Annotated in this window: 98 protein-coding genes, 2 tRNA genes and 1 rRNA gene (1 of these 101 running past the window's edge); 55 read left to right on the top strand and 46 right to left on the bottom strand. The window is 34.7% G+C overall.

Annotated features, from left to right (window positions below):
* The 4 genes from HJ01_RS09250 to HJ01_RS09235 all read left to right on the top strand — a co-directional run.
* On the top strand, window positions 1-2,994 hold the 3' portion of the coding sequence (locus tag HJ01_RS09250; protein WP_007138119.1) for a SusC/RagA family TonB-linked outer membrane protein. The gene continues 720 nt to the left of window position 1, outside the view; 2,994 of the gene's 3,714 nt are visible here — the last part of the coding sequence; its start codon lies beyond the left edge, outside the window; the stop codon is at window positions 2,992-2,994.
* Between the two features lie 9 nt (window positions 2,995-3,003).
* Window positions 3,004-4,485: a RagB/SusD family nutrient uptake outer membrane protein gene (locus HJ01_RS09245; RefSeq protein ID WP_007138118.1), complete on the top strand. Its 1,482-nt coding sequence runs from the start codon at window positions 3,004-3,006 to the stop codon at window positions 4,483-4,485.
* A 13-nt stretch (window positions 4,486-4,498) separates the two neighbouring features.
* On the top strand, window positions 4,499-5,362 hold the full coding sequence (locus tag HJ01_RS09240) for a putative zinc-binding metallopeptidase (protein WP_007138117.1): 864 nt from the start codon (window positions 4,499-4,501) through the stop codon (window positions 5,360-5,362).
* Between the two features lie 68 nt (window positions 5,363-5,430).
* Window positions 5,431-6,768, top strand: a complete 1,338-nt coding sequence (locus HJ01_RS09235) for a DUF4302 domain-containing protein (protein ID WP_007138116.1) — start codon at window positions 5,431-5,433, stop codon at window positions 6,766-6,768.
* Between the two features lie 117 nt (window positions 6,769-6,885).
* Here HJ01_RS09235 and HJ01_RS09230 read toward each other — a convergent pair whose 3' ends face one another.
* From HJ01_RS09230 to HJ01_RS09220, 3 genes are all read right to left on the bottom strand, one after another.
* Window positions 6,886-8,148 carry a DUF3887 domain-containing protein gene (locus tag HJ01_RS09230; RefSeq protein WP_040473826.1) on the bottom strand — a complete coding sequence of 421 codons (1,263 nt, stop codon included), beginning with the start codon at window positions 8,146-8,148 and terminating at the stop codon, window positions 6,886-6,888.
* A 66-nt stretch (window positions 8,149-8,214) separates the two neighbouring features.
* Window positions 8,215-8,868: an SdpI family protein gene (locus HJ01_RS09225; RefSeq protein ID WP_007138114.1), complete on the bottom strand. Its 654-nt coding sequence runs from the start codon at window positions 8,866-8,868 to the stop codon at window positions 8,215-8,217.
* A 4-nt stretch (window positions 8,869-8,872) separates the two neighbouring features.
* Window positions 8,873-9,127 carry an autorepressor SdpR family transcription factor gene (locus HJ01_RS09220; RefSeq protein ID WP_040473893.1) on the bottom strand — a complete coding sequence of 85 codons (255 nt, stop codon included), beginning with the start codon at window positions 9,125-9,127 and terminating at the stop codon, window positions 8,873-8,875.
* Between the two features lie 96 nt (window positions 9,128-9,223).
* Here HJ01_RS09220 and bshC point away from each other — a divergent pair, with 96 nt between their 5' ends.
* Both bshC and HJ01_RS09210 read left to right on the top strand, forming a co-directional pair.
* Window positions 9,224-10,813: a bacillithiol biosynthesis cysteine-adding enzyme BshC gene (gene bshC / locus HJ01_RS09215; RefSeq protein ID WP_007138112.1), complete on the top strand. Its 1,590-nt coding sequence runs from the start codon at window positions 9,224-9,226 to the stop codon at window positions 10,811-10,813.
* 86 nt (window positions 10,814-10,899) lie between these two features.
* Complete coding sequence (locus tag HJ01_RS09210; protein ID WP_007138111.1) at window positions 10,900-11,319, top strand: nucleoside-diphosphate kinase; 420 nt, start codon at window positions 10,900-10,902, stop codon at window positions 11,317-11,319.
* Between the two features lie 137 nt (window positions 11,320-11,456).
* Here HJ01_RS09210 and HJ01_RS09205 read toward each other — a convergent pair whose 3' ends face one another.
* Together HJ01_RS09205 and HJ01_RS09200 are read right to left on the bottom strand one after the other, a co-directional pair.
* Window positions 11,457-11,753 carry a DUF721 domain-containing protein gene (locus tag HJ01_RS09205; RefSeq protein ID WP_007138110.1) on the bottom strand — a complete coding sequence of 99 codons (297 nt, stop codon included), beginning with the start codon at window positions 11,751-11,753 and terminating at the stop codon, window positions 11,457-11,459.
* Window positions 11,734-12,177, bottom strand: coding sequence for a lipocalin family protein (locus HJ01_RS09200; protein ID WP_007138109.1), 444 nt, complete (start codon window positions 12,175-12,177; stop codon window positions 11,734-11,736). The genes HJ01_RS09205 and HJ01_RS09200 overlap by 20 nt, the downstream gene beginning before the upstream one ends.
* A gap of 242 nt (window positions 12,178-12,419) precedes the next feature.
* Here HJ01_RS09200 and HJ01_RS09195 point away from each other — a divergent pair, with 242 nt between their 5' ends.
* Entirely contained in the window at window positions 12,420-13,493 is a 1,074-nt protein-coding gene (locus HJ01_RS09195; protein WP_007138107.1) for a serine hydrolase domain-containing protein, read from the top strand.
* A gap of 165 nt (window positions 13,494-13,658) precedes the next feature.
* On the opposite strand, the gene HJ01_RS09190 is transcribed toward HJ01_RS09195, so the two are convergent.
* The 16 genes from HJ01_RS09190 to HJ01_RS09120 all read right to left on the bottom strand — a co-directional run bounded on the left by HJ01_RS09190 (window position 13,659) and on the right by HJ01_RS09120 (window position 26,956).
* Entirely contained in the window at window positions 13,659-14,078 is a 420-nt protein-coding gene (locus HJ01_RS09190) for a hypothetical protein (protein WP_007138106.1), read from the bottom strand.
* A complete protein-coding gene (locus HJ01_RS09185) occupies window positions 14,075-14,491 on the bottom strand; it encodes a GreA/GreB family elongation factor (protein ID WP_040473825.1) in 417 nt (138 codons plus the stop codon). Before HJ01_RS09185 ends, HJ01_RS09190 begins: the two co-directional genes overlap by 4 nt.
* An 86-nt stretch (window positions 14,492-14,577) precedes the next feature.
* Entirely contained in the window at window positions 14,578-15,858 is a 1,281-nt protein-coding gene (locus HJ01_RS09180) for a Glu/Leu/Phe/Val family dehydrogenase (RefSeq protein ID WP_007138104.1), read from the bottom strand.
* A gap of 5 nt (window positions 15,859-15,863) precedes the next feature.
* The gene (locus HJ01_RS09175) at window positions 15,864-16,085 is read right to left on the bottom strand and encodes a hypothetical protein (protein WP_007138103.1); all 222 of its coding nucleotides are present in this window, start codon (window positions 16,083-16,085) and stop codon (window positions 15,864-15,866) included.
* A 208-nt stretch (window positions 16,086-16,293) separates the two neighbouring features.
* A complete protein-coding gene (locus HJ01_RS09170) occupies window positions 16,294-17,628 on the bottom strand; it encodes a sigma-54-dependent transcriptional regulator (protein ID WP_007138101.1) in 1,335 nt (444 codons plus the stop codon).
* Window positions 17,628-18,731, bottom strand: coding sequence for a sensor histidine kinase (locus HJ01_RS09165; protein ID WP_007138100.1), 1,104 nt, complete (start codon window positions 18,729-18,731; stop codon window positions 17,628-17,630). Before HJ01_RS09165 ends, HJ01_RS09170 begins: the two co-directional genes overlap by 1 nt.
* 474 nt (window positions 18,732-19,205) lie before the next feature.
* Window positions 19,206-20,159, bottom strand: coding sequence for a signal recognition particle-docking protein FtsY (gene ftsY / locus HJ01_RS09160; protein WP_007138099.1), 954 nt, complete (start codon window positions 20,157-20,159; stop codon window positions 19,206-19,208).
* A 128-nt stretch (window positions 20,160-20,287) separates the two neighbouring features.
* Window positions 20,288-20,440: a DUF4295 domain-containing protein gene (locus tag HJ01_RS17325; protein WP_007138098.1), complete on the bottom strand. Its 153-nt coding sequence runs from the start codon at window positions 20,438-20,440 to the stop codon at window positions 20,288-20,290.
* Window positions 20,441-20,515: 75 nt separating this feature from the next.
* Window positions 20,516-20,698, bottom strand: a complete 183-nt coding sequence (gene rpmG / locus HJ01_RS09155; RefSeq protein WP_007138097.1) for a 50S ribosomal protein L33 — start codon at window positions 20,696-20,698, stop codon at window positions 20,516-20,518.
* A gap of 29 nt (window positions 20,699-20,727) precedes the next feature.
* On the bottom strand, window positions 20,728-20,964 hold the full coding sequence (rpmB, locus tag HJ01_RS09150) for a 50S ribosomal protein L28 (RefSeq protein WP_007138096.1): 237 nt from the start codon (window positions 20,962-20,964) through the stop codon (window positions 20,728-20,730).
* A 72-nt stretch (window positions 20,965-21,036) separates the two neighbouring features.
* Window positions 21,037-22,290, bottom strand: coding sequence for a CinA family nicotinamide mononucleotide deamidase-related protein (locus HJ01_RS09145; RefSeq protein WP_007138095.1), 1,254 nt, complete (start codon window positions 22,288-22,290; stop codon window positions 21,037-21,039).
* 102 nt (window positions 22,291-22,392) lie between these two features.
* Entirely contained in the window at window positions 22,393-22,737 is a 345-nt protein-coding gene (locus HJ01_RS09140) for an Hpt domain-containing protein (RefSeq protein WP_007138094.1), read from the bottom strand.
* Entirely contained in the window at window positions 22,737-23,348 is a 612-nt protein-coding gene (locus HJ01_RS09135; protein ID WP_007138093.1) for a fumarylacetoacetate hydrolase family protein, read from the bottom strand. The genes HJ01_RS09140 and HJ01_RS09135 overlap by 1 nt, the downstream gene beginning before the upstream one ends.
* Window positions 23,349-23,441: 93 nt before the next feature.
* A complete protein-coding gene (locus HJ01_RS09130; protein WP_007138092.1) occupies window positions 23,442-24,212 on the bottom strand; it encodes a 3'-5' exonuclease in 771 nt (256 codons plus the stop codon).
* Window positions 24,213-24,397: 185 nt separating this feature from the next.
* On the bottom strand, window positions 24,398-25,708 hold the full coding sequence (locus HJ01_RS09125) for a dihydrolipoamide acetyltransferase family protein (RefSeq protein ID WP_040473824.1): 1,311 nt from the start codon (window positions 25,706-25,708) through the stop codon (window positions 24,398-24,400).
* 84 nt (window positions 25,709-25,792) lie between these two features.
* Window positions 25,793-26,956, bottom strand: a complete 1,164-nt coding sequence (locus HJ01_RS09120; RefSeq protein WP_007138090.1) for a glycosyltransferase family 2 protein — start codon at window positions 26,954-26,956, stop codon at window positions 25,793-25,795.
* Window positions 26,957-27,179: 223 nt separating this feature from the next.
* On the opposite strand from HJ01_RS09120, the gene HJ01_RS09115 reads away from it, so the two are divergent.
* From HJ01_RS09115 to HJ01_RS09095, 5 genes are all read left to right on the top strand, one after another.
* Entirely contained in the window at window positions 27,180-28,133 is a 954-nt protein-coding gene (locus HJ01_RS09115; protein WP_007138089.1) for a hypothetical protein, read from the top strand.
* 92 nt (window positions 28,134-28,225) lie between these two features.
* Window positions 28,226-30,088 (top strand): ABC-F family ATP-binding cassette domain-containing protein, encoded by a 1,863-nt coding sequence (locus HJ01_RS09110; protein ID WP_007138088.1) that lies wholly within the window; start codon window positions 28,226-28,228, stop codon window positions 30,086-30,088.
* Between the two features lie 676 nt (window positions 30,089-30,764).
* The gene (locus tag HJ01_RS09105; protein WP_007138086.1) at window positions 30,765-31,037 is read left to right on the top strand and encodes a hypothetical protein; all 273 of its coding nucleotides are present in this window, start codon (window positions 30,765-30,767) and stop codon (window positions 31,035-31,037) included.
* A 10-nt stretch (window positions 31,038-31,047) separates the two neighbouring features.
* Window positions 31,048-31,215 (top strand): hypothetical protein, encoded by a 168-nt coding sequence (locus tag HJ01_RS17645; protein WP_007138085.1) that lies wholly within the window; start codon window positions 31,048-31,050, stop codon window positions 31,213-31,215.
* A gap of 183 nt (window positions 31,216-31,398) precedes the next feature.
* The gene (locus HJ01_RS09095; protein WP_007138084.1) at window positions 31,399-31,842 is read left to right on the top strand and encodes a hypothetical protein; all 444 of its coding nucleotides are present in this window, start codon (window positions 31,399-31,401) and stop codon (window positions 31,840-31,842) included.
* Between the two features lie 835 nt (window positions 31,843-32,677).
* On the opposite strand, the gene HJ01_RS09085 is transcribed toward HJ01_RS09095, so the two are convergent.
* On the bottom strand, window positions 32,678-34,225 hold the full coding sequence (locus HJ01_RS09085; RefSeq protein WP_007138080.1) for an SDR family oxidoreductase: 1,548 nt from the start codon (window positions 34,223-34,225) through the stop codon (window positions 32,678-32,680).
* A 161-nt stretch (window positions 34,226-34,386) separates the two neighbouring features.
* Between HJ01_RS09085 and HJ01_RS09080 the strand changes: the two genes are divergently transcribed.
* Both HJ01_RS09080 and HJ01_RS09075 read left to right on the top strand, forming a co-directional pair.
* A complete protein-coding gene (locus HJ01_RS09080) occupies window positions 34,387-35,166 on the top strand; it encodes an O-methyltransferase (protein WP_007138079.1) in 780 nt (259 codons plus the stop codon).
* 30 nt (window positions 35,167-35,196) lie between these two features.
* Window positions 35,197-35,826, top strand: a complete 630-nt coding sequence (locus HJ01_RS09075; RefSeq protein ID WP_007138078.1) for a carbonic anhydrase — start codon at window positions 35,197-35,199, stop codon at window positions 35,824-35,826.
* A 108-nt stretch (window positions 35,827-35,934) separates the two neighbouring features.
* On the opposite strand, the gene HJ01_RS09070 is transcribed toward HJ01_RS09075, so the two are convergent.
* Window positions 35,935-36,594 (bottom strand): DUF6565 domain-containing protein, encoded by a 660-nt coding sequence (locus HJ01_RS09070; protein WP_007138077.1) that lies wholly within the window; start codon window positions 36,592-36,594, stop codon window positions 35,935-35,937.
* Between the two features lie 360 nt (window positions 36,595-36,954).
* Here HJ01_RS09070 and HJ01_RS09065 point away from each other — a divergent pair, with 360 nt between their 5' ends.
* The 6 genes from HJ01_RS09065 to HJ01_RS09040 all read left to right on the top strand — a co-directional run bounded on the left by HJ01_RS09065 (window position 36,955) and on the right by HJ01_RS09040 (window position 45,053).
* Window positions 36,955-37,641, top strand: coding sequence for an ABC transporter ATP-binding protein (locus HJ01_RS09065; RefSeq protein ID WP_007138075.1), 687 nt, complete (start codon window positions 36,955-36,957; stop codon window positions 37,639-37,641).
* Between the two features lie 141 nt (window positions 37,642-37,782).
* The gene (locus HJ01_RS09060) at window positions 37,783-38,640 is read left to right on the top strand and encodes a RimK family alpha-L-glutamate ligase (protein ID WP_007138074.1); all 858 of its coding nucleotides are present in this window, start codon (window positions 37,783-37,785) and stop codon (window positions 38,638-38,640) included.
* A gap of 47 nt (window positions 38,641-38,687) precedes the next feature.
* Complete coding sequence (locus tag HJ01_RS09055; protein WP_007138073.1) at window positions 38,688-39,257, top strand: cob(I)yrinic acid a,c-diamide adenosyltransferase; 570 nt, start codon at window positions 38,688-38,690, stop codon at window positions 39,255-39,257.
* A gap of 163 nt (window positions 39,258-39,420) precedes the next feature.
* Complete coding sequence (locus HJ01_RS09050; RefSeq protein WP_007138072.1) at window positions 39,421-39,642, top strand: DUF2795 domain-containing protein; 222 nt, start codon at window positions 39,421-39,423, stop codon at window positions 39,640-39,642.
* Between the two features lie 84 nt (window positions 39,643-39,726).
* Entirely contained in the window at window positions 39,727-43,068 is a 3,342-nt protein-coding gene (gene secA, locus HJ01_RS09045; RefSeq protein ID WP_007138071.1) for a preprotein translocase subunit SecA, read from the top strand.
* Window positions 43,069-43,502: 434 nt separating this feature from the next.
* Window positions 43,503-45,053 (top strand): phospholipase D family protein, encoded by a 1,551-nt coding sequence (locus tag HJ01_RS09040; protein ID WP_007138070.1) that lies wholly within the window; start codon window positions 43,503-43,505, stop codon window positions 45,051-45,053.
* Window positions 45,054-45,367: 314 nt separating this feature from the next.
* On the opposite strand, the gene HJ01_RS09035 is transcribed toward HJ01_RS09040, so the two are convergent.
* Window positions 45,368-45,772, bottom strand: coding sequence for a winged helix-turn-helix transcriptional regulator (locus HJ01_RS09035; protein WP_007138069.1), 405 nt, complete (start codon window positions 45,770-45,772; stop codon window positions 45,368-45,370).
* Between the two features lie 279 nt (window positions 45,773-46,051).
* On the opposite strand from HJ01_RS09035, the gene HJ01_RS09030 reads away from it, so the two are divergent.
* On the top strand, window positions 46,052-46,975 hold the full coding sequence (locus tag HJ01_RS09030; protein WP_007138068.1) for an aromatic alcohol reductase: 924 nt from the start codon (window positions 46,052-46,054) through the stop codon (window positions 46,973-46,975).
* 425 nt (window positions 46,976-47,400) lie between these two features.
* Window positions 47,401-47,913 carry a hypothetical protein gene (locus HJ01_RS09025; RefSeq protein WP_007138067.1) on the top strand — a complete coding sequence of 171 codons (513 nt, stop codon included), beginning with the start codon at window positions 47,401-47,403 and terminating at the stop codon, window positions 47,911-47,913.
* Window positions 47,914-48,133: 220 nt separating this feature from the next.
* Here the strand turns inward: HJ01_RS09025 and HJ01_RS09020 are convergent, their stop codons facing one another.
* Window positions 48,134-48,796, bottom strand: coding sequence for a TrmH family RNA methyltransferase (locus HJ01_RS09020; protein WP_007138066.1), 663 nt, complete (start codon window positions 48,794-48,796; stop codon window positions 48,134-48,136).
* 242 nt (window positions 48,797-49,038) lie between these two features.
* Between HJ01_RS09020 and HJ01_RS09015 the strand changes: the two genes are divergently transcribed.
* The 3 genes from HJ01_RS09015 (at window position 49,039) to HJ01_RS09005 (ending at window position 53,614) form a co-directional block, all read left to right on the top strand.
* Window positions 49,039-49,731, top strand: coding sequence for an SIR2 family NAD-dependent protein deacylase (locus HJ01_RS09015; RefSeq protein ID WP_040473892.1), 693 nt, complete (start codon window positions 49,039-49,041; stop codon window positions 49,729-49,731).
* Window positions 49,732-49,798: 67 nt separating this feature from the next.
* Window positions 49,799-51,145, top strand: a complete 1,347-nt coding sequence (gene purB / locus HJ01_RS09010) for an adenylosuccinate lyase (RefSeq protein WP_007138064.1) — start codon at window positions 49,799-49,801, stop codon at window positions 51,143-51,145.
* Window positions 51,146-51,376: 231 nt separating this feature from the next.
* Entirely contained in the window at window positions 51,377-53,614 is a 2,238-nt protein-coding gene (locus tag HJ01_RS09005; RefSeq protein WP_007138063.1) for a cation:proton antiporter, read from the top strand.
* A gap of 61 nt (window positions 53,615-53,675) precedes the next feature.
* On the opposite strand, the gene guaB is transcribed toward HJ01_RS09005, so the two are convergent.
* The 5 genes from guaB to HJ01_RS08980 all read right to left on the bottom strand — a co-directional run bounded on the left by guaB (window position 53,676) and on the right by HJ01_RS08980 (window position 59,669).
* On the bottom strand, window positions 53,676-55,148 hold the full coding sequence (guaB, locus tag HJ01_RS09000; protein WP_007138062.1) for an IMP dehydrogenase: 1,473 nt from the start codon (window positions 55,146-55,148) through the stop codon (window positions 53,676-53,678).
* 324 nt (window positions 55,149-55,472) lie between these two features.
* Window positions 55,473-56,867 carry a DUF5723 family protein gene (locus HJ01_RS08995; RefSeq protein ID WP_007138061.1) on the bottom strand — a complete coding sequence of 465 codons (1,395 nt, stop codon included), beginning with the start codon at window positions 56,865-56,867 and terminating at the stop codon, window positions 55,473-55,475.
* Window positions 56,864-57,415 carry a hypothetical protein gene (locus HJ01_RS08990; RefSeq protein WP_007138060.1) on the bottom strand — a complete coding sequence of 184 codons (552 nt, stop codon included), beginning with the start codon at window positions 57,413-57,415 and terminating at the stop codon, window positions 56,864-56,866. Before HJ01_RS08990 ends, HJ01_RS08995 begins: the two co-directional genes overlap by 4 nt.
* Before the next feature lie 106 nt (window positions 57,416-57,521).
* The gene (locus tag HJ01_RS08985) at window positions 57,522-58,385 is read right to left on the bottom strand and encodes a hydroxymethylglutaryl-CoA lyase (protein WP_007138059.1); all 864 of its coding nucleotides are present in this window, start codon (window positions 58,383-58,385) and stop codon (window positions 57,522-57,524) included.
* A gap of 261 nt (window positions 58,386-58,646) precedes the next feature.
* A complete protein-coding gene (locus HJ01_RS08980; protein WP_040473820.1) occupies window positions 58,647-59,669 on the bottom strand; it encodes a quinone-dependent dihydroorotate dehydrogenase in 1,023 nt (340 codons plus the stop codon).
* Window positions 59,670-59,924: 255 nt separating this feature from the next.
* Here HJ01_RS08980 and HJ01_RS08975 point away from each other — a divergent pair, with 255 nt between their 5' ends.
* The 5 genes from HJ01_RS08975 to HJ01_RS08950 all read left to right on the top strand — a co-directional run bounded on the left by HJ01_RS08975 (window position 59,925) and on the right by HJ01_RS08950 (window position 64,576).
* Window positions 59,925-60,473 carry a histidine phosphatase family protein gene (locus tag HJ01_RS08975; protein ID WP_007138056.1) on the top strand — a complete coding sequence of 183 codons (549 nt, stop codon included), beginning with the start codon at window positions 59,925-59,927 and terminating at the stop codon, window positions 60,471-60,473.
* 328 nt (window positions 60,474-60,801) lie between these two features.
* Entirely contained in the window at window positions 60,802-61,800 is a 999-nt protein-coding gene (locus tag HJ01_RS17825) for an SRPBCC domain-containing protein (protein WP_007138055.1), read from the top strand.
* A 265-nt stretch (window positions 61,801-62,065) separates the two neighbouring features.
* A complete protein-coding gene (gene pepT / locus HJ01_RS08960; RefSeq protein WP_007138054.1) occupies window positions 62,066-63,343 on the top strand; it encodes a peptidase T in 1,278 nt (425 codons plus the stop codon).
* Between the two features lies 1 nt (window position 63,344).
* Entirely contained in the window at window positions 63,345-63,932 is a 588-nt protein-coding gene (locus tag HJ01_RS08955; RefSeq protein WP_007138053.1) for a YdeI/OmpD-associated family protein, read from the top strand.
* 206 nt (window positions 63,933-64,138) lie between these two features.
* Entirely contained in the window at window positions 64,139-64,576 is a 438-nt protein-coding gene (locus HJ01_RS08950) for a hypothetical protein (protein ID WP_007138052.1), read from the top strand.
* A gap of 79 nt (window positions 64,577-64,655) precedes the next feature.
* Here the strand turns inward: HJ01_RS08950 and yajC are convergent, their stop codons facing one another.
* From yajC to HJ01_RS08935, 3 genes are all read right to left on the bottom strand, one after another.
* Window positions 64,656-64,928, bottom strand: a complete 273-nt coding sequence (yajC, locus tag HJ01_RS08945; protein ID WP_007138051.1) for a preprotein translocase subunit YajC — start codon at window positions 64,926-64,928, stop codon at window positions 64,656-64,658.
* 27 nt (window positions 64,929-64,955) lie between these two features.
* Window positions 64,956-65,867 carry a transcription antitermination factor NusB gene (nusB, locus tag HJ01_RS08940; RefSeq protein WP_007138050.1) on the bottom strand — a complete coding sequence of 304 codons (912 nt, stop codon included), beginning with the start codon at window positions 65,865-65,867 and terminating at the stop codon, window positions 64,956-64,958.
* Window positions 65,868-66,067: 200 nt separating this feature from the next.
* Complete coding sequence (locus HJ01_RS08935) at window positions 66,068-67,174, bottom strand: Glu/Leu/Phe/Val family dehydrogenase (RefSeq protein ID WP_007138049.1); 1,107 nt, start codon at window positions 67,172-67,174, stop codon at window positions 66,068-66,070.
* A gap of 201 nt (window positions 67,175-67,375) precedes the next feature.
* Here HJ01_RS08935 and HJ01_RS08930 point away from each other — a divergent pair, with 201 nt between their 5' ends.
* From HJ01_RS08930 to HJ01_RS08900, 7 genes are all read left to right on the top strand, one after another.
* Entirely contained in the window at window positions 67,376-69,136 is a 1,761-nt protein-coding gene (locus tag HJ01_RS08930) for an ABC transporter ATP-binding protein (RefSeq protein WP_007138048.1), read from the top strand.
* A gap of 71 nt (window positions 69,137-69,207) precedes the next feature.
* The gene (locus HJ01_RS08925) at window positions 69,208-69,591 is read left to right on the top strand and encodes a PUR family DNA/RNA-binding protein (RefSeq protein WP_007138047.1); all 384 of its coding nucleotides are present in this window, start codon (window positions 69,208-69,210) and stop codon (window positions 69,589-69,591) included.
* Window positions 69,592-69,699: 108 nt separating this feature from the next.
* Window positions 69,700-70,611: a mechanosensitive ion channel family protein gene (locus tag HJ01_RS08920; protein ID WP_007138046.1), complete on the top strand. Its 912-nt coding sequence runs from the start codon at window positions 69,700-69,702 to the stop codon at window positions 70,609-70,611.
* Between the two features lie 103 nt (window positions 70,612-70,714).
* Entirely contained in the window at window positions 70,715-71,884 is a 1,170-nt protein-coding gene (locus HJ01_RS08915; protein WP_040473888.1) for an MFS transporter, read from the top strand.
* Window positions 71,885-71,996: 112 nt separating this feature from the next.
* Window positions 71,997-74,516: a cation-translocating P-type ATPase gene (locus tag HJ01_RS08910; RefSeq protein WP_007138044.1), complete on the top strand. Its 2,520-nt coding sequence runs from the start codon at window positions 71,997-71,999 to the stop codon at window positions 74,514-74,516.
* 6 nt (window positions 74,517-74,522) lie between these two features.
* Window positions 74,523-75,344, top strand: coding sequence for a sulfurtransferase (locus HJ01_RS08905; protein ID WP_007138043.1), 822 nt, complete (start codon window positions 74,523-74,525; stop codon window positions 75,342-75,344).
* A gap of 116 nt (window positions 75,345-75,460) precedes the next feature.
* On the top strand, window positions 75,461-76,135 hold the full coding sequence (locus HJ01_RS08900) for a GNAT family N-acetyltransferase (RefSeq protein WP_007138042.1): 675 nt from the start codon (window positions 75,461-75,463) through the stop codon (window positions 76,133-76,135).
* Between the two features lie 206 nt (window positions 76,136-76,341).
* On the opposite strand, the gene HJ01_RS08895 is transcribed toward HJ01_RS08900, so the two are convergent.
* Window positions 76,342-76,668, bottom strand: a complete 327-nt coding sequence (locus tag HJ01_RS08895) for a four-helix bundle copper-binding protein (RefSeq protein WP_040473819.1) — start codon at window positions 76,666-76,668, stop codon at window positions 76,342-76,344.
* Between the two features lie 167 nt (window positions 76,669-76,835).
* Entirely contained in the window at window positions 76,836-77,171 is a 336-nt protein-coding gene (locus HJ01_RS08890) for a tRNA-binding protein (RefSeq protein ID WP_040473887.1), read from the bottom strand.
* 116 nt (window positions 77,172-77,287) lie between these two features.
* Between HJ01_RS08890 and HJ01_RS08885 the strand changes: the two genes are divergently transcribed.
* Complete coding sequence (locus tag HJ01_RS08885; RefSeq protein ID WP_007138039.1) at window positions 77,288-77,848, top strand: thioredoxin family protein; 561 nt, start codon at window positions 77,288-77,290, stop codon at window positions 77,846-77,848.
* A gap of 166 nt (window positions 77,849-78,014) precedes the next feature.
* Here HJ01_RS08885 and HJ01_RS08880 read toward each other — a convergent pair whose 3' ends face one another.
* From HJ01_RS08880 to HJ01_RS08860, 5 genes are all read right to left on the bottom strand, one after another.
* On the bottom strand, window positions 78,015-78,947 hold the full coding sequence (locus HJ01_RS08880; protein ID WP_007138038.1) for a peptidylprolyl isomerase: 933 nt from the start codon (window positions 78,945-78,947) through the stop codon (window positions 78,015-78,017).
* A gap of 52 nt (window positions 78,948-78,999) precedes the next feature.
* Window positions 79,000-80,175 (bottom strand): MFS transporter, encoded by a 1,176-nt coding sequence (locus tag HJ01_RS08875; protein WP_007138037.1) that lies wholly within the window; start codon window positions 80,173-80,175, stop codon window positions 79,000-79,002.
* Between the two features lie 135 nt (window positions 80,176-80,310).
* On the bottom strand, window positions 80,311-80,979 hold the full coding sequence (locus HJ01_RS08870) for a peroxiredoxin-like family protein (RefSeq protein ID WP_007138036.1): 669 nt from the start codon (window positions 80,977-80,979) through the stop codon (window positions 80,311-80,313).
* 112 nt (window positions 80,980-81,091) lie between these two features.
* Window positions 81,092-82,087: an alpha/beta fold hydrolase gene (locus tag HJ01_RS08865; RefSeq protein WP_007138035.1), complete on the bottom strand. Its 996-nt coding sequence runs from the start codon at window positions 82,085-82,087 to the stop codon at window positions 81,092-81,094.
* A 270-nt stretch (window positions 82,088-82,357) separates the two neighbouring features.
* Window positions 82,358-84,481 (bottom strand): M3 family metallopeptidase, encoded by a 2,124-nt coding sequence (locus HJ01_RS08860; protein WP_007138033.1) that lies wholly within the window; start codon window positions 84,479-84,481, stop codon window positions 82,358-82,360.
* Between the two features lie 180 nt (window positions 84,482-84,661).
* Here HJ01_RS08860 and trmD point away from each other — a divergent pair, with 180 nt between their 5' ends.
* The 9 genes from trmD (at window position 84,662) to uvrB (ending at window position 99,103) form a co-directional block, all read left to right on the top strand.
* The gene (gene trmD, locus HJ01_RS08855) at window positions 84,662-85,339 is read left to right on the top strand and encodes a tRNA (guanosine(37)-N1)-methyltransferase TrmD (RefSeq protein WP_007138032.1); all 678 of its coding nucleotides are present in this window, start codon (window positions 84,662-84,664) and stop codon (window positions 85,337-85,339) included.
* Between the two features lie 172 nt (window positions 85,340-85,511).
* A complete protein-coding gene (gene rplS / locus HJ01_RS08850; protein WP_007138031.1) occupies window positions 85,512-85,862 on the top strand; it encodes a 50S ribosomal protein L19 in 351 nt (116 codons plus the stop codon).
* Between the two features lie 271 nt (window positions 85,863-86,133).
* On the top strand, window positions 86,134-88,356 hold the full coding sequence (locus HJ01_RS08845) for an NADP-dependent isocitrate dehydrogenase (protein WP_007138030.1): 2,223 nt from the start codon (window positions 86,134-86,136) through the stop codon (window positions 88,354-88,356).
* Window positions 88,357-88,489: 133 nt separating this feature from the next.
* Window positions 88,490-90,871, top strand: a complete 2,382-nt coding sequence (locus tag HJ01_RS08840; protein ID WP_007138029.1) for a TonB-dependent receptor — start codon at window positions 88,490-88,492, stop codon at window positions 90,869-90,871.
* 4 nt (window positions 90,872-90,875) lie between these two features.
* Window positions 90,876-91,697: a DUF4249 domain-containing protein gene (locus tag HJ01_RS08835; RefSeq protein WP_007138028.1), complete on the top strand. Its 822-nt coding sequence runs from the start codon at window positions 90,876-90,878 to the stop codon at window positions 91,695-91,697.
* Window positions 91,698-91,823: 126 nt separating this feature from the next.
* Window positions 91,824-92,486, top strand: a complete 663-nt coding sequence (locus HJ01_RS08830) for a thiamine diphosphokinase (protein WP_007138027.1) — start codon at window positions 91,824-91,826, stop codon at window positions 92,484-92,486.
* Between the two features lie 112 nt (window positions 92,487-92,598).
* Window positions 92,599-93,546: a 23S rRNA (adenine(1618)-N(6))-methyltransferase RlmF gene (gene rlmF, locus HJ01_RS08825; RefSeq protein ID WP_007138026.1), complete on the top strand. Its 948-nt coding sequence runs from the start codon at window positions 92,599-92,601 to the stop codon at window positions 93,544-93,546.
* A gap of 382 nt (window positions 93,547-93,928) precedes the next feature.
* Window positions 93,929-96,982 carry a TonB-dependent receptor gene (locus HJ01_RS08820; RefSeq protein WP_007138025.1) on the top strand — a complete coding sequence of 1,018 codons (3,054 nt, stop codon included), beginning with the start codon at window positions 93,929-93,931 and terminating at the stop codon, window positions 96,980-96,982.
* A 129-nt stretch (window positions 96,983-97,111) separates the two neighbouring features.
* Complete coding sequence (uvrB, locus tag HJ01_RS08815) at window positions 97,112-99,103, top strand: excinuclease ABC subunit UvrB (protein WP_007138024.1); 1,992 nt, start codon at window positions 97,112-97,114, stop codon at window positions 99,101-99,103.
* On the opposite strand, the gene HJ01_RS08810 is transcribed toward uvrB, so the two are convergent.
* Window positions 99,100-99,501 (bottom strand): hypothetical protein, encoded by a 402-nt coding sequence (locus tag HJ01_RS08810; RefSeq protein ID WP_007138023.1) that lies wholly within the window; start codon window positions 99,499-99,501, stop codon window positions 99,100-99,102. The two genes, uvrB and HJ01_RS08810, sit on opposite strands and share 4 nt — an antisense overlap.
* A 58-nt stretch (window positions 99,502-99,559) precedes the next feature.
* Between HJ01_RS08810 and HJ01_RS08805 the strand changes: the two genes are divergently transcribed.
* The 5 genes from HJ01_RS08805 (at window position 99,560) to HJ01_RS08785 (ending at window position 103,666) form a co-directional block, all read left to right on the top strand.
* Window positions 99,560-100,363 carry an alpha/beta hydrolase gene (locus HJ01_RS08805; RefSeq protein WP_007138022.1) on the top strand — a complete coding sequence of 268 codons (804 nt, stop codon included), beginning with the start codon at window positions 99,560-99,562 and terminating at the stop codon, window positions 100,361-100,363.
* Window positions 100,364-100,426: 63 nt separating this feature from the next.
* Window positions 100,427-101,443, top strand: a complete 1,017-nt coding sequence (locus HJ01_RS08800) for a dipeptide epimerase (RefSeq protein ID WP_007138021.1) — start codon at window positions 100,427-100,429, stop codon at window positions 101,441-101,443.
* Window positions 101,444-102,469: an aminotransferase class I/II-fold pyridoxal phosphate-dependent enzyme gene (locus HJ01_RS08795; RefSeq protein WP_007138020.1), complete on the top strand. Its 1,026-nt coding sequence runs from the start codon at window positions 101,444-101,446 to the stop codon at window positions 102,467-102,469.
* A 65-nt stretch (window positions 102,470-102,534) separates the two neighbouring features.
* Entirely contained in the window at window positions 102,535-102,999 is a 465-nt protein-coding gene (locus HJ01_RS08790; RefSeq protein ID WP_040473818.1) for a DUF1456 family protein, read from the top strand.
* A 7-nt stretch (window positions 103,000-103,006) separates the two neighbouring features.
* Entirely contained in the window at window positions 103,007-103,666 is a 660-nt protein-coding gene (locus tag HJ01_RS08785) for an oxidoreductase (protein ID WP_007138018.1), read from the top strand.
* A gap of 114 nt (window positions 103,667-103,780) precedes the next feature.
* Here the strand turns inward: HJ01_RS08785 and sucC are convergent, their stop codons facing one another.
* Window positions 103,781-104,974 (bottom strand): ADP-forming succinate--CoA ligase subunit beta, encoded by a 1,194-nt coding sequence (gene sucC / locus HJ01_RS08780; protein ID WP_007138017.1) that lies wholly within the window; start codon window positions 104,972-104,974, stop codon window positions 103,781-103,783.
* Window positions 104,975-105,392: 418 nt separating this feature from the next.
* Between sucC and gltB the strand changes: the two genes are divergently transcribed.
* The 3 genes from gltB to lysA all read left to right on the top strand — a co-directional run bounded on the left by gltB (window position 105,393) and on the right by lysA (window position 112,881).
* The gene (gene gltB, locus HJ01_RS08775) at window positions 105,393-109,907 is read left to right on the top strand and encodes a glutamate synthase large subunit (RefSeq protein WP_007138016.1); all 4,515 of its coding nucleotides are present in this window, start codon (window positions 105,393-105,395) and stop codon (window positions 109,905-109,907) included.
* 2 nt (window positions 109,908-109,909) lie between these two features.
* Complete coding sequence (locus HJ01_RS08770; RefSeq protein ID WP_007138015.1) at window positions 109,910-111,364, top strand: glutamate synthase subunit beta; 1,455 nt, start codon at window positions 109,910-109,912, stop codon at window positions 111,362-111,364.
* Between the two features lie 299 nt (window positions 111,365-111,663).
* A complete protein-coding gene (lysA, locus tag HJ01_RS08765; protein WP_007138014.1) occupies window positions 111,664-112,881 on the top strand; it encodes a diaminopimelate decarboxylase in 1,218 nt (405 codons plus the stop codon).
* 71 nt (window positions 112,882-112,952) lie between these two features.
* On the opposite strand, the gene pafA is transcribed toward lysA, so the two are convergent.
* The 4 genes from pafA to HJ01_RS08745 form a co-directional block, all read right to left on the bottom strand.
* Complete coding sequence (gene pafA, locus HJ01_RS08760; RefSeq protein ID WP_007138013.1) at window positions 112,953-114,566, bottom strand: alkaline phosphatase PafA; 1,614 nt, start codon at window positions 114,564-114,566, stop codon at window positions 112,953-112,955.
* A gap of 295 nt (window positions 114,567-114,861) precedes the next feature.
* Window positions 114,862-114,971: ribosomal RNA gene (rrf, locus tag HJ01_RS08755) — 5S ribosomal RNA — on the bottom strand.
* Between the two features lie 124 nt (window positions 114,972-115,095).
* Window positions 115,096-115,181, bottom strand: a tRNA-Leu gene (locus HJ01_RS08750).
* Window positions 115,182-115,187: 6 nt separating this feature from the next.
* Window positions 115,188-115,260, bottom strand: a tRNA-Phe gene (locus tag HJ01_RS08745).
* Between the last annotated feature and the right edge of the window lie 83 nt (window positions 115,261-115,343).

Below are 115,343 nucleotides of genomic sequence, written 5' to 3'. Positions count from 1 at the left end.
GCTATAAGCAAGATAACAGGAACAGATTTACTAGTTGAAGGCGTTGTAGATATCAGTAGAATGATCGAAGGTAAAGCAGCTGGGGTAACAGTTCAAAACGTTACTGGTACTTTTGGTACAGCTCCAAAAATTACAGTACGTGGTTCATCTTCTATTTTTGGAGATACAAAACCACTATGGGTAATTGATGGTATTGTTCAAGAAGATATCGTTAACCTTTCATTTGCAGATTTAGCATCTGGGAATTCAGAGACTTTATTGAGTTCGTCTATTGCAGGATTAAACCCTAATGACGTTTTAAGTATTGAAATACTAAAAGATGCATCGGCAACTTCTATTTATGGTTCAAGATCATTGAATGGTGTTGTTGTTGTGACGACTAAACAAGGAAGACGTGAATCTCCATTAAGTGTAACCTATTCGTTAGAACAAACTGCAAGAACAGTTCCTAACTACAATCAATATGACATATTGAATTCTCAAGAAACAATGAGCATTCTTAAAGAAATTGAATCAAAAGGGTTCCTTGGATTACCTCAAACCTCACAAGGACGTTACGGAGGTGTTTACAACATTCTTGCAAATGCTATTAACACTTATGATCAAACTAGTGGAACTTATGGTGTTAAAAATGATGAGCCAAGTAGAAATGCTTTCTTAAAAAAATATGAATTAGCAAATACAAACTGGTTTAAAGTTTTATTTAGACCATCTATTACACAAAACCACTCGCTAAGTTTTTCTGGTGGTGGAAAAAACAATGCTTATTTTGCATCTCTTGGTTTTTACCATGATCCAGGATGGACACTTGCTGACGGAGTGAATCAATTAACATCAAATATTAAAAACACTTTTTTTATAAATGATAAGTTTAGTCTAACGTTATCAACTCAAGCATCTGTTAGAGATCAATCAGCTCCAGGAAGTTACGACAGTCTTAGGGACGGTGTTAGCGGAAGCACAACTAGAGACTTTGATATTAATCCATTTAATTATGTTTTAAATACAAATAGAGCATTAAGACCTTATGATGACAATGGAAACTACGAATATTATAGAAACAACTGGGCTCCAATAAATATAGTTGAAGAATTACAAAACAATTATATGGACATTAAAGTTAAAGATATCCGTTTTCAAGCAGATTTGGCTTACAAAATAAATCCAAAATTAACGTATAACTTCACTGCTAATGCTCGTTATGCTAATACAACTAGAGAACATAACATTCTTGAACAGTCTAATATCGTGGGTGCATATAACGCTCAAGAAACTACAATTGTAAGAGATCAAAATATCTTTTTGTACCAAGATCCTGAAGATTTAACTGCTCCAAAAGTTTCTGTTTTACCAAACGGTGGTATCTTAAGAAAATTCTCAAATGAATTAACTTCTTACAATATTAGAAATAGTTTCAACTATAAAAATGTATTCAATAACAAACATGAGTTAGAAGCACTATTTGGTCAAGAACTTAGATCTGTAGATAGAAACAGCAATAATTTTACCGCTTTTGGCTTACAGTATGACAGAGGATTAACTGCTTTTACAGATCCTAGATTATTAGAAAAACTGATAAACGGTGGAGAATCATATTATGGTTTTAATGAAGAAAGAGAAAGAACTGTTGGTTTCTTTAGTAAAGTAGGATATACTTACGACAGACGTTATACTGGATCGATTACAGGTCGTTATGATGGATCAAACAGACAAGGAAATAGCGCTTCTTCAAGATGGTTGCCTACTTACACTTTTAGTGGAAAATGGAATGTTATGGAGGAAGACTTCATGAAAAACGTAAAAGCAATCAATACATTAAGTTTAAGAGGTTCTTACGGTCTTACTGCAACAGCTGGTCCAGCAACCAACTCACTAGCTATCTATAAAAGTTTCATTACTGATCGTTTAAACTTATCAGATAGGGAGACAGGATTGAATATTGATGAACTTCAAAATGGAGATTTAACTTGGGAGAAACAATTTGAAACTAACATTGGTTTAGATTTAGGTTTGTTTGACAATAGAGTTCAATTTACGACAGATGTTTATAGTCGTAAAGCATTTGACTTAGTAGATTTTGTTACCACTTCAGGTATTGGAGGACAAAAATTAAAACAAGGTAACAATGCAGATATGGAAACAAAAGGTATTGAGTTTTCACTTTCTACAAAAAATTTAAATAACACAAGGCTAAAATGGTCAACATCATTTAATTTCTCTGTTTATAATCAAGAAATCACAAAACTACAAAACGAGCCATCTGTTTTAGGTTTAGTTGACGGTACAGGAGGGAATTCAGTAGGTCACCCAAGAAATGCTTTGTACTCTTACCAATTCACTGGGTTGAATACTCAAGGATTACCCACTTTTGTAATGGCAGATGGAATAGTTGATAATGTTACAGGTGCCAATTTTCAAGATACAGAAGACATTACGAAATACTTGAAATATGAAGGTTCTATTGAGCCAAATAAGTCCGCCGGTATCTCGAATACTTTCACGTATGACAATTGGTCTTTGAATGTGTTTATCGTTGCTGCTGGAGGAAATAAAGTACGTTTAAATCCTATCTATTCTGATGAATATGACGACTTAACGGTATTTACAAAAGAATTCACAAACCGATGGATAAATCCTGGTGATGAAGCTTTGACAAATATTCCTGTAATTGCAGATCAAAGATTGATTGCAAATTATGCTTCACAGTCAAAGGATTTGACAAGAGCTTACAATGCATATAATTTTTCTGACGAGCGTGTTGCTGATGGAACTTTCGTGAGATTGAAAAATGTATCATTAAGTTATGAGTTTCCTAAAGATTTAAAGAAAAAATTAGGTCTTAATCTTTTCTCTATGAAAGCGTCAACAGCTAACCCACTTTTAATTTACTCTGACAAAAAACTAAACGGACAAGACCCTGAGTTTTACAGATCAGGTGGAGTTTCTCAACCAATCACAAGCCAATACACATTCTCTATTAACGTATCATTTTAATAAAAAAACATGAGAAAAATAAAAATAACCCTAACCCTCCTAGTAATATTAGGACTTAGTAGCAGTTGTGATGATTTTCTTTCTGAAATTCCTGACAACAGAACCCAATTAGATACTCCAGAAAAAATTTCTGAAATACTAGTTAATGCTTATCCTGAAGCTAGCTATATGGACTTTGCTGAAACAATGACAGATAATGCATCTGACAGTGAAAACCTACCAGCTACGACTATTAAAAACAGTCAAAATTACAATTGGCAGATGGCTGACGATATTACAAGAGATACGCCTGCTTTTTATTGGGATGCTTGTTATGTTGCCATAGCACACGCAAATCAAGCAATTGAAGCAATAAGTAAACTTGGTAATCCAGCTAACTTAAATGCACAAAGAGGAGAAGCTTTTATCGCTAGAGCATACTCCCATTTTATGTTAGTAAGTATCTTTTCACAAAGGTACAATCCTGCAACAGCTGCGACAGATCTAGGAATTCCTTATATCCTAGAACCTGAAACCGTATTGCTAAAAACATACAAACGAAATACTGTAGCAGAAGTATATGCGAATATTGAAAGTGATATTGAGGAAGGATTAAAGTATGTGGGAGATGATTATACACAACCAAAGTTTCATTTCAACAAAGCTGCCGCAAAAGCTTTTGCGAGCCGTTTTTACCTAGTTAAAGGTGACTGGGATAAAGTGTTAGAAAATTCAGATGACTTAACCAGCCAACCTGTAGGTAAATTGAGAAGTATTTCAGATTACAATCTTCTAGATACTACAACAAGATTTAACATTTATTCGCAAGCTTCTGAAAATACTAATTTATTAGTGGTATCAACTTCTTCTTTGTACAATAGAACCATTAGAAGTAATCGTTTTGGTTTGTCAGGCGCTGAAAGAAACACTGTTTTTGGAACGGCAACTAATTTATTTAATAAAACTTGGTTAGTTAGTAGCTTTTCAAGCAATGGTTCTATATCAATATTTCTACCAAAATTTGTTGAATATTTTAAGTACACTAATGCTAACGCAGGAATAGGTCTTCCTTATGTAACGAATGTTTTATTGAGCAATGAGGAATTATTTCTTAATAAAATCGAAGCGCACATCATGAAGAATGAATTTGCTCTAGCGAATACTGAAATGGAATACTTCTTCTCTGTTCGTACAACTGGATATTCACCAACTACGGACAAAGTAACTGAAGCAAAAATTGTTACTAAGTATCCTGTTATAACTGATGAATATACTCCATTCTATACTTTAACACCAGTTCAGGCTTCATACATCAAAGCGGTTGCTGAGTTAAGAAGAATAGAATTTATACATGAAGGACTTAGATGGTTTGATATCAAACGTTTCAATTTACAAATAACTCACAAGATTTATAACCAACCAAATATTATATTAGTAAAGGATGATAAACGTAGAGCTATACAAATACCTTTACATGTAACGAATACTGGAGTTGAAAAGAATCCAATTTAATTAAAATATAGCCATGAAAACATTAAATAAATATACAAAACTAATATTACTGTCTGCGGTAGTACTTCTAGGGGCTTGTTCAGGCGACGAACCGCTTAAAGAAAGTCAATTGGACTTATCAACCCCTCCAAAAACAGAATTAGACAATTGGATTGATATTAATTACCTGAACCCATACAATATCAACGTACAGTATAAATGGAATCAGAATGCTGTTGACAATAATAGGTTTCTATATCCACCAATTCAATCTAAAGTACAACCAGTATTAGAAATCGTTCAAAGAATATGGCTTGACAGTTACAAAGCTGTTGCCGGTGAAAATTTCGTGAAGAATATTGCTCCTAGAGAATTTGTTCTTGTAGGAGGAGTTAATTTGAATACAACTGGTACTATTACTTTAGGTTTAGCTGAGGGTGGTAAAAGAATTACCTTTTTTGAGACTGATAATGTCAACAAAACAAATCGAGCTAACATAAAGCGCTTTGTTCGTACTATTCAGCATGAATATATCCATATTCTAAATCAAACCAAGCCTTTTGATGAAAAATCAATGGCCAAAATTACACCCACAGGATATTCTTCTGCATGGTATAATACTTCGGATGCCGATGCCTTACAACAGGGTTTCTTAACTGCTTACGCTAAGTCGAATATCAATGAAGACTTTGCCGAAACTGCAGCTACTATTCTAGTAAATTCAAAAGCTGAATACGCAACAATTCTTGCTGGAGTAACTAATGCAACAACATTAGCAAATATCAAAACAAAAGAAGCAATCGTTGTAAAATATTATAAAGATGCCTTTGGTATTGATTTTTATAAGTTGAGAGACGAAGCAGAGAAAAACACTACAGCTGTAATAAACGGAAATTAGTAAGTTAAAAGAGCCTAATAAAAAGGCTCTTTTAAAAAGTCTATTTAATAACCATATAAATTAATAGTATGAAACTTAAAACTATAATTAAATATCTATTCATCGCCGTTTTAGCGATGCAATTGGTTTCTTGCGACAATAAGGAGACCATAGATTCTCCATTTAATGCCACTCCTACAGAGCGATTAAATGCACAACAAAAAGAACTAAATGACGCACTAGAATCATCAGAATTTGGTTGGAAAGCCATCTATTTTACTGACACAACACAATTAGGAGGATATACTCATGTCTTTAAATTTAAGGCGGGAAAAGTAGATATGGCATCCGATTTTGATGATGACACTGCTGTATATTCTAGCGAATATAGTATCGACTTGGGAAGTACTGTAAGTCTTGTTTTTACAACCAAAAGCAGAATTCACCTACTTTCAGACTCTAATAACTATCCAATTGCCTCATTACGTGGTAAAGGATATAAAGGAGATTTTCAGTTTTTATACTATGGTCAAGATAATGGACAAATTATTTTTAAAACAAATAGAAGTTTTGAAGAAGTTCGTTTTGTTAAAGCTACTGCCCAAGACTGGACTGATCTTGCTAAAAACAGAGCTATGATTCCTAACGTTGTTGGAGCCACTACAAGACCATTGTTTCGACTTTTAGAAACTAATGACGGGGCTAAAATCAGCAAATTTGACTTTAACTTCACAGGTGCTACACGATTCGCTAAGGCTAATTCTATAGAAACTGGGTCAAGTGTAAGTTATAATATGGGAATTGCATATACTCCAACAGGTATCCTTGTTAATCCCGCAGTAAAAGTAGGAACACAGATGCTTTCTCAGTTTACTTATGAGGCTGCGACTGGAAACTTTATTGCTACTGGAACTGCTGGTGTTACTGCAACAATCAAATATACGACTCAACCTTTAGTATTAACGGATGACTATAAACCATTATTAGCTGGAAATCCATTGACAAGGTTTGCATATATAGCTGCAAATTTAGCTACAGCACCATCAAATTCTCTTCTTTGTAACAATTTATTGAATGCTGTAAATGCTAATCTACCTTCAACTCAAAAGATCAATAGAATTACGTTTTATTTTAATGATGGAGGCTTTGGAAGTTATATTCAATACACATTTACTGGTGGTAAAGGAGCATTGTATCACAATGTAACAACTGTTGAGGATCCTGTTAATAAAACTATCATTCTTAAACATGTATCTTGGGATAATGGAAGCGAACCAGCTTTATTAAAAGACCTAGACAAAGAGTTAATGGATCCTAAAGGACTATATGTTAAAAAAGAAAGTTTTAGAATCACATTTTCTAACACGATATATACTTTTACTACTGCATCAAATAATTTTAGATTAACAACTTACGCTTTTCAATAAAATATAATTTCAATATCTAAAAAGGTTGCCTCACAAGGGCAACCTTTTTTATTTATAAAAATAAATATTAACTTAAATCTAGTTCAGTTAACTAAAGTATTCGAAGAATACCACTAATTATTTTTTTACAAAATCGAAAACATCTTCAATAACTTTTGCATCAACATTCCCCTTTATTAAATATTCTTTAGGATCGGAGATGCCATCACCACTCATAAATAAATGATTCAATTTTGGATAACTAATAAAAGTGGCTTTAGTATTGTTTTTCAATGTACTTTTCCACAACTCAAAATCTTTCATACTTACTTGATAGTCCCTTTCGCCTTGAAGAATTAAAATTGGGATTTTCACTTTCTTAATTTCTTTTAAAGGATTATAATCTAATAATGACTGCCAGTAATAAGCAGATAAATTAAGAGGAAGTTTTTCTTTCGGACTGTTGACATTAAAATCCTTCGAATTAAGAAAAGCAATCTGCCCTTTAACATTATTTACAGCTTCAAGTAATTCTTGCGACGGATTAAGTTTATAGAGGTAATCATATTGTTCCGCAACAAGAATCTCTAACGGCCGAGCATTAGCTGCCATAAGTATAATTTTTGAAATTTGATTTGATTTGTTTGCAATTCGAGCCAATAAATTAGCTCCGAGACTATGTCCTAATACAATAATTTCATAATCCTTAAATTGCTTGTCTTCCTTGAAATAATTTATAATCGCTATGATGTCATTGGTTACTTCATTATCAACAGTGCTTTTTTCATCAAAGCTTTCTGGATTTGTAAGTGTCCGCTTATCAAATCTATAAGATGCAATTCCTTTTTCGAATAAGATTTCTGCTATTTCCTTAAAAGGTTTATTTTCATATATTGTTTCATCCCTGTCTTGAGGGCCAGATCCATGCACAAAAAGTACTAATTTTTTCAAATTATTGTTTTCGGGTATAAGAATAGTTCCTTTCAAATCGATATTACCGCTTCGTATTTTGAGATCTTTTCCCAATGAATTTACTTTTTTGAATTCCTTATGTGGAGTAAAGAAAAAACCTATGATTTTACTATGATCATTAAATGTAATTTTCACATCCAATTTCATTTTTTCAAAATCAGAATAATAAAAATAGGTATTACCTTCATTATTTACTTCAATTATACATTTAAATCCTCCCAATTGATTCCTCAATTGCAATTCTGTATCCTCTAACAATTTTACAGAAATCTTACTTTTTATTGTATCGTCAAAGAAGGAATGCGCTTCTTGATATTTCTTTTCTTGAAGCAATAGTTTAATAAATGACTCTCCAATTACTTTATTATTATATTGAGAAAAAGAAAGCATTGAAGTTATTAGAAGCAAAATAGTTAGTATCTGTTTCATCTTTTTTTACATTAAATTAAAAATTATTTATTCCGTTAAAAAGTAATCCTGATATTTTTTACAAAATCAATCCCGAGCTTTAAGTTCTTTAAATTTAATATAGGAATAGATGACCGGCACCAGCGTTATTATAGCAATAATCCCTATAAAGACATAAATAAAAATACTTTTAGCGATTGTTAAACTAGCTAATACGATTATTAATCCTCCGATAATCCATAGCTTTCCTGCAAGAGTATGGGTTAACTTCCAAACTTCTTTATTCTCTAATGTCCAGGGAGTTTTTATTCCAATAAAATAATTCGGCTGGATTACTTTAAAATAATTACCCAATGCTATAAACAAAACACCTATGGGAATGAAAATCAAATTCGGACTTGAAGTCGATTGATTTACCGATATATGCAAAATAATAAAAGCTAAAGTTGACATGAACAAAACCAAAATGAATTTCAATTGGTAATACTTCCCTCCCATCAGTTGAATTTTCTTTTTCGGATCAATCTTGGGAATCACAATCATTAAAACATAAGTTAATACTGGTAATAAAAATAACAGCATAATTAAAGAGTATTTATCACCCCACTTGTCAACTTCTCCTTTATAATTCCAATGTGTCGGCACTTTATCCGGTAGCGTATTCCAAATTATAGCCAAATACGCAAAAGGGGCCAAAACAATTCCAATTAATGGCACTTCTCTTTTCAAAGTTAATTTCATGAATTTATTTTTTAAAAGTTAAGATCCATTGCAATACGTCTTCCATTACGCTAGTGTTAATGGAATAAATGACAAACTGCCCGTTTTTCTCGAAAGTGATTAAATCAGCACGCTTTAAAATATCGAGATGATGCGAAATACTCGGCTTCGAAATATTGAAGTGATCTGCAATTTCACCTGCCGCTAAATCTTTCGATTTTAAAAGCTCTAGTATTTCTCGACGTGTGGCATCATTTAAAGCTTTAAATATATCATTCATCATATATTGTAATTATATATTTAGACAAATATCTAAATATTAATTGAAGCAGCAAAATTAAATTTGAATTTCTTATATTTACAAAAATAAAAAATTATGCCTACCGACTGTATCAGCTATAAAAATTCAGGATATTTTTCTCCTTTGATGAATGAATATTTAGCCGAAAAATCAAACTTACAATCACTATATAATAGATTCCCAACACTTGAAAATTTTGAAGGCCAAATCCTTGAAAAACAAGGCAATTATAATAATGCTAACAGAGCTACGCTGGTATCTGTATTAGAAAAACAGTACTCCGGTATTGCCACTTCTCATCTAACACAGCAAAACATCGAAGCATTAAAAGGATCGAATACTTTCACGATCACTACCGGACATCAACTAAATTTATTTAGTGGTCCTTTGTACTTTCTCTACAAAATAATCTCAACCATAAACCTTACCAAGGAACTGAAGGCAAAATATCCAGCATACAATTTTGTTCCCATCTATTGGATGGCGACTGAAGACCATGATTTCGCTGAAATCAACTATTTCAGTTTCAAAGGAAAAAAGTTTAGATGGAACAAGGAAAGTAACGGACCAGTTGGACGATTATCCACTGAAGGCTTATCTGAATTGTTTGAAATTTACGCACAAGAACTAGGTTCGAGCACCAATGCAAATACCTTGAAAAAGCTCTTTTCTGAAGCTTATTTAAATCATGATAATTTAGCTGATGCCACTCGCCATTTAGCAAATTCGCTTTTTGGCAATCAGGGCTTAGTTATCCTTGATGCAGACAATCAAGATTTAAAGCGTAGTTTTATCCCTTATGCAAAAGAAGAATTGCTGCAGCAAACCTCACACAAAGCGGTACTTGAAACCACCCAAAAGTTAAAAGACTACAACATTCAAGTGAATCCTCGTGAGATCAACTTGTTTTATATTGAAGACCAGTTGCGCGAACGCATTGTACTTGAAAATGATGTTTACAAAATAAACAATACCAAGAAGGAGTTTAGTCAAGAAGAAATTTTAAGATTATTGGAAAATAATCCTGAAATGTTTAGCCCTAACGTCATTATGCGTCCGTTGTTCCAAGAAGTAATTTTACCTAATTTATGTTACATTGGCGGAGGAGGAGAAATTGCGTATTGGTTAGAATTAAAAAACTTTTTTGAATCGGTAAAAGTTACTTTCCCTATGCTTTTAGTTCGGAATTCAGTGCTTTTGGCCACCGAAAAACAAGTCAAAAAAGCAGATAAGCTGGAATTGACTTGGAGTGACTTATTTTCAAAACAAGCGGATTTAATAAATAAAGTAACCAAAATAACCTCAGAATTCCCGATCGATTTGACCACTCAAAAAGAAAAATTGCGAAAACAATTTGAAACTTTGTTTGAATTAGCAAGACAAACGGACAAATCATTTGTTGGTGCAGTCAAAGCCCAAGAAGTGAAACAAACCAAAGGATTGGAGAATTTAGAGAAACGCTTGCTAAAAGCTCAAAAAAGAAAGTATAGCGACACATTAGAACGTGCCACAGACTTGCAAAACGAGTTGTTTCCAAACAAAAGCCTGCAGGAACGACAAGTTAATTTCTCTGAATATTATTTAGAGAATGGTCCTGATTTAATCCCGAAACTTATTTCGAGTTTGCACCCTTTAGAACAAAATTTCGAAATCATTACATTATAATTTCTTTTTACGCACACTATAAAGCAAAAATGGTAAGATAATTAAACAAAAAAAACTATTTTTGCTCAAAATTTAAAAAACACAAAATGGCTACTAATAGAACATTTACAATGATTAAGCCTGATGCTGTCGCTAACGGACACATCGGAAACATACTTGCAATGATTACCAATGCTGGTTTCAAAATTGTTTCTTTGAAATTAACTCAACTTACTATTGCTGATGCTCAAGCATTTTATGCTGTACATGCCGCTAGACCTTTCTACGGAGAATTAGTTGAATTCATGTCAAGAGGACCAATCGTTAGTGCTATTTTAGAAAAAGACAACGCTGTTGAAGATTTCAGAACTTTAATTGGTGCTACTAACCCAGCTGATGCAGCTGAAGGTACTATCCGTAAAGCTTATGCTACTTCAATTGGAGAAAATGCAGTTCACGGTTCTGATAGTGATGAAAATGCAGCTATCGAAGGTGCTTTCCATTTTGCAGGAAGAGAACAATTCTAAATAGTAATCAGTTCTCCGTTTTTTAATGTTCCATTAAGAAACTACAACTACTTACAACTTCATAAAAAAATCCAATTTGCCTCGGCAAATTGGATTTTTTTTATTCTAACTTATCAGTAAAATGGGAACACAACTGGCTATCGCAACACAACCGCTGTTACCACATCCCGACGCAATTCCTCATTAATCATCGTTACAATTTTAGATTTACCGTGGCTCAATTCCTCCCGCAATACTGACGAAGTCAACTCCACGTACAAAGTGCTTCCTTTCAAAACCACATTTTGTGTATAACTATTAACACCATTTCCCATAAGGTTTTTCCAGGCATCCTTTACGTCTATCTGATCCATTCCTGGCTGCAATTTATTAACTTGGATAATTTTTTTCAAAACATCCCCTACTGTGCTCTGATTATTTAATCTTTTCGCCATCTCCTGTCAAATTTATTGGTCCTGATTTTTTATAATGGTATTCCTTTTTCTCCGTGTTTTTCAACACCAACTCCTTATCCGATAAAGTGATTAGCTCTTCGCTCCATTTACCATAAGGAGTCGAATAATCCAAGAATGCTTTATCATCTTCAAAGCGAACCGTTACATTTTCATAGGAATCATTCGTCAAAAAACTACCATCTAATTGCGGCATCACTTTCTTCCTTATTCCCTTATTCTCCTTGCCTATTTCAAAGTAGTCATAACTCTCATTCATTTTATAATCTTTGTCTTTGCCCTCGTCAAAAACAACTTTTTCTATTTCCCAATAGCCATTTATCTTAGCAATATCACTAGGTTCAACCTTTTGCTGACAACTAACAAAAAATAGAGATAGCAACAAAATTTTAAAAGTGTTTTTCATATAATTATATTTTTTAGGAGCTATTTCCTGCTGTCCGCTATATCTTATTATGTATATACTTCGCTAAGCTACGTATAAAAATAAAAAGGATGCCGCTACCATCAGGGCTAGGGATTTTGGGGAAACAATTACGTTTTTTTTATACTACAAAGTTAACTTTAAAAAATTCAAACAAAAGAAAAATAGCAAAACACATTAGACTATTTTAACTATTTTTGATTCTATATAAAATACATCTTGCTATGACAACAAAACCAACTTATAGTTTGCTCATCCTTATTTTATGTATTAATTGCAGCTCTGACTCATCGCAAACAAAACAAACTCCTACCGAAACAGCCTATTTTCCTGCATTAACAGGAACTAGCTGGGAAACAAAATCTATAAAAAATTTGGGATGGAAACACGACGCTGTACAACCACTTTTGGATTATTTAGAACTGAAACATTCTAAGAGTTTTATCATTCTAGTCAATGGAAAAATTGTTATGGAAAACTACTTCAACGGACATTCTGCTACTTCTAATTGGTATTGGGCAAGCGCCGGAAAAACATTAACCGCAACTCTTACAGCTATTGCAGAACAAGAAGGCCATTTAAATATCAACAATAAGGTATCTGATTATATCGGTACAGCATGGACAAGTTTACCATTAGCTAAAGAAAATTTGATTACTAACAAACATTTACTGACAATGACGTCTGGACTAGAAGACGTTGATAACGGCGATGCTATAGACCCCGCCAGCCTTACCTACAAAGCTGATGCTGGTACCCGATGGGCGTATCACAATGTATATGTAAAACTACAAGATGTAGTTGCTAAAGTATCTGATCAAAGTTGGAGTAACTATTTCAACTCAAGACTAAGAGACAAAATCGGAATGGATGGAGCTTGGGTTCAATCAGGAAACAACTCGGTATACGCAAGTACTACAAGGAGCATGGCGCGTTTCGGACTACTAATGGCCAATAGAGGAAAATGGGCAAATACCATTATCTTAAACGAAATCTATTTTAATGCTGCTACAAATACATCTCAAAATATCAATTTAGGATATGGCTATTTATGGTGGTTGAATGGAAAAAGCAGCTACCATTTACCACAATCACAATTGCAATTCAATGGAAGTATAATTCCATCGGCTCCAAATGATATGTTTATGGCACTTGGGAAAAATGATCAAAAAATATATGTCATCCCTTCTAAAAATATGGTAGTCATCAGAATGGGCGATGCCGCAGATAATGTGAATTTGGTACTATCTGATTTTGATACTGTACTATGGCAAAAAATCAGTGCATTATACCAGTAATAATTTCGCTTTGATTTTTCTAAAGATAAATAAAACAACATACATCTTAAGAGACCAAAATATGCAAAATCAATATTTTTCTCTAAGTACGTTCGCTAAAACAAGAACAAGATATTTGACTACTACTTATCACTCTTTCTATTAAAAACACCTACATCGCCTATTTTATATTTTATCTTCGAGACAGTTATCAAAAAACAAAATAATATTCATCTTATAAAATCGATAAGCCGAAAAATGGCTCTCAATATCTTTTCTGAATTTTACGTGATTATTCAGGTAAAATGTTTCGCACTGAACATCATCACATTCTTTTATCATATCTAGCTTATTCACAAAATCTAATAATAGATTGCTATAGGATTCGTTAATTGCTTTAACACTCGTCAGGTCGTCACTTAAATCATTCTTATTTTGCTGATTGAAATTTACGGTTTTAAATATTGAGGAATTCAACATTCGCTTAAAAAAGAGAATTTCTATCCTAATAATAGAAACATCTTCTTTCCAAACCTCAATATCTCTATCCATGAATCGCATTTGTAAATCGTCTATTGTTTCGTGCTGATAAATCAAATCTTTCATATTGTTTCTTTTTTTAACTGGATTTCCTGTTGAATTACATCAATTATCTTTATCTCATTGGCACCTGACGGAAACTGCCAAACTATACTGTCCCCTTTTGCATAACCCAAAAGCGCTAAGCCCATAGGCGATAAAATAGAAATTCTATTGTGCAGAATGTTACTTTTTTCTGGAACTACTATCTGATAAGATCGCTCAACATTAAAAGAAGTATATATTGTAACAAATGAATTAAAGCGGATTACATCGGTAGGCATATCGTCAGTATCTACCATACTTGCTGATTTTAATTCAACTCTTAATTTATCCAAAGAAGATTTATATGTTTTGTCTCCATTGTTAGTTGAAATGGAAATAGCTCTCATTAACGAATTATATTCGTCGTTACATAGTATAAGATTACCGTATTTCATAATTATAAAAAAAAGTTAATAATAAGTCCTTTATAGCAGTCAAAAACTGCTATAAGGACCTTTAAAAATCATATTAAAAAGAAAAATCAAGGAAAAACTCCACGTTGCACATAGGCCATTTCTATTCTAGTTATAGCTAAAATATAAGCTGCAGTTCTCCAATCAATTTTACCTTCAATAACAACTCCTTCCACTTTCTTAAACACTTCTGAAAGTTTCTTCTCTAACTTATACATCACTTCTTCCAGCTCCCATAATTCTCCATTTCTATTTTGTAGCCATTCAAAATAACTCCCTATAACTCCTCCTGAATTACACAGAATATCTGGAATAATAGTGATCCCGTTTTCAAGGAGAATTTTTTCACCATCAACATCAATTGGACCGTTAGCTCCCTCTGCAATTATTTTTGCTTTCACCATAAAAGCATTTTCCTCTGTGATTTGATTTCCCAAAGCTGCCGGAACAAGAATATCACATTCTAACCCAAAAAAACTTTCTGGATCTATCTCTACAGCTCCTTCAAAACCACTTATAGAACCTTTTCTAGGCTTACAATGCTCAAATAAATCTTCAACGGCTATACCATCCTCATTATATACCGTAGCATGTGCATCTTGAACGGCTATTAGTATTGCCCCTTCTTTAATTAAGAAATGTGAAGTCCAATACCCAACATTACCATAACCTTGAATAATAAACTTCTTACCTTTAAGACTTTCTTTCCTGCTTTCATGCAACAACTTTATGGTCAAAAACACCCCGAAGCCAGTTGCTCTATCTCTTCCTTGTAATCCGCCGGATCCAATAGGTTTTCCCGTAACTACATTTAGACTATTTGAACGCTCAGAAGGTGCTTTCGTTAACATATACGTGTCAGCAATCCAAGCCATTGTTTGTTCATTAGTATTTACATCAGGAGCAGGAATATCATAATCTGGACCAATATTATCCCCCAACGCATAAGTAAAACGCCTCGTTAATCGCTCCAACTCCCCTATCGAATAATCTCGCGGATCAATTTGAATTCCACCCTTAGCACCACCGTAAGGTAAGCCTGCCAACGAAGTTTTCCAAGTCATCCACATAGCTAAAGCTTTAGCATCCTCAACATCTACGGTAGGATGGTAACGCAGTCCACCTTTGTATGGTCCTAACGCATTATTATGCTGAACTCGATAACCGGTAAAAATTTTCACTTCACCATTATCCATTTTTACTGGAAAATGAAGAATAATCTCATTGTTTGTTATAGATAAAATCTTCCTGATGTTGGGATTTAAATCGATTGCATCAGCCGTTTTATTAAATTGTTGCATGACATTTTCATACATACTTTTTTTCGTTGAATCTTTAGTAGCTATCATACTTTTTATTGATAATGTTCACAAAATACTTTGTTGTTTTTTTGCCAGAAGCACTGATTTTTAAAATCACAATTCAAACATAACCCACCATGGATTGCGTCCATTAAAATTAGAGAATCGATTTCAATCAGCGAAAAATCAGAGTTGACTTTTGTCTCTAAGGCGGTAGAATTAATCTTAATTCCACCAAGAATAGAATTGTTTTTTTGTTTGTTTACTGTGTTCATCTCATGTAATTTTAATAGTGTTTAATTTAAAAATAATATTAATTAACACACATTTGGCAAACTACATGCCAATCCAATTATTAGAAACGAACCAAAAACTAACTCGTTTAAAAACAATGATATACAAAAAAGTCGTTTAAAAAACAATTAAATGAAACGGGGAAAAAACACCCGCTAAGGGAATATATTCCCAGTAAAAAAAGAAGAGTTATTGAATTTTTTGACGCAAAGTTTTTCGGTCAATTTGAAGAATTTCTGCAGCTCGTGTTTTATTATTATCAACAGCCGCCATCACTTTTAGAATATATGATTTTTCAATTTCCTTTAGAGTTTTAAATTCGTTTTTTTCTAAAGGCATGGGGTATTTTAGATATTCGGGGACGTCATTAATATCTATAACATCGCCACCCATTATAATCATTCTCTGAATTACATTTTCCAACTCTCTGACATTTCCAGGCCAAGAATGCCTCATCAGCAGCTTAATAGCTCTATCAGAAATAGTGATTTGAGGTTTATTATACTCAAACCCATATTTCTTTAAAAAAGTATTTACTAGTAGAATTATATCACTTTTCCGATCCCTAAGAGGAGGAGTTTCAATATTAACAACGTTCAATCTATAGTACAAATCCTCTCTAAAATTCCCTTTCTGAGACATTTCATATAGATCACTATTTGTTGCGGCAATAATTCTCAATTCAATTTTTTGAGTTTTTTGAGAACCTATCATACTCACTTCCTTTTCTTGTAAAACCCTTAACAGTCTGGTTTGAACAGATAAGGGTGCAGTTCCTATTTCATCTAAAAAAATAGTACCACCTGCAGCCGCTTGAAAAAAACCATTCCTAGTTTCATTTGCTCCTGTAAAAGCTCCTTTAACATATCCAAATAATTCCGACTCCAGTAAGTTTTCAGGAATGGCTCCACAATTAACAGCTATAAATGGATTAGCTGCAAATGCTCCCTTGTAATGAATTGCCCTAGCGACAAGTTCTTTACCTGTCCCACTTTCACCTTGAATCAAAATTGTTGCACGATTGTTTTTAACGCGTTCAATTAAATCAACTAAGTGTACAATCTCTTTTGATTTACCCACAATTCCCGCATATTCAAGAGAATTATCATTAGATAAATCTCTATTATTTTCTAACGTTAAACTTGAATTATCAATAGTACTGATTAAATTTTTAACTGATTTTTTTAACTCTTCATTTGTGAAGGGCTTTGCTAAATAATCTGAAGCACCGGACTTTACAGCATCAATTGCGTTGTCAACAGAAGGAAATCCAGTAATTACTAGTTTAGGTATGGTTGGAAAATGCTCTTGAACATATTTAATTAATTCGATTCCATTAATGCCAGGCATTTGAATATCTGTAATTAACAAATCAATCGAACTATATTTCAAAATGTCAATAGCCTCAGTAACCGATGAAGCTTTATAGGTATGAAAATTTAATGTTTTCAAATTGCGTTGCAGCAATTCAAGCATATCGTAATTATCATCAACAATCAGAATATTTTCTTTCTTTAGTTTCATTACTTCATCATTAAGGGTAAGCGTATTTGAAAAACGGTTCCTTTGGGCTTATTGTCAAAAGAGACGATATCTCCTTTATGACTTTTTACAATCCCATGGACTACGCTAAGTCCCAATCCAGAACCTTCGCCAATAGGTTTTGTGGTAAAAAACGGCTCAAATATTTTATTTTTGTACTCTTCATTTATTCCTGGTCCTTCATCAGAAATTTCGATAAAAAAATTAGTTTCATCATTATAAACAGAAACTTCTATCATCGATAATTTAGGAGAAACATAAATCGAATTAATTAAAATATTAAACAAGATCTGCGTAAACTGTATAGTATCTAATTGCGCCTCTAAGAATGCGTTGTTGAAATTAAGTTTATAACTTACTTCAGCTTTTTTAAAATTTGGTCTCAGCAAAGTGAGTGCTTCTACAACAATAGGCTTAATTTTCACAAACCTCATATTTTGAGGCATCTCGCAGGAAAAAAACATCAATTTCTTCACTACTTCTCGAGAATAAATAGCCGCTTTTATGATTTTTGAACTATCCTGCTTCGATTGTTTTTCTTCTGTTCTATCATGAATAAACTCAGCAAATCCTAAAATATTACCTAATGGAGTGTTAAGCTCATGAGCAATTCCCGCAGTTATCTCACCTAAAATCGATAACCTATCAACACGTTCAGCACTACGTTTCAATTGCTCTTCCTTCACTATATTTAGCTCTTTTTCATATAAAAAGCCAACATCAGAGCAAACCTTCTTTAATAATTTCTCTTCATCATCTAAAAAATGTTTGTCGGTAAATTTAATAGTTGGATAATGCACTTTAATAAATCCAAAAGCCTTATTAAACACTTGAATATCTGATTTTTGAAAAATTGACTTTTCAGGAATAGGATTAGTAACGATATAAAAACCGTCTAATTTCAACTCTACACTGGCGTCATCTGAAAACCGCCAGGCACGCTTTAGAACAGTACAAATATTATTCAAGGTGACTTCCATAGAATCTGCATGCTGCACGATGACAGATGAAACATCATACAAGCAACTTAATTCTTTGATTCGCTCCTTAAGTACTTCTTCTGGGGATATTAATAGGGAAGACATTGGGTTTACTGTGTTTTATATTAAAAATCACTTGCTTAGATATAGTATTAGAAAAACCTATTTATACTGCTTTACATACTACAAACAAGCATTAGTCTCATGCTTAACTAATTAAGTCAAACTAATTAGTGAATATAAGATTTATTATAGACATGCTTAATTAACACCTAATAATTTACTGAACTTTTAACATACTTGGAACGAACATAGATTAAAATATGCTGTATTTACCAGGAATAATTTATTACTAAAAGATTGTTTAGTCAACCCTAACAAATAAACAATTACTTACTACGTATTTCTCTTTTTAGTGATGCCTATAATAAAGAAACCTAACCCTAGCACCAATAAAAGATAATAGACAATACTATTTTGGTCCCTAATAAGATTTGCCAATACAAAACAAAGGACACTTAATAAGTAAAGATAAATTGTCTTTAAATTTTTAATCGAAGAAAAATTCATTGTACTTTTTTATTTGAAAAAACTATCTACGAACTCATATTTATTAAAGACTTGTAAATCCTCAATTCCTTCACCAACACCAATATACTTTACTGGAATTTTAAATTGATCGGATATACCAATAACAACACCACCTTTGGCAGTTCCGTCTAACTTGGTTACAGCAAGAGAAGTAACCTCAGTTGCTGCTGTGAACTGTTTGGCTTGTTCAAAAGCATTTTGACCAGTTGAACCATCAAGAACTAATAAAACGTCATGAGGAGCATCGGCTACAACTTTTTGCATAACACGTTTCACTTTGGTCAATTCATTCATTAAATTGACTTTGTTGTGTAAACGTCCTGCAGTATCGATTATTACAATATCAGCATCTTGAGCAACTGCTGATTGCAAAGTATCAAAAGCTACTGAAGCGGGATCACTTCCCATATTTTGTTTTACAATAGGAACTCCTACTCTATCTGCCCAAATTTGTAATTGGTCAATTGCTGCGGCACGAAACGTATCTCCTGCACCCAAAACCACTTTATACCCTTGTTTTTTGAATTGGTAGGCTAACTTACCGATGGTTGTTGTTTTCCCAACACCATTTACACCTACAACCATTAAAACATAAGGTTTTTTATCTTTTGGAATAACAAATTCGGTGGCTTCACCTGTATTTGTTTCAGAAAGCAAGGCTGCAATTTCTTCTTGTAGAATTTGGTTGAGTTCTTCAATACCAAGATATTTATCAGAAGCAACACGGTTTTCTATTCGGGTAATTATTTTCAGCGTAGTATCAACACCTACGTCTGAGGAAACAAGTATTTCCTCTAAATTATCTAAAACGGCATCATCCACTTTAGATTTTCCCGCTACCGCTTTACTTAACTTTGAAAAGAAAGTGGATTTTGATTTTTCAAGACCTTTGTCTAATGTCTCTTTCTTTTCTGACGAAAATATTCTTTTAAAAAAACTCATTGTATTAACAGTATTAAGAATGGAGCATTAGACACAATGAACTAATACTTATTTCTAAGCGGTAAAGATATAAAATAAAAAAGCTACTTCCGAATGAAAGTAGCTTTTCTATATAGTGCTATATTTGATTATTTCTTTTTCAAGAATTCTTCAACTGCTTCAGGAGCCATAATAGATTCTACGAATGTATATGCACCAGTTTTTGGAGATTTCACCATTTTGATGGCTTTTGATAATCTCTTAGAAGATGTTTGTAACGTTGCTACTGTTTTCTTTGCCATGATTCAAATGTTATTTAAATTTAAATAAAATCTCCAAATGTGACCATTTGAGATTTCTATTAAAATCTCTAATTATTACTTAATTTCTTTGTGAAGAGTTACACGCTTCAAGACTGGATTAAATTTCTTAATCTCTAATCTATCTGGAGTATTTTTTTTGTTCTTCGTTGTAATGTATCTTGAAGTTCCCGCAACACCTGATGTTTTGTGTTCAGTACATTCTAAAATTACCTGGATTCTATTACCTTTCTTTGCCATCTTGCTATTTTTTTTTTAGAATTTAAAGATTATTTAATAAATCCTTGTGCTTGAGCTTTTTTCAAAACTGCAGCAATTCCATTTTTATTAATTGTTTTTACCGTAGATGCTGCTACTCTAAGAGTAATCCATCTATCTTCTTCTGGAAGATAAAAACGCTTTTTCACTAAGTTCACAGAAAATTTTCTCTTAGTTTTATTCATAGCGTGAGAAACGTTATTTCCTACCATCGCTCTTTTACCTGTAAGGTCACAAACTCTTGACATTATGCTTATCTTTTATCGTTATTCAAAATCAGGGTGCAAAGAAAAGAAAAATAAACCTATAAACCAACAAATTTATAGTACATTTTTAAAAATTTCTTCCTTTAACATTTCTAAACTTTTAATGACCGCTCTATCTATCACTTTTTCACGTGGTTGGCCAAAATTATATTCTTTTACAATTACTTCATTTGGGGTGGCAATTGCTATAAAAACAGTTCCAATTTCAGCATTTTCATCCCCTTTTGACGGCCCGGCATTTCCAGTCGTCGCAATTGCATAATCTGTTTTCATTATTTTTTTTACACCCAAAGCCATCGCCGAAGCCACCTCAGCACTCACCAAAGAAAACTCATTTACTAAGCTTTCCGAAAGCTCTAAAACATCTATTTTAACTTCTGTCGCATAAGAAACCACACTTCCTTTGAAATAATTTGAAGCACCAGCAACAGATGTTAGACTAGCTGCAATTTTACCTCCTGTGCAACTTTCGGCAGTAGATAGTGTTTTACCTGCCTTTTTCAACATCTCACCAACCTGAAACTCGATTGTTTCCTCTTCCTCATAACCAACAATAATATCATTGATAATGGCGTCTAAAGAAATTACATATTCCTCTAATGCTAGTTCCAGCACTTCTTTGCTTGTTCCCCTTGCCGAAATGCGTAATCGAACACTTCCGGGACTTGGTAAGTAAGCCAATTTTAAAAATTCAGGCAGACTATCCTCCCATGCTTCAATCCGCTCTGAAACCAGGCTTTCACCTTGCCCATAAGTAAGAATAGTTTTATGAATAATATAAGGGCGTTTATATTCTCTCACAACCTTTGGAATAATTTCATTCTCAACCAAATACTTCATCTCATAAGGCACTCCCGGCAGCGAAATAAAAACAGTATTTTCTTTCTTCATCCACATTCCAGGTGCTGTACCCACTTGATTGTGCAGCACAGTACATTTCGAAGGAACCAGAGCCTGATCCTTATTAATCTGCGTAATGGGACGTTTATAAAAACCTTCTATCATTTCCGTGACATGTGCCAAAACTTTCTGATCCACAATTAGTTCATCCTCAAAATAGTCGCAGAATGTTTTTTTGGTTATATCATCCTTTGTAGGGCCTAAACCACCAGTGATAATTACTAAATCCACGGTGTTTTGAAGCTTTTGAAAAGTACCAACGATATGTTTTTTATCATCACTTATAGAAATCATTTCACTAATTTCCACTCCAATTCTATCTAAAGATTTGGCAATAAAAGACGAGTTGGTATCTACAATCTGCCCTATTAAAATTTCATCACCTATAGTAACGATGGTTGCTTTCATTATTGATTTGAGTTTAGGGTTTGCTGTATAAATAAAATCAACATCCATAAAAAAATGAATGTTGACCTAGAGATTAACTAATACTTAAAAACTATAAATGATTTAAAGATCAAAGTCCTTCTTTATTTCTTTTACAGCGTCATTAATTTGATTCTTTATACTCTTAAAAGTATCTTCAATATCTTTCTTCTTGCCTTCGGTTTTTGTCCACGCTTCTAGTTGAAGAATTTCTTCAAAAGCGACATTTAATCCCAGAAGATCAAGGGTTGGTTTTATTTTATGCGCATAAGCATAGGCATGCTTGTGGTCTTTCTTTTTAATCCCTTCTTTGATTTGAGCCAAATCTTCTGGAACTTCGGTTACGAACAATGTCAAAATTTCATTTACAAATTCTGAATCGTTATCTGAAAGTGCGTACACTTTTGAAAGGTTGTAATTTAAAGCCATTATTTTACTTGTATTCTAAATAGTTTATGTCCCTCTAAAAATCCCTCTAACACATCATCCGGTTTTACTGCAGCTACTCCTGCAGGTGTTCCTGTAAAAATAACGTCTCCTATTTTTAATGTAAAATATTGAGAAACATGAGAAATAAGCTCGTCAATATTCCATAACATCAAACTAGTATCACCTATTTGAACTGACTTATCATTATTGGTTAATTCAAAAGTAATATTTTCTAACGAACTAAATTGTTCTTTTTGCAAAAAATCGCCTATTACAGCTGAGCCGTCAAAAGCCTTTGCTTTCTCCCATGGCAAACCTTTAGTTTTTAATTTTGCTTGAAGGTCACGAGCTGTAAAATCGATACCTACGCTAATTTCGTCATAATACTTATGAGCAAACTTGGGTTCGATATATTTTCCAACCTTATTTATTTTTACAACAATCTCGATTTCGTGATGAATATCTTCCGAAAATTCAGGAATCACGAACGGATGCTGTTTTAACAAAATTGCCGAATCCGGCTTCATAAAAACCACAGGCTCTGCTGGGCGCTCATTTTGCAATTCTTCAATATGGTCGACGTAATTTCGTCCGATGCAGATGATTTTCATAAATTCAATGGTTAATGTTTAAAAAAGTCGCCAATAATCAGTTCATAAGAGATCAGCTATAGCTGAACACTAACAACCTGAGCGCTGAACATTTTACTTGGTATTTAATTTTCTAAGTTTGATTGCAGTTAATACTTTCTTGGTATACAAAGGAAAATCAGCATTTTGAATCCAACTGAAATAACCCGGTTCCCTTTCTAAAACAGTATCAACTTTCACTCCTTTATGCTTACCAAAAGAAAAAATTTCATTGCCTTCCTTATCAAAAGAAATCATTCCTGCAAAATCGGCGATTTTCTTTCTGGTTGAAAATTCTGACAATGACCTCATATCGTTTTGTAAATCAGGGTAACGCTCTAATTGCGCTTTCAATATTTCGTAAGTAGCCATTGTATCTGCTTCTGCTGAATGCGCATTCTCCAAATCTTGCCCACAATAAAACTTCAACGCAGCGCTTAATGTTCGTTCTTCCTTTTTATGAAAAATAGTCTGAACATCAACTGAAACGCTATTTTTCATGTCAAAATCAACTCCAGCACGAAGCAATTCTTCTGCCAGAAGTGGAATGTCAAAACGGTCTGAATTAAATCCGCCCAAATCGCAATCTTTTATCATATTATGAACCTGAGAAGCTAATTCATTAAACGTTGGTTCATTCGCCACCTTTTCATCTGTGATTCCATGAACAGCAGTCGTTTGAGCCGGAATTGGAATCGTAGGATTTACTAACCAGGTTTTACTTTCTTTGTTTCCGTTTGGAAATACTTTAAATATTGATATTTCAACGATTCTGTCTTTTCCAATATCAATTCCTGTGGTTTCAAGATCGAAAAAGCAAATCGGTTTACTTAGTTTAAGTTCCATTTTTTATTTTTGAGTAAGTACAAATATATAAATTTGAGTTTAGGTTTGCCTGTCTATTAGCATTTAAAGTTTCTAAAAACAACAAAATAAATTACATTTTTAAAGACAGCACTCCCAAGAATTACAAAAAAGAAAACCCAACAAATTTTTAAATCTGTTGGGTTTTATATATCTGCAATTTGTTTTTACAAGTCTCTATTCACATCAAATGCTTCCAGGTATTCAGCAACTCGTTTCACAAAACTTCCTCCAAGCGCTCCATCAACAACGCGATGATCGTAACTGTGCGACAAGAACATTTTTTGACGAATTCCTATAAAATCCCCTTCTGGTGTTTCGATAACAGCAGGCATTTTTCTAATCGCCCCAAGAGCTAAAATACCTACTTGCGGTTGATTCAGAATTGGCGTACCAAAAACACTTCCAAAAGTCCCCACGTTAGTAACTGTATAAGTTCCACCTTGTGTATCATCTGGCTTCAGTTTTCCGGCTTTTGCACGACCTCCTAAGTCGTTTACCGCTTTCGCCATTCCTACCAAATTCAATTGATCTGCATTTTTGATTACAGGCACAATTAAATTACCATTAGGTAAAGACGCAGCCATTCCTAGGTTGATGTTTTTCTTTTTGATGATAAAATCACCATCAACAGAAATATTCATTCCAGGATAATCTTTAATTGCTTTTGCAACTGCTTCCATGAAAATTGGAGTATAAGTTAACTTCTCCCCTTCTCTTTTTTCGAAAGCTACTTTATTTTTCTCTCTCCATTTTACAATATTTGTGACATCCACCTCGATAAAAGATTGCACATGAGCAGAGGTTTGTACTGAAGCGACCATATAACCCGCAATCAATTTGCGCATTCTGTCCATTTCAATAATCTCATCACCACCACTTACAGAAACCGGAGCCGCTTTTTGCGCAACTGGAGCTACAGCTTGTGCAACTTTTGGAGGCTCAACCGTTTTTGCCGGAGCAGCTACAGCTTGATCAGCTCTATTTTTTATGTATTCTAAAATATCATTTTTAGTAACCCTTCCATCTTTTCCTGTTCCGCTAATCATTTCTAATTCAGGTACAGAAACACCTTCTTCTTTGGCAATATTTTTCACTAAAGGAGAAAAGAATTTATCCGAATCAGAAAAATCTGCTGGCGTTGCAACACTTTCTTTGGCTGCATCAACAGTTTTAGTCACCTCAGCAACTACTTCTGGAGCCACTTCTTGTTTTACAACTGAGACAAGGTCACCGCCTTCAGTCTCAATGATTGCAATAGTTTGACCAACCTGAACCAAATCATCTTTTCCAAATAATTGTTCAACCAAAATACCCGAAACCTCACTAGGAACTTCACTGTCAACTTTATCAGTTGCAATTTCAAGTACCGCTTCATCAGCTTCAATTTTGTCACCAACTTCTTTTAACCAATTTGTAATGGTTGCTTCAGCGACACTTTCTCCCATTTTCGGAAGTTTTAATTCAAATCTTGCCATATTGTTAACCTAAAAGGTGATTTTTGTTTTCAGTTTGCGAAATTACTAAATTTTTTGAATGTAAATTCCATTTAATGTAATTTTTCATTCAATTTTTACAACCACCCCTCTTTCATTAGAATTGTCACTTCCTATTAAAAAATTAGTGTTTTTGGGTATAATCTTAAAGGTTACGCCCTTATTTTTAAACGATTCCATAAAATGAATGCATTCTTTGAAGGAAACAAAATAATTGTCCAAAATAATTTCAGTTGAATCCTTATCTTTAACCCTTGACGAAATTACCATTTTTTCTGTGTTCAAATCGTGAAACCAAACTTTTTTTTGCAAAACGGAGGTCATTTTTTCTGCTAATTCGATATTAGTGGAATAGAAAACAAACGATTGAGGCACTTTTTTCGATTTGGTTTTCCCTTGAAACATTTTTATAAATGAAAAAAATACAATTCCTATTTTCATCCCTATCGAAAAAAATGTAGAAACCTTGAAATGTTTTTTATAGAAAAAATTCATGGCCTCCTGAAACCGTTTCATATAAACTCCGTCCCTAATCGTACTTTCCCCTTTGTAATGCATAACGGTTGTTTCGTGAAAATAATAATTCGACTTTCCTTTCTGCAATGCTCGATAGGATAAGTCGATATCGTCTGAATACATGAAACAGTTCTCATCAAAGCCTTCTAACTCTTGATAGAGTTCCTTTTCCATAAACATAAAAGCTCCGACAAGAATATCAACTTTAGCTGTTTGATTTTCTTTTATATGCTGCGCATAATACCTTCCAAAAAATTCAAAATTAGGCCTGATTTTATGCAATCCCATCATTTTGGTAAATGCAACGAAAGGAGTTGGCACTCCTCTTTTACTTTCAGGTAGAAAATTCCCCGCACCATCTATGAGTTTAACACCAACAATCCCTAAATTAATTTGCCTTTCGGCAAAAGCCAACACTTTAGTAAAAGTATCTTCGGCAACAACAGTATCGGGATTGAGAATACAAATGTATTTTCCTTTGGCTTGGGCTACGCCAATGTTATTGCCTTTTGGGAAACCTAGATTATCGTTATTCTGAATGAGTTCAATGTCTGGGAAGCGCTCTTGCATCACGGCACAACTACCATCCGAAGAATTATTATCTACCACAATAATTTCGCCATCAATATCTTTTAAGGCGCTTTGAACACTTAAAACACAGAGCTCTAAAAAAAAGCGGACGTTATAGTTGAGAATAACTATTGATAATTGCATGAAGCAAATATATATTTTAAGAAACAAAGATACAAAAGTTCTGACATTCAAAGTTTACAAATTAAAAACCATGCTCCCTAATTAGCCCCGATGGAGCCGATATCCTTTGTGAGGAGCGAGCAAAGATAAAGGCGAGAGCGGGAACTATACCTCCAAATAAAACTTATTGATTCGCTCCTAACTTATTGGAAAAATCATTGAGAAACGATTACTTTTGAATGATATGAAAATTATACCAATACTCTTCTTCTTTTTTATAACGGCAAGCTATTCTCAAATTTCGGGCTGTACGGACCCGCTTTCGAAAAACTACAACTCACTGGCGACAAAAAATGACGGAAGTTGCAGCTATTTCAGAACAAGAATAAAACCTGATTTTTCCATTCAATTAAGCCCCGTTTTGAAAGAAACTTCGAGTTTGTTATTGTGGAATTCCCTTTTATGGACGGCTAACGACGATCGCGACACTACCCTTTACGGAATGGACACAACTGGAGTAATTCAAAAAAAGATTCCCCTACAAAAAATAGCCAACACCGATTGGGAAGAAATGGCGCAAGACAGTCTCTTTTTCTATATTGGAGATTTTGGAAATAATGTTTCTGGAAACAGAAAAGACCTTCATGTTTTAAGAATAGAAAAAGAATCGCTTTTAATGGATATCCAAAAAATAGACACTCTTTCCTTTTCGTATTCGGATCAGACTGATTTTAGAAAAGCAAAATCCAATACGACTAATTTTGACTGCGAAGCCTTTTTTGTTACAAATGACAGTATTTATTTGTTTACAAAACAATGGAAACGAAAAGGAACGGCTGTCTATGCATTGCCCAAAACTCCAGGGAATCATGTCGCCAATTTAAAAGAATCCTACAACGTAAAAGGGCTCATTACCGGAGCCACTTATGTTCCAAGTAAAAAAATCATTGTCTTAAGCGGCTATAGCAAAACCCTATCTCCGTTTATTTACCTTTTATACGATTACAATAAAAGCGGTTTCTTTACAGCCAATAAAAGAAAAATTAAAATTGCGCTGCCATTTCATCAAATCGAAGGTATAGCAACTCAAGATGGACTGAAATATTATCTTACAAATGAAAATTTTGTCAGAAAACCAATAATTAATACACCGCAACAGCTGCACAGCTTCGATCTAAGCCAATTTTTAAGTCGTTAACATCTCCGAAAATTCGCTCTAAAAAGACCAGATTCCGTTAAACAATTCGCTAATCGACTTTAATAGTTTACTTTCGCAAAAAATTTAGACTTGTGAATTACTTATCTGTTGAAAATATCTCCAAATCTTTTGGTGAAAGAACGCTTTTTGAAAACATTTCTTTTGGAATTAATAAAGACCAGAAAATCGCTTTTATTGCCAAAAATGGCTCTGGAAAAACGACTATCATGAGCATTATTAATGGTCTGGACGAACCTGATACGGGACAGGTCGTTTTAAGAAAAGGAATAAAAATGGCTTTCCTTTCTCAAAACAATAATTTGCAGGAAGAACTGACGATTGAAGAAAGCATATTCGCCTCAGACAATGAGACATTGAAAGTGATTGAAGCCTATGAAAAAGCATTAGAGAATCCAGAAGACGAAGAAGCTTACCAAAAAGCTTTTGACGGAATGGACCAGCATAATGCTTGGGATTTTGAAACCCAATACAAGCAAATTTTGTTCAAACTGAAGCTGGAAGACTTCAAGCTGAAAGTAAAAAACCTTTCGGGTGGACAGAAAAAACGTTTGTCACTCGCCATCATTTTGATCAACCGTCCTGATCTATTAATTCTGGATGAACCTACGAATCACTTGGATTTAGAGATGATTGAATGGCTGGAAACTTATTTTGCCAAAGAAAATATTACGTTGTTTATGGTGACGCACGACCGTTTCTTCTTAGAGCGCGTTTGTAACGAAATCATCGAATTAGACAACGGGAAATTATACCAATACAAAGGAAATTATTCTTATTATTTAGAAAAAAAAGAAGAGCGCATTGCCTCTGAAAACTCTAGTGTAGATAAAGCACAAAACCTTTTCGTAAAAGAATTAGAGTGGATGCGCCGTCAGCCAAAAGCGAGAACAACTAAGTCAAAATCGCGTCAGGATGACTTTTATGACATTAAAGAAAAAGCACAAAGTCGCCGTAAGGAGAACAAAGTGGAACTGGAAATTAATATGGAACGTATGGGAAGCAAGATTATTGAGCTTCACAAAATATCCAAAAAATTTAAGGACCATGTGATCATGGACAATTTCAGTTTTGATTTTCAACGTGGCGAGCGTATTGGAATAATTGGAAAAAATGGAACTGGAAAATCGACTTTTTTGAATTTATTGACCGGAACTCTTCCGCTTGATTCTGGAAAAGTAGTCATGGGTGAAACCATAAAAGTAGGTTACTATACTCAAAGCGGAATCAACCCAAAACCGGGACAGCGTGTTATCGATGTCATTAAGGAATACGGGGAATTCATTCCGTTGATGAAAGGAAAATTGATTTCAGCTTCACAATTGTTAGAACGTTTTCTTTTTGATTCTAAAAAACAATATGATTTTGTAGATCGCTTGAGCGGAGGAGAATTGAAACGTTTGTACCTGTGTACGGTTTTGATTCAGAACCCTAACTTCTTGATTCTGGATGAGCCAACTAATGATTTAGACATCGTAACCTTAAATGTTTTAGAAAGCTTCCTTTTAGACTATCCTGGATGTTTATTAGTAGTTTCTCACGACAGGTATTTCATGGATAAAATTGTAGATCACTTATTTATTTTTAGAGGTGATGGTGTGGTTGAAGATTTTCCAGGGAACTATTCTGACTTTAGAGCCTATGAAGATAGTGCTGATGTAGCGCAAAAAGAAGAAAACAAAGCAGAAAAAAAAGACTGGAAGCAAAATAACCCAACGGGGAACTTGACTTTCAATGAGCAAAAAGAATATCAAAAAATCGAGAGAGAAATCAAAGATTTAGAAGTTCAAAAAATTGCCATCGAACAATTGTTTTCTGACGGAAAAGTGGAAGAAAGCAAGGTTTTGAGCAAAGCCAAAGAACTTGAAAACCTGATCAAAAAGATGGAAAGTAAAGAAGAAAGATGGTTTGAACTATCAGCTAAGATGGAAGCATAAATTAGTTGTTTCACACTGCTTCATATAAAGTAGATTGCATATAATTAACCCCAATACTTTTAGCGGTAACGCTGGAAATATTGGGGTTTTGTTTTTACTCCTATTTTATTATCTTTTCTTGGCTGTGTCCCGCTTCCACTATCGTTGCGACGGGTCGGGTCATCTGCTGTATCTTTTATTCCACTTCATTACATAAGAAGATACCGCTCCCCTCACATAAAAACGATTAGATTTCCAAACAAAACAACTATAATGAAATCTAAAATATTTGTTTCACAAAGATTCGCAAAGTAAAAACCACAAAGCTTCACTAAATTTTCATTTCTTCTATTTCTTCACCTAAGCTTCGAGAATCTCTGCATAATAGAAAAAACACAAATTAAAAACTACAATAAAACATCATTAAATTAACAGCTATTTTGCTGATTTTAAATATTTTACACTTAAATTAGTACTACTAAAAAAGTTACTTCTTTACTAGATAGAACCACACAGCCAGAGCTGGGTTAAATTCTTTTTTAGATAGTTTTTGGATTTTGCATTTAAAAATGAAGTTGTTATGGAAACAAAAAAGAAAATTTTAGTTTTGGGTTGTAATTTTGCAGGACTTACAATATCTAGGTATGGAGTGCCTATCTTTGTTGTGAATAAATAATTAAGCCCATAAATAGTTTAGTTGAATTATGGGAAAAGTTTATGCAAAGGACTTCCCTTTGTAGATGATCATGGATTTGTGGTTACTGATTTATATATGAGAAATCCAAATTACCATGAAATTTTCGCTGTTGGTGATGCCGCTGCGGTTACCGTTCCCAAATTAGGTTCTTTAGGTCATATGGAATGTGAAATTGTATCAAAAGTTATTGCTAACGAAATTTCAGAGGGTGCAAAAAAAAATAGAACCTTAACTTCCAATGGTCGTTTGTTTTGGCGACATGGGAAATTATAAAGGATTTTATATGCATACAGACGAATGGTGGGGCAAAGATATCAGTATTTTAAAAATAGGCTATACCCCTTACCTTTTAAAAATGGGATTTAAAACAATGTACCAAACCTTAGGCGGTAGAGTGTCAAGTTGGGGAATGCCATTATCAGAACTAATTGGAGACCATACTGTAAGATAAATCCATTGTAAAAAGTCGATTCATAAAAAGCTTCCTTTGGCATAAAACACATAAATTTAAAATAAGCTTTTATGGCTACTAATTTTACTTGAAATAGGACAATGAATAGTATGATTTTTTTGGTATTGAAACAATAAATTAATTTCGAAAACACTTTTATTTTTTAATAAAACCTTTATTATCATGAAAAATTTAAGTTTGAGACACAAAGGTGATTTTAGCTATACTGCAGAATACCAACAGTTATATTTCTTGACACAGCATTGGAAATCAGATCTGGAATTCTATAACGGTGATTTACGATTCTTGCATTACCTTATTGAACAATATTTCGTTTGGTTTGCTAGTAAAGAGCACCTGGAAGAAATGAGAAATCTGGCGGTACGACTTTCTGAAATCGATGAAAAATGTGATGGCGTACTTGAGAAAACAGCGAAACACCTCAGCAATTTGTCAGAATTAATCGACGATCCTTTTAAGTATGATTCTCATAAATTCCGAACTGAGCATAAAGAGTTAGAAAATGAAATGGCGTCATTTGTCAAAAAGTTTCGCAAAATAAAAAAGGAAACTTTTGCCGTTTCCGAAAAAATAATCGAAAACGAAGTTAAAAGACTAATTTCTTAGGCTACTATAATTAGAGCAAAAAAACCGCAGCAGAAACAGATTCCGTTGTGTTTTTTTTTAATCCTAAAGTGTTTAGCCCGAAATAATACCATAATCTTCCAAAAGGAAATGCGAACCACAGTTTTTTAAATTCATAGTTTATTTTATACCCAAAAAACACAAGTAAACACAAGGATGTATAGTTCTTTGTCAATAGTTTGAATTTACGATCTGCATTATATATATAATTATAAAAAACCGAACCGTTAAACAACACTTAATAATTTGGTAAAACAGCAATACAAACAAACAAAGCTAAATTTATGTTTAATAGATTTACCTGATTATTTTATTAAAAAATAGTTTTTAAACCAACAAAAATGTTAAAAAAATTTACACTATCAGACCGATTGTTGTTTATCGCAGCTTTCCTCTCATTAATTTTCTCGGAAATTTTATACTTCCAAGGAAACAAAGAGCAAGCGATCTTTATTGGAATTTGGGTCCCTTCTATATTAGCATTTGGCATTTATTTAAAACTGATACAAAACAGCAAAGATGTCTGATTTAATCCCATATTTCGCAGCACTAATAACGGTATTGTTTGGTATAGGATTTGCACTTGCACTTCAGTCACCTAAAAAAGACAAAAACAGTTAATATTCTTCAGTGTACGCTTTAGCTACCTCTTAATTAGTTAACCTAAAGTCAAATTTTACTCTTGTCAAAAGTTTAAAGTTGATACCGATACTAAAACAGTATTCAAGAAATTGGAGTTTTAGACATAAAAGCAGAAAAAAAACCACAACAGATTTAGTTCGAGTTGTGGTTTTTAATTTTATAAACTTTATAGTTCTTACCAAGGAATAGGATTATAGTCTTTCAGGAATTTTCCGCACCAATGTTTTCCAGTATTGATGCCGTCAAATAAAGGGTCCATAACCCGTGCCGCACCATCAACAATATCAAGCGGCGGTTGAAAATCTTCCATTTCCTGTTTCTTTTTTGCCAGTTCTGCAGGATCTTCATCGGTTACCCAACCTGTATCAACTGCATTCATGAAAATTCCAGCTTTCGCCAATTCCCCTGCAGCAGTATGTGTAAGCATATTCAAAGCGGCTTTCGCCATATTAGTGTGTGGATGTCTAGCTTCTTTAAAAAAGCGATGGAACTTCCCTTCCATTGCCGAAACGTTTATAATGTGTTTTTGTCCCGTATTATCTTTCTTCATCACTTCCGATAGTCTGTTGCACAGCACAAAAGGAGCAACGGAATTCACCAACTGCACTTCAATCATTTCAGTCGTTTCTATTTGGCCTAATTTCAAACGCCAGCTGTTGGTTTTTCGTAAATCTACTTGCTGCAAGTCAGCATCGAGTTCGCCTTCTGGGAAAACTTCCGTCGCCACCAACGCATTATCAAAGGAATACGGAATCTGGGATAATTTGGCGGAAGCCCTTAAACCAATTCCAGGTTCAGGACCGTGCCAAGTCACCGGCATATTTTGATTAGAAGAAGCTCCAGAGGTCAATACTTTTAATTCATCCAAACAATTGGCGTGATCTAACAGTAATTCTTGTGCCTGTTTAGGCAAAGAGCTAATTGCTCGCTCTTCATTTTCCATCATGTGCGTATAGAAACCTGCAGGACGTCTTACTGTTTGTGCCGCATTATTAATAAGAATATCAAGTCGCTCGTATTTTTGCTCAATAAAATTGCAAAAAATCTCCACACTAGGAATGTGTCGTAAATCTAATCCGTGAATTTTCAGGCGATGTCCCCAATCCATAAAATCAGGTTCTTGCCCAAAACGCAATGCCGAGTCTACTGGAAAGCGTGTAGTTGCAATAACCGTCGCTCCACCGCGCAACAACATCAAGGTTATATGATATCCAATTTTAAGACGAGAGCCTGTAATAACGGCTACCTGCCCTTTTACATCAGCAGTTTGAAAACGTTTCGCATAATTAAAATCACCGCAATCCGTGCACATAGTATCGTAAAAGTGATGCATTTTAGTAAACTCCGTTTTACAGACGTAGCAATTTCTGGGAGTCTCTAATTCTTGTTGTTCTTTGAGAGCTAAATCGGACATAGCCAACAGTTTTGGTGCCATAAAAATACTGGCTTCACGTGCATGACGTATTCCGGTTTCCTTGCGGGCCGTACGATCACGCTTCTCCATTTTCCGTTTGGCAGCCACTTTCCCATCTTTCTTTCTGCGGGAAAGTTCATCACGATCTGGTCTTGAAAATTGACCTGCTGCTTTGATTAGCGCAGTTCTTTGTTCTTTTGGAATATCAAATATTTGATCGGTGTCCGTATTTAATTGCGAGAGAATTGCAATGCAACGGTTAATTTCTTCCGATGTGATTACTCCTTCATCTATTTGTTCTTCGTTCATCATCTTCTGAAATTGTATGGCTATTAATTTTTAGAGCGCAAATATAGTTTTTTTTGAAGTGACATAAATTTTTGAAGTGATAAGTATATTTAAACTTAAAAACTGAACGTACTATAAATCATAAACTTTGTACCTTTACCTTTTTTGAAGCTTAAAAAAATATGTTTTTCCAAATAAAATCGTACTTGAAGTTCCTTTGGCATTCTAAAAATGAGCATGCTGTTCATTCGCCTTTTGTGTTCACCTTGATTACCAAATGCTTTTATGACAAGAAGCCAAAACCAGAATATTCCATTTTAAAGGAATACAGAGATTTTCTTTTGCAAAATAAAAAAGCGATTAACGTTACTGATTTTGGTGCCGGATCAAAAGTTTTCAAATCAAATACAAGACAAATTACCCAAATAGCAAAAACAGCAGGGATTTCTCCCAAAAGAGCCAAATTGTTATTTAGAATCACTTCTTATTTTCAACCAGAATCAATATTAGAAATTGGGACTTCACTAGGACTGGCTACTGCCGCGCTATCCTTGGGAAATCCTAAATCACAAATAACTACGCTGGAAGGCTGTCTCGAAACTACCAAAGTCGCCCAAACTCAATTTGAGCAATTTAAATTCTCGAATATAAACTCTGTTGTAACGGAATTCAACCATTATTTGAGCGACCTTAAACTTTCGACTTTAAGCTTTCGACTCGTTTATTTCGACGGTAATCATTCAAAAAAAGCCACCTTAGGATACTTCGATTTATTGCTTCCGACCATCACTAACGAAACAGTTTGGATTTTCGATGACATCCATTGGTCGTCTGATATGGAAGAAGCTTGGGAAATGATAAAAAACCACCCGAAGGTTACCGTTAGCATTGATACTTTTCAATGGGGATTGGTTTTCTTCAGATATGAGCAGCAAAAAGAGCATTTTATAATCAGAGCATAAATTTATTTCTTCAAATTTTAAAACTACCTTATGGATATCAAACAAATTTTCGAAAACAATAGCAATTGGATTGCCAAACAACTTCAGATTGACGAAAATTATTTTGACAAACTAGCCAAAGGACAATCTCCTGAATTTCTATACATTGGCTGTTCTGATAGTCGCGTTTCTGCAGAGGAACTTATGGGATTGCAACCAGGAGACGTTTTTGTACACCGGAACATTGCGAATATGGTACCAAATACGGATCTCAATTCGATGTCAGTTATCAATTATGCGGTCATGCATCTTAAAGTAAATCATATTGTCGTTTGCGGTCACTATGGATGTGGAGGCGTAAAGGCAGCAATGCAACAATCTGATTTAGGAATTTTAAATCCCTGGCTCAGAAATATTCGTGATGTTTATCGAATTCACAGGAAAGAGCTTGACTCCATAACAAATGAAAAAGAAAAATATAACAGATTAGTTGAACTAAATGTCCAAGAGCAATGCATAAATGTCATTAAAACTGCCGAAGTTCAAAAAGCAAACAACGAACGTAATTTAAAAGTTTATGGATGGATTTTTGACATTCATACAGGAGAATTAATAGATCTAAAAATCAACTTTGATGCCATTTTGAAAGATACTATGGCGATTTATAAAATATCAAACTAGACTATATCCCTATTAATTTGCAGATCCGTTAATGAAATAAGAAATATATAGAACAAAAAAAATGACAGCCATTGCTGACTGTCATTTTAAATTCAAACTATTTAATTCTTATTTTTTAGCAGCTTCCATCTCTTCAGATTTAGCTCCCATTCTGTTCAGTGTATACATTGGAGCGAATTTTAATTTTAACGCAGCAATTTTTCTGTTATCTTCAGAAGTCAATCCTTCTTTTTCAACAGTGTTTTTTCTGCTATCCAATGCTTCGTACATTAATTTGATTTCATCCCAGTCTTCACGAGAATATGCATCTTTGTTATTTTCTACAGTATGTACAAACTGTTGGTAAACGTTATGGATATTAGCCGCGTTAACCCAGTCAAAATTCATGTCTTCGCCAATTTTCCCTTCACCAAACAATTCATTTCTCATTGCTTGTTTAGAACTTGGTTGTGCAGCCGCCATCTCAGCTTCCATTGCCGCTTTTAATGCTGCATATTTTGCTTTACTTGCTTCTACTTTTTCTTTTGCTTTCTCATCGTCTTTTAGATCTGACATCGCTGTTTCAGCTTGGCTGCTTTTCAATTCGTAAGTTGCTTCAATTGATTGCCAGTTCTCTTTAGCGTCTTCTGCCGGAACACTACTTACAGAATCCACATAAACAGTATAAGTGTCTATTGTTTTCTCTGCTTCTTTTTCCTTTTCACCTTGACATGATGTAAATCCTAAGGCAGTAACTGCCATTCCTAAAATAAAAATTCTATTTTTCATAATTATTGGTTTATTTATTATTATCAGACAAATGTACCATTCATTACGCATTTGTCAATATAAATGTGTGAATGTTATAATAAATTAAATAAATTGTGATAAAATTACCAATCGTATGTAAATTTTATAACAAACATACAAAATCTTATAAGACCTTATTTTGAAGTTTGCTGTATAGAAAACGGACATAATGCCAAAAAGCACAATCTTTGCATTGAAAGCAGGCCAAACCGAAAATCAAAAGACTGATATCTCAGTTATTATTGTAACGAAAATGTATTTCAAACAACTTATCTCTAATTCAAAAGTCTTTTGTACTTTTAAAATTCAAAAACTATAATTCATCAATTGAAAATACCAATGTCAAACCCATTAATAAAAATTGCCAATATCAAAAGAGATTTTGTTCTTGGAAACGAAATCGTTTATGTTCTCAAAGGAATTGACTTAGAAATAAATAAAGGCGAATACGTTGCCCTTATGGGACCTTCTGGATCAGGAAAATCAACTCTGATGAATCTTTTGGGTTGTTTAGACACACCTACATCTGGAACTTACATCCTTAATGGTAAAGACGTCAGTAAGATGAAAGATGATGAACTAGCAGAAATACGCAACAAAGAGATAGGCTTTGTTTTTCAAACTTTTAATTTGTTACCTCGCACCACAGCATTAGATAATGTAGCTTTACCAATGATATATGCCGGATATTCAAAATCCGAAAGGAGTGCTCGCGCCGCTGAAGTGCTTACACAAGTAAATCTTGAGGATAGAATGGATCATCAGCCCAACCAGCTTTCTGGTGGACAACGACAGCGTGTGGCTATCGCAAGAGCCTTGGTCAATAAACCTTCTATTATCTTAGCTGATGAACCTACAGGAAATTTGGACACTAAGACTTCCGTAGAAATCATGAAGCTTTTTAATGACATTCACGCGCATGGCAATACCGTTATATTAGTAACACATGAGGAGGAAATTGCTGCTTATGCCCACAGAATAATCCGTTTGCGTGACGGTATGGTAGAAAGCGACATCAGTAAATAACTTTTTTAGAGAGCCGCTATGGGCTATTTGCCAGTATCCCTATTCTTTTTAATAAAAAAGAATAGGGATACGCCACAGCTAATGTGCTTCATGAACATCCACTACCCAACTATTTAAAATACCAAAATAAAATATCCGAAAATGAAAATCGCTTTACTGACCTGCGAAAAGCTTCCCGAATTAACCAAATATGACCAACTATTAATTCCGGAATTAGCCAAAGTTAACATTACAGCCACGGCCGCGATTTGGGACGACAAAAATGTAGATTGGAACGATTTTGATTATTTGATTTTTCGCAATACCTGGGATTATTTTGAAAAAGAAGCTAAATTCAACGTTTGGCTAGATCACATCGACCAATTGGGAATTAAGACTCTCAATTCCATTGATATCATCAAAAAAAACAAACACAAGTTTTATTTACGCGAAATGGAAAATCAGGGTGTCAAAATCCTTCCCACCGTTTTTATAGATAAAACGAGCCAGCTTGACCTTCATAAAATAATGCCTTCTCATTGGAAAAAAGCCGTCATAAAACCAGCCTTTTCGGCAGGCTCCTATCAAACGGAAGTCTTTGAGTTAGCTGATATAGAAAAAATCAATACCGAGTACAAAAACATAGCTTCCCAAAAAGAACTGCTACTGCAAGAGTTTATGCCTGAAATTCAAACTTTGGGTGAAACTTCCTTTATCTTCGTTAATAAAAAGTTCTCGCATGCTGTCAATAAGAAACCAACAGCCGGAGATTTTAGAATTCAAGTCCAGTTTGGTGGTCAATATACTTTGGTGCAGCCAAACGTTGAGTTAATCGAAAAAGCACAACAAATTGTCAAAACTTTTACTGGAGACCTATTATACGCCAGAGTAGATGGCATCATAATAGAAAATGAACTACACCTTATGGAAGTGGAATGCATTGAACCTGATTTATATTTTAATCTAAGTGAAGGTTCGTTGAAACGTTTTGTTAGCGCAATAGTAGATTTAATAAAGTAAGTTTGCACAACTTTGACAAAATCCACGAATAAAAAAATAAAATCAAAATGAAAGTATATACTAAAACCGGAGATAAAGGGACTACCTCATTATTTGGCGGCACACGAGTTCCAAAAGACCATATTAGAATTGAGAGTTACGGAACTGTAGACGAATTGAATTCTTACATAGGACTTGTTCGCGATCAAGATATGAATACCCATTATAAAGACATCCTTGTAGAAATACAGGATCGTTTGTTTACAATTGGTGCTATACTTGCCACTCCGCCCGAAAAGGAAGTGCTGAAAAGCGGCGAACTTAGATTACAGAAATTAGGAATTATTGAGAGCGATATTGAATTATTGGAAAATGAAATCGACAGCATGGAAAACGAACTACCTCCAATGACTCATTTTGTTTTACCTGGCGGACACACAACAGTGTCATATTGTCATATTGCTCGCTGTGTTTGCCGTCGTGCCGAACGATTGGCGGTCCATTTAAACCATAATGAAGCTGTCGCTGAAAATGCGATCAAGTACTTGAACCGACTTTCTGACTATCTTTTTGTATTGGCACGAAAGTTGTCTCATGATTTGAAAGCCGAGGAAGTTCAATGGATTCCGCGCAAGTAACCAGTTAGCAGAAAAATAGTAAGCAGTGGCAAACTGAACACTAAAAAACCGAATACTGGACACTAAAAAAAGCACGTTCTTAACTTTTTTATAAAATAAATAGATTTTTACTTGTCTTTTTCAGTAAAAAAATTATTTTTGCACAAAACTAAATCGACAAAAGATGTATTGGACATTAGAATTAGCATCCTATTTAAGTGATGCACCGTGGCCTGCTAACAAAGACGAACTTATTGATTACGCTATACGTGCAGGAGCTCCTTTAGAAGTAGTAGAAAATCTACAATCTATCGAAGACGAAGGCGAGATATACGAATCAATGGAAGAAATTTGGCCAGATTATCCTACAGACGAAGATTATCTTTGGAATGAGGATGAATATTAAAGAACAAGCAAAGAAAAAGTCTCAGAAGAGGCTTTTTTTTTGGTTAAATTTACATTTTAAAATAAATAGAAATACAAACATATTATGAGTTTCATAAATAGCATTCTTAAAGCCTTTGTCGGGGATAAATCCGAGAAAGATGTTAAGGCTTTACAGCCTTACTTAAACAAAATTAAAACTTTTGAAAGTAATTTAATTGCATTGTCACATGACGAATTAAGGGCACGTACTTTTTTCTTCAAAGATCAGCTACAAGTTGCCCGCGCAGGGATTGATGCTAAAATCGCCACTCTTAAGAAAGATGTTGAAGGGATTGAAGACATTGACCAGCGTGAAGATATTTATGTATCGATTGATGCCTTAGAAAAAGAAGCATACGAATTATCTGAGAAAACATTACTTGAAATTCTTCCTGAAGCTTTTGCAGTTGTAAAAGAAACAGCAAGACGATTCAAAGACAACTCAGAAATAAGAGTAACTGCAACTCCTAAAGACAGAGAATTTTCTGCAATCAAACCTTATGTGTCTCTTGATGGAGACGATGCTGTTTGGCAAAACAAATGGAATGCTGCCGGAAAAGAAATTACTTGGGACATGATTCACTATGATGTCCAATTAATTGGTGGAATGGTGCTTCATGAAGGGAAAATTGCAGAGATGCAAACGGGTGAAGGAAAAACCTTAGTAGCAACATTGCCGTTGTACCTGAATGCTTTAACTGGAAACGGTGTGCATTTAGTAACCGTAAATGATTACTTAGCTAAACGTGATAGTACATGGAAAGCGCCTTTATTTGAATTCCACGGAATGACTGTTGATTGTATTGACAATCACCAACCAAGTTCTGAAGGAAGAAAAGCAGCTTACAATGCAGACATCACTTATGGAACGAATAATGAATTCGGTTTTGATTATTTAAGAGATAACATGACCCATTCACCTAACGATTTAGTTCAAAGAAAACACAATTATGCAATTGTCGATGAGGTCGATTCTGTATTGATTGATGACGCTAGAACACCATTGATTATCTCTGGTCCAGTACCACAAGGAGATCGTCATGAGTTTAATGAGTTGAAACCAAAAATCGAAAACTTAGTGGCTTTGCAACGTCAGTTAGCAAATGGATTTTTATCTGAGGCCAAAAAAATGATCAAAGAAGGAAAAACCAAAGAAGGTGGTTTCTTGCTTTTAAGAGCCTACAGAAGTGCTCCAAAAAACAAAGCGTTGATTAAGTTTTTGAGTGAAGAAGGAATCAGACAACTACTTCAAAAAACAGAAAATCAATACATGCAAGACAACAATCGCGAAATGCATAAAATTGACGAAGCCTTGTATTTTGTAATTGAAGAAAAAAACAATCAGGTTGAATTGACTGACAATGGAATCCAATTCCTTTCAGGAGATACTGATGCTGACTTTTTCGTCCTTCCAGATATCGGAACTGAAATTGCAGCTATTGAAAAGAAAAAATTAGATAAAGACGCAGAAGCAGAAGAAAAAGAAAAATTGTTCCAAGATTTTGGAATAAAAAGTGAACGTATTCATACGTTAACACAACTTTTGAAGGCGTATAGCCTTTTTGAAAAAGATACTGAGTATGTAATCATGGACAATAAAATCATGATTGTCGATGAACAAACAGGACGTATCATGGATGGTCGTCGTTATTCTGACGGATTACACCAGGCTATCGAGGCTAAAGAAAATGTAAAAATTGAAGCTGCAACTCAAACATTTGCAACGGTAACTTTACAGAACTATTTCAGAATGTACAACAAACTAGCTGGTATGACAGGAACTGCGGTTACTGAAGCTGGTGAGTTATGGCAAATATACAAATTGGATGTAGTAGAAATTCCTACTAACAGACCAATGGCAAGACAAGACAAAGAGGATTTTATCTATAAAACGACTCGTGAAAAATTCAACGCTGTAATTGAAGATGTAACTGTTCTATCAAATGCAGGAAGACCAGTTCTTATTGGAACGACTTCAGTTGATATTTCGGAATTGTTAAGCCGAATGTTAAAAATGAGAGGTGTTGCGCACAATGTATTGAATGCAAAAATGCACAAACAAGAAGCTCAAATTGTTGAAGATGCAGGAAAACCTGGAGTAGTTACTATTGCTACTAATATGGCTGGTCGTGGAACGGATATTAAATTATCTAAAGAAGTGAAAGCAGCGGGTGGACTTGCAATTGTAGGTACAGAACGTCACGATTCACGTCGTGTAGACAGACAGTTGAGAGGTCGTGCTGGCCGTCAAGGTGATCCTGGAAGTTCTCAATTTTATGTTTCTCTTGAAGATAACCTAATGCGTTTGTTCGGTTCTGAAAAAGTAGCCAAAGTAATGGACAGAATGGGACTAGAAGAAGGAGAAGTAATCCAACATTCAATGATGACTAAATCCATCGAACGTGCACAGAAAAAAGTAGAAGAAAACAACTTTGGTGTTCGTAAACGTTTATTAGAGTATGATGATGTAATGAATGCACAACGTGAAGTAGTTTACAAACGTCGTCGTCACGCCTTGTTTGGAGAGCGTTTGAAATTAGATATTGCAAACATGTTGTATGATACTTGTGAATTGATTATTCAAGACACAAAAGCAAACAATGACTTCAAAAACTTTGAATTTGACCTTATTCGTTATTTCTCTATCACTTCTCCAGTATCTGAAAGCGATTTCTTGAAATTAACTGAAATAGAGTTAACAGGAAAAGTATACAAAGAAGCTTTGAAATATTACAGTGAGAAAACGGAACGCAGCGCAAGAGAGGCTTTCCCAATCATCAAAAACATATACGAAGACAAAAACAACCAATTCGAACGAATCGTAGTTCCATTTACTGATGGTGTAAAATCATTGAGCGTGGTAACTGACTTGAAAAAAGCGTACGAAACTGAGGGTAAACAATTAGTGGCTGATTTTGAGAAAAACATCACCTTATCAATTGTTGATGAAGCTTGGAAAAAGCATTTACGCAAAATGGATGAGTTGAAACAATCAGTTCAACTGGCTGTTCACGAACAAAAAGATCCTTTGCTAATTTACAAATTTGAAGCTTTTAATTTATTTAACGCTATGTTGAATGGTGTAAACAAAGAAGTGATTTCATTCCTATTCAAAGGGGACTTGCCACAACAAAGCGCACCAGAAATTGAAGAAGCTAGAGAAGTAGTACAGAAAGAAGATTATAAAACTTCAAAAGACGAAATAGGATCTAGTGAAGCAGATAACCGTGAAGCAGCACAAACTCAGCAACGTCAAGTTACCGAAACTGTGGTGAGAGATATGCCAAAAATTAACCGTAACGACAACGTAACGATTCAAAACGTGGCAAACGGACAAACTCAAGAAATGAAATACAAAAAAGCCGAAAGCCTAATCGCTTCAGGGCAATGGGTTATTGTGAACTAATAAAGTCACATTTCTTAATAAAATTAAATTCCTCAATTACGAAAGTAGTTGGGGATTTTTTTTGGAAGCTATTCCCGCCATACGTTGCAAGCTATTGGCCTTCAAACCCTTTTTCTAAGCGCTGGCAGGAGCTTCCTTTGGTCGCTCTGCCTCCACTAGAAAAATGCGGTTTTACGACTGCATAGGCTTTTCACTGCTGTCAAGGCTAGGTGTTTTGTGCTAAAAAGCAGCAAGTTGTGGTTTCCCGTAAGGATACAAAACAAAAAACATTCATCTTTGAGGACGAGTTAATTATCAAAAAATATTAGTCAGTATTTTCGGTAATTAATTTATATGTTTTATAATAGAGAAAGGCTGACTTGAGTCAGACCTATATACTAGTTGATGAAAAGCATAACACAACTTACTGTATAACAATAAACTAAATTGAAATTATGCAGATAGATTTCATAGGTCACGGACTTAACAAAAAAAATAAATTAAACGTTGGTGACCAGATTGCGACATCTTTAAAAAGTAATCATTTTGACAATTTTATTGCTTTTGTGGCATTTACTGCATTATCAGGAGTAAATAAATTACTTCCATTTTTAAAAGAAGCAAAAAATAAAAAAATAACTTTTTTCGTTGGAGATGATAATAAAGGAACTTCTAAACAATCTTTGGAAATGCTTCTTGAAAATAATATTGAAACATATATTTATCATCAAAATGAAGAATATGTTACATATCATCCCAAACTTTTTTTATTTGAAGGTAAAACACATTCTCGTATAATTATAGGCTCCACTAACTTGACAAACTCTGGTTTTTTAAGCAATATTGAAGCAAATATTCAATTAGATTATAGAACTGAAACAGATAAACAAGGTGAAAAGTTATTAAATGATATTAAAACATATTTTGAAGACATCATAAATTTAACTAACAAAAACCTATTCAAGTTAGACAAAGAATTAATTGAAAAATATGACACAATGGGATTGTTATATTCTCAATTAAAATTTGGAAGTGAAGTACAATCAAATGATGGGGAAAACCCAAATGAAAAGTTCGTCATAAATGAATTTTATGAAAATGAATTTGGCAATGGAGTTGAACCCAATAATTTGCTTTCTAACAAAAAAGTTTCATTAAGTCAAAATGATTTTGACATTTTTCCAATTTTCCTTGAAAGATATAAAAGCTACAAATTAAATGTAAAAAGTACTGGAGCAGTAAATAAAAACACAGAAGAAAAAGATTTATATAATTGGTATCGAAGAATGAAAGATTTAATTAGAGAAGATATACTTCCCTATGAATTAGCTAGCCAATTAAAAGATGCAGGATTCCCTTTCGGAAATGCTCAAGAAGCTCAAATAAGGTTTATATGGAACAGTAATTTTGACAAATTATTGGAATTTAAGAAAAAAGAACAACAGCATTTAAATTTTACATATGTTCCAAATACGAAAAATAAATTATCTCCATATTATGAATTAGGTTCTTGGTGTGTTAGACAAAAAAGAAGAAGAAATAATTTAGACACACCAACATGGGACTGCAATTATGAGGAAGAAAAAATGAAATCTATAAATTATCTTTGGGAAGTTCCCGATAATTTTGGTGTCATAAGTACTGCAAATGATGAAAAATGGACAGATCGATTATTAGAATTAGATGAATATTATGAAGATACAGAAAATACTAATACTATTCCTAGACAAAAAACCAATCTTGGCAAATGGTTAAATGAACAAATAACTTTAAAATTAACTGGTTCTAGAGGAAAAAACAAAAGGTTCTTACACCCTATCCGCGAAGCTTTACTTGGAGAAATTCTAAAGAAGAACAATATTGAATGGGAAAGACAAAAGCAAGTAGAAAGAGAAAGTATAATAAAACTAATAGAGAATTGGAAAAAGGTGGAAATATGGGACAGTAAACCTCTAATAGAACAAAAAAACAAAGTGAAAAAGCAAAAAAAGAAATCAGCAAAATAAGACAAGATATTTCTTCAACAAAATTTCGAGCAAAGAAATGGAAGGTAGAAGAATCTTTATGGAAAATTGAAATGTTTTTAAAAGCTGGTTTTACTATTATTGAACAAAACAATGAATAAAATGCCAGCCAATAAACGCTGTTCTGATATAGTGGTGTTTTAGTGGAATTATCGTTTCGCATAAAGTTTTCGTTAAGCCAAAAAATTAGCGGTTACGATTTCCCCTTCATCTCAAAGCAGCAAACCGCTGAAAATAAGTTTAAATTATTACATTAATTATTGATTCATTTTCAGTTCTTATTTTAAACTGAATTTCTATTTAATATATTTGCTACGCGCATCATGGAAATCGTTAATATTGACGGCAATCCAAGACCATAATGGCGTCACAAGAACAAGCAAATCTTTACCTAAATGTGTCAATTCATATTCGACTCTTGGGGGTACTTCGGGATAAACACTTCGGCTTATCAATCCGTCCCGTTCCAGTTCGCGGAGACATTTGGTTAACATCTTTTGACTTATACCATTTATTTGCTGCTGTAATTTAGAAAAACGCATTCGTCCATCCACTCCCAAATCATGTATGATAAATAAGGACCATTTATTACCAACATGATTTAATATATCTCTTTTAAGATCATCCTGATCTTTGTTCAGTACCTTGCATATATCACCCCAGGCCTTTTTGAGTTTATCATCAACTATATAGCTATCCATCTTTTAATAATTAAAAAAGTATAATTTTTAAAGGTACTACAATTTATCAATGAGGTTTTAAATTCACGATAATTATTATACATAAGATGCGTTTCCGATTAGGATAATTAGCCAGTTTTAAATTATATGAAATTCAATAGGCTTATCTACAAATAACTAACCTGAAGGTAACTTACACACCTGTAAGTGTCTCATTGTAAACAACATTTGAATGCTTTATCTTTGCCTATATAAGTCATTTAGAAGATAGCTAGATGACAATAAAATAAAAATTTTAAAATGAAAAATACATCAATTTTAGTATTAGGAGCGGGCCAATTAGGAATGCCCGTAATACGCAATTTGGTAAGAAAGGCAAAAAATGAACCCAATACAAAAATCACAGTACTTCTTCGTCAGTCTACCATAAATTCAACAGATATTGAAAAAAAAACCAAAATTGACGAGCTTAAGGCTTTAGGAGTAGAATTGCTAGCAGGAGATCTCACAGCTCCTTCATCAGAACTGATTCAAATTTTCAAAGAATTTGATACGCTTGTTTCTTGCACAGGTTACGGTAGTGGTGCTGGTGGATTTCAGCTCAAACTCACGCGAGCCGTACTTTTAGCTGGTGTTAAACGGTATTTTCCTTGGCAATTCGGGGTTGACTTTGAGGTAATTGGTCGCGGTAGCGCACAAGATCTTTTTGATGAGCAACTCGATGTACGAGAACTTTTACGATCGCAAAAAGCAACCAAGTGGGTCATTATTTCTACTGGCTTATTTACAAGCTACTTATTTGAGCCTTTTTTCGGTGTTCTAGATTTAGAAACTAAGTCTGTAAATGCTTTAGGCAGCTGGGATACTGCTGTGACGGTAACTACTCCTGAAGATATCGGAAAACTTACAGCAGAGATATTTTTCAGTGAGCCGGTAATTGAAGACAGCATTGTGTATATCGGAGGCGACACATTGACATATGGACAATTAGCTGATATTGCAGAATCTTTGTCGGGTGAAAAATATAATCGCAAAGTTTCAAATATGAGTGAATTAGATGATGAGTTAAAAAATGATCCGGATAATTTTGTTAACAAGTACCGACATATTTTTGGTAATGGAGCAGGCGTCTCTTGGAGTTTGGATAAAACATTCAATTTTCAGAAAGGAATAGAGACAATGTCTGCAAAAGAATGGGCAGAGCTAAATGTTAACTGGAAGTAATCAAATTTAATCGCTCTCCTTTATCAAAGTGTCAGTGTATGTAATTTAAAAAAAGAGAAGCCGATATGTTCCGCTTCTCTTTTTTTTAATCCTTTGTCAATATAATCCTATTATATATGGTTAGTAAAGTACTTTTATCTTACTTGTAGTGCAAAATACACATGGCTGTTTGCCGAAATTGGAATACCCTCTGGTGCTCGCCTGCGACAAGTACCTACTTTGATTAGAAAACAAAACGTGGCGTTTGTTACGCGGTTTATTAAAAAAGTCTTATTACTATTTATATTTGTAATCCATTATTTATCGTGACCAAGACGATTTATTTTGTATTTTCGTTTAAACGAAAGTACTCGTTTTTAAAACCCGCAAATTGCTAGACCTGCGCTAAAAGTGACAGCAAATTGTTCTCGAAACTAAAAAACATCATGGAAAAATATTTGCGCCAATTAATATCAATAGTATTTGAAGATAAGAAAGAAGTCTTTACTGGTTTTTTAATTGACTGGACCGAAGATTGGATCTTGCTAAAAAACAATCCATTTGATTTTATCATTGATGGCTACACCATTTTGAAAAATAAAAATGTAAAGTCGATTATTCAAGATGAAGATTATGAATTCACAGAGAGAGTAATTAAGCTTAAGGGTTTAAAAACAAGTGCTGAAGAAATTATTCCTCTTACAGATTTGCCTTCAATTATAAATTTTCTGGCAATGAGGCATGAAATTTTTCAAATTGCAAAAAAATCTGACAAGGCAGTTTATCTTGGTAGACTTCTAGAACTAAATGAAAAAGAATTGATAATCGATTTTTTAGGACCAGAAGGAAAATTTGAAGGTGAAATGAATTTTAAACTAAATAAAATAAGAGTTATAGAATTTGATACAGATTATATTAATTCTTTAAAATTAGTAATCCACGAAGAAAACAAACAATAAGTGACTGCTCATAGCTGTATGTACTCATCCTTACATAAGACAAACAGTACTTTGCATACCTTTTTTTGCAGCACAAAAACTCGGGTACACGAATTTGTAATCTTGGCCCAAAGTCACAAGCACTGAATGTGATTGCTTTTGCCACATTGTGCAAAAGTCCTTACTAGCAAAGACTTAAACGATGGCAAAATTTCTACTCTCAGAGGCACAAGCAGTTACACTACCTTGGATTTTCCTCAAAATAGCGCGCTTCAATTCGTTTGATATCTTTTATAGAGTTTTTGGCCCAAGCCAGGCGCTTGATTAAAATTTCCTCTTCGGATAAATGCCAATCGATATCAGAGTTACGTAATCTGTTAGTTAAATTTTGAATGATAATAGCTGCGGAAACTGAAATATTCAAACTCTCTGTAAATCCTACCATAGGAATTTTAAGAAAACCATCGGCACGCAGTAAAATTTCTTCAGACAATCCGTCTCTCTCTGTCCCAAAGAACAAAGCACTTGGTTTTGTTATATCAAAATCATCCATCAAGCAATCAGTATCATGAGGTGTTGTAGCGATGATTTGGTAGCCTTTATTTTTTAAAGTATCTACACAGTCCGTAATACTATCATAGGTGTTGATATCGACCCATTTCTGGGCTCCCATAGCAATTTCCTTATCGATACTTTTTCCGTAGCGTTGCTCAATGACATTGAGTTCTTGAATTCCGAAAACTTCACAACTGCGCATCACTGCACTTGTATTGTGCATCTGAAAAATATCTTCGACAGCAATAGTAAAATGATTGGTTCTGTTTTCTAATACTTTTAGGAATTTCTCTTTTCGGTTGTCTGTTAGAATGTTTTCAAGGAAATTAAGGTAATCAACATCAATCATTGTGAAGCTTTTTTGGCAAAAATAGTAAAAAAGAAAAATCTACCGCTAATTCACAAATTTATTAGTTAAAGAACTACAGCCACGGATCCACAGATTTATTTTTTTAAAGGATTAAAAATCTGCGACAATCCGTTTAAATCCGAATCATCTGCGTCCATTTTTTTTTACAATTTCATTTAACGGCAGTTTGAAAACGGATTTATAGTAAATTTGTAGATTAGTGACAAAACAACATAATAATGATGAAAAAGAAATTAGTGGTTTTAACGGGTGCTGGTATTAGTGCCGAAAGTGGTATAAAAACTTTTCGCGACAGTGATGGACTTTGGGAAGGTCATAATGTATTGGATGTCGCCACGCCAGAAGGATGGTATAAAAACCCCGCTTTGGTAATGGATTTCTATAATCAAAGGAGAAAACAGCTCAAGGAAGTAAACCCAAACTTAGGTCATCAGATTCTAGCGGAATTAGAGTCTCATTTTGAAGTACAAATAATAACTCAAAATGTGGATGATTTACATGAACGTGCCGGAAGTACTAATGTTCTGCATTTGCACGGCGAATTACTGAAAGTCAGAAGTACAGTCAACCCAAATTTTATTCTAGATTGGAAAGAAGATTTGAATTTTGGTGACTTTGATACTGATCAAAATCAATTACGTCCTCATATTGTTTGGTTTGGCGAAGAAGTCCCAGCACTGGATGAGGCAATTTCCCTTACTGAAACTGCGGATTATTTTGCAGTTATTGGAACTTCACTTCAAGTTTATCCTGCGGCAGGATTGATTGATTTTACCAATTCTAAAACTCCCATCTATTACATCGACCCGAAACCAATTAAGATCCCAAATCTCAGAAATCCGTTGCAAGTTTTTCCAGAAGTGGCATCTGAAGGAATGAAACTATTAAAAAAGGAGCTTCTTCGGTTTATTTAAAAAACAATCCTTTTCGAAATTGCTTCTAAAGGTTTATATTTGTGGCTTTCGAACAAATAACACAACAATGACTACTTTAAACGAATTGAATGCTATTTCTCCAATTGACGGAAGATATAGAAACAAGACTCTTTCTTTAGCTCCTTTTTTTTCTGAAGAAGCATTAATCAAATACCGCGTATTAGTTGAAATCGAATATTTCATTGCTTTGTGCGAGATTCCTTTGCCACAACTTAAAGGTGTAAACCCAGATTTATTCGAAAGTTTACGTAACATTTACAAGAACTTCTCAACTGAAGATGCGCTTTGGATCAAAGAAACGGAGAAAGTAACCAATCACGATGTTAAAGCGGTTGAATACTTCATCAAAGACGCTTTTGAAAAATTAGGACTATCACAATACAAAGAATTCATCCATTTTGGGTTGACTTCACAAGATATAAACAATACAGCGATTCCACTTTCTACAAAAGAGGCTTTCGAAAAAGTATATATGCCTTCATTGATCACTTTAACTTCAAAATTGAAAGATTTAAGTGTAGAATGGAAAGATATCCCAATGTTAGCAAGAACACACGGACAACCCGCATCTCCTACTCGTTTAGGTAAAGAAATTGGTGTTTTTGTGGAACGATTAGAAGAGCAGATGCGTTTGTTATTCAATATTCCTTTTGCAGCCAAATTTGGTGGAGCAACAGGAAACTACAATGCACATCATGTGGCTTATCCACAAATTGACTGGAAAAAATTTGGCGGAAACTTTGTTGAGGATATTTTAGGTTTACACCACTCTTTCCCAACAACACAAATTGAGCATTACGATCATTTTGCTGCCTTTTTTGATGCATTGAAAAGAATCAATACCATTATCATTGATTTAGATAGAGATATATGGACGTACGTTTCAATGGAATATTTCAAACAAAAAATCAAAGCGGGAGAAATAGGATCTTCAGCAATGCCGCATAAAGTGAACCCTATTGACTTTGAAAACTCAGAAGGGAATTTAGGTATAGCAAATGCTATTTTCGAACATCTTTCGGCTAAATTACCGTTATCAAGATTGCAACGTGATTTAACTGACAGTACTGTTTTAAGAAATGTAGGTGTGCCAATTGGACATACAATAATCGCTTTTGAAGCTACTTTAAAAGGATTGAACAAATTATTATTGAATGAGTCTAAGTTCCACGAAGATCTAGAGAAAAACTGGGCAGTTGTTGCTGAGGCTATTCAAACGATATTAAGACGTGAAGCATATCCAAACCCTTACGAGGCATTGAAAGGATTAACAAGAACCAATGAAGCAATTGATAAAAAAGCAATTCATGGTTTTATTGCCACTTTAGAAGTTTCAGAAGAAGTAAGAGCAGAGTTAATGCAAATCACTCCAAGTAATTTCTTGGGAATCTAGAAGTTAAATTAAAAAAAAGTAAATTCTATGTTAGCCTTTTTTTGAATTTAGCAAAAGTGAACTCATATAAACGGTTATCAATTGAAAATCTACAAAAAAAGCTATCTTTATCGATAGCTTTTTTTAAGCCCTTTAATTAAATACGCTTTTTGAAACAAATTTTAAATACATAACTAAATCTTACTAGCCCCGTTTTGCAATACAAAACTGGAATAGCTACAAAAATAAAATATGAGTGTCGCAGCAACAGTAGCAGAAACTACAACACATTTAGAACCATTAATCAGTGATCTAGGACTAATCCTTATGACCGCCGGTATTGCCGTTTTAATATTTAAAAAACTAAAACAGCCTTTAGTACTAGGGTATCTAATTGCGGGATTTCTGGCAGGGACACATTTCGATTTTTTTCCATCAGTAAAAGATATCAAAAGTGTAGAGGTTTGGGCAGAAATAGGAGTTATCATCTTACTGTTCAGTTTGGGTCTGGAGTTCAGTTTTAAAAAATTGATGCGGGTTGGAGGTACCGCCTCCATTACTGCCGTCACCCAAATCATAACGATGGTTTTAGTCGGTTTTCTGGCTGGTAAATGGATGGGCTGGAGTCAAATGGATTCCATTTTTCTCGGGGTTATACTTTCTATTTCATCTACAACGATCATTTTAAAAACCTTTGACGAACTGGGAGTTAAGGCCAAGAAATTTGCCGGAATAGTTATTGGTTCGCTCATCGTTCAAGACATCGTTGCCATTTTGATGATGGTATTGCTCTCTACTGTCGCAGTAAGTCAGCAATTTTCAGGAACAGAGCTATTAATGTCGATTTTGAAACTTATCTTTTTCTTGACAGCCTGGTTCATGGGTGGTATCTTCTTTATACCATCCTTATTAAAAAAAGCAAAACCTTTATTAACAGATGAAATGCTGTTGATTATCTCACTTGCCCTTTGTTTGATGATGGTTATTTTAGCTTCAGACGTTGGTTTCTCACCTGCTTTAGGCGCTTTTATTATGGGATCTATTATCGCAGAGACAACGCAAGCGGAACATATTGAGCATTTAGTCAAACCAGTAAAAGACTTATTTGGAGCGATTTTCTTTGTGTCTGTGGGAATGCTTATCGATCCAGTTATGCTATATGAGCATGCGGTGCCAGTACTGATTTTAACTTTCATAACCATCTTTGGGCAGTCCATCAGTTCTACTATTGGTGCGCTTATATCTGGACAACCTTTAAAACAGGCGGTACAAACAGGAATGAGTTTGTCTCAAATTGGAGAATTTTCTTTTATCATAGCGACTCTTGGAATGTCAATGAACGTGACGAGTGACTTTTTATATCCTATTGTTGTTGCGGTATCTGCCATTACTACTTTTACGACTCCTTTTATGGTAAAAATGGCCGTTCCATTTTCAGAACTACTAGAACGAAAACTACCTAAAAAATGGGTTAAAAAAATAGCTCGATATAGTACAAATGCTCAAGCAATTCGCTCCGTTAGTACATGGCAAATTGCAATACGTGCTTATTTGATCCAGATTGTTTTAAACACTATAATCATTACATCGATTATTCTGTTGTCAGCCAACTTTATATTACCCTTAGTGGAGAACTCCAAATTTGGTAATGCTATCGCAGCTTTGATTACAATTATTGTTATTTCGCCTTTTTTATGGGCGCTAGCCCTACGCCGTGTTGCAGTTGAGCAAGTGGATGCCTTGTATAAAGAACGTAAATATAGAGGTCCAATATTAATGATGATTTTCTTTAGGATGGGGCTTGCTTTATTTTATATTGGGTTTCTTTTGAATATTTTCTTCTCCCCTATAATTGCATTTTTTGCCTTAGTGGTGGCTATAACGACTTATTTCTTTTTTCCAAAAAAATTGCATACTCAGTATCACAAAATTGAAAATCATTTCCTAAAAAACCTCAACCATAGAGAGACCAAGAAAGTCGACCGTCGTCATGCTAATTTGACACCGTGGGACGGACATATGTCTACTTTTGAGATTGCCAAAGAGTCTAGTTTAGCGGGGAAAACACTTCGTGAACTTCAGGTTAGAGAAGATTTAGGAATAAATATTGCCTTTATAAAACGGGGTGAATTAACCATTCAAATACCCAATAAATTAGAACGTTTGTTTCCAGGAGACGAAATTTGTGTAATTGGAACTGACGAACAAGTAGAACAATTTTCTACTTATTTATCCTCGAATGAAATTAAAGTTCCTAAAAAAACCAGCAACGATCTCGTATTAAAACAAATAGAACTTAACAACCCCGAATTTATTGGAGTAAGTGTAGGTCAATCAAAATTAAGGGAACGAACTAATGGTCTTCTGGTAGGTATTGAACGTAATGGACAACGATTCCTGAATCCCGAATCTAGTATTGTTCTCCAAAAAGATGATATTTTATGGATCGTAGGTAATAATAAATTAATGAATGAATTGTTTAAAGAATAAAAAGAAAAAAAGGCAAAAGTGAATCACTTTTGCCTTTTTTAATATGAGCTATTGTCTTAAATTATCTTGAATAATTTGGAGATTCTTTAGTAATAGTAACATTATGTGGATGACTTTCGTTTATTCCACTTGCAGTGATACGAATAAAACGTCCTGTTTCTTGTAGAGTAGGAATGTCTTTTGCCCCACAGTATCCCATTCCGGCGCGAAGACCACCAATGAATTGTAACATACTTTCGTTCAATTCTCCTTTGTAAGGAACACGACCTACAATTCCTTCAGGAACTAGTTTCTTTACATCATCTTCAACATCTTGAAAGTAACGGTCTTTAGAACCCGTTTCCATTGCTTCAACAGAACCCATTCCGCGGTATGATTTGAATTTTCTACCTTCGAAAATAATAGTCTCTCCCGGAGATTCTTTAGTTCCAGCAAGAAGTGATCCTAGCATTACGCAATCAGCACCTGCTGCAATTGCTTTAGGAATATCACCTGTGTAACGAATTCCACCATCAGCGATTACGGGAACTCCAGTTCCTTTTAAAGCTGCGGCAACTTCTAATACTGCAGAAAACTGAGGAAAACCTACACCGGCTACAATACGAGTTGTACAAATTGAACCTGGTCCTATTCCTACTTTTACCCCATCAGCACCATTTTCTACTAGAAATTTAGCTGCTTCTGGAGTTGCAATGTTTCCAACGATAACATCGATTTGAGGAAATTTACCTTTTACTTGTTTTAGTGTGTTTACGACACCTTGAGTATGTCCGTGAGCTGTATCAATAATAATAGCATCAACTCCAGCGTTTACTAAAGCTTCTGCTCTTTCTAGAGCGTCACCAGTAACTCCAATTGCAGCTGCAACACGTAAACGTCCATAAACGTCTTTGTTGGCAATTGGTTTTTGGGTTAATTTAGTAATATCTCTAAAGGTAATTAATCCAACTAATTTATAGTCTTTATTTACTACTGGAAGTTTCTCAATTTTATGACCTTGTAAAACTACTTCCGCTTGTTCTAGTGAAGTTCCTTCGGCAACGGTAACTAAATTTTCTTTAGTCATCACCTCAATGATTGCTCTAGCATTGTTTTTTTCGAAACGTAAATCTCTATTGGTAACAATTCCTTTTAATTTTTGATTTTCATCAACGATAGGAATACCTCCAATTCCGTATTCTTTCATCGCATTTTTAGCGTCTGCCACTGTAGAAGTTAAAGGCAATGTAACTGGATCGATAATCATTCCTGACTCTGCACGTTTTACTTTACGGACTTTGGCAGCTTGTTGCTCGATAGTCATGTTTTTATGTAGAACACCTATTCCTCCTTCTTGAGCGATAGCAATTGCCATAGCACTTTCAGTAACGGTATCCATAGCAGCGGATACTATAGGAACGTTAAGCGTTATATTTCTTGAAAATTTTGATTGGATACTCACTTCGCGAGGAAGCACATTCGAGTAGTTGGGAACTAATAATACATCATCGTAAGTTAAACCTTCACCGATAATCTTTGAGTTGTGTGCTATCATGTTGCAATTTGTAGTTGAATTGCGTGCAAATATAGCAAATTATTTTGATTTATTTTTGAAAAATAGACATGAATAAAAATTAGTCATTGTTATAAACAATTATACTAGTTGTTTCACTGGGTTACTATTAAAGAATAACTACATTATTGTTAAAAAACAACTGCCCTAGTACAGAGAGCAGTGCAAAGCCACTTAAAATAAAACAACTCTGTTTATCAGTTTTAAAAAGCGACCGCAGGAAGCTCTTTTAAAACTATATAAAAATGTTGTTTTTATGAAGTGCTTGAAACGAATCGCTGGATTAGCTCCTAAAAAAAATCTTAATTAAAAAGGTTCATTATTATCCTTAAAAATAAAATTAAAGCCGAATTGAAAGGAAAGACTATTGGCTTTTGAAATATCCCGATATTCCAAAAGATTGTCTGCCAGAACATACATATTAAACTTCCCTACATTAGTGGATAATCCCAAACCAATATTAGTGAAGGAGTAGGAATCTACTGTATAAGTCGCTTTCATCTGCAAATTGTCGAAGACATTTCTTCTATAATAGCCTGTCAAAGCCATAATGGGTGCTCTTGGCGCAGTCATCACAAACAATTGTGCTCCCACTGCATTTTTGTAGGGTGTATCGTTATTGATACAGTTACAGTCAGCTCCACGGGAATCATCAAATGAATACTGATATGAAGCATTGATTTTGGTGGGTCTCCAAGTGGTGTATTTGGTATATATTGTGTCTAATGGAATGGCATCTTTAAATTCTTGATAGATACTTCTAGGGTCATCAACGCCATTAAAACTAGGATTTATCCCTTCGTATTTATAAAGTCCTTTATAAGTAAAGCTCTCCACTTCTTTGGAATGTTTTATAAAACCAACGTCCAAAATACTAGCTGTAATTTGGATGTTTTTTTTGGGATAATAGGTAAAACCCAAATCAAAACCCAGACCCAGATTACCTCCCAAAAAGGTTTTTCTCTGTATATCACTAGCAGCATCAATATCACTATTCTCCTCTATATACGAGGAAATCCCAGAGGTATTAAGCTGCGCATTTGAATAAATAACCTGCTCATAAGCCGTGGTTGTCCCCGGAACTGTGTAAATATATCCCGAATTATTAGTTGAAGTCGCATTAAAAATACTGGAGTAAATCTTTGCTCTGGCTCCAACAATAAGGTTTTCCCTTATATTTTTATTATAGCCAAAGTGCAGCACCGAAAGCATTTCTGTTTTTAGGTTCAAATCTGCAAAATTGAATACTTTACCTATCTGATGTTTGTTTCCGTCGAGAGCGAGTATTGCTAAGTCTTTTGGCATATAAGACAAGAAATCAAATTCCTGATACATTCCAAAAGAAACATAGCCATGGTCTTGCCAGTCTCCAACCTTAAAACCTCCTGTAAACAATTCAATTTGTTCGTTTATAGTGACTTTATCTTTTCTGGAAGTCGATGATAGGACATTGCGCAATTTTGAATTAAAATTGACACCGTCATTTGCAAAAAGGTCATAGGTTGAAAACCCCGTTGAACCCACATTTAATGAAACTCCAGAAAGTAAAGGAACGCCAAAATAATAGTTGTACTTAAAGTCAGCTCCAGGGTTAGTTGTCAAAGACTGAGGAACTGAGGTAAAATTATATAAAATTTGTTTGTTTTGTGAGAAGCAACTAATCGATATCAATAGCAGCAGAATTAAGTATGCTTTTCTCATTCTACCACTAAATAAACGGTTGCACTTGATCGTAATTTCAAGCTTCCCAAGCTATTCTCACTTAATGCTGGGCCAGGAGCCATAACAAGCACGAATTCCATTCGTCTAGAAGCTTTTAGCAAATCAAGTTTGGCATTTTCGAAAATCTCAGTTTTATTTCTAATAACGGCAGTACCAGTAGAAGCAGGAATATTCATACGGATCGTATATATGACAGCATCATTTTGATCAATCAGATTTAGATCAAAAGAGTATGCCCTATTTATAGTATTAGTGATTTCAAAGGAAAAATCAGCTCTTCTTAAATTCTCACGTAAAAATGAATCCCGAAAAACATCAAAATCCTGTGCATCAAAAGAAATATTCTGCTCCGTTCCATTGTCAACAAAATCATTTGCCGGAATATCAAAATAGCTTAAATTGGTAATAAAAACAGGTTCTAATTTGAGGTCATTAGCTTGATTAAAATCCAGATCACTACTACATGAAAAAGAAAATAATGCCAGGATGAGAATTCCAAAAAATCGATTTATAAGGTATGCTTTCATTATAAAATTATATTGTCAACAGTAGGTTATCAATCAAGAACGCTTCAACTGCGTATATATTATTTTCCTACTTCTTTTTTTATACTGGGACAAGGAGTATTTCTTCCTAATGAAATTCCCCAAACAATTTAGAAGCCTCGTTGTAAGCACTTTCAAAACTGAGTGGATTCAAGTTTGTGTCTTCTTTGTTAGCTGTAAAATAAGACAGTAATTTCTCCGTAGGCATATTACCTGTCAAGTCATCCTTAGCCATTGGACATCCACCAAATCCCTGAATAGCGCCATCATAACGACGACAACCTGCTTTATAGGCAGCATCAATTTTCTCGAACCATTTATCTGGCGTTGTATGCAAATGGGCTCCAAACTCAATTTCTGGATATTGCGGAATTAGATTCGAAAACAAATAGCTAATCACCTCTGGAGTGGAACTACCTACGGTATCCGAAAGGGACAGAATCTTGACTCCCATATTAGATAATCTCTCGGTCCAATCACCAACTATTTCTACGTTCCATGGATCTCCGTAGGGATTTCCAAAGCCCATTGACAAATAAGCAACCACTTCTTTATTGCTTTTGTCTGCAACTTCAAGAATCTCCTGTAATGTAACTAAAGATTCCGCTATGGTTTTATGAGTGTTTCGCATTTGAAAATTCTCAGAAATCGAAAAAGGAAAACCTAAATATTGAATTTCAGCATGCTTAGCAGCCATTTCTGCTCCTCTAGTATTGGCAATAATCGCTAATAATTTACTAGTTGTTTGTGACAAATCCAGTTGTGCCAAAACGGCTGCGGTGTCCTGCATTTGCGGAATTGCTTTGGGAGAAACAAAGCTTCCAAAGTCAATTGAATCAAAGCCTACTCTCAACAAAGATTGAATGTAAGCCACCTTCCTTTCGGTAGGTATAAATGGTTTCATGCCTTGCATGGCATCTCTGGGACATTCTATAATTTTTATTGGCTCCATAGGTTTTCAAAGATAATAAAACTGGCATACTAGCAAAGAGTACACGATATAAAGTTTGTTAAAAAAACGGTGTTTTTTTACAACAAATCAGGTTTTATAGTCATAATCATGCGCATTACATAATTTGGTAGTAGATTATTATCAGTATTCAGAAGGTTCTTTTTTGTAAAAAAGTGTTTCCACAAAAAAAACGACAGCCAGAAAATAATTTCTAGCTGCCGTTTCAAGTTTGTTTTGTACAAAAAAAAACGAAAAACATAATTATTTCAATCGCTCTAAAATCTTTTTATTGATGGCTTTCACCAAAGCAGGACCTTCGTAGATAAACCCAGTATACAATTGCACTAAACTGGCTCCAGCATCTAATTTTTCGATAGCATCCTCAGCAGAATGAATCCCTCCCACTCCGATGATTGGAAATGCTTTGTTGCTTTTTTCAGATAAAAACCGAATGACCTCAGTAGAACGTTTTGTCAAAGGCTTCCCTGACAAACCACCCATTTCAGTTTTATTATCAGACTGCAAGCCTTCTCTCGAAATAGTTGTATTTGTAGCAATCACCCCTGCAATTTGAGTTTCCTTTACAATTTCAATAATATCTAATAATTGCTCATCCGTCAAATCAGGTGCGATTTTTAAAAGGATTGGCTTTTGTTTTGGCTTTGCCAAATTCTTGTTTTGCAAAGTTTGTAACAATTGTGTCAACGGTTCTTTATCTTGTAGTGCACGAAGATTAGGCGTATTTGGTGAACTTACATTTACCACAAAATAATCAACATAATCATACAAAGCATCAAAGCAGATTTCGTAATCCGATGTCGCTTCTTCATTTGGCGTTAATTTGTTTTTACCAATATTCCCACCTATAAGTACGCCATAGTTTGATTTTAATCTTTCTACCGCTTCTAGAACACCGCCATTGTTAAACCCCATTCGGTTTATAATTGCCGAATCTTCTTTCAAACGGAACAGTCGCTTTTTCGGATTTCCCTGCTGCCCTTTTGGCGTCAAAGTTCCTATTTCTATAAATCCAAAACCAAAGTTGGACAATTCCTTATACAACTTGGCATCCTTATCAAAACCAGCGGCAAGACCAACAGGGTTTTTAAATTTCAAGCCAAACACTTCTGTTTCCAATCGTTTGTCATCAACCAAATAAAGTGATTTGTAAATGGAAGAAAATCCTGGGATCTTAGACGTAAAACGGATTAAAGAAAAAGTAAAATAGTGGACTTTCTCTGGATCAAACCAAAAAAATATCGGACGTATCAGAAGTTTATACATATAGGTTTTGTTGTGTGGTGCAAAAATAGAACTATCTAGCCGATAATTAAATGTTTGTGCGCTAATTTTACAAAGCTTTACGTATTAAGATTCTATTATACATTCGAAAACTAGAACAATTGATTTTAAAAACACTTCTACACATTAGATTTATATATAAATTAGCAGCGCAGCAAATAAAAACAGTTGTCAAAATCTATTACTATTCAATTTCAGATTTGATTGAAAAAACTAACTATTTAAAGTAACCAACCCATGAAAAACATATTATTTATATTATTCTTCATTTCCCTTACTGCAACAGCACAAAGCAATTCACCAACTACGTTTTATTTAGTACGTCATGCAGAAAAAGTGACTGATGACCCAAGCAACAAAGATCCTATGCTTACCGAAAATGGCGAAAACAGAGCCATTGCTTTAGCAAAAGCTTTTAATAAAATTGAATTAAATAACATTTACAGTACCAATTACAAGCGTACTACCGCCACAGCAACGCCACTAGCCAAAAAGCAAAGAAAGGAAATCAAAATCTATGATTTGAAAAAACTTAAAACGGAGGTTGAGGCCATTTTAAAAGACAACAAAGGCAAAAATGCCTTAATCGTAGGACATTCAAATACAGTTTTAGAAATGATTGAAGCTTTGGGCGGAAAAAGACCCATTACAGCTATTTCTGATCAAGAGTATGATTATTTATTTCAACTTATTATCGGGACTGATGGAACGTCGGATGTCAACTTGATGCATTACGGTGAAATCAACTCTAATTCAGAAGGAGAACAAATGATGCAGGCAAAATAAGATTATACAAACAGTTATTCGATTTTCAGAAAAGAAAGCAAATCTCATAAATTTAAAAATCCGATTTCATTATGTACATAATGAAATCGGATTTTTTGTTACAATTGTACCGTTTGGCTAGCTTAAGAACCTCCAGTCCTTTTTAATTTTCGTGCTATCGCTCCTTAGCTAGCCGTCTAGTTCTTTTTTACTCGAAACAAAAAAAGAGATAAATTATAAAATAATTAGCCCTGTAACAGATAAACAATTTATTAACAGTTATTTACAAAAATGATAAGTAACTTTAAGCTATCAAAAAACAGAATTACTAATCTAAAATAACTTTAAAATGGAAAAGCAAATTCATTCAACAACTAAGGATAAAAACAGCAAGCAAGAACTCTTCATTTCAAGGATCTTTGATGCATCCCGAGAACATGTTTGGAAAGCTTGGACAGACTCTGAAATTTTCATAAAATGGTGGGGACCCAACCATTTTAGCTGCCCTTTTTGTAAAATTGATTTTAAAGTTGGAGGTAAATATTTAAACTGTATGTTGTCACGTGACGGAAGAGACTTCTGGAGTACTGGTATTTACAAAGAAATCGACCCTATGAAGCGAATTGTATATTCCGACTCCTTTTCTGATGAAAAGGGAAATGTAGTATCCGCAATACATTATGGCATGGAAGAACTTCCCGTAGAATTGCAAGTAAGTGTTACGTTTGAAGAATTTGGAGACGGAACCAAAATGTCACTTTCTCATATTGGCGTTCCAACGGGAAAAATGGAAGAGATCACAAAAATGAGCTGGAATGAGTCCTTTGACAAACTCGAAAAAATGCTTATTGCTGATCGGCTAGAAGTTAACCCAAAAATGAAGGCCATAGCGGTTCCAGGAGTACAAGAACTATTTATCATAAGAGAGTTTGATGCTCCACGAGAAGTCGTCTTTAATTCGCATGTAGATCCTGAAATTTATATTCAATGGCTTGGCCCACGCTATCTCAAAACAAACCTCAAAACTTTTGAACCAAGAAGTGGTGGTAAATGGCGGTATGTTTCCAAAGACAGTGACGGTAACAAATATTCCTTTCATGGATTCTTCCACGAAGTTTCGGCACCAGAGTTCATTGTCTCGACTTTTGAATACGATCGCTTTCCAGAAAGAGGTCATGTATTTTTGGAAAAAATACGATTTGACAAACTATCAAAACAAAGGACAAAACTAACTTATCAGATGACATTCTCATCTATTGAAGATCGCGATTTTATGTTGCAGTCCGGCATGGAAAGGGACATTGAGGAAAGTTACGAAAGACTCGATTCTCTTTTGTCAAAAAAATAATTGATTATCCGTTTGCAACAAATTAAGTGCCCAATGTCTTTTAAAATTGAATGAATTTCGATAATCGACGGAATAAAATACTTGTGAAATCAAAGATTTTATGTTAAAATAGTCAATCCACAGCGCAAATCTACAGATAGAAATTCACATCTCCCATAAAACCAGCTTTAATACAAGTATAACAAAGTACAATACATGTTACCCCTTAAAAAGAGGACAAATTTCAAATAAACAGTATCTTTGCTTTTCACTATAAAAAAAATTTATGCAACATATAATTGACCGTTTCATCAGCTATGTAACTATTGATACGGAATCTGACGCAAACTCTGAAACGACACCAAGTACTGCAAAACAATGGGACCTTGCCAATAAATTAGTTGAGGAATTAAAAGCCATCGGGATGCAAGACGTCACAATAGATGACAAATCGTATATAATGGCAACTTTACCAAGTAATGTGGTCCATGAAGTACCTACTATTGGTTTTGTTTCTCATTTTGACACTACTCCTGACTTTACAGGGGCCAATGTAAAACCGCAAATCATTCCTAATTACGACGGAAAAGACATTATACTTAACGTCGAACAAAACATCATATTATCACCCAGTTATTTCAAAGATTTATTGCTTTACAAAGGGCAAACTTTGATTACGACCGATGGTACAACCTTACTGGGCGCAGATGACAAAGCAGGAATTACCGAAATTATGACCGCAATGGAATTCTTGATCAATAATCCTGAAATCAAACACGGTAAAATCAGAGTTGGTTTTACACCAGATGAAGAGATTGGTCGTGGAGCACATCATTTTGACGTGGAGAAATTTGGCGCTGATTGGGCTTACACGATGGATGGAAGTCAGGTAGGAGAATTAGAATATGAAAATTTTAATGCGGCTGGAGCCAAAATTACTTTCAAAGGTAAAAGTGTGCATCCTGGTTATGCCAAAGGTAAAATGATCAATTCCATTTTGATTGCCAATGATTTCATCAATGCTTTGCCAAAAGGCGAAACGCCGCAGGAGACTAGAGGTTACGAAGGTTTCTTTCACGTAAACCATCTTACAGGCGGCATAGAAGAAAGTGTTTTAGAACTAATAATCAGAGATCATAGCAAGAAAAAATTTGAAAAACGTAAGGAATTAATTGAGAAGATTGCTAATAAAATCAACAAGAAGTTTGCAAAACAATTTGGAGAAGATATTGTAGTTGCTGAAATTAATGATCAGTACTACAATATGAAAGAAAAAGTGGTACCAGTAAAGTATATTGTGGATATCGCTGAAAAAGCGATGAAAGAGGTCAACGTCAAGCCTTTAATAAAACCAATCCGTGGTGGAACTGATGGTTGTCAATTATCATATAAAGGATTGCCATGCCCAAATATTTTTGCAGGTGGACATAATTTTCATGGAAAATATGAGTATGTTCCTGTAGAAAGCATGCAGAAAGCAGTAGAGGTGATTGTGAAAATTGCTGAACTGACTTCAATGCCTAATTTTGGATTAGAGCAACCTAAAACTAAAAAAACAAAATAATTTGGAGCCATCAAAAGCTAAAAAAAAGGTTTGGGATAAAAATAATGACTGGGTAGAAGAGTTACATCTTCTGAAAGCCATTATTGCCAAAACCAAGCTTATAGAAACTATAAAATGGGGTGCCGCAGTTTATGTTTTAGATGGAAAAAATGTATTGGGTATTGGTGTATTTAAAACTTATTTCACGGTTTGGTTCTTTAACGGTGTATCTCTTGAAGACAAACAAAATGTTTTACTAAATGCTCAAGAAGGAGTTACCAAATCCTTACGGCAATGGCGTTTCTCTCACAAAGACGACGTTGATGAAAACAACATGTTAGCTTACATTCATGAAGCTATCGCCAATGAGAAATCGGGAAAAGCAATTAAAACCGCGAAAAAGGAAGCTGTAGTTTCAGCACTGTTGCAACAGGAATTAGACTGTAATCCTTCTTTGGCGAAAGCTTTTAGGCAATTACCATCCTCAAAGCAAAGGGAATTTCAGGAATATATTGAAGATGCAAAAAGGGAGCAAACCAAACTTTCCCGAATAGATAAAATCAAGCCAATGATTATGCAAAACATAGGCTTGAATGATAAATACAAATGATAAAAGTCCCATGAAAATGGGACTTTTTAAGCTTTAGAACGTCGTAGAATTTACTTATTTCACAATCTACACCTATAAATGGCTAGGCAAAAGCTTAACAGTATCCTATTTCTTTATTCACTATATTTACTATGGCCTTCTTTATCAATCCATTTCGATTATAATAAAAAGGTTCTAAATATTAACGATAAACCAAATATACAATCATGGACGAAAAAAAAGAAGAGGTAAAAACTCCAGTAACTCCAGTAGCTTCGGCTACCAACAAAAAAGAAGCACCTGCTAGAACTAAAAAGCCAGCGGTTAAAATCCCAAAAGCTGATGCCATTGCTAAACCCATCAAAGAAGCAGCGGCAGAGAAAAAACCAATTGAAATTCAGAAGGACTCCGTTCCGCAAGACAACAACGACGAACAGAAAAAGGAAAAAAAGCAGCTGAAGAAATCCAAGGAACAAGAGAAGGGGAAATTAAAAAAAATGATTGTTAAGGAAATAACAAAACAAAAAGCAAAAGCTAAAAAAGCAAAAGCTAAGAAAGCAAAAAAAAACAAAGCCAAGAAAGCGAAATTAAAATCGAAACTGAAAGATAAAAAAGCCAAGGCTAAATCTAAAAAAACTAAGAAAAAAGCAAAAAGTAAAAAATGATTTCTATTCTTTAATTACAAAAAAAAGTCCCATTCAGAATTTGATTCCGAATGGGACTTTTTTATAAGCTTAAAAAATATTATTTTTTCACTACAGCAGCACTCATTTCCATAGAAATTGCAGAACGCTCCATTTTTAATTTTCCTGCCATTGTTTCGATAACAACAGTAGTATCAGCAAGCTCAGAAACTTTTCCATGAAGACCACTTTTAGTAACGATCTTATCACCCACTTTTAAAGTGCTTTCAAATTCTTTTTCACTTTTCGCTTTTTTCTGTTGTGGTCTAATCATAAAGAAATAGATTACTACAAACATTAATAAGAAAGGGGCAAATTGAGTTAATTGTTCCATAATTTTTTATTCTTTTTTTATTTATTATTACATTAATCCGCGACCGGTCTTAATCATTTTTTTATTGGCTTCCAGCTCTTTAACTAAATTATCTAAAATACCGTTGATAAAAATACTACTTTTTGGTGTAGAATACTCTTTGGCAAGTTCTAAATATTCGTTTAAAGTTACTTTAACAGGAATTGAAGGGAATTTCAAAAGTTCGCAAATAGCCATTTTTAAAATAATGGTATCTACTTCAGCAATTCTATCGCTATCCCAATTTGGTGTTTTGTCAACAAATTCCTTTGCTAATTCAGGTTCGTTCAAAACTGTTTTTCTAAACAATTCTTTAACGAAAGCCTTGTCTTCGCTATCCTTGTACACTTTAGGAACAGTGAAATCATCATCCATGATAGGTTTCATAGCCTTTAATTGCTTAATGATATGGGTGTTTACCAATGGAATATCATCAATCCAAGTCAGTTTATCGTCTTCCAAAAATTCGTAAAGCTTTTCGTTAGGCACGATTACTTCTACAAACAAATCGGCAATAAGTTTTCTGTCCTCTTCAAAGGAACTTACTGGATTACTCATGTAATCAGTATACAACGTACTAGCTTTTATAGCATTTAATAACAACGAAATATAATCGTCATTCAAAGTCCAAGCATCCATTTTACGACTCTCCATAGCGATGCTTAGAGAATTGTTTTCAGCAAGAATTTGAAAAATACTATTTTTAATAAACTTTTCGTTGGGTTTGCGTTCTTCAGGAGTTGCAAGATGCTTAAGACTTGATTTATGAAGAAATACTGTTTCTTTTTTACAAATTTCCAACAGAGAGGAAATCATTGTAAGGTATAAATCTTGAATATTGTCGATACTATAAAAAAGAAATTTTTCTTCTTTCTCTAAGTTATCAGAACCGTTTTGATGCATCGCATAAATGGATTGCATGACTTTAACGCGTATGTGTCTTCTATTTACCACCTTGTAAGAACTTTTGTTAAATTATTTTGCAAAAATAAGAATTTCATCCTTGAAAATAAAATATATAATTGCTTATTTTGAAAGTATTCAATGATCAATGGTCAGTGATCAGCTTTTAGTATTCAGTAGTACCCTACAACTGAACACTAAAAACTGCATCCTGAATACTATTTTTTATTGTTTTCTATTCTTCTTTCATCGATTCTGTTTTGAGCAATAGTAAGCGCCGCTTGGTGCGTAGTTATCCCTTTTGCAACAGCATATTCAATTATTTCTAAAGTCGTATTGTAAATATTCTCTGTTTTACTCATTATTTCATCTTTGCCATAATGTGCTAATTCAGCATAAACATTGATAATACCACCAGCGTTAATCAAGAAATCAGGCGCATAGAGAATACCACGTTCCTGTAAAATAGCACCGTGAATATCTTCGTTTGCCAGTTGATTGTTAGCTGCACCAGCAATCACCTTTGCTTTTATTTTATGAACTGTATTGTCATTAAGAGTCGCTCCCATTGCACAAGGCGCATAAATATCAACATCTGCAGTATATAAATCTTCTCCAGTGAATATTTGAGCATTATATTTAGAACCTACTTCATACAATTTTTCTTCATTGATATCAGCGATCGTTACCAGAGCTCCTTCTTTAGTTAAATAATCTACTAAAGTCTCCCCAACATGACCAATCCCTTGAACCAAGACTTTTTTACCAGTAAGCACCTCTGAGCCAAATTGATGTTTTGCTGCGGCCTTCATCCCCATGTACACTCCATAAGCAGTAATAGGTGATGGATTTCCAGCTCCACCTCTAGATTCAGAAATTCCGGTAACATATGGAGTTACATCTCTTACGATATCCATATCGCTAGTTTCCATTCCAACATCTTCAGCTGTAATGTATCTTCCGCTTAATGAATGTACAAATTCACCAAACTTACGCATCAATTCAGGTGTTTTTTGAGTTTTGGCATCGCCCCAAATTACGGCTTTCCCACCGCCAATGTTTAATCCCGTAATCGCTGCTTTATAGGTCATTCCGCGCGAAAGACGCAATACATCATTTAAGGCATCCCATTCAGTAGCATAATTAAACATCCTTGTTCCTCCTAAGGCAGGACCCATAACCGAATTATGAATACCAATAATTGCTTTTAAACCCGTATCTTTGTCGTTGCAAAAAATAATCTGTTCGTGATCATCAAATGATAATTGTCCAAATACGGGATCCATTTTTTGAAGTTCCTTTCCTGTTGTGAAAGCTGCATTCATATCGTTAATTTTTATAATGGTGAAATTATGAATTTGTCAAAAAGACAAATCAAAATTACATAAAAAATACAGATCTGTCAATATTTTTAATTAAAATTACTTATTTGACAATACTGAAGCGAAAACGAATATCTATAATTATTAAAAATTGAGTAAAAACCAATAAAAAAAAAACATTTCAATACAGAATATCTTAAAAAAATGAAAGAATTACTTTATTTAAACAAATATTTCGTCAAATATAAATACCGTTTTTTACTAGGAATAGTATTCACCATAATTGCTCAAATCTTTATGCTGTTCACCCCAAAACTGATCAGCAAATCTTTTAAGGTTATAGAATCTTTTTCTAAAGACGAAAACATTGCCATATCGGTGATTCGTCAGGAGCTGACTTCCAACATTCTATTGATTATTGCTACTACAATTATTGCTGGATTTCTTACCTTTTTGATGAGACAGACGCTAATCGTGATGTCGCGACACGTTGAATTTGATTTAAAGAACGAGGTTTTCAGACAGTACGAAAACCTATCTCAAAATTTCTATAAAAAGAACCGTACAGGTGATTTGATGAACCGTATAAGCGAAGATGTTTCGAAGGTGAGAATGTATGTAGGACCAGCTGTTATGTACACGATAAATACCGTAATCCGATTTACTATCGTAATCGTATACATGTATAATGTGTCTCCTCGCTTAACTTTGTACACCATTCTGCCCTTGCCATTGTTGTCCTATGGAATTTTCAAATTGAGTTCGGAAATTAATATAAGGAGTACTATTTTTCAGCAATATTTATCAAAAGTATCCAGCTTTACACAAGAAATATTTTCCGGAATTCGTGTAATTAAGGCCTATTCGCTAGAAGAGCAACATCAAAATAACATGGTGAATCTAGCTAACGAAAGCAAACAGAAAAGTTTGAATTTAGCCAAAGTACAATCTTTGTTTGGACCACTTATGTTAGCTCTAATCGGAATCAGTAATCTTGTTGTAATTTATTTTGGAGGTCTAATGTATATTGACGGAACAATCAAAAGCATTGGTACAATCGCTGAGTTTATTTTATATGTCAACATGCTAACATGGCCTGTAGCGTCATTAGGCTGGGTTTCATCTATGGTTCAGGAAGCAGAAGCCTCACAAAAAAGGCTGAATGAATTCCTTAAAATTGAACCAGAAATAAAAAATAAAAATACAAACCAATCCATAATAAATGGCTCGATTTCGTTCGAAAATGTGAGCTACACTTATGAAGACACCAACATAAAAGCACTTAAAAATATTTCTTTTACTGTCAAAAAAGGAGAAACTTTAGCCATCCTTGGGAAAACAGGTTCTGGAAAATCTACCATTCTATCGCTAATTTCAAGATTGTATGATGTAACTGATGGACAAATAAAAATTGACGACAAAGAAATAAGTACGTTAAACCTTTTTGATCTTAGAAACAGCATTGGAATTGTGCCACAAGATGCTTTTTTGTTTTCCGATTCGATCAAGAATAACATTAAGTTTGGTAAAGAAGATGCGAGCATGGAAGAAGTAATTGCAGCAGCAAAAAATTCAGTTGTACATGATAACATTATCGGATTTAAGAAACAATACGACACCATTCTGGGCGAAAGAGGTATAACATTATCAGGAGGTCAAAAACAGAGGGTTTCCATTGCGAGAGCCATTATAAAAAACCCACCTATTTTGCTCTTTGACGACTGTTTATCAGCCGTTGACACTGAAACTGAAGAATCAATTTTGAATAACCTAAATGAAATTTGCAAAGACAAAACAACCATTATTGTTAGTCATAGAGTGTCATCAGCGAAGAATGCAGATAAAATCATGATTCTAGAAGACGGAAAAATAATCCAACAAGGATCTCATAACCAGTTGATAAATCAGGAAGGCTATTATGCTTCTCTATATTTAAAACAACTTTCCGAAAAAGAATTGCTGTAATTGTTGTTTAATACATATATTTTTAGGATTTTTGGTTACGATTTAATAACCATAAATTGACTGAAAAGATTATGAGAGAAAATGACATGTTAGAAAAAGAGGAGATTTTTTCTAAAGTTTTGCGTGCAGGAAGAAGAACATACTTCTTTGATGTAAGAGCTACAAAAGCGGATGATTATTATATTACGATTACAGAAAGCAAAAAATTCACTGAAGAGGATGGATCATTTCACTTCAAGAAACATAAAATATATTTGTATAAAGAAGATTTCGCCGCTTTCTCTGAAATTCTTAACGAAATGACTTCTTATGTATTGAACCACAAAGGCGAAGAAGTGATATCAGAAAGACATCAAAAAGATTTTAAAAAAGAATATGCAACTGAAAAAGTAGCAACTGAAGAAACGGTACCCGAAACATCTAGTTTTATTGATATTGATTTTGATGATATTTAAAATATAATTTTAAATTCAATACTTTGCACCAAAAATAAAAAGTCCAAAAATCATACGGTTTTTGGGCTTTTTGCATATTAAATTAGTACTAAATTAATTCCATTATTCATGAACGAAATTGCATTGAAATATACAGAAAAATATGCCGCACTAATTATCCCATGGCTAATAACAAGCGGTCTTAAAATCGTATTTCTCATCATAGGAGCTTTAGTACTTAATAGGGTAATCACCACTTTCATCGAAAAAGCGGTTCGAATTGCTGTTAGACCAGACGGAATTTCCTCTAAAGAAGCTGAAGAAAAAAGGGAAAACACTCTGATCCAAATATTTACCACTACAGCTAACATTTCATTGCTAACCATAACTGGTTTAATGGTACTTCAAGAATTTGGAGTGGAGATCGCGCCAATCTTGGCTGCTGCAGGAATTGTGGGATTGGCATTCGGTTTTGGAGGACAATACTTGATTCGGGATATCATTTCTGGACTTTTTATCATTCTTGAAAACCAATACCGTATAGGAGATGTTGTGAGTTTTGATAATGCCAGCGGAACCGTCCAAGAAATCAGTTTAAGAAAAACAATGTTAAGAGATCTTGATGGAACAGTGCACCATATTCCTCATGGAGAAATTAAAAAAGTGTCTAACTTCTCTAAGGATTTTTCTCGTATCAATCTGGATGTGGGTGTAGGATACAATTCTAATTTAGAACATGTCATAGCGGTTATAAACAGGACTGGAACTGAACTGGCACACGATCCCTTATGGAAAAACTCCATCATCCTCGTTCCTCAATTCTTGCGTGTAAATGATTTTGCCGACTCTTCCATTATGCTGAAAATATTAGGTGAAACCTTACCAAGTAAACAATGGGAGGTTACAGGAGAACTTCGCAAAAGATTAAAAGTGGCCTTTGACAAAGAAGGAATTGAAATTCCGTTTCCACAGATGGTAATTCACCAGACTAAAGAACCCGAAAAAGAGACCGATAAAACGGCTAGTGTAAAACAAGATTAGTTTTACATAACTTAATCTGTTCGCATTTAAAAAGTCTGAAAATCAATTGGTTTTCAGACTTTTTATTTACATTTATATGGCCATTAACAAACAATCTCTAATTTTGAAAAACATCAGTCGCAGCGTCTGGATTTTGTCATTAATCAGTTTGTTTACTGATACAGCAAGCGAAATGCTGTATCCCATAATACCCATCTATTTAAAATCCATTGGTTTCTCTATTGTACTTATTGGTATTCTTGAAGGTGTTGCAGAAGCGACAGCCGGTCTCAGTAAAGGCTATTTTGGGAAACGTTCTGATGCAACAGGAAAAAGAGTCCCTTTTGTGCAAATAGGCTATGCCTTTAGCGCAATATCTAAACCCATGATGGCTGTTTTTATATATCCCTTATGGATTTTCTTTGCCCGCACTATTGACCGTTTCGGAAAAGGAATCCGCACTGGAGCAAGAGACGCAATCCTTTCTGATGAATCCACTCCTGAGACCAAAGGAAGAGTATTTGGATTTCATCGCTCCATGGATACATTAGGAGCAGTTTTAGGACCTTCACTGGCATTGATCTATCTCTACTTCTATCCCGAAGATTATAAAACGCTGTTTTACACTGCTTTTATTCCTGGACTTCTTGCGGTGGGAACTTCTTTTTTCTTAAAAGAGAAAAGGAAAATAAATAGCACTGAAACCAAAGCACCTCCGTTTTTTTCTTTCCTAAGTTACTGGAAAACTAGCCCGCCGATGTACCGCAAAGTAGCAACTGGGCTTTTGGCCTTTACCCTATTCAACAACTCCGATGTTTTCCTTTTGCTTAAAGCCAAACAATCAGGATTAAGTGATACTGCCGTAATTGGAATCTATATTTTCTACAATCTTGTTTATGCGGCGTTTGCTTTTCCGCTAGGAATATTGGCAGACAAAATTGGATTAAAGAAAATGTTGCTTTCAGGCATCGGGGTTTATGCCATCGTCTATTTCGGAATGGGATTCAATCACAACATTTATGTTTTCATTGGGCTGTTTACACTTTACGGAATTTACGCCGCTGCAACCGAAGGCGTCTCAAAAGCTTGGATTAGCAATATTACAGACAAGAATGACATTGCAACAGCCATTGGAACCTATTCTGCCTTTCAGAGCGTTTGTACCATGTTAGCAAGCTCTCTCGCAGGAATGATTTGGTATCAATTTGGGGCAAATACCACATTTATCGTAACCGGAACAGCAAGCATTTTCATCCTATTCTATTTTGTTCTGATGACAAACGAAAAAGACTAAATTCATTTCATTTCCCAAAACTGTATTAGCTTAATCTAAAATCACACCAAAACACCTCTTTTAATAAAACTAAAAATCTTATATTTGAGTACAACTATTCATTCTGATTTCAATGTCCAAGAAAATAAACATTCCCGATTCCATCATTGGCTTGACCGATATTGAAGTGAAAGCCTCAAGGAAACAATATGGCAATAACGAACAAATATACAAGCAAAAGTACAAATGGTGGCTAGCTCTTTTTGACCTTTTCAAAGAACCAATGTTGTTGTTATTGATTGCGGTAGCGATCATTTATTTTATTTTGGGCCAAAATAATGAAGCCTATTTCATGCTTGCCGCCATAATTGTCGTTTCTGGAATTTCTTTCTATCAAGACAACCGCAGCCGAATTGCACTCGAAGCTCTAGAAAAACTAAACGAACCACTAAGTTCAGTATTGAGAAATGGTGAAACAAAAAGCATTCCCACTAAAGAAATTGTTGTCAATGATCTTGTAATTGCCAAAGAAGGCAACACCATCAACGCTGATGGAGAAATTGTCCACAGCAATGATTTTTCGGTAAATGAGTCGGCACTTACTGGAGAAGCCTATGCCGTTTTTAAATCAGAAAAAACAGAAAACAAAACTATCTATAGTGGCACCTTAGTCGCATCGGGACTAGCTGTCTATAGAGTAAATAAAATTGGCCCTGCAACTGAAATCGGGAAATTAGGAAGCTCTATACTCAATATTAAAGATGAAGCAACGCCGCTACAATTACAAATAGAAAAGTTTGTAAAAGGCATGGCGATTATTGGCGTTGTTATTTTCTTATTGGTTTGGGGAGTTTATTTCTGGAAAACTAAAGATTTACTTAACAGCTTGTTAAAAGGACTGACCTTAGCTATGTCCATTCTACCCGAAGAAATCCCAGTGGCTTTCACCACTTTTATGGCTTTGGGATCATGGCGTTTGATGAAAGAAGGCGTTATTGTCAAAAAAATCAGAACAGTGGAAACCTTAGGAAGTGCGACTATTATCTGTACTGATAAAACGGGAACCATCACCCAAAATAAAATGAGTTTACAATCCGTTTATTCTTTCAATGGAGATAAACTATATGAAAAGGAAGATTGGAAAAATGAAGCGGCAGAGAAAGTAATTGAAACTGCTATGTGGGCAAGCGAACCTGTTCCTTTTGATCCAATGGAAAAAAGTTTACACGTTGAGTATGCCAAAATAACAACTGCTGACACTAGACGCGCATTTTCGATGGTGCATGAATATCCACTTGATGGAAAGCCGCCCATGATGACCCATGTCTTCGAAAATAAGGAAGGTAGACGCATCATTGCTGCCAAGGGTGGGCCAGAAACCATTATAAAGGTATCCAACCTCAACACTGAAGAGAAATCCAGAATTAATAAAGTCATCGATACATTGGCTTCCAAAGGTGACCGCATCCTTGGTGTTGGATATTCTGAATTCAAAGGAACTGACTACCCAAAAAACCAACAAGATCTTCCTTTCCATTTTGTAGGGCTGGTGGTATTTTATGACCCCCCAAAAGCCAACATTCAACATGTAATCGAGCAATTCTATGATGCCGGAATTCAGGTAAAAGTGATAACCGGCGACAACAGTATTACTACTACAGCAATCGCAGAAAAAGCGGGAATAAAAAATGCCAACTCTGTTATGGAAGGTGAGGAAATCATGCAGCTGGACGATGAAAAAAGATTAAAGGCAATTCACAGCACTACGCTTCTGACCCGTATGTTTCCAGAGGCGAAATTAGCAGTTGTAAATGACCTAAAAAAAGACAAGCAAATCGTTGCTATGGTAGGTGACGGAGTAAATGACGGTCCAGCATTAAAGGCTTCCCATATTGGTATTGCCATGGGGAAAAAAGGAACCGAAATTGCAAAAACAGCTGCCGATTTAATTCTGGTTGATGATGATTTATCTAAAATGGTCGTGGCCGTGGCTGCAGGACGACGCATTTACACCAATATCAAAAAAGCAGTTCAGTATATTGTTTCCATACACATTCCAATAATTCTAACCGTTTCCCTACCCTTATTTTTTGGTTGGGTTTACCCCGATATTTTTACGCCTGTACATGTCATATTCTTAGAATTGATAATGGGCCCCATGTGTTCCATTGTCTATGAAAATGAACCGGAAGAAAAAAACAGTATGTTACAAATGCCACGGCAATTAGGCAGCACTTTTTTATCATTAAAAGAGATGGGAATAAGTATCATACAAGGAATTGCGATTACGATAGGAATATTGTTTGTGTATCAATTAACGGTGCAAAACGGAGGTGAGGAGAATTTAACCAGAACGATGGTTTTTACCACTTTAGTATTTTCTAATATCATTTTGTCGCTGGTTAATCGCTCATTTTATTACTCCGTTTTTACTTCATTGAAGAATAAGAATAATATGATGGTATTTGCCAATTCAGCCACGCTGCTGATGCTAGCTTTAATTATTTACATAAATCCTATCGCTGATTTCTTTTCCGTTCTGCCATTACAACCATTTCAAATTGGAATTTGTATTTTGGTGAGTACTGTTTCGGTGGCTTGGATCGAAATCTGGAAATGGAACAAACGTAGAAAAACAACATCTTTCAAATAGACAAAAATGAAAAACCCAATAGTATCCACAAAATGGCTTAATGAGCATCTTGACGATCCTGATTTAATTATACTCGATGCCAGCCAGCAAGTAAACCAAGCAAAGGTGGAATCACAATATCAGGATATCCAAATTAAAGGTGCCCGTTATTTTGACATCAAAAATGAATTTAGCGATACTAATAGCTCCTTACCCAACACACTTCCCAGTGCAGACGCATTTGCAAAAGCAGCTAGAAATCTGGGAATTAACAACGACAGTAAAATCATCGTTTACGACAGTTTAGGAATTTATTCAAGCCCAAGAGCTTGGTGGTTGTTTAAAATCATGGGACATTCAACTGTTTGGGTTTTAGATGGCGGACTACCTGAATGGGTTAAGCAAGCTTATGAAGTTGAAAAAATAAAAAAACTTGACTATGCCTTAGGGAATTTTGTATCTAAATTCAAACCGGAGCTATTTAAAACCAAAGAGCAAATTTTAGTAAATATAACTACCAAAGAAGCCGTATTAATTGATGCACGATCACAAGATCGTTTTCTAGCTGAGACGCCGGAACCTAGGGAAGGATTGCGAAGTGGGCATATTCCAGGATCCATCAACATTCCTTATACCGATCTATTGCATGATGGTAAATTTTTATCCAAAGAAGAATTAGAAAAAATATTGCCACAAGACAACAAGCCCTTGTTTTTTAGTTGTGGCTCTGGAGTAACGGCCTGCATAGACTTGATTGCATACGAACTCATTGAAAATAAGAACCCAAAAGCAATTTATGACGGTTCCTGGACAGAATGGGGACAGATTGAAAGTTTGCCAATTGAATGATCTTCAGCTCAGCTAACCGTTTAAATTTACGATTACTTTTTTAAGCAAATTGAGAGACTAAGAAAAGATCCGAAACATTAAATTTCAATCTTTAAAAAAACAACTACAATTAAACAATGAACGAAGAACAAAAACTGAACAATCCCGTTTGGTATTCCTTGGCGGAAAGCCATAAAAAACTGGCTCTCCTTTATAACAAAACCCACTTTTATGATCCTGATTATTGTGCCTTTGGTGCTTTTAATGAAATACCGAACAAAGGTGAGGATGTAGTGGCTTACGCCAAATTAGTCCCTTCCTTTTTTATATTTGGTGAAAAGCCAAGCATCCCCAACTCCTTGAAGTTAACAGACGAATTGTTATGCCTTCAGATGATTGTCCGCAGTAGGATTATTATTTCCTATAAAGATGAAATTGTTAAATTGGAAGAAAGCCATAGGGAAGCACTTTTAGGATTAGTTAAAATTGTATATCCCGAATACTTCAAATCAAAAACAGCCGATTTAGGTAACTACTACGGTATATTCAAGAACAATCAACTCGTAGCTATAACTGGCGAACGCATGCAAATGAACGAATTTACTGAAGTGAGCGCTGTTATTACACATCCTGAACACATTGGTCAGGGATATGCTAAACAGCTCGTTGCATTTACTGCAAATGCCATTTTTGAACAAAACAAAATACCTTTTTTACATGTAGCAAAAGCCAATATTGGAGCTGTGAAATTATATGAAAAATTAGGTTTTGAAACCAGACGAGAAATTAGCATTTGGAACATAAGCCAATGATACAACCCTAAAATCAGCTAACCAAAATGACTTGTAATATCTGAAATCCTAAGCGACGAAGTTGCTCTAATGGCAGATGTCCAACTTTTGAAAAAGCAAATTAATCCTTGTGGGTACACAGATGCAAATGCCATAAATTGACAGCGACACTCTTAGGTCCAAATAGCGGATATCGTTATTTCGACCTGACAACAACAACCATCTCCCTACTGTGCTAATTCGTAATCATGACACATCGATGCGCATTTACGACAAGCTTCTGCACATTTTTTACAAGCTTCCATATGTGGATGTTTTTCACATTCTGTAGCACATCGTTCGCACATCACTAAACATAATTTTAACAAGATATCTACATTATCTGACTTTCGTTCTAATAGCTGTGCCGATAAGCGACATAAGTCAGCACAGTCTTGATCGTTCATCATACAGTCAGACATATCCATTTCCTTTTCTAATTTGCAGGCATCATAACAGTGAGTACATTGTGCAGCGCAAAACTGCAATACGTCAATCATTTTTTCCTTTTCCATTGTAATAGTTTCTAAGTTGGTACTTTATTATTTAAATAATACTAAAAACATTGTTTCTATATACTAATAAATGTAACATTAATAATTTAAAAAACTAAAAAACAGATAGTTAAATACCTGAAAACAAACTACAATAAAATTAGAATAACTTATTTAATAATAAAATTTTATCCAATTCTCAATCCATTTTCAATTTTAAAATCAGGTGCCAATAAAATCACATCGCCATCCTCTCCCACAGCTCCCAAAATAAGACATTCGCTCATGAATTTGCCAATCTGCTTTTTGTGAAAATTAATTACGGCAACAATTTGGCGATTTACTAAATCTTCTTTGGAGTATCGCTTGGTGATTTGTGCTGAGCTTTTTAAAATACCTATTGTAGCACCAAAATCAATGGACAGTTGGAAAGCCGGTTTTCTAGCTTCAGGAAAATCATTAACTTCTAGTATGCTGCCCACTCGCATTTCTACTTTTTCGAATTCTTGCCATGTTAAGTTCATTTCCATCTCTATTCAATCTTTAGTTTATATAGTTTTTTAAAATCTAAATTTAGTTTTTTCAGGCCAAAAACAATCCTTTTTTCATAACTTTAGACTTTAAATCTAAAAATAACACCATGCCACGAACCGCCTCAAATATGCATCCTTTAGGAACAAAAGCAGCCGAATTTTACTTAAAAGACATGACGTCTGGAACAGCGTCCTTTTCTTTTGCTGATTTAAAAGGGGAAAAAGGCACATTGGTTTTATTTATATGCAATCACTGTCCCTTTGTTCATCATGTTATTGAGGAAGTGGTCATGATTGCCAATGATTATAGAGTACAAGGCCTTGGAGTTATAGCCATATCGAGCAACGATGTGCTGAACTATCCGCAAGATGCGCCTAAATTGATGACGGAGTTTGCATTTGAAAACAATTTTGAGTTCCCCTATCTATATGATGAAACGCAGCAAGTAGCCAAAGCCTACCATGCTGCCTGCACGCCTGATTTCTTTTTGTTTGACAACCAAGACAAATTAGCTTATCGCGGACAACTGGACGATAGCCGTCCCGGAAATGGAATACCGTTAAGCGGAAGTGATCTGCGAGGTGCAATTGACGGAATAATTTATAACAGAACAATCAATCCTGAACAAAAACCAAGTATAGGTTGTAGTATTAAGTGGAAAAAGTAGAGAGTAGACAAAAGAGAAAAGAATATATAAAATAGACAATTGAGTATAGAGCCATATGTTACAACCGATACTTTTTAAAACACAAATCCCATTCGCCGAGGCGAATGGGATTTTCTATATATTCTTAAATCACTGACCATTAAAAACTAGCCATTGAATTCTTATATTATTTAACGTCCATTAATTCTACGTCAAAAATCAAAGTAGCGTTTGGTGGAATTGCTCCTCCAGCACCGCGAGATCCGTAACCTAAATCAGAAGGGATCACAAAACGAGCTTTGTCTCCTACTTTTAATAAAGCAATACCTTCATCCCATCCTTCGATTACTTGACCTTGACCTAATTTGAATTCGATTGGTTTTTTTCTTGGGTAAGAAGAATCAAAAACTTTTCCGTTTTCTAATGAACCTTCGTAGTGAACAGAAACTGTTTTTCCTGCTTGAGCTTGTTTTCCATCACCTCTTTGGATGAATTGGTAACGTAAACCGCTTTCTGTTTTTTCAAAACCAGCAGCTAATTTTTCCATAGCAGCCTCAGCATCCGCTTTTAAAGCTGCGTCACGCTTGTTACGTGCCCCTTTAAAAGTGATAAAAGCTTCAATAGCATTCCAGTTTTTAGCTTCATCCCCTACTCTTACAATTTCTAAAGTTTCCAGTTTGTCACCTTGAGCAACAGCGTCAACAATATCTTGTCCTTCTACAACATGACCAAAAACAGTATGCTTACCATCTAACCATGAAGTTGGAACGTGAGTAATATAAAATTGAGAACCGTTTGATCCTGGTCCTGAGTTAGCCATAGCTAAAATTCCAGGCTTATCATGTTTCAAACTTGGGTGAAATTCATCATCAAATTTATACCCTGGATCTCCTGTTCCAGTTCCTTGTGGACATCCACCTTGAATCATGAAATCAGGAATTACTCTGTGAAAAGATAATCCATCGTAAAATTTTGTCCCTTGTGGTTTTACTTTATTTTCCATATTTCCTTCTGCAAGTGCTACAAAATTACCTACGGTTCCTGGTGTCAATTCGTGTTCTAGTTTTACTAAAATAGCACCTTTAGAGGTGTTGAATTTAGCGTATATTCCATTTTCCATCTTTATTTTTTTTTATTGAATTGCAAATTTACAAATTAATTTTTTATCCTTTCTAACTTTCTAACGGTTTCCGTTTTGATTTATAGGTATATGCATAAACCGAGAATGCTAGTGCCGATAATAACAAACAACCCAATGTTACAGCATGCCAGCCCCCGAATTGCCATAAAAACAACCCAAAAGCAGATCCAGCTGCCGTACCTAGAAAACTAAATGACATGAATACGGTATTCATTCTATTTCTTGCTTCAGGTAGTATTGAATACACACGGGTTTGATTTGAAATATGTACCCCCTGCAAACCAATATCTATAAAAATGATTCCGAAAATAATTCCAATAATACTTGAATCTGAAAAATAAAAAATTATAAAACTCAAAGCGATTAACATACAGCCATAGCCTACCGCAATTCTAGAATTTCCTTTATCTCCTAATTTGCCAACTAGAGGCGCAGCCAAAGCACCCGAAGCTCCTACAATACCAAAAAGACCAATGGTTGCACTATTAAAACTAAACGGTTCTGCAGAAAGTAATAAAACCATCGTAGTCCAAAAAGCACCAAATTGAGCAAAACTAAATACATTAATTAAAGTAGCTTCACGCAACAACGGTTGTTCTTTTATTAAGGTAAAAAGCGAACCTATTAAATCTCCATAAGTTCCTCTAAATACTGGCTTATTATAGGGAAATTGTTTTTTTATAATAAAAAACAATACTAGACATAGTCCTGAAGCAATCCAAAACATGGCTCGCCACCCTAGAATATCCCCTACAAAACCACTTAAGGTTCTTGATAACAGAATCCCTACTAACAGCCCGCTCATAATCGTACCCACTACTTTACCTCGTTCTTCTGGAGCACTTAATGACGCTGCCAAGGGCAAAATAAGTTGAGGCACAATAGAAGTGATTCCTATTAAAAGTGAAGCAATTTCTAAGATAAGATAGCTTTGCGCTGTGGCCGCAATGACCAACGCAATTACTGAAGCAAGAGTCGTGAAAAGAATTTGACTTTTACGCTCTATTTTATCTCCTAGCGGAACCATAAAAAACAAACCGATAGCATAACCGGCCTGAGTAAGATAGGTTATCGTTCCTGCATCGGCATGGGGAATTTTAAATTCGTCTGCAATTAAAATAATTAAGGGTTGGCAATAATATAAATTAGCTACTATAAGTCCCGTAGCTGCTGCCATAAACAAGACATTCTTTTTTGATAAATTCATCGGGCAAAAATACGTTGTGATTCTAGAGTATCATTTGAAAAGTGGGGGTTTAAAGTAACCCAGAAGTATAAAACAATTAAAATACCCCCAGAAGACTTTCACTTCTAGGAGCATTTCTTCAATATTATAATCTAGTTATTTCTTTAAAGAATCAAGTGCGGCTAAGATATCTTTAGCTTCTGCTCTATTTCTATATTCAGCGTCTAAAAATGTATACACAATTGTACCATCTTGATCAATTACATAAGTAGCTGCTAGCGGCAACTCATTAGACTCATCACCGTTGAAACCATGTAAGTCAAATCCTTTTTGGTATGAGTCAGCAACAGCGTCAGTCAATTTAAAAACGATTCCATATTCCTTAGCTACTTTGTTTCCAACGTCACTCAAAACTTCAAATTTTAATTGGTGTTTTTCAGTAGTAGACATTGATTTGTCTGGTAATTCAGGTGTTAACGCCAATAAATTAGCTCCTTTTAAATGAATGTTTGCCAATTGCTCTTGCAAATAATGCAACGTCATGTTACAATAAGGACACCAGCCACCACGGTACCAAGTCAAAACTACTGGTCCTCTTTTAAGATAATCACTCAATTGCACTTCTTTACCAATAGCATTTGTTAGAGAAAAACCAGGCGCTTTATCATCATTTTTTTTCGCATTGGCAACCACCTTTTGACGTGTTACATCAGCGATTCCTTCTGCATATATTTCTTTTGTATGCTCAGGAGCTTTTGCTTCCCAAGTATGTTTCGCGTTATCTAAAGTCTCTTGTAAACCTGTATTTGTGTTCTCTGTGCTCATAATCTATTATTTAAATAGGGACAAATGTACTTTTATTCCCTTCGTTATTGTTTATCAATTTGTCATTATCTGTTGGCTATTTTTCCTGCGAAAAGCGGCAAACCCGACTTGATTATTTTTCAAGGAAATCAGCTAGTGGCTGAATGAACTTGTCAAAACTTTCAATATGAGGCATGTGTCCAATATTTGGGATTTCGACTAATTTTGAATTGGGTATTCTCTTTTGTGTTTCTTTTCCTAAAACTGCATATAAACCCATCGTTTTTCTAACTTCTTCAGTAACTAATGGTTTACCTAAAGCTGTTCTATCTCTAGTACCAATAATTAAAAGCGTAGGTGCTTTTATATTTTGGAACTCATAAACTACAGGTTGAGTAAATATCATATCATAAGTCAAAGCTGAGTTCCAAGCTGTTTTTTTGAAATCAGAATTTAAGGTCCATCCCGCCAAAAGATTTACCCACTGGTCATACTCTGGCTTCCATTTTCCGTCATAATAACTATCTAATTGGTAATTTTTAATCTTTTCGTAGCTCTGTTTTAATTCATTTTTGTACCACCAATCCACATTTTGATACGGCACCTTAATTTTCCAATCTTCTAAGCCTATTGGATTTTCAAGAATTAATTTTTCTGTAACTTCAGGATACATTAATGCAAACCGAGTCGCTATCATTCCGCCCATAGAATGTCCTAGAACTGCTGTTTTATCAATGCCTAATGTATCTAAAATTTGTTTTGTGTTCTGTGCCAGTTGTTGAAATGAATATTGAAAATGATCCGGTTTTGATGATTTGCCAAAACCTATTTGGTCAGGTACGATAACACGAAATCCCTTTTTTGTCAGGGATTCAATTGTTGTTTTCCAGTACGCTCCGTTGAAATTTTTTCCGTGAAGTAGCACAATGTTTTTTCCGTTATAATTGTCTGGTTTCACATCCATATACTCCATTTGGAGTTCTTGCTGCTGTATTTTTAACGTGATGAATTGTACGGGATATGGATATTCATAATTGCTTAAGTTGATGTCCAGCCATTTTAGTTGCTCTTGCTGTGCAAAAGAAGCTAGTGTTATAAAAAAGAGTAGGAATAAATATTTGAATTTCATTTTTAACGCTTTTTAAGATTTTATTTACGAAATGCAAATTTAGGTAGAAAGATTTCTATTGAAAAACTATTAGGAAAACTTTACAATTTGGCAACAAAATGAGATCAAGAACTAAACTCTAGCCCAGATGGAAACGGCATCCTATTGTGCCAGTCCCGAAACTTCGGGACGGCAGAATAGATATAGTGAACAGCTGGAAAATGCTTCAAATAGACATAAAAAAAAATGGCATCCATTACGAATGCCATTTGGTTTTTGATTGCGATAAAACTATTTATCTGAAAGTCCTGCGTTTCTTAAATAAGGCTCGATTTCCATGTCGTGCCCTATAAATTCCTTGAAGGCTTTGTTTAAGTCTACACTATTCCCTACCGATAAAATGTATTTTCTAAAACGCTCACTGTTTTCTCTAGTCAAGCCACCGTTAGCTTTCATCCAGTCAAAGGCATTGTAATCTAAGGTTTTTGACCAAGTATAAGCATAATAACCCGCAGAATATCCGCCACTCCAAATATGAGCAAAATAAGGCGTGTGGTATCTTGTCGGAACTTCATTTACCAAAAGCCCGTATTTTTCTAGCGCTTCTTTTTCAAAAACTAAAGCTGGCTTGAAATCTGCTTCATTCTCCACAGTATGCCATGTCATGTCTAATGTTGATGCAGCCAAAAGTTCAGTTACATCATATCCTTTATTGAAGGTTTCTGCTTTTTTAATCTTATCAATTAATTCTTGAGGAATTACCTCTTTAGTCTTATAATGAATAGCATAATTTTTTAAAACCAAAGGATCTAAAGCAGCATGCTCATTGATTTGAGAAGGAAATTCCACAAAGTCACGTGGCACTGCCGTTCCAGAAAGACTGGTATAATTTTGATTTGCAAATAAACCGTGTAATGTATGACCGAATTCATGAAACATCGTTGTTACATCATCAAAGCTAATCAAAGACGGATTTCCGTTTACTGGCTTAGCAAAGTTATAAACGTTTACGATTACTGGTTTTTGTTTTAGATAATGTGATTGCTCTACAAAATTGCTCATCCAAGCGCCACCATTTTTATTGTCTCTGGTATAAAAATCTAAATAATAGATAGCCATTGATTTTCCATCATTATCAAAAACTTCATACGCCACAACATCTGGGTGATATACTGGCAAATCTTTGCGCTCTTTAAAAGTGATTCCGTACATTTTTTTAGCGGCAAAAAACACTCCTTTTTCTAAAACAGTTGTTAGTTCAAAATAAGGTCTTACTTGACTTTCGTCCAAATCGTATTTCGCCTTACGTACTTGCTCTGAATAAAAATTCCAATCCCAAGGCTCTAATTTAAATCCCCCATTTTGACCGTCAATTAAATCTTGAATTTCTTTTGCTTCTACTTTTGCTTTAGCAACTGCAGGAGTAGCAATTTTTGCCAATAGGCTCATGGCTCTCTCTGGCGTTTGAGCCATTTGATCTTGTATTTTCCACTCAGCAAAATTCTTCTTGCCCATTAAATTGGCTTTCTGCAAACGCAATTTGGCCATTTTCTCTAATACTTCACGTGTATCTCCCTCATCATTCTTTTCGGCACGTGTCCAAGAAGATTTGAATATTTTTTCTCTAGTTGCTCTATTGGTCAAGCTTTGCAATAAGGGTTGTTGTGTCGTGTTCAGTAATCCTATTAAGTATTGTCCTTCGTGACCCGCTTCAGTAGCTTTGGCTTTCGCAGCGGCAAGATCGTTAGCACTTAAACCGTCTAAATCAGAAGCATTATCAAATAAAACAGCACCATTTTTACGTGCAATAAGTAATTTGTTACCAAAAAGAGTTCCTAAACTGGCTAAGTCCTCATTGATTTTCTTCATTTTTTCCTTATCAGCATCGGATAAATTGGCACCTGCCAATTCAAATTCTTGCAAATAATATTCAGTCAATTTCTTATCCTCACCTTTTAGAGTATTCAGATCTAAGGCTTTGAAACGCTTGTACAATTTACTGTTCAAATACATTTTATCCCGATGAGCTGAAAAAACAGGTGCATACTCTGCTTGTAAACCTTGTAAAGTGGGGTTAGTATTAGAACCTGTTAAATTATAAAAAACACCCGTTGCCCTTACTAAGTCAACTCCCGAGGTTTCTAGAGCGAGAACAGTATTCTCAAAAGTGGGTTTAGCTGGATTATCAGTTATTGCCATTATTTCTTTATCGTGAACCCCTAAACCATATTCAAAGGCGGGCTTGAAATTCTCGTCTTTTATTAAATTAAAACGCGGTGCTTGATACTGCAACGTACTTTTTTGTAATAACGGATTTGTCATTTTAACCGATTTATTTTGAGCCTGAAGCGTCTGCAAGGATGCAACCATAACAAGCACACTACTTGATAAAATTATTTTTGAAAAAATTTTCATAAGATGTTTATTATTTTTTTGATAAAAGTAAATAAAAAAAGAACTACAAAAAGTACACTGCTGTTAATTCTTTTAATCCAAAAAACATTCAGCTTAAAGCTTCTATCAATGACTAAATGAAGCCAAATAACTCCTAAAAAACTTTGTATCTTTGTGCCTTGAAAACATAGAAAAAAAAATATGCGCATTGATATCGTTACCGTTTTACCTGAATTATTAAGGAGTCCGTTTGAGGCCTCGATTATGAAACGTGCCATTGACAAAGGATTAGTGGAGATTCATTTTCATAATTTGCGGGATTATACCACGAACAAACAAAAAAGTGTAGACGATTATCAATACGGTGGCGGAGCTGGTATGGTGATGACAGTGCAACCTATTGATGCCTGTATCACACATTTAAAAAGCGAACGAACATACGACGAAATCATCTATATGTCTCCGGACGGAGAAACTTTGAACCAGAAAATGGCCAACACCATGTCGATGTATGAGAATATTATTATTCTTTGTGGTCATTATAAAGGAGTCGATCAGCGCGTTCGCGATCATTTCATTACTAAGGAAATCTCTATTGGGGATTATGTATTGTCTGGTGGTGAATTGGGAGCTTTAGTATTATCAGACGCTTTAATCCGATTGATTCCAGGAGTTTTGAGTGACGAAACATCAGCTTTGACTGATAGTTTTCAAGATGGATTATTGTCAGGACCAATATATACAAGACCTGCGGATTATAAAGGATGGAAAGTCCCTGATGTTTTAACCAGCGGAAACTTTGCCAAAATTGACAAATGGCGTGAAGACTCAGCTTATGAACACACTAAGAATCGTCGCCCTGATTTACTGGAAGAATAATAAAATTAGTTTAAAGTTTCAGGTTTAAAGTTGAAAATACTGAACGTTTGAACTTTAAACAAAATAAATTTTAAACTTTAAACATTTTTTTCTACTTTTGCGGTCACTTTAGACCAACCTCTGGCGAGATCCGTGAATGTTGATTTGATAAAAAACCATAATTAAAATTATCATGGCAGATTTAATGAAATTCGTTCAAGACGAATTAGTACCTAGAAAAGAATTCCCTGCATTCGGAGCTGGTGATACTATCACTGTATACTACGAAATTAAAGAGGGTGAAAAAACTAGAACACAGTTTTTCAAAGGAGTTGTTATCCAAAGAAGAGGTTCTGGTAACACAGAAACTTTTACAATTCGTAAAATGTCAGGTTCTGTAGGAGTTGAGCGTATCTTCCCTGTAAACTTACCAGCTTTACAAAAAGTTGAAATCAACAAAAAAGGTGCAGTTCGTAGAGCTAGAATTTTCTACTTCAGAGAACTTACTGGTAAAAAAGCAAAAATTAAAGACAAAAGAAGATAGTCAAATATCTCTTTATCATAAAAGTCTCGACATTGTCGGGACTTTTTTTTTGCTTTTTTCTAAAAAAATTCAAGATTTCTGAATTTGAAGTCATTCTGTTAACAAAACAACAAATTCATGGTTAACAAGTTAACAATCCTATAATTTAACCAATTCTACAAGGTACAGAATCAAATTACGGTCTGATTTCATTATATTTGCATGGCTTAATTTTAAGCATTACATACATTTCAGATCCTTTTTTTAGGAATACGATTATAAAACCATAAAAATGACACAAAAATCCAAGATTGTTTACACATTGACTGATGAGGCGCCTTTGTTAGCAACTTATTCTTTCTTACCTATTGTTAAAGCATTTACTGCAACTGCAGGAATTGAAATTGAAACCGAAGACATTTCACTAGCGGCAAGAATACTAGCAAATTTCCCCGAGTTTTTAAATGAAGACCAAAAAGTGAAAGATTCTTTATCTGAACTTGGACTACTCGCAAATTCTCCAGAAGCTAACATAATAAAGTTACCAAATATATCTGCATCAGTTCCTCAATTAAAAGAAGCTATTGCCGAATTACAAGCACACGGATATGCAATTCCTAATTTCCCTGAAGAAGCAAAAGACGCTGCTGAAAAGGAAATAAAAGCAAAATATGCTAAAATTCTTGGTTCTGCCGTAAACCCTGTTTTACGTGAAGGAAACTCAGACCGTAGAGCTCCAAAAGCGGTTAAAAACTTTGCAAAAGCACATCCACACTCTATGGGTGCTTGGTCTGCTGACTCAAAAACAGAAGTAGCTACGATGGAAAATAGTGACTTTTACGGAACTGAAAAATCAATTACTGTTCCAGAGCCAACGGATGTGAAAATTGAATTCGTAGCAGAAGATGGAACGACAACAGTTTTAAAAGAAAGTACTCCATTGAAAGCGGGTGAAATAATTGACTCTTCAGTAATGAACCTAAATGCTTTAAAAAGCTTTGTGGTTAAAGCAATTGCAGAAGCTAAAAAACAAAACGTACTGCTTTCTGTACATTTGAAAGCGACAATGATGAAAATATCAGATCCAATTATTTTTGGAGCTATCGTTGAAGTCTACTTTGCTGATGTATTCAAAAAATATGCTTCTTTGTTTAAAGAATTAAATGTTGACACTAGAAATGGATTGGGTGATGTTTATGCAAAAATTGCTGGTCGACCAGAACAAGCAGAAGTAGAAGCAGCCATTAATCAAGCAATTGATAATGGACCTGCTTTGGCAATGGTTAATTCTGACAAAGGAATCACCAATCTTCACGTACCATCTGATGTAATTGTTGATGCATCAATGCCTGCAATGATTCGTACTTCAGGACAGATGTACAATAAAGAAGGAAAACAACAAGACACACTCGCAATTATTCCTGACAGAGCTTATGCAGGTATCTATACTGCAACAATTGATTTCTGCAAGAAAAATGGTGCTTTTGACCCAACAACAATGGGAAGTGTTCCAAACGTAGGTTTGATGGCACAAAAAGCAGAAGAATATGGTTCTCACGACAAAACATTCCAAATCACTGGAAATGGTGTTGTACGTGTTGTTGACACTAAGGGAACTGTATTAATGGAACAAGCTGTTGAAGCAAAAGACATTTTCAGAATGTGCCAAGCTAAAGACGCTCCTATTCAGGACTGGGTTAAACTAGCTGTAAATAGAGCTCGTTTGTCTAGCACACCTGCCGTTTTCTGGTTAGATGAAAACAGAGCACACGACAGAGAATTGATTGAAAAAGTAAAAACTTATTTAAAAGATTACGATACAACTGGACTTGACATTCGTATTTTAAACCCAATAGAAGCTACTAATTTCACATTAGAAAGAATCAAACAAGGATTAGACACTATTTCTGTAACAGGGAATGTATTACGCGACTACTTAACTGATTTGTTTCCAATACTTGAAGTTGGAACCTCTGCAAAAATGTTATCTATCGTTCCATTAATGAATGGTGGTGGATTGTTTGAAACAGGCGCAGGTGGATCAGCTCCTAAACACGTAGAGCAATTTACAAAAGAAGGATACTTACGCTGGGATTCACTTGGTGAATTCTTAGCACTTGGAGCTTCTTTAGAACATTTAGGACAATCATTAAACAATGCAAAAGCAATCGTTTTATCTGAAACTTTAGACGAAGCTAATGATTCTTTCCTTAAAAACGACAAATCACCTGCTCGCAGAATTGGTCAAATTGATAACCGTGGTTCACATTTTTACCTTGCCATGTATTGGGCTGAAGCATTAGCGGCTCAAACTAAAGACAGCGAATTACAAGCTATCTTTACTCCTATAGCCAAGGAATTGGAGCAAAACGAAGCGAAAATTAATGAGGAATTAATAGGTGCGCAAGGAAAACCACAAGACATTGGTGGTTATTACCAACCAAATCCAGAATTAACTAGCAAAGCAATGCGTCCTAGCGGAACATTAAACGCTATATTAACTAAAATTGCTTAATTCAATTTTACTACTTACTATACTAATAAAGGCAACTGGAAACAGTTGCCTTTATTTATTTATACTACTTTAACCATTGTTTAGTAGCAAATTACTTATCTTTTTACCAAATTTGTAATTCAAAATTTAAGAAATGCTTTCAAAAAAATATCGCTTCCTCTTTACCCTTCTTTTAATTACTATTTCTTCTTTTTCGCAAGATAAATATACTCTAAGCGGGATAATTACCGACAGCAGAAATAACGAAACACTCATTGGAGTAAATGTATATATCCCTGAAGTAAAATCGGCTGCACTCACCAACGAGTATGGTTTTTATTCCATCACACTTCCTAAAGGAGATTACACCGTCCAAATTAGCTACATTGGCTTTCAAACCATTAGTAAAAACGTAACATTATCAGAAAACACAAAAACTAACTTTAGCTTACTTGATAGCAGTGAAGTATTAGAAGAAGTGATTATTACTGGGCAAAATTCCAGCAGCAATATCCGTTCCCCTGAAATGAGCATCAATAAACTATCGATTAGCTCCATCAAGAGAATGCCGGTAGTTCTAGGGGAAGTAGATATCATAAAATCACTTTTATTATTGCCCGGAGTTACTAATGCTGGTGAAGGAGCATCTGGATTCAACGTTCGTGGTGGCGGTGCTGACCAAAATTTAATTTTACTAGATGAGGCAACCATATTCAGTTCCTCCCATGTATTCGGTTTTTTCTCCGTTTTCAACCCTGATGCTATAAAAGATTTAAAGTTATACAAAGGAGGAATTCCAGCACGTTTTGGAGGAAGAGCCTCTTCTGTTTTGGATATTTACCAAAAAGACGGCAGCAGCAAAGGTTTTCACGTAAATGGTGGAATCGGACTAATCTCCAGTAGAATTTTGGTCGAAGGGCCAATAGTAAAAAATAAAGGCTCATTCCTTATTGGTGGAAGAAGCTCCTACGCCCATTTATTTTTAAAGCTTTCCAAAGATCAAAAAGACAACTCCGCTTATTTTTATGATTTAAATACAAAGCTGAGTTACAAACTGAACCCTAGTAACAACCTATATTTATCAGGATATTTTGGAAGAGATGTTTTTAGTCTTAATAAGAGCTTCACTAATATTTACGGAAACTCAACTTTAAACTTACGCTGGAACCACCTGTTTTCAGACAAATTGTTTTCTAATTTATCTCTGATTTACAGTGACTATTATTATGGTCTAGATCTTGATTTTGTTGGTTTCAAATGGGATTCTGGCATTAAAAATTACAACATCAAATACGACTTCAAGAATTACATCTCTGATACCTTCAAATTAAATTATGGTGTCAACGCCATCTATTATGACTTTAACCCCGGAACAATCCGACCTTCTGATGCCGATTCTGGAATTAATTTTGATCAAATAGATAAAAAATATGCATTTGAACCTGCTTTATACTTGAGCGCTGAGCAAGATATTTCAAAAAAAATCTCTTTATCCTATGGTTTGCGTTACAGCCTATTTTATCGATTAGGACAATCTACGGTAAATAAATATGCCAACAATAACCCTATCACCTTCAATACTGATTTACAGATATACGAAAAAGCTACTCCAATAAGCACTCAATTCTATGACAAAAACAAAACGATTAAAAGCTACAACAATCTGGAGCCTCGTTTTTCTATTGCCTATAAAATCAATGACGATCAATCCGTAAAAGCGAGCTATAACAGAATGGTGCAGTATCTACAGTTAATCTCAAACACCTCATCGCCTACCCCGCTAGATGTTTGGACGCCAAGCGACACCTACATCAAACCACAAATTGCCGACCAAGTTGCTTTAGGGTATTTCAAAAACTTCAATAATCAAATGTATTCTATAGAAGTAGAGACATATTACAAAGAAGTACAAAACAGGTTAGATTACATCGATGGCGCTGATTTAATTGCCAATAAAGCAATAGAACAAATAGTTCTAAACGGCCAATTAAGATCCTATGGATTAGAACTAATGTTTAGAAAAAATGAAGGTAAATTAAATGGGTGGATATCCTATACCCTTTCGAAATCCGAGCAACAAACTCCGGGTAGAACGGCCCTGGAATCAGGAATCAACAATGGTCGATGGTACAATTCTGTTTATGACAAATTACATAATATTGCCATTACCAGTTCTTATAATTTAAACGAAAAATGGTCTTTTGGAGCCAATTTCTCATTGCAGACTGGGCAACCAGTAACCTATCCAAAAGGGCAATATGAATACCTGGGAGTTACCGTTCCAAGTTACGGATTGAGAAATGAGAATCGCTTACCCACCTATCACCATCTTGACATTGCTGCAACATTGACCCCACGTAAAAACAGAGATAGAAACTGGAAAGGCGAATGGGTTTTTAGCATTTACAATTTGTATAACCGCAAAAACGCAGCATCTATAAATTTCAGAGAAAATACGGATACCGGTAATAACGAAGCGGTAAAAATATCTATTTTCGGTATCGTTCCGGCGGTCAGTTATAACTTCAAATTCTAAGCAGATGAAAAAAATAAATATACTTTTAATACTAATAGTCGTTTTTGTTGTGAACGGTTGTGAGGACGTAGTTAATATAGATCTACAAACTGACTCACCAAAACTGGTTATAGAAGCATCTATAAATTGGTATAAAGGAACAACGGGAAAGGAACAAAAAATAAAATTAACTACTACCACAAATTACTATAGCGATATAATACCAAAAGTTTCAGGAGCGATAGTTTCTATCAAAAACAGTTCAAATACCACGTTCCTTTTTACAGAAATTGCAAATACTGGCGTATACACTTGCTCTAATTTTATTGCTGTCATTAACGAATCCTACACTTTGACAATTATTAATGCAGGCGACACCTATACTGCAGTTGAGACTTTAAAATCAGTAGCTCCAATTAGTGAAATTATTCAGAATAACGAGGGCGGTTTTACAGGAAAAGACATCGAAATTAAAACCTATTTTACAGATCCTGTAAATGAAACCAATTACTATTTATACAATTATCATTATTCGAACCAAGTGAAACAAAATTATTATGCAGATGAGGACACTTTTTTTCAAGGAAATAAATTTTTCAGCATTTCACAAAGTGACGATTTAAAAACCAGCGATGAAATTACTGTCACTCATTATGGCATTTCTAAATCTTATTACAATTATATGAATGTGCTGATAAGCATTGCAGGAAGTTCTGGTGGCGGGCCATTTCAATCACCACCCGCAACCGTTAGAGGAAACATAATTAACACTACAAATCCTGACAACTATCCTCTGGGATATTTCTCGATAAGCGAAGCCGATAGTGCAAAATATATAATTAAATAAATTCAGTTGTTCTTAATTATAGGTTTTTATTGAAGTTACGAAACCAAAATTTGTATTGAAAACTATTTTCTATCTTTGCAAAAAATATAATTGAATTAACACTATATCCTAACCCCACTTCTCAACATGTCCTCACACCATATTGTTCGCGATGACCAAGAACCCGCATTAATAATTGCAAATGGCGCCTCCTGTAATCCTGAACTGTTAGGGCAACTGCTGGAATGGTCCCCTTTAGTGATAGTCTTGGACTCCGCTATGGAAAGGGTTATGCAACTAGATATAAAAGTAGATGTCCTCTTAGGTGATTTTGACCGTAATTTTGATGCCAATTACTACAAAGAAAAACAATATCCAATTGAAATAGTTCACACTCCAGACCAAAGCAAAACTGATTTGGAAAAGGCGTTTGATTATTTACACCAAAGAAACATTCCAGCTGTAAATGTGGTTTGGGCTACCGGAAAACGTACGGACCACACGATTACAAATCTAACTAACATTGTAAGATATAGGGAAAAATTAAAAATTGTTATACTAGATGATCATTCAAAGGTATTTTTATTACCTAAAAAATTTGAAAAATGGTATACCGCCAACACACCTATTTCATTAATCCCTATAGGTCATGTAACTGGAATTCAGTCCGAAAACTTATTTTATCCTTTGAAAAATGACACTTTAACTATTGGATACCGTACCGGAAGTAGCAATCATGTAATCAATGACGGAATCGTAATAATAGAACACGATCAGGGAGACTTACTGATGATGGAATGTATTGATTAGTCTTTAATAACCTAAAAAACAACAAAAAATTATCAGAGCGGTTAATTTTTACATAACTTGCTACAGATTCTTACATAGAAGAAATCACAATTTTTGCCCTGAAACACACAAAATGACTCCTAAAACGAATACAGAAAAAACTAATTTACACCCAAGAAATCAACATAGATTCCGATACGATTTTACGCTTTTAATTAAAAACTGCCCTAAACTAAAACCTTTTGTTTCGATTAACGAACACAATATCGAAACAGTAGATTTTAGCAACCCTGAAGCAGTGAAGACTTTAAACAATGCTTTACTGATCACCTATTACGATATTAAGAATTGGGATATTCCTGCAAACTACCTATGTCCTCCCATTCCCGGGCGAGCGGACTACATTCATTACATTGCTGACCTATTGGCAACAACTAATAATGGGGTAATTCCTATAGGAGAAACGGTACAAGGATTAGATATTGGTGTAGGAGCAAATTGCATTTATCCAATAATAGGGAACGCCTCCTATGGATGGGGTTTTGTAGGAACGGATATCGATGAAAAAGCAATTGAAAATTGTGGGAAAATAATTGAAGCCAATCCTAAATTGATTGATAGCATCAGTTTGCAGCAACAAACCGAATCGCGTTTTATTTTTAAAAATATAATTACACCCGAAGATAAATTTGCCTTCACCATTTGCAACCCTCCTTTTCATTCCTCACAAGAAGAAGCTACAAAAAGTACAGTGCGAAAAATAAATAATTTAGAAAACACAAAGACTACAAAGCTTGTACTGAATTTTGGTGGCCAAAATGCCGAACTATGGTGCGAAGGCGGAGAACTCGGTTTTATTACACAAATGATTTATGAAAGTGCTAAATACCCGATGCAGTGTTTATGGTTTACAACTCTAGTTTCTAAACAATCGCATCTTTCAAGCATCTACAAAACATTAAATAAAGTAAATGTTGTTGAAATAAAAACAATTAATATGGCTCAAGGCCAAAAAATCAGCCGCATAATTGCATGGACATTCTTGAGTGAATCTCAACAAAAAGAATGGAAATTTGAATAGATTGAACTAAAGTTAGCTTTCTTTCAGATATGCCTTCTATGAACTTCAGAATTAGTCTAATTTGAAAATAAATAGTATCAAAAATTGATGCTATGTATTTTCAAATTAGACTTTTTTTTTGCTCAGAAAACAGCCGCGTTAACCTTTGATTAATTATTATAAGAAAAAAGATACTTGTTACTCGTAATTTACGAGCGCTAGCCTAAAATTAAAAAAAGCCTAAAATTATCCAATCAACAGAAAAAAAGCCACAACACTGATGATTACATAAATTACTGACCAAATAAAACATCCTATTGATAATTTGTTATTTTTTAACATATAAATAACATATCGTTTATTAATTTGTAAATTAGCCAAAACAAACTAAACAAACCAAATAATGAAAAAGCTTATTTTTATTCTAACCTTAATTTTCTCTGCAGGATTAACTGCACAGCAAATTAAAGTTTCTGGTGTCGTTACTGATGCGACAAAAGGAACCCTACCCGCAGCTTCTGTTCTTGTAAAAGACACTAGCAACGGTTCCACTACTGATGCTGATGGTAAATATTCGATCATGGCAAAAATTGGAGACATCTTACAATTCTCCTATGTTGGTCTAGAAACCAAAAACGTTAAAGTTACAGGAAGTACTGTTAATGTTTCTTTAGCAGAAAGTGGGGTAACACTTCAAGATGTTGTCATTCTTGGATCTCGTAGCGCTGCAAGAACAGTAACTGAATCAGCTGTGCCTATTGATGTAATTAGCATGAAAGACATTGCTTCACAAGGGCCACAAGCTAACTTAAACCAAATATTAAACATGGTAGCGCCGTCGTTTACATCAAATACTACAACTGTAGCTGATGGAACGGATCATATTGATCCTGCTCAATTAAGAGGTTTAGGTCCTGACCAAGTTTTGGTATTGGTAAACGGAAAAAGAAGACACACTTCTTCTTTAGTAAACATTAATGGTTCTCCAGGAAGAGGATCTGTAGGAACAGATTTAAATGCTATTCCCGCTTTTGCAATTGACAAAATCGAAGTTTTAAGAGATGGTGCTTCTGCACAGTACGGTTCAGACGCTATTGCAGGTGTAATTAACGTAAATGTTAAAAAAGCGACCAATAAATTAGACATTAATATCCTAGGAGGAAGTAATTTTTCTAAAGGGGCTAACGACCACAGAGGTGGTAATGACGGAAACAATTTACAAATCGATTTAAATTACGGTACAAGCCTAGGAAAAGAAAAAAGTTTCATCAATGCTACTGGAAGTTTTCAATTAAGAGGACAAACTAGTAGAGCAAATGATGTAACTGGTGGATTATTCAGCGGATTTAATGCAATTGAACAAAGAGCGACAGAAGCAGGAACAAATATCAATTCACTATGGGGAAATATTACTAATACTCCAAATACTGCTCAAATACTTGGTGCGATTAAAACATACGCTCCGACTGTCAACTATTTTTCTGCTGCACAACAAGCTTCAATTCTTGGAGCAAATACAATCGGTGCTATGCAAACTGCATTAAACTTTGATGCAACAGCAGGAGAATTAGCTTACAGAAAATTACAAAGAAGAGATTTTAACATGAAAGTGGGACAATCTTCACTACAAAGTGCACAATTCTTCTTAAATGCGGCTTACCCTATCAATGAAAATCTTGAAGTATACGCTTTTGGAGGAACAAGTCATAGAACTGGTGAAGCGGCAGGTTTTTATAGAAAACCGAATCAATCAAGAACTTATACTTTTTTATATCCTAATGGTTTCTTACCTGAAATTCATTCTACTATCAATGACATTTCAGCAGCTGCAGGTCTTAGAGGTAAAATTTTTAAAGAATGGAACTTTGATCTAAGTAACACATATGGTAGAAACGGATTCGATTACAATATTGAAAACACTTTGAATTCTTCACTGAGAGAAAACTCTCCAACTGAATTTGATGCTGGTGGATTAGCCTTCTCTCAAAACACAACTAACTTTGATGTCTCTAGAAAAATTGACAAATTGAACGTAGCTTTTGGAGCAGAATACAGACATGAAAATTTCCAAATTACAGCTGGTGAACCAGACTCATACAATCAATACGATATAAACGGAGCAGTTGTTAACGCAACCACTGCTGCCAACTTAAAAGCTACAGATTTTTATGGCTCAGTTAGAGCAGGTGGAGCTCAAGTTTTCCCAGGGTTCAAACCGGCAAACACCGTAGACAAAGGAAGAAATAGTGCTGCTGTATATGCAGATTTAGAATACGATGTAACTGAAAGATGGTTGCTAAACGGAGCATTGCGTTATGAAAACTATTCTGATTTTGGTGGTACAACTAATTACAAAATAGCTACTCGTTATAAAGTAACAGATAATATTAACTTACGTGGTGCAGTATCTACAGGATTTAGAGCACCTTCATTACACCAAATTTACTTTAACTCAACTGCTACACAATTTGTAGGAGGTGTACCATTTGAAGTAGGAACATTTAGTAACGATTCGCCTGCTGCAAAACTATTAGGAATTCCTCAATTGAAACAAGAGGAGTCAAAAAGTGCTAGTGTTGGTTTCACGGCTAAAGTACCTGAAGCAAAACTTACTATAACAGCTGATGCTTATTTTGTAAAAATTGCAGACAGAGTGGTTCTTACTGATCAATTTTCTAGACCAGGAGGAACTCCTGTTGCAGGAAGTTCAGCAGCACAGTTAAACACTTTATTTGATAATGCCAATGCTACTGCAGCAACATTCTTTGCTAATGCTATTGATACTGAATCAAAAGGAATTGACATCGTTATCAGCCATAAAGCAAATGTTGGAAATGGATTAACTTTAAAAACAGATTTATCTGGAACTATATCAAACACTAAAAAAGTAGGTGATATTCACGGTTCTCAAATATTAATTGATAATGGTCAAATTAACAGATACTTCTCTGAATCTAGTAGAGTATATCTTCAAGAAGCGGTACCAAGAGTAAAAGCAAATTTAACGAACTCGATTACAGTTAATAAATTCGATTTCTTTTTAAGAAACGTATACTTTGGTGAAGTAACTGATCCAAACATCGCTGATGCAAATGGAGATGGAACGATCAATGCTATTATTGTCAACAATAAAGTAGTTGAAAACGAGCACCCTGTATGGGCTGCAAGAATCATTACAGATTTTTCTGTAGGGTATAAAGTTTCTAATTCGACAAAAGTTGTAATTGGAGCGAACAACATTTTTGATATTTACCCAACAGCAAATCTAGGACCACAAACAATTGCTCAAAGAGCTTCTGGAGTTGACACTAACGGAAATGTAATTTATTCCCCTACTACATCTTCAAATAATTCAATTGATTTATCAAATGCAAATCAATTTGTATATTCAAGAAACACATCGCAATTTGGACAAAACGGAAGATTCGTTTTTGCTAGATTAAGTTTCAGTTTCTAATAAAAACTATTTTATTTTTCAAAACCACCATGTTCGCATGGTGGTTTTTTATTTTAGAATCATCTCCCGCTCAGAATAGTTATAATCTTCGTAACTTTGTAATTCTAAAAACTTTGTCCCTTAATACAAATGAATTTCGAAGTAGTTTCAGATTACCTACCCAAAGGCGACCAGCCACAAGCAATTGAAAAATTAACTCAAGGAATAATTGATGGTGATAAATTCCAAACATTATTAGGAGTTACCGGTTCTGGTAAAACATTTACAGTGGCCAATGTTATTCAAGAAGTACAAAGACCAACATTAGTTTTAGCACATAATAAAACCTTAGCGGCTCAGTTGTATTCAGAATTTAAACAATTCTTCCCGAATAATGCGGTAGAATATTTCGTTTCTTATTACGATTATTACCAACCAGAAGCATTTATGCCCGTTACTGGTGTCTTTATTGAAAAAGATTTGTCTATCAATGAAGAACTAGAAAAAATGCGAATGTCAACAACCGCTTCACTTCTTTCTGGACGAAGAGATATTTTAGTAGTCGCATCCGTATCCTGTTTATACGGTATTGGAAACCCAGTCGAATTTCAGAAAAACCTAATTCCAATTGAAACAGGACAGAACATATCCCGCACTAAATTATTGCATCAGTTGGTCCAAAGTTTATACTCTAGAACTGAAGCCGACTTTAATCCTGGAAGTTTCAGAATAAAGGGCGATACTGTAGATATTTATCCTAGCTATGCGGATGAAGCATTTCGTGTTCATTTCTTTGGCGACGAAATTGAAGAAATAGAATCTTTTGACGTAAAAACCGCTGCCGTCATTGAGAAATTTGAAAAACTAACCATCTATCCCGCAAATATGTTTGTGACTTCTCCAGATGTATTGCAGGGTGCAATCTGGCAAATCCAACAAGATTTAGTAAAACAAGTTGATTATTTTAAAGAGATTGGAAAGCATCTTGAAGCAAAAAGACTGGAAGAACGAACTAATTTCGATTTAGAGATGATTCGCGAATTAGGATATTGCTCTGGAATTGAAAACTATTCTCGCTATCTCGATGGAAGATTAGCAGGAACAAGACCATTTTGCCTGTTAGATTATTTTCCGAAAGATTATTTGATGGTAGTTGATGAAAGTCATGTTACGCTATCTCAAGTACATGCTATGTATGGTGGTGACCGTAGCAGAAAAGAAAACCTTGTGGAATATGGTTTCCGCCTTCCTGCCGCCATGGATAATCGTCCTTTAAAATTTGACGAATTCGAAGCGATGCAAAATCAAGTAATTTATGTATCGGCAACTCCTGCAGATTATGAATTGCAAAAAACAGAAGGAGTGGTGGTAGAACAAGTGATTCGCCCGACAGGATTATTGGATCCAGTAATCGAAATTCGCCCAAGTTTAAACCAAATTGACGATCTAATCGAAGAAATTCAAGTCCGTTGTGAGTTGGATGAACGAGTCTTGATTACGACCTTAACTAAAAGAATGGCCGAAGAATTAACTAAATACCTCACAAAAGTTAACATTCGTTGTCGATATATACATTCTGATGTAGACACATTAGAACGTATTGAAATCATGCAGGATTTACGAAAAGGCTTATTTGATGCTTTAATTGGGGTCAACTTACTTCGTGAAGGACTTGATTTACCAGAGGTATCCCTTGTTGCTATATTGGACGCAGATAAGGAAGGCTTCTTACGTAGCCATCGTTCCCTGACACAAACCATTGGTCGCGCCGCTAGGAATCTAAATGGGAAAGCCATTATGTATGCAGACAAAATTACTGCCAGTATGCAAAAGACCATTGACGAAACCAATTATCGCAGAACTAAGCAAATTAATTTTAATGTCGCAAACAATCAGGTACCGCAAGCACTGAACAAAAAAATTGAAAGTGCATTCACAAAAAATCCTTTGGTGGATTACGAACTTGGATTAACATTAGATGCTGCTGCAGAATCAGGAACTGAATATCTCTCAAAAGTCGAAATTGAGAAACGAATCAGAGAAAAACGAAAATCAATGGAAAAAGCGGCAAAAGACTTAGATTTTATGCAGGCTGCAAAACTGCGTGACGACATAAAAAAATTACAAACCCAGTTAAATTAAAGCTGCTCTTCTTTAAAAATTTTCATTAGAACAGCAGACGAAATAATCGTTTTTGGAGATTTTTCAACCTTTTTTAAAATTCGTTTGCTAGCTTCGGAATTCAAACCCATCCTCATGGCAATTTCTTTAATGGCAACTGATTCTTTTACATGTAGAACACCGTCATTATACAGCAATAGTGCCAATCTATAAAATTGCTGGATACGCTGAAACCCTGTCTTTAATGGTAACTTGGGTAATTCCTGATGAAATAAATCATTGAAACCTCCTTTTTCGATATTCAGTTCATTCGCAATCAGAAACAAAAATTCATATTCTCTTTTATTCAAATGACCGTCAACAGTAGAAAACGCAATCATTTCTAAAAGTAAGCTCTTTTTTTCTTCGTATGTATTCATCAAATTATTAATTTTAGCTAAAATATCATTTTTATAATGAAAACCCTAAATCTTAATAATGATTAAACAATTTATTCTGGTTCTGCTATTTTTTTTCATCGTTGGAAAAAACATAGCGCAACAAAGCACCGCTTCAAAACAAGTTTCCACTTTCACAATTGAAGCACCACAATTAGAGACCTCAAAAAAAATATGGGTTTACCTACCACAGAATTATTCGTCCTCCAATAAAAAGTATTCCGTTATATACATGCATGATGCGCAAAATCTATTTGATACAAAAACATCCTATGCAGGAGAATGGAATGTTGATGAAAAACTGGACAGTATCAACGCACAAGTAATAGTTATAGGAATAGAACATGGAAATGAAAAACGAATGGACGAACTTACTCCTTATAAAAACGAAAAATACGGCGGCGGTAATGCCGATGCTTATCTTGAATTTATCGTCAAAAAGTTAAAACCACAAATTGATAGAACATACAGAGCAAAAACTAAAGCAAGAAACACAATAATCATGGGAAGTTCGCTCGGCGGATTAGTTTCCTATTATGCTGTCCTTAAATATCCCAAAATATTCGGCAAGGCCGCTATCTTTTCACCATCTTTTTGGTTTTCTAATAAAATCTTTGATTTGGCTAATGATAGCAAAAAAATGAAGACCAAAATCTATTTCATGTGCGGTGATAAAGAAAGCGATGACATGGTATCTGATCTAAACAAAATGGAAACAATTGTCAACCAAAAAAGATGTAGCTGCCTTCATTTAACAAAAAAAGTAATAGTCAAGAATGGCGAACACAATGAAAAATTATGGCGTGATGGTTTTTCAAATGCTATACAGTGGCTAAGCTACTAACCTAATCATTAAAATCATACAAACACATTAATTATAAATCGAACTTTATACATACGACCTATTATGGAGCTAATATTAAGAGCATACGACCTAAAATTAAAACATACATTTACCATTTCAAGAGAGTCGATAGACATGCAACCTTCTTTGATTGTTGAGTTAAAAAGCGACGGTTTTTCAGGTTATGGAGAAGCAACTTCAAATCCTTATTACAAAACAACCGTTCCGGTGATGATGGCTGATTTGAATAAAATTAGATCCATTATTGAATCTACCACTGAGGAAACTCCAGAAGTATTCTGGGCTAAAATACATCCTTATTTAAAAGAGGATATGTTTGCATTATGTGCATTGGACATGGCGTATACCGATTTGTACGCACGCAAAAAAGGAAAAAAATTATATCAGTTATGGGATTATACGATTACTAAAAACCCACTAACGGATTACACTATCGGAATCGCTTCTATAGAGAAAATGGTAGCTAAAATGAAGGAATTACCGTGGCCAATCTACAAAATCAAATTGGGAACCAAAGAAGATATTGCGATTGTAACCGAACTTCGAAAACATACTGATGCTATTTTTAGAATTGATGCGAACTGTGGCTGGGGAGTGGAAGAAACCATTAATAATGCTATTGCATTAAAAAAATTAGGAGTCGAATTCCTAGAGCAACCCATGAAAGCTGATAATTGGGACGGACACAAAGAAGTATTCAAACATTCAGTTTTACCAGTTATAGCTGATGAAAGTTGTATTATAGAAGAAGACGTAGCCAAATGCCATAATCATTTTCATGGTGTCAATGTAAAATTGGTCAAATGTGGCGGATTAACACCAGGAAGAAGAATGATCCAGCAAGCAAAAGCCCTTGGTCTGAAAACAATGGTTGGCTGTATGACTGAATCCTCTGTAGGAATCTCCGCTATTGCACATTTACTTCCTCAATTAGATTATGTAGATATGGATGGTGCTTTATTGCTGGCAGAAGACATTGCTACTGGTGTAACAATTAAAGATGGAGTTATATCCTATTCTAAATTAAACGGTACCGGAGTTACTTTAAACAAGCTATAAATGAAGGTCAATAAGTTTCCTGATCGAATAATTGAAATAGACAACGAGGATTATTTATACTTTGGTGGGACTGCCTATTTAGGCTTACCCACGAATACTGATTTTCAAAATATTCTTATAAAGAATATTTTACAATGGGGAAGCTCTTATGGTAGTTCAAGAAGCGCTAACATTAAGTTGACCGCCTACGAACACGGGGAACATTTTTTAGCTAAATTCATAAAAGCAGCTGCCGCACTCACTACTTCATCTGGTATGTTAGCGGGAAAATTAGTAATAGATACTTTAAATCCTCAAACTGACTGCTTTTTTAATTTTCCCGACACCCATACCGCGATTAAAACGCCGAATAGCATTCCCTTTTTTATTGGAACAGAACTAAACCCTCGCCTTTTAGATGATGTACAGGAAAAAATCACAATTCTAACAGACTCCTTCCCTTCATTTCAAATAAAAGAAATTGATCTTTCAGCTCTAAATTTGATTCCAATGAATAAAGAAATCACATTAGTTGTTGACGAATCTCATTCACTTGGAATATTAGGAGAAAAAGGTTGTGGTATCTATTCGTCTATTAATTACCCAAACATTACAAGAAAGATCATGGTCTCCTCTCTCGGCAAAGCTTTTGGATTAACTGGAGGCGTAATAGCCAGCGATTCAGAATTCATCAAACAAATAACTAACAATGCTATTTTTGTCTCAAGCGCTGGAATGAATCCGGCTTTTGCCCAAACAATAGCCGATGCCGAAGAATTATATATTCAACAAAATCGAAAACTAAAAGATAATTTGGATTACCTCAAAGAACATTTATTGCAAAGAAACGCATTTAGTTTTAATCCTGAATACCCTATTATTTACCCTGAAGATGAAAATAGCGCTGAAATTTTTGCTTGCCACAAAATAATAATTACAAATTTTAAATACCCAACAGCTGCTAAAGATTTAAACCGAATTGTAATTACCGCCAATCACAATAAAGACGATTTGGATAAAATAATTCGCGTTCTAAACCACAGCTAATTCCAAATTCAAAATTGATGCACAAATACTTTAAAAACGTACCTTTGTAAAAAATTAAGAACATGATGACAAATAACGATATCTTCAAAAAACTGCGCGTTGCTTTAATGTTACGTGATGACCAAATAGTTGAAATTTTAGAATTGGTAGACTTTAGAATTACTAAATCTGAATTAGGCGCTTTTTTCCGTGACGAAAAACATGAAAACTATATGGAATGTGGTGATCAGGTTTTACGTAACTTTTTGAACGCATTAGTTATCCATTTACGTGGAACAAAAGAAAATCCAAAAAACCCAAATGACGTTTTAGCAAAACACAAAGCGCAAATTCCAGCAAAAGAAGGAGCAAAAGAAAGACCTGAATTTAAAGCAAAACCAAGAGACGAAGAAAAGTCTAGAGGGGACCAAAGTCCTTCAAAGTCAAAATCGGCTACTAAAAAACCTTCTAAAAAGCAATATCCAAAAGGAAATGCCAAAGTGCAGGTAGTAGAAAAGGTAAAATACAATTTCGGTAAGGATAAAAAATAATACTTGCATGAAAACAGCTTTAATAATAGGAAGTACAGGTTTAATTGGTTCCCATTTACTGGAGCTCTTATTAGACAGCGCCCAATATGAAAAAGTAATCACTTTCGTAAAAAGGGATAGCGGAATATCACACCCTAAATTAACACAACATATTATAGATTTCGACAAACCGGAAACTTATAAAGACTTAGTTATCGGAGATGATTTCTTTTGCACCATTGGTACAACAATCAAAAAAGCAGGAAGCAAAGAAGCATTTAGAAAAGTAGATTTTGAATACCCAAGCCAGTTTGCCACTTTAGCTTCACAAAACAAAGTTAAGAAATACCTTATTATTTCATCCTTAGGTGCAGATGGAAGTTCTGGAAATTTCTATTTGAAAACAAAAGGCGAAATCCAAGATTTTCTAAAGAAATGTAATTTCGAAAGCATTTCTATATTACAACCTTCGCTCCTTCTAGGCAACCGAACTGAATTCAGATTAGGCGAAAAAGTTGGTGCTTTTTTTATGAAAGCCTTCGCTTTTTTATTAGTTGGAAAGTTAAAAAAATACAAACCCATTGAAAGTACTGTTGTTGCAAAAGCTCTTTTTAAAATTGCACAAAAGAACACTCCAGGATTTGAAATATACGAATCTGACATTATTGAAAAAATAGGCGGTCGTTAAAAAACAATAGCTCAGAAAAATTTCATTTTATTATTTTTAGATTTCACTATAATTCATAAAAAAATCCTGTTCGCCACGGCGAACAGGATTTTTTAATATATAACTATTTTGTAATTAAGAAAGTGCTGCAGTTACTTGATCAGCTGCTTCTTGAAATTCAACAGCAGATAAAATTGGCATTCCTGAATTATCAATTAATTCTTTTGCAATAGCTGCATTTGTACCTTGTAAACGAACAATAATTGGCACATTTATAGCATCACCCATGTTTTTGTAAGCATCTACAACTCCTTGTGCCACACGGTCACAACGAACAATACCTCCAAAAATATTAATTAAAATTGCTTTAACGTTTGGATCTTTTAAGATAATACGGAAAGCAGTTTCAACACGTTTTGCATCAGCAGTTCCACCTACGTCAAGGAAGTTAGCAGGCTCAAAACCAGCATACTTAATTAAATCCATAGTCGCCATTGCTAATCCAGCTCCGTTAACCATACATCCTACAGTACCATCAAGGTCAACGTAGTTTAACCCTACTTCTTTCGCTTCTACTTCAATTGGATTCTCCTCACGGATATCACGCATATCAGCATACGCTTTTTGTCTGTACAAAGCATTATCATCGATATTTACTTTAGCATCTACAGCCATGATTTTATTATCAGATGTTTTTAAAACCGGGTTGATTTCAAACATTGATGCATCAGATCCTATATATGCATTATATAGAGAATCGATAAATTTTACCATTTCTTTAAAAGCGTTTCCAGAAAGACCTAAGTTGAAGGCAATTCTTCTTGCTTGAAAACCTTGTAATCCTACAGAAGGATCGATTTCCTCTGTAAAGATTAAATGTGGTGTGTGTTCAGCCACTTCTTCAATATCCATTCCACCTTCAGTAGAATACATAATCATATTACGTCCTGTAGCTCTATTTAACAATACAGATACATAAAACTCAGAAGTTTCAGTTTCTCCAGGATAATAAACGTCTTCAGCAACTAATACCTTGTGTACTTTTTTACCTTCAGCAGAAGTTTGAGGAGTAACTAACTGCATTCCAATAATTTGTTCTGCAATTTCTTCAACTTGCTGTAGGTTTTTAGCTAATTTAACTCCACCACCTTTTCCACGTCCACCTGCATGAACTTGCGCTTTAATTACATACCAACTCGTTCCCGTTTCAGTAGTTAATTGTTTTGCAGCAGCAACTGCTTCAACTGCATTATTAGCAACGATTCCACGTTGAATGCGAACTCCGTAGCTAGCTAAAATCTCTTTTCCTTGATATTCGTGTATGTTCATAATATAGAATTTGTCTGGATCCTGAATTTATTTCAGAATATAAGTGGTACAAAAATAGCAAAATTCATCTAAAAAGAGAAATCTTTTTCCTATTTAAAAAAGGAAACCTTATTTACATCAGAATTCTGACAATCTAAAGCACATTTTTGCTTTAAAAAAGATGTTTAAGATTATGAATCTGTGAACACTATATCGTTTGAAATATTCGACACTGAAGCGGCATTTCCCCCCTAATTATTGTTGATTTTTACATTTTTAACCATAAGTGATTATTAATTTGACAATTCAACTATGGTTAAAATTTATTATTGTTATTTATTCAATGTTTTTATACTATTACTGCAAAAATATGTTATAATTGCTGTTTTTAATACATTAAACCTACTGAATACTTTATTTTTGTAAAAAACTATTAAGCATGAAAGTTAAAGAACAAGGCCTTTACTTGCCCGAATTTGAACACGATAATTGTGGTGCGGGATTTATTTGTAATTTAAATGGAATTAAGTCTAATGACATTATTCATAAAGCACTCGATATCCTAATTAAGTTAGAGCATCGTGGCGCTGTAAGTGCAGATGGAAGAACTGGAGATGGAGCAGGAATCCTTTTTGATATCCCTCATGATTTCTTCAAAAAAGTCTGTGACTTTGAAATCCCCGAAACAAGAGAATATGCCGTTGGAATGGTTTTTTTACCAAAAAAGCAAAACCAGGTTAAATTTTGTATGGAAACTTTTGAAAGTGCCGTGCGCGACCAAAAATTGAATGTTTTAGGATGGAGAGACGTACCAGTTGACATTGCCTTTCTTGGAAAAATTGCAGCAGAAAAAGAGCCTACAGTAAAACAAATTTTCATTGGTAAAAACGGATTGGATTTGACTGAGCAACAGTTTAACGCCAAACTTTTTGCAGCCAGAAAAATAGCAGAACATACCATACGGAATTCTAAAATTTCGCAAAGTCATATGTTCTATTTTTCAAGTTTGTCAACCACAACTATAATATATAAGGGATTGCTAATGCCGGAAGATATTAGCGGCTATTATACTGACTTAACTGACGATGATTTGGTGACTCGACTTGCTCTAGTGCACCAGCGTTTTTCTACTAACACCTTCCCTTCCTGGGAATTGGCACAACCATTTCGTTACATGTGCCATAATGGAGAGATCAACACGCTTCGAGGAAATATCAGCAGAATGCGTGCCCGTGAAGAATTGATGCAAAGTGACGTTTTTGGGGATGACATCAAAAAAATGTTTCCTATAATATTAGAAGGAAAATCTGATTCTGCTTCTATGGATATGGTTATTGAATTATTATTGATGACAGGTCGTTCGTTACCAGAAGCAATGATGATGGTTGTTCCTGAAGCCTGGGAAAAACACCAAACCATGTCTGATGACAAAAAAGCATTTTACGAATACAACGCTTGTATCATGGAACCATGGGATGGACCAGCTTCTATTCCGTTTACAGATGGTAATGTTATTGGTGCTTTATTGGATAGAAATGGATTACGTCCTTCTCGATATACACTCACTAAAGGTGGTTTTGTAATTATGGCTTCTGAAATTGGTGTTCTTGACATCAAACCGGAAGATGTAGTACAACACGGTAGATTAGAACCAGGAAAAATGTTCCTTGTAGACATGAACGAAGGTCGTATCATTGAAGATGATGAGATTAAAAATGCCATCGTAACCAAACGTCCTTACAGAAAATGGTTGAACGAGAACCTACTGCAATTAGCAAAGGTACCGTATACGAATAATGACACACCTACAGAAAATATTGATTTCGAAACAAGATTGCGTTTGTTTGGATATACTATTGAAGATTTAAAGACCATCATCAACCCAATGAGTGCTAAAGGAACCGAAGTCATTAGCTCTATGGGTAATGACACTCCACTAGCAGTACTATCGGATCAACCACAGCTTTTATACAACTATTTCAAGCAATTATTTGCTCAGGTTACTAATCCTCCTTTGGATGGTATTCGTGAAGAAATAATTACCGACATTAGTTTAGCAATTGGTGGCGATTACAATATTTTTGATATTGAATCAAAACATTGTAAAAAACTTAAAATTCAAAATCCTGTTATTTCAAAAGAGGATTTAGATAAAATAAAAAACATTGACCATCCTGATTTTAAATCGGCATCGATATCTACTTTATACAAAATAGAGAAGGGAGCCAATGGTTTAGAGCGCGCATTGGAAAAATGTGTTCAGGCTACATACAAAGCCGTTCAGGAAGGGCATAATATTATCATTCTATCTGACAGAGGTGTAAGTGCCGAAATGGCTCCAATACCAATGTTATTGGCGTGTTCATATATTCATCATTCATTGAATATATTGCAGGTTCGTTCAAAATTCGGAATTATTATCGAATCCGCTGAACCACGTGAGCCGCATCATTTTGCATTATTATTTGGATATGGTGCAAGTGCCATCAATCCTTACTTAGTAAATGAAATTATACGCGACCAGGTAGCTCAAGGTTTTATTACTGATATAAAAGCAGATTACGCAATTGCAAATTATAATAAAGCTATTGCAAAAGGGATTTTGAAAATCATGAACAAAATTGGAATCTCTACGTTACATTCTTATAGAGCTGCCCAAATTTTTGAAATATTAGGTCTAAACAAAACTTTCAGCACAAAATATTTCCCGTATACTCCTTCAAGAATTGAAGGTATTGGAATAATTGAAGTGGAAAAAGAAATTAAGAAAAGATACCAAAAAGCTTTTCCAAATTCTAAAATCGCAAGCCTTTTACCTTTAGAAATTGGAGGTATATACAGATGGAGAAGAACGGGTGAAAAACATATGTTTAATCCAACTACAATTTCAAAATTGCAACAAGCAGTAAGATTAAACAGCCCTGAGAGTTATAAGGAATATGCTACGATGGTCAATGACCAAAGTAAAAACCTAATGACAATTAGAGGTTTATTCGAATTCAACAACCTAGATCCTATCTCTATCGATGAAGTAGAATCTTGGACTGAAATCGTAAAAAAATTCAAAACTGGTGCCATGTCTTATGGGTCAATCAGTCAGGAAGCTCATGAAAACTTGGCTATTGCCATGAATAGAATTGGAGGAAAAAGTAATTCTGGTGAAGGAGGAGAAGATCCTTCACGTTTTATAAAAGACTTAAACGGTGATTCTAAAAATAGTGCCATCAAACAAGTTGCTTCAGGAAGATTTGGAGTATCTATCAATTATTTAACTAGTGCCAAAGAGATTCAAATAAAAATGGCTCAAGGTGCAAAACCTGGAGAAGGCGGGCAGTTACCAGGCGAAAAAGTAGTTCCTTGGATTGCAAAAGTGAGAAACTCTACACCTTATGTAGGTTTGATTTCCCCTCCACCACATCATGATATTTATTCTATTGAGGATTTATCTCAATTGATTTTTGATTTAAAAAATGCCAACCGTGAAGCTCGTGTGAACGTAAAATTAGTTTCTGAAGTAGGTGTAGGAACAATTGCTGCAGGAGTTGCTAAAGCAAAAGCAGATGTAATTTTGATTTCAGGATATGACGGAGGAACTGGAGCTGCTCCATTAACTTCTCTTCAGCATACTGGTATTCCATGGGAATTAGGACTTGCAGAAGCACAACAAACCTTAATCTTAAATGATTTGAGAAGTCGTGTAGTATTAGAGTGTGACGGACAGTTAAAAACAGGTCGTGATGTGGCTATTGCTGCCTTACTTGGAGCGGAAGAATTTGGTTTTGCAACAGCACCTTTAGTAGCATCGGGTTGTATCATGATGAGAGCTTGTCACCTGAACACTTGTCCAGTTGGAATTGCAACTCAAGATCCTGAACTAAGAAAAAACTTCAAAGGAACACCAGAGCACGTTATTAACTTCATGTATTTTATTGCAGAAGAGTTAAGAGAAATCATGGCGCAATTAGGATTTAGAACCTTAAAAGAAATGGTGGGACAATCACAAAAATTGAATGTCAACAAAGCCATCAAGCACTATAAAACAAGTGGATTAGATTTATCTAACATCCTTTACAAACCAGAGGAAGCTAAAACAGTACCGAATCATAATACAACAACTCAAGATCACGCATTAGAAAATGTACTTGATTTTCAGATTATAAAAGCAGCGATTCCTTCTATCTATAGAAAAGAAAAAACAAGAGTTACATTTGATATTAAAAATACAGACCGTTCTGTAGGTGCTATCTTAAGTAATGAAATTTCAAAAATATACGGTGCACAAGGATTACCTGAAGACACCATCTTAGTAGATTTCACAGGGTCAGCCGGACAAAGTTTTGGTGCATTTGCAACAAACGGATTATCCTTTAAAATTCATGGAAACTGTAATGACTATTTAGGAAAAGGGCTTTCAGGAGGAAAATTAATTATTAAAGTCCCACCTACTGCTACTTTCAAACCAGAAGAAAACATCATAATAGGAAATGTGGCACTTTATGGAGCCATAACAGGTGAAGCATACATAAATGGAATGGCAGGCGAACGTTTTGCAGTGAGAAACTCAGGAGCTGTGGCAGTCGTTGAAGGAATTGGAGATCACGGATGTGAGTACATGACCGGAGGAACAGTCGTAGTACTTGGAAAAACAGGTAGAAATTTTGCCGCTGGAATGAGTGGTGGTGTTGCCTACGTTTTCGATGAGAAAAAACAATTCGAGAATGGTTTATGCAACATGGAAATGGTAGCATTGGAAACACTGGAAGACGAAGATTTAGTAAAACTGAAACGTTTAATTAAAAATCACTCTATGTATACTAATAGCCCATTAGCCAAAAGAATTTTGGAAGACTGGGAAAACCAAAGTAACCATTTTGTCAAAGTAATGCCTACTGATTACAAAATAGCATTACAAAGAATGGCAGACGAACAGAAAATTGAAGAATTAATAGCATAGTCATGGGAAAAATAGGTGGATTTAAAGAATACAATAGAACGGACGAAAGCAACACAATAGTTAAGGAACGTGTATCAAACTATAATGAGTTTACGATTCCTTTGTCAAAAGAAAAAATAAAAGAGCAAGGTTCAAGATGTATGGATTGCGGAATCCCATTTTGTCACAGTGCCTGTCCATTAGGAAATTTAATTCCTGATTTTAACGACATGGTCCATCAGGAAGAATGGCAAAGTGCATTGGAGATATTGCAGTCAACAAATAACTTTCCAGAATTTACAGGTCGCTTATGCCCTGCTCCGTGCGAGAAATCATGTGTGCTGGGAATTATAGAAGAGCCAGTTGCTATTGAAAATATTGAAAAAAATATTATCGAAAGAGGTTTTGCAGAAGGATGGATAAAACCACAGGCTCCTGCAACAAGAACGGGAAAAACAGTAGCCGTGATTGGTTCTGGACCTGCTGGACTTGCTGCTGCACAACAATTAAACAGAGCAGGACACACCGTTACTGTTTTTGAAAGAGACAATGCCATTGGAGGCTTACTACGCTACGGAATTCCAAATTTCAAATTAGAAAAAGGAATTATCGATAGACGTGTTAAAGTCCTAGAAGCAGAGGGAATCACTTTTAAAACCAATGTAAATGTTGGTGTTAATTATAGTGTGGATCAATTAAATGAATTCGACTCTATCGTTTTGTGTGGTGGTGCTACTGAAAGAAGAAGCTTACCTACAAAAGGGATTGAGATAAAAGGAGTTGTTCAAGCAATGGACTTCTTGACACAGCAAACTAAAGTGATTTACGGAGAAGAAATTCAAGGCCAAATCAAAGCTACCGGTAAAGATGTTATCGTTATAGGTGGTGGAGATACAGGCTCTGACTGTGTGGGAACTTCAAACAGACATGGTGCAAAATCGGTAACGAATTTTGAAATCATGCCAAAACCACCAGTAGGAAGAAGCGAAACTACACCTTGGCCATTTTGGCCTTTGCAATTGAAGACATCTTCTTCACACGAAGAAGGTTGCGACAGAAACTGGTTGATCAACACTAAAGAATTTATCGCTAATGATAAAGGAGAATTAGTAGGACTTAAAACAGTTGAAGTAGCTTGGAAAATAACTCCGGGACAAAGACCGGAATTAATAGAAAAAGAAGGTTCAGAGAAAACTTGGCCATGTGATTTAGCATTACTAGCTTTAGGCTTTACAGGTCCAGAAAAAACTTTAAGTAGTCAACTGGGATTAGACCTAGATATGAGAAGCAACTACAAAGCAACGAATTATAAAACGAATGTACCCAACATATTTACAGCTGGAGATATGCGCAGAGGGCAGTCTCTAATTGTTTGGGCGATCTCTGAAGGTCGTGAAGCCGCAAGAGAAGTTGATTTATATTTAATGGGATCCACGAACTTACCTACAAAAGGAAACGGGGATTTACCAAGCTTATAAAAAAAATAAAAAATGATCAATAAAGCTGTCAAAAAGTAATTTCTGACAGCTTTATTATTTATGGGGGTGCCCCAGCATCCACTATCGTTACTACTGGGTCGGGCTATCCGTTTCAAGTCCTCGTCACTTCCGCTAGCGCTCTAGTACCTGCGGGCTTTTCACTACTATCTCTCACCCATTTTTATGGTAAATAGCTATTTTTTGTTCAATTTAAAACATTTTGTTATAAATTGTTACAATTTCACTATTCGCTTGCCGTATTCATAAAAGAATAATAAATTTGCTAAAAATACATAACAATGCAACCAAAAGACTTACTTCAGTTAACAGAACAATTTGGCAGTCCAATATATGTTTATGATGCCGAAAAAATAAAATCGCAATACAATAGATTAACAAAAGCTTTTTCTAAGGTAGACAACTTGCGTATTAATTACGCAATGAAAGCATTGTCTAATGTGGCCATCCTTCAATTACTAAGAGAAATGGGATCTGGTTTAGATACCGTTTCTATTCAAGAAGTACTTTTAGGGCTTCATGCAGGATACGCACCAGAAAAAATATTCTATACCCCTAACGGAGTATCTCTTGAAGAAATCGAAGAGGTAAACGCAATGGGAGTTCAAATAAACATTGATAATCTTTCTATATTAGAGCAATTTGGAGCAAAACATCCCAATGTTCCTGTATGTATCCGTATCAACCCACACGTGATGGCAGGTGGAAACACAAATATATCAGTAGGCCATATAGACAGTAAATTTGGTATATCAATCCACCAGCTACCTCATTTAGTACGTATTGTTGAAAACACAAAAATGAACATCGTAGGTATACACATGCACACTGGTTCTGACATACTTGATATAGAAGTGTTTTTATATGCTGCTGAAATATTATTTGATGCTGCAAAGAATTTTAAAAACCTAGAATTCTTAGATTTTGGAAGTGGATTTAAAGTGCCTTACAAAAAAGATGACATCGAAACAGATATTGAAGAACTAGGTAAAAAACTATCTAAAAGATTCAATGCATTTTGTAAAGAATACGGCAAAGAATTGACCTTAATCTTCGAACCAGGCAAATTCCTAGTAAGTGAAGCAGGTTCTTTTTTAGTAAAAGTTAATGTAATCAAACAAACAACATCAACCGTTTTTGCAGGTGTAGACAGTGGATTTAACCACTTAATTCGCCCAATGCTGTACGGTTCACAACACCAAATTGATAATATATCTAATCCAAAAGGAAAAGAGCGATTCTATTCAGTGGTAGGGTATATTTGTGAAACAGATACTTTTGCTAATAACAGAAGAATTCCTGAAATCAAAGAAGGTGATATTTTAAGCTTTAGAAACGCTGGTGCTTATTGTTACTCTATGGCTTCTAACTACAACTCGAGATACAGACCTGCCGAAGTTTTATGGATGAATGGACAAGGATATTTAATCAGAGCTCATGAAACATTTGAAGATTTACTTACAAATCAAATTCCATTACCAATAGAAGCTACTGTTTAGAAAAAAAATAGTCATAAAAAAAAGCTGTGTTTTATAAAACACAGCTTTTTTTATACCTCTAAACTACTAAATTATTGATTCAAAACTTCTTCTAGAACATTAGCTTCTGTTCCATTAGGAAACGAAATCTTTATCTTCTGAGCAATTGTTGGCGCTATTTGAGTAATTTCTTTTTTATTATACGATTCTCCTTTTTTAATATGCCATCCGTAAAAAATAGCAGGAACATGAGTGTCATATGAATAGATCGTCCCGTGTGAAGTACCCGTCCCTTGATATTCAATATAACCTGGTTTGTCTAAAATAACCATGTCTCCATTTTGCGTGACATCATAACCTTTAGCAATAAAATTTAAAAAATAATCGCTGCCCGTTGAATTCAAGATTTCCTCTTCAGTATAAACTCTTTTAACATAATCTTGAGTCATTAAATACCCTTTAAAGGCCTCTTTGACCACATTCAAATCAAGGTTTTGCGCTTTTATAGTTACTTTGTTAAAAAACAAATTGAAATTTGAGTAATTCAACACTAAATCAGCTCCGAAAGTTTTAATAGAGAAATCCTTTAAATTATTTCTAATGTCTTTAGGGCTTATACTGTTGACATTATATTTATGATCTTTTAAATAATTTACATTTTCAGCACCGGCATGATCTGCAGTCAAAAACAATAAGTAATTATCCTTTCCAACTGTTTTGTCCAAATAGTTCAAAAATTCAGCTATAGTTTGATCTAATCGCAAGTAGGTATCTTGTAACTCCATCGATCTCGGCCCTAATAAATGACCTACATAATCTGTAGAAGAAAAACTAACCGTCAAGAAATCTGTAATATTATCTTTTCCTAATTCCTCCTTTTCAATTGCTTTCATCGCAAATTCTGCCAATAAATTATTTCCAAATGGTGTTGAACGAATCACGCCCGCATCATTTTTAGCATACATGTCCTTTAAATCATAAGGAAAAACTGGAGCAGAACTATTATACAGTTTACCTTCATATGGATTATTGTCCTCTAAACTTTCATCATATGTGCTCTTAGGGTTCAATAAATCCCATCCTTTATTGATATAGGGCATATAATGTTTTTCGTCATTGAATTTTTGAACCCAACTTGGAAGTTTTTCACCGTAAAAAGTACTAGAAATAAAAGAACCCGTTTTGCTGTACCAAAATGCCCAATTTGCAAAATGACCTGCAGGTAGTATAGATCCCCGATCTTTAAGACTCACACCAATGACCTTCCCCCTGAAATTAGTTCCCATTCTCAATTCATCAGTAATCGTAGTAGCTAATAGATTTTTAGGAGACATTTCCCCCTCTTCTTTTGTACCATCTCCTACAGTACTTACACTCGCATCATCGGTACAATACATCTCTGTACCTAACTTTCTACTAAACCACTCATTACTTACAATTCCGTGGGTTGCTGGAGTGGTCCCCGTATAGATCGAAGCATGTCCAGGAGCAGTATACGTTGGCATATAATTAAAATGCATGTTTTGAAAAGTGTACCCATTACCCATTAATCTCTTGAAACCATCATTAGAAAAATCATTGGAGAAACGATATAAATATTCCATTTTCATTTGATCAACAACAATACCTACAACCAATTTAGGTCGTTCTTGCGCTTGTAAATTTGACATGCTAATAAATGCCAAAAACAAAATCAGTTTTTTCATCTTAAAATATATTTTTTATCACAAAAATACACATTAAACAACTAACTCATTTAAATCATACCTACGAATGACTAACAACTAATTTGATTTAACATTAAATTAAACATTTCTTGCAGCAAACAATAAGTTCTCAATACAAACAATAATAAAGCTAAGGTAAGAAAGACTACATACTACAACTAATCTACAAACCATCCCCAACTACGAGCTCGAACAAACATCATATTTTTTGGGCACAAAAAAACCCCATCTAAATTAGACAGGGTTTTAGAATCTGAAACAAGTTCAAATTAAAGAAAGGCGACGACATACTCTCCCACATAACTGCAGTACCATCTGCGCAGGCGGGCTTAACTACTCTGTTCGGGATGGGAAGAGGTGAGCCCCGCCGCAATAACCACCTTAAGCATTTTAGTCAAGAAATAAACTCCTTATTCCTTGACTGTCCAATACTAGACAATTACTTTATACATAAAAATGTTTATTCTTAAAAAAACTTCAGCCAGCGTTAGCCAACTGAAGTTTCTAGTACTCAGAGCGGGACTTGAACCCGCACGAACATTGCTGTTCACTGGATTTTAAGTCCAGCGTGTCTACCAATTTCACCATCCGAGCATTTTGTGGTACCTCCAGGGATCGAACCAGGGACACATGGATTTTCAGTCCATTGCTCTACCATCTGAGCTAAGGTACCATTATACTTTATACTTATAAAGTAATTTTTGAAAAAAAATCCCGTTTCATAAGAAACGGGACTTTCAAAAGAAAGGCGACGAC

Origin of the sequence: Flavobacterium frigoris PS1, from assembly GCF_000252125.1 — a bacterium.
Taxonomy (GTDB): domain Bacteria; phylum Bacteroidota; class Bacteroidia; order Flavobacteriales; family Flavobacteriaceae; genus Flavobacterium; species Flavobacterium frigoris_A.
Note: the sequence above shows the minus strand (reverse complement) of the source record. Positions and strands in the feature narration are given on the sequence as shown.

Bases quoted from the DNA above. Each gene is read 5' to 3' on its own strand.
- HJ01_RS09245 (WP_007138118.1), top strand. From the start codon at position 3,004: ATGAGAAAAATAAAAATAACCCTAACCCTCCTAGTAATATTAGGACTT.
- HJ01_RS09240 (WP_007138117.1), top strand. From the start codon at position 4,499: ATGAAAACATTAAATAAATATACAAAACTAATATTACTGTCTGCGGTA.
- HJ01_RS09235 (WP_007138116.1), top strand. From the start codon at position 5,431: ATGAAACTTAAAACTATAATTAAATATCTATTCATCGCCGTTTTAGCG.
- HJ01_RS09230 (WP_040473826.1), bottom strand. From the start codon at position 8,148: ATGAAACAGATACTAACTATTTTGCTTCTAATAACTTCAATGCTTTCT.
- HJ01_RS09225 (WP_007138114.1), bottom strand. From the start codon at position 8,868: ATGAAATTAACTTTGAAAAGAGAAGTGCCATTAATTGGAATTGTTTTG.
- HJ01_RS09220 (WP_040473893.1), bottom strand. From the start codon at position 9,127: ATGAATGATATATTTAAAGCTTTAAATGATGCCACACGTCGAGAAATA.
- bshC (WP_007138112.1), top strand. From the start codon at position 9,224: ATGCCTACCGACTGTATCAGCTATAAAAATTCAGGATATTTTTCTCCT.
- HJ01_RS09210 (WP_007138111.1), top strand. From the start codon at position 10,900: ATGGCTACTAATAGAACATTTACAATGATTAAGCCTGATGCTGTCGCT.
- HJ01_RS09205 (WP_007138110.1), bottom strand. From the start codon at position 11,753: ATGGCGAAAAGATTAAATAATCAGAGCACAGTAGGGGATGTTTTGAAA.
- HJ01_RS09200 (WP_007138109.1), bottom strand. From the start codon at position 12,177: ATGAAAAACACTTTTAAAATTTTGTTGCTATCTCTATTTTTTGTTAGT.
- HJ01_RS09195 (WP_007138107.1), top strand. From the start codon at position 12,420: ATGACAACAAAACCAACTTATAGTTTGCTCATCCTTATTTTATGTATT.
- HJ01_RS09190 (WP_007138106.1), bottom strand. From the start codon at position 14,078: ATGAAAGATTTGATTTATCAGCACGAAACAATAGACGATTTACAAATG.
- HJ01_RS09185 (WP_040473825.1), bottom strand. From the start codon at position 14,491: ATGAAATACGGTAATCTTATACTATGTAACGACGAATATAATTCGTTA.
- HJ01_RS09180 (WP_007138104.1), bottom strand. From the start codon at position 15,858: ATGATAGCTACTAAAGATTCAACGAAAAAAAGTATGTATGAAAATGTC.
- HJ01_RS09175 (WP_007138103.1), bottom strand. From the start codon at position 16,085: ATGAACACAGTAAACAAACAAAAAAACAATTCTATTCTTGGTGGAATT.
- HJ01_RS09170 (WP_007138101.1), bottom strand. From the start codon at position 17,628: ATGAAACTAAAGAAAGAAAATATTCTGATTGTTGATGATAATTACGAT.
- HJ01_RS09165 (WP_007138100.1), bottom strand. From the start codon at position 18,731: ATGTCTTCCCTATTAATATCCCCAGAAGAAGTACTTAAGGAGCGAATC.
- ftsY (WP_007138099.1), bottom strand. From the start codon at position 20,159: ATGAGTTTTTTTAAAAGAATATTTTCGTCAGAAAAGAAAGAGACATTA.
- HJ01_RS17325 (WP_007138098.1), bottom strand. From the start codon at position 20,440: ATGGCAAAGAAAACAGTAGCAACGTTACAAACATCTTCTAAGAGATTA.
- rpmG (WP_007138097.1), bottom strand. From the start codon at position 20,698: ATGGCAAAGAAAGGTAATAGAATCCAGGTAATTTTAGAATGTACTGAA.
- rpmB (WP_007138096.1), bottom strand. From the start codon at position 20,964: ATGTCAAGAGTTTGTGACCTTACAGGTAAAAGAGCGATGGTAGGAAAT.
- HJ01_RS09145 (WP_007138095.1), bottom strand. From the start codon at position 22,290: ATGAAAGCAACCATCGTTACTATAGGTGATGAAATTTTAATAGGGCAG.
- HJ01_RS09140 (WP_007138094.1), bottom strand. From the start codon at position 22,737: ATGGCTTTAAATTACAACCTTTCAAAAGTGTACGCACTTTCAGATAAC.
- HJ01_RS09135 (WP_007138093.1), bottom strand. From the start codon at position 23,348: ATGAAAATCATCTGCATCGGACGAAATTACGTCGACCATATTGAAGAA.
- HJ01_RS09130 (WP_007138092.1), bottom strand. From the start codon at position 24,212: ATGGAACTTAAACTAAGTAAACCGATTTGCTTTTTCGATCTTGAAACC.
- HJ01_RS09125 (WP_040473824.1), bottom strand. From the start codon at position 25,708: ATGGCAAGATTTGAATTAAAACTTCCGAAAATGGGAGAAAGTGTCGCT.
- HJ01_RS09120 (WP_007138090.1), bottom strand. From the start codon at position 26,956: ATGCAATTATCAATAGTTATTCTCAACTATAACGTCCGCTTTTTTTTA.
- HJ01_RS09115 (WP_007138089.1), top strand. From the start codon at position 27,180: ATGAAAATTATACCAATACTCTTCTTCTTTTTTATAACGGCAAGCTAT.
- HJ01_RS17645 (WP_007138085.1), top strand. From the start codon at position 31,048: ATGCATACAGACGAATGGTGGGGCAAAGATATCAGTATTTTAAAAATA.
- HJ01_RS09095 (WP_007138084.1), top strand. From the start codon at position 31,399: ATGAAAAATTTAAGTTTGAGACACAAAGGTGATTTTAGCTATACTGCA.
- HJ01_RS09085 (WP_007138080.1), bottom strand. From the start codon at position 34,225: ATGAACGAAGAACAAATAGATGAAGGAGTAATCACATCGGAAGAAATT.
- HJ01_RS09080 (WP_007138079.1), top strand. From the start codon at position 34,387: ATGTTTTTCCAAATAAAATCGTACTTGAAGTTCCTTTGGCATTCTAAA.
- HJ01_RS09075 (WP_007138078.1), top strand. From the start codon at position 35,197: ATGGATATCAAACAAATTTTCGAAAACAATAGCAATTGGATTGCCAAA.
- HJ01_RS09070 (WP_007138077.1), bottom strand. From the start codon at position 36,594: ATGAAAAATAGAATTTTTATTTTAGGAATGGCAGTTACTGCCTTAGGA.
- HJ01_RS09065 (WP_007138075.1), top strand. From the start codon at position 36,955: ATGTCAAACCCATTAATAAAAATTGCCAATATCAAAAGAGATTTTGTT.
- HJ01_RS09060 (WP_007138074.1), top strand. From the start codon at position 37,783: ATGAAAATCGCTTTACTGACCTGCGAAAAGCTTCCCGAATTAACCAAA.
- HJ01_RS09055 (WP_007138073.1), top strand. From the start codon at position 38,688: ATGAAAGTATATACTAAAACCGGAGATAAAGGGACTACCTCATTATTT.
- HJ01_RS09050 (WP_007138072.1), top strand. From the start codon at position 39,421: ATGTATTGGACATTAGAATTAGCATCCTATTTAAGTGATGCACCGTGG.
- secA (WP_007138071.1), top strand. From the start codon at position 39,727: ATGAGTTTCATAAATAGCATTCTTAAAGCCTTTGTCGGGGATAAATCC.
- HJ01_RS09040 (WP_007138070.1), top strand. From the start codon at position 43,503: ATGCAGATAGATTTCATAGGTCACGGACTTAACAAAAAAAATAAATTA.
- HJ01_RS09035 (WP_007138069.1), bottom strand. From the start codon at position 45,772: ATGGATAGCTATATAGTTGATGATAAACTCAAAAAGGCCTGGGGTGAT.
- HJ01_RS09030 (WP_007138068.1), top strand. From the start codon at position 46,052: ATGAAAAATACATCAATTTTAGTATTAGGAGCGGGCCAATTAGGAATG.
- HJ01_RS09025 (WP_007138067.1), top strand. From the start codon at position 47,401: ATGGAAAAATATTTGCGCCAATTAATATCAATAGTATTTGAAGATAAG.
- HJ01_RS09020 (WP_007138066.1), bottom strand. From the start codon at position 48,796: ATGATTGATGTTGATTACCTTAATTTCCTTGAAAACATTCTAACAGAC.
- HJ01_RS09015 (WP_040473892.1), top strand. From the start codon at position 49,039: ATGAAAAAGAAATTAGTGGTTTTAACGGGTGCTGGTATTAGTGCCGAA.
- purB (WP_007138064.1), top strand. From the start codon at position 49,799: ATGACTACTTTAAACGAATTGAATGCTATTTCTCCAATTGACGGAAGA.
- HJ01_RS09005 (WP_007138063.1), top strand. From the start codon at position 51,377: ATGAGTGTCGCAGCAACAGTAGCAGAAACTACAACACATTTAGAACCA.
- guaB (WP_007138062.1), bottom strand. From the start codon at position 55,148: ATGATAGCACACAACTCAAAGATTATCGGTGAAGGTTTAACTTACGAT.
- HJ01_RS08995 (WP_007138061.1), bottom strand. From the start codon at position 56,867: ATGAGAAAAGCATACTTAATTCTGCTGCTATTGATATCGATTAGTTGC.
- HJ01_RS08990 (WP_007138060.1), bottom strand. From the start codon at position 57,415: ATGAAAGCATACCTTATAAATCGATTTTTTGGAATTCTCATCCTGGCA.
- HJ01_RS08985 (WP_007138059.1), bottom strand. From the start codon at position 58,385: ATGGAGCCAATAAAAATTATAGAATGTCCCAGAGATGCCATGCAAGGC.
- HJ01_RS08980 (WP_040473820.1), bottom strand. From the start codon at position 59,669: ATGTATAAACTTCTGATACGTCCGATATTTTTTTGGTTTGATCCAGAG.
- HJ01_RS08975 (WP_007138056.1), top strand. From the start codon at position 59,925: ATGAAAAACATATTATTTATATTATTCTTCATTTCCCTTACTGCAACA.
- HJ01_RS17825 (WP_007138055.1), top strand. From the start codon at position 60,802: ATGGAAAAGCAAATTCATTCAACAACTAAGGATAAAAACAGCAAGCAA.
- pepT (WP_007138054.1), top strand. From the start codon at position 62,066: ATGCAACATATAATTGACCGTTTCATCAGCTATGTAACTATTGATACG.
- HJ01_RS08950 (WP_007138052.1), top strand. From the start codon at position 64,139: ATGGACGAAAAAAAAGAAGAGGTAAAAACTCCAGTAACTCCAGTAGCT.
- yajC (WP_007138051.1), bottom strand. From the start codon at position 64,928: ATGGAACAATTAACTCAATTTGCCCCTTTCTTATTAATGTTTGTAGTA.
- nusB (WP_007138050.1), bottom strand. From the start codon at position 65,867: ATGCAATCCATTTATGCGATGCATCAAAACGGTTCTGATAACTTAGAG.
- HJ01_RS08935 (WP_007138049.1), bottom strand. From the start codon at position 67,174: ATGAATGCAGCTTTCACAACAGGAAAGGAACTTCAAAAAATGGATCCC.
- HJ01_RS08930 (WP_007138048.1), top strand. From the start codon at position 67,376: ATGAAAGAATTACTTTATTTAAACAAATATTTCGTCAAATATAAATAC.
- HJ01_RS08925 (WP_007138047.1), top strand. From the start codon at position 69,208: ATGAGAGAAAATGACATGTTAGAAAAAGAGGAGATTTTTTCTAAAGTT.
- HJ01_RS08920 (WP_007138046.1), top strand. From the start codon at position 69,700: ATGAACGAAATTGCATTGAAATATACAGAAAAATATGCCGCACTAATT.
- HJ01_RS08910 (WP_007138044.1), top strand. From the start codon at position 71,997: ATGTCCAAGAAAATAAACATTCCCGATTCCATCATTGGCTTGACCGAT.
- HJ01_RS08905 (WP_007138043.1), top strand. From the start codon at position 74,523: ATGAAAAACCCAATAGTATCCACAAAATGGCTTAATGAGCATCTTGAC.
- HJ01_RS08900 (WP_007138042.1), top strand. From the start codon at position 75,461: ATGAACGAAGAACAAAAACTGAACAATCCCGTTTGGTATTCCTTGGCG.
- HJ01_RS08895 (WP_040473819.1), bottom strand. From the start codon at position 76,668: ATGGAAAAGGAAAAAATGATTGACGTATTGCAGTTTTGCGCTGCACAA.
- HJ01_RS08890 (WP_040473887.1), bottom strand. From the start codon at position 77,171: ATGAACTTAACATGGCAAGAATTCGAAAAAGTAGAAATGCGAGTGGGC.
- HJ01_RS08885 (WP_007138039.1), top strand. From the start codon at position 77,288: ATGCCACGAACCGCCTCAAATATGCATCCTTTAGGAACAAAAGCAGCC.
- HJ01_RS08880 (WP_007138038.1), bottom strand. From the start codon at position 78,947: ATGGAAAATGGAATATACGCTAAATTCAACACCTCTAAAGGTGCTATT.
- HJ01_RS08875 (WP_007138037.1), bottom strand. From the start codon at position 80,175: ATGAATTTATCAAAAAAGAATGTCTTGTTTATGGCAGCAGCTACGGGA.
- HJ01_RS08870 (WP_007138036.1), bottom strand. From the start codon at position 80,979: ATGAGCACAGAGAACACAAATACAGGTTTACAAGAGACTTTAGATAAC.
- HJ01_RS08865 (WP_007138035.1), bottom strand. From the start codon at position 82,087: ATGAAATTCAAATATTTATTCCTACTCTTTTTTATAACACTAGCTTCT.
- HJ01_RS08860 (WP_007138033.1), bottom strand. From the start codon at position 84,481: ATGAAAATTTTTTCAAAAATAATTTTATCAAGTAGTGTGCTTGTTATG.
- trmD (WP_007138032.1), top strand. From the start codon at position 84,662: ATGCGCATTGATATCGTTACCGTTTTACCTGAATTATTAAGGAGTCCG.
- rplS (WP_007138031.1), top strand. From the start codon at position 85,512: ATGGCAGATTTAATGAAATTCGTTCAAGACGAATTAGTACCTAGAAAA.
- HJ01_RS08845 (WP_007138030.1), top strand. From the start codon at position 86,134: ATGACACAAAAATCCAAGATTGTTTACACATTGACTGATGAGGCGCCT.
- HJ01_RS08840 (WP_007138029.1), top strand. From the start codon at position 88,490: ATGCTTTCAAAAAAATATCGCTTCCTCTTTACCCTTCTTTTAATTACT.
- HJ01_RS08835 (WP_007138028.1), top strand. From the start codon at position 90,876: ATGAAAAAAATAAATATACTTTTAATACTAATAGTCGTTTTTGTTGTG.
- HJ01_RS08830 (WP_007138027.1), top strand. From the start codon at position 91,824: ATGTCCTCACACCATATTGTTCGCGATGACCAAGAACCCGCATTAATA.
- rlmF (WP_007138026.1), top strand. From the start codon at position 92,599: ATGACTCCTAAAACGAATACAGAAAAAACTAATTTACACCCAAGAAAT.
- HJ01_RS08820 (WP_007138025.1), top strand. From the start codon at position 93,929: ATGAAAAAGCTTATTTTTATTCTAACCTTAATTTTCTCTGCAGGATTA.
- uvrB (WP_007138024.1), top strand. From the start codon at position 97,112: ATGAATTTCGAAGTAGTTTCAGATTACCTACCCAAAGGCGACCAGCCA.
- HJ01_RS08810 (WP_007138023.1), bottom strand. From the start codon at position 99,501: ATGAATACATACGAAGAAAAAAAGAGCTTACTTTTAGAAATGATTGCG.
- HJ01_RS08805 (WP_007138022.1), top strand. From the start codon at position 99,560: ATGATTAAACAATTTATTCTGGTTCTGCTATTTTTTTTCATCGTTGGA.
- HJ01_RS08800 (WP_007138021.1), top strand. From the start codon at position 100,427: ATGGAGCTAATATTAAGAGCATACGACCTAAAATTAAAACATACATTT.
- HJ01_RS08795 (WP_007138020.1), top strand. From the start codon at position 101,444: ATGAAGGTCAATAAGTTTCCTGATCGAATAATTGAAATAGACAACGAG.
- HJ01_RS08790 (WP_040473818.1), top strand. From the start codon at position 102,535: ATGACAAATAACGATATCTTCAAAAAACTGCGCGTTGCTTTAATGTTA.
- HJ01_RS08785 (WP_007138018.1), top strand. From the start codon at position 103,007: ATGAAAACAGCTTTAATAATAGGAAGTACAGGTTTAATTGGTTCCCAT.
- sucC (WP_007138017.1), bottom strand. From the start codon at position 104,974: ATGAACATACACGAATATCAAGGAAAAGAGATTTTAGCTAGCTACGGA.
- gltB (WP_007138016.1), top strand. From the start codon at position 105,393: ATGAAAGTTAAAGAACAAGGCCTTTACTTGCCCGAATTTGAACACGAT.
- HJ01_RS08770 (WP_007138015.1), top strand. From the start codon at position 109,910: ATGGGAAAAATAGGTGGATTTAAAGAATACAATAGAACGGACGAAAGC.
- lysA (WP_007138014.1), top strand. From the start codon at position 111,664: ATGCAACCAAAAGACTTACTTCAGTTAACAGAACAATTTGGCAGTCCA.
- pafA (WP_007138013.1), bottom strand. From the start codon at position 114,566: ATGAAAAAACTGATTTTGTTTTTGGCATTTATTAGCATGTCAAATTTA.